Below are 113,890 nucleotides of genomic sequence, written 5' to 3'. Positions count from 1 at the left end.
TGCGGTGCCCGCGCCACATCAGCCGCACCAGGCCGCGCCGTCAGCACGTCGAGGATCGAATAGCCTTGCATCGAATCCGTATTGACGATGACGCCGCCGTGTTTCTCGGCCAGTGCAAGCGCCAGCGCCGACTTGCCGCTGGCGGTCGGCCCGGCTATCAGGATCGCGTTCTGCACGCGGCCACCGCCCGCCCCCTCATCGGAATTTCCAATGCCGCTCATTGCCACACTCATTTCTAACCCCGCCAGCCGCTCGCTGACGCCGGCGCTTGCGAATATGGCGTCAAAGGCCGTCGGTGCAAGCGCCGTTCTCTGGCTGGCCGAGGACATTGCCTGTGATCTGACCCTGCCGGCCGATGCGGACAGCACCCGCACAGGCGATCTGCTGCGTGAAGCGCTCGCCTCCGCGCCGCTCGACATCGTGGTTCAGGAGGCGGAGACCCGCCGCCGGAAACTCCTCATCGCCGACATGGATTCGACCATGATCGACCAGGAATGCATCGACGAACTCGCCGACGAAGTGGGACTGAAGGAACATGTCGCCGCCATCACCGCGCGCTCCATGAACGGCGAAATCGCCTTCGAACCGGCACTGCGCGAACGCGTGGCGCTGTTGAAAAACCTCGACATCGCCGTCGTTGACCGCATCATCACAAACCGCCTGACCCTTGCCTCGGGTGGCAAGGCCCTTGTTGCCACCATGCGCGCCAACGGCGCGTGGACAGCCCTTGTCTCCGGTGGCTTCGACCTTTTCACCAGCCGCATCGCCGCCAAGCTAGGCTTTGACGAAAACCGCGCCAATCATCTGGTCGAACATAGTGGCCGCCTGACCGGCGAAGTCAGCGAACCCATCCTCGGGCGCGCCGCCAAGGCAGACGCCCTGAACGACATCGCCTCGCGCCTCGGCCTTACCGCCGCCGATGCCATCGCTGTCGGCGACGGCGCCAACGACCTCGACATGATCCGGCTCGCCGGCACCGGTGTCGCTCTCCACGCCAAGCCGGCGGTGGCTGCAGAGGCCAAGGTGCGCATCGACCACGGCGACCTTACTGCCCTGCTCTATCTGCAAGGCTATACCAGCCAGGAATTCGTCACGTGACCCAGATCCGCACCGAACGCCTCATCCTGCGCAATTGGGAGGAGCGCGACCGCGCGCTTTTCCATCGCATCAACTCCGATGACCGCGTCATGGAGTTCTTCCCGTTCCGGCGCAGCCGTGCCGAGGCAGATGCCAAGATGGACGAATTCCGCGCCACGCTCGACCGGCAGGGCTTCGGCTGGGCCGCAGCCGAAATTGCCGCGACCGGCGACTGCATTGGCTTCGTCGGCCTCAGCCACACCGACGACACGCCCTTCATGCCCGTCGGCACCGTCGAGATCGGCTGGCGTCTCGCGCCGGAATTCTGGGGCTATGGCTATGTCGCCGAAGCCGCGAAAGCCTGGCTTCGTTACGGCTTCGAGACGATAAAGCTCAAGGAGATCGTGTCCTTCGCCGTCACCGCCAACCACCGCTCAACCGCCGTGATGGAGCGCATCGGCATGCGCGCCGATCCTGCACGCGACTTCGACCATCCCCGCGTTCCGGACGGCTACCCTCACCTGAAGCGCCATAGCTTTTACAGCATCACGGCCGAAGAGTGGGCCAGACAGCGCGAGGCCAAGCGGTAGTGAATGCCCGCGCGCTTTCAGATTTCCCGGCTGGCCCTTGCCAGACCATGTTCAACAAGCCGGTCGATGATTTCCGGGTAGCTCACCCCGCTCGCCGCCATCGCCTTTGAGTACATGCTGATATTGGTGAAGCCCGGAATGGTGTTCACCTCGTTCACGACGAACTTCATGTCTGCCATCAGGAAGAAATCGACACGCGCCATGCCGTCGCAGCCGAGCGCACGGAAAGCTTTCGCCGCCGCGTCCCGCATCGCCGTCTCGACCTCCGGCGGCAGTTCCGCCGGGACCTTCAACGCTGCTCCGGCTTCATCGACGTATTTCGCATCATAGCTGTAGAAGCCATGACTTTCCGCAGGAACGATCTCGCCGGGTCGCGAAACGAACAACCCTCCGGAAGCATCCTCCAGCACACTGAATTCTATCTCGCGCCCCTGAATGAATTCTTCGGCAAGCAGCGTGTTGTCATGCCTGAAACCTTCAGCCAGCGCCGGCATGAATTCCTGGCTCCCGGACACTTTCCTGACGCCGACCGAAGAACCCTGCCGCGCCGGCTTGACGAAAACGGGAAGCCCCAGTTCGCCCTCTAAAGCAGCGAAATCCTGCGCCGTGCCCTCGCTGATCGTGATGGACCTGGCGACGGGCAGCCCCGCAGCTTGCAGCAACCGTTTGGCGATCACCTTGTCGAGCGCAGTCGCGGAACCAAGTATGCCGCATCCCGCCAGCGGAACGCGCGCCACTTCCGCCAGTCCTTGAGCCGCGCCATCCTCGCCGTGCATTCCGTGCAGCACCGGAAACAGGATGTCGATCTTGCCGGCTTCGGTCATTTTTCCGTCCGGCCCGATTTCCACCATCCGCCCGAACCCACCGGGCACGAGGCAAATCTCGGCTCCGTGTTCAGGTTGCGCGAGCGCACCGCCTTCAACGCGGCTACGCAACCATCGCCCGTCACGCGTAACGAAAATCAGAAAGGGATCGTATTTGTCCGCAGACAGAGCATTGACGACGTTTGTCGCCGATAGCATCGAAACATCGTGCTCGGCCGAGCGCCCTCCAAACAACACGCCAATACGAAGTTTGTTTGAAACACCGGCCATAAGCATCCTTCCCCAATTCCAGATCGCCCCGCGAAAGGGAAAACCCGCTCCCGTTCAATCGGGCCGAGCTACTCTCTTTCACAACCAACATCAAAAACCGTACACTACCGGGAATAGGGCGAGACCACCGCCCTTTTCGCTTGTTTGTCAGATACTTGTCGGTGAATTCGGACTCAATCCATGCGGATCGTCACGAAGCGCAGTTCCCCGCTCTTGGAAGCCAGCATCAACAGCGCGTTCTTGCGGCCCTGCTCCTTCAGCGCACCGATCCGGTCCATGACATCCTTCGGCGTCGAGACCGATTCCTGGGCGATTTCGGTGATGACTTCGCCCGCCTGCACGCCGCGCTCGGCGGCTGCCGAATCCTTGGCCACCTCGGTCACCACGACACCGTTCACATCGGCGGCGATGCCGAATTTGCTGCGCGCTTCATCGTTGAGTTCACCGATGGTCATGCCCAGAACGGAGGCCGTCGCCACTGCCTTGTCCTGCTCGCTGCCGCCGTCTTCCTCGCCGGTTCCCTCTTCGCTGCTTGCCAGTTTTTCGCCATCCTCAAGCCGGCCAAGCGTCACCTTCACGGTCTGCTCCACGCCCTTGCGGACGATGACGACGTCTACGGCCTTGCCGACGGGGCTTTCAGCCACGATGCGCGGCAGGTCGCGCATCTCGTCGATTTCCTTGCCGTCGAAGCTTTTGACGACATCGCCCGGCTGGATGGTGCCATTGTCCACCGGTCCACCCTTGATGATACCGGCGATCAGCGCGCCCTTGGCGCTCTTCATGCCAAGGCTTTCGGCGATGTCGTCGGTCACCGGCTGGATACGGACGCCGAGCCAGCCGCGGCGCGTTTCGCCGAACTCGCGCAACTGATCGACAACGCCCACCGCAAGCTGGGAGGGAATGGAAAAACCAATGCCGATTGAGCCACCCGACGGCGAGATGATCGCCGTGTTGATGCCGATGACCTCGCCGTTCATGTTGAACAGCGGACCACCCGAATTGCCCCGATTGATGGCCGCGTCCGTCTGGATGAAATCGTCATAGGGACCGGAATTGATGTCGCGATTGCGTGCCGAGATGATGCCGACCGTCACCGTTCCGCCAAGCCCGAACGGATTGCCGATGGCCATCACCCAGTCGCCGATACGCATCTTGTTGGAATCGCCGAACTTCACCGCCGTCAGCTTATGGCCCTTCGGATCGACCTTCAGCACGGCAATGTCGGTCTTGGTGTCGGTGCCGACCAGTTTCGCCTTCAGTGTCACGCCGTCGGAGAAATTGACCTCAATGTCGTCGGCATCTGCAATGACGTGATTGTTGGTGACGACAAATCCTTGCTCGGCATCGATGACGAAGCCGGAACCCAGCGACTGCACCTTCTGCGAACCGCCGCCGCGTTCACCGCCGCGATCCTTGAAAAACTCGTCGAAGAAGTCCTGGAACGGCGAGCCTTCCGGCAATTGCGGCATGGGCACCGCACCCGGTCCCTCGGTCCCCTTCACCGTCTGTGACGTCGAGATATTGACCACCGCGCCCAACAGCCCTTCGGCAAGGTCGGCAACGGAAGCGGGACCATTTTGAGTCACGGTCGGCGCAGCGTTCTGCGCCATGGCCACCGGAACCGCCATCGAACCAGCGAGGGCAAGCGCCGTTGCGGCAAACATGGTTTTCCGCGCTGCTCGCAGAAGAACTTCGGTGGTCATCAAGGAGCTCCCGGGATTTTTAGAGATCGCGTCGCAACCGCGCTTCGCGTGCTATGATGGCATTAAATAAGGCGCGTTTGCGACCTTTGTGCCCTGCCCCGAGTAAATCATGCGTTATTCCCGGACTGATTTGTTATCAGCCCCGCACCAGCCAGACGATGCCGACGCCAATCGCGATGGCGGCAAGTCCCGCCACCCTTAGTGCGCCTTCCGGCATCGCCAGCACTTCACCGGCGAGCCGTTTGGCCAATTTCGGAAAACCGCCATAGACCAGGCCCTCTACAACGAGAACCAGGCCCATGGCTGCCAGGAAATCCTGCACCTCTACTGGCCGTTGCCAGACTGGGGTGCCGCTGCCGGCGCCGGCTGCGTTACGCCGGCGGGATTGCTGTTGGGGTTGCGGAAATAGCGGAAGAATTCCGAGTCCGGTGAAAGCACCATCGTCGTCCCACTATTGTCCAGTGCAGTCCCGTAGGCGCTCATCGAGCGATAGAACTCGAAGAAGCCCGGATCCCGCATATAGGCATCCGCATAGGTGGCGCTGCGTTCGGCATCGCCCTGACCACGCAGGATTTCAGATTCCTTCTGCGCTTCTGCGATGATTTCCACGACCTCACGGTCGGCGCGGGCGCGAATGCGCTGCGCCGCCTCGTTACCGCGTGCCCGAAGCCGCTCCGCCTCGGCCAGACGTTCGGCCTTCATGCGGTCGAAGGTCTGCTGCGAGACTTCCTGCGTAAGATCGGTACGGCGGATGCGGACATCGACGATCTCAAGCCCAAGCGAAGTGGCGTCGGGGCGCAATTGATCGCGCACCTCACGCATCATCACGCCACGCTCTTCCGAAAGCGCTGCTTCGAAATCGCGCAAGCCGTAGGCACGGCGCAGCGCCGCGTCGAGACGGGTCCGAAGCCGCTGTTCGGCAAACTCGATGCTACCCGAAACCGCTGAGCGGAACACCCGCGCATCGGAGATGCGGTAGGCGATGAAGGCATCGACTTCGTAGAACTTGCCGCCGGAAACCTGCACGCGAATGTCGTCCAGGTCGAACCGCAAGACGCGGTTCTCAACCATCTGCACGTTGTCAGCGTCGAAGAATGAGAACGGTGCCTTGAAGTAGATGCCGGGCTCGGTCTTGACGTCGACGATTTCGCCGAAGCGCAGGATGATCGCCTGCTGGCGGGCATTCACCACGAAGACCGAAGAAAATGCCAGGAAAAGAAGGACGGCAACGAGGCCGACAATGAAGGGAAGCCGATTAGCCATTACTGCGTCCCTCCGCTCGTGGGCTGCTGCGCCTGCGAACGCTTCTGGATCTCGGGAAGCGGCAGATAGGGCACGACGCCCTGCCCGCTGCCCGTCTCCACGACAACCTTGCTGGAATCCCTCAGAACCCGCTCCATCGTCTCAAGATAGAGACGCTGGCGCGTCACTTCCGGGGCCTTTGCATATTCGTCAAACACGGAAATGAAGCGCTGCGCTTCACCTTGTGCTTCCTGTACGACGCGGTTCTTGTAGGCAGCAGCCTCTTCCCGGATCTGTGCTGCCTGGCCTCGCGCCTGGCCGAGCTTCTGGTTGGAATACTGGTTCGACTGTTCGACGAACTTGTCCTCGTCCTGTTCGGCACGCTGCACTTCGTCAAACGCGTCGGCCACCTCGCGCGGCGGCGCTGCATCCTCGATCGAAATCGCATTCACGTTCAGGCCGGCCTTGTAGCCGTCCAGCGTCGCCTGGAGAATCTGGCGCACGGATTCGGCAATGCCCTGCCTGTCGTCACGGAAAATGTCCTGTGCGGGACGCCGACCCACCACTTCACGCATGGCGCTTTCGGAAACCTGGCGAAGCATCCCGTCCGGATCGGAAACGGCGAAGAGATAGGAGCGCGGATCGGAAACCTGATAGGCCACCGAAAACTGCACATTGACGATATTCTGGTCGCCCGAAAGCATCAGGCCCGCGGATTCGGTGCCCCGGGTGCCGCCGCCGATGTTGACCAGTTGCTCGGAAATCTTGGCCGTTTCCACGGTCTCGATCGGCCACCAATGGAAATGCAGGCCCGGCTCGGACAGTTCCTGCTTCGGTTCACCGAAACGCAACTCAACCGCGACCTCGTCAGGCTGAACCGTATAGACCGCCTTGAAAACCCACATCGCAAGGAGAACGAGCGCGATCAGGCCGATCATCGCCGGACTGACGCCGCCGCCACCCGGCAAGGCGCGCCGGAGCTTATCCTGCCCGCGCCGGATAATGTCTTCCAGGTCAGGCGGCGATCCCTGCGGGCCACTCGGTCCCCTTGGTCCCTGGCCCCACGGGCCTCCGCCGTTTCCTCCTCCGCCGCCGCCCCATGGGCCGCCGCCACCGCTCTTGTCGTTCCAGGGCATGAATGTCCTTTCGTCCGGAGTCCCTCAGCGCCGGTCGACGGCGCAACATCCCTAACACCTCTATAGGGACGCCAAGCCCCGCTTTCAACGTGATGAACCGGTCGAAGACGTTGTTTAGGTTAAAGATAAGGTGAGCCGCGACCCTTTGTCGTCGCTTTCACGCCAAAACACGGCAAAAGAGCTACCGCTTTCTCTCATAGACCGTATAGCGCGTCGCATGACTGTCCTTTTCGCCGGCCGGCGTATCCTCCGACCGAACAGCCTTCCAGACGGCAGGATCGATCGGCGGGAACCGTGCATCGCCGTCTATGGTAGCCAGCACATGCGTCACATGCAGGCGGTCGGTCAAAGGCAGCGCCTGCTCGTAGATTTGGCCGCCGCCGATGATGCACACTTCTTCCACGCCGCCGCTGCAACGTGTTCGCACGGTCGCCAGCGTGATCGCATCCTCTAGCGAGTTCGTTACCTCACCACCCTCCACACGGTAGTCCTTGTCGCGCGTTACGATGATGTTCAGTCGGCCGGGCAATAGCCGCCCGATGCTTTCGTATGTCTTGCGCCCCATGATGACAGGCTTGCCTATCGTATCGGCCTTGAAGCGCTTGAGGTCGGTCGAAAGCCGCCAAGGAAGACCTCCCTCGCGCCCGATGACCCCGTTTTCCGCAATTGCCACATAGATCGCCACAATCATTGCGGGCCGCCCTCATCGCTCCAGGTGTCGAGAAACAGGATCTCGATATCCTGTTCCGGGTAAAAATTCTCGGCTTCCATCTGGAATGTCGTCGGCCCGATTTTCTTAACCCCCGTCCCGCAGAACGAGACAATGCTCTTGGCATCGCCCTTGTCGATGGTCAGCCGAAACTTGCCGATGCTGCCCAGCGCCCAGTTGCCGCCGGTCGTGAGCACATAGTCGATCCGGCTTTCCGAATAGGGCGGGAAACTGTCGCCATTGGCTTTCGCGGCCTTGCGCACGGCATTCTCGAAACCACTGTCGATGCAGTAGCGCCGCTTGTAATCGTCGTAAACGCCCTGGAACTGCCCGTCATAGAAGAACGACAGTCCAGCCGTGCTGCCAACGCTCGGTTTGTAGCTGTGCGACACATGCACGTCTTTGCCAGCCGGGAATGTCGCGCGCCACCAGTAGGTCGAGCGCAACTCCCACAGCGGCGTGCGCTCCTTCTTCCAGCCCGAACCGTCGTCATACTCGTTGATGGTAATCAGCCCGCGATCGCGCCACTCGTTCGCGACATCATCGGATAGCTTCTCAAGCTGGTCGTAGACCTGCTCCGCGAACGGGTTGAGCGAAATGCCGTGTCCCGTCAGTTCCGCCGTTATGTCCAGCCCGACGGCAAACGCCTTCTGCTCCAGTTGCGGCTGGATCGGCTGGCCGTCGCTTGTCCCGCTGAAGCCGAGGAAATTATCGGACGTATCGTCGGGAATACTGACGTTGAGGTCCGGACCGCCTGCAATCTCGGGCATCGGAAAGGCGACGATGGTGGTGATGTCCGTGTCCGAGCCATTGCGGAACACGTAGTCCACCTTTACCTCTTCGCGCGAAATGAACAGGTCTTCGCTCTGCATGGCGATGACGTCGTTGCGCGAGAGGATCAGCCCGCCGGTGCCCAATTCGGCGGTGGAATCGTTGGCGAGAGCCGGCGCAGCGGCCAGCGCGAGCAAGGCGGTCAGGGCGGTGCGGAACATCATTTTTGATTCCCCATCGGTGATCTTCGCAACGTAGCGGCTCCGCTCCCTGCTTCATAGCGGGATCGGTACTCGACAAGCCTGTTCGCGGCTGGACATGCCCGTCCCGATCGGGCAGGAAATCCGCTCATGCGAACCCTTCTCGTCATCGGCATCGGCGCCGGAAATCCCGAACACATGACCGTCCAGGCAATCTCCGGCCTGAACCGCGCCGACGTGCTGTTCATCCCGGACAAGGGCGCGAAGAAAAGCGACCTCTCCGGCCTGCGCCGTGAGATTTGCGACCGCTTCGTCACCAACCCGAAATCCCGCCGCGTCGAGTTCGACGTGCCCGTGCGCGATGAGCCCGCCCCCTCCTATCGAACCACGGTGGACGATTGGCACGAAGACATCGCTGGCATCTACGAAGCGCTCATCCGCGACGAGCTTCCCGACGACGGTTGCGGCGCGTTCCTGATCTGGGGCGACCCCTCGCTCTATGACAGCGCGCTTCGCATCCTCGAACGGGTGAAGAAGCGCGGCAATATCGAGTTCACCGTCGAGGTCGTCCCCGGCATCACCGCCGTGCAGGCGCTCGCCGCCAGCCACAAGATCGCGCTGAACCGCATCGGCGACCCGATCCTGATCACCACCGGCCGCCGGCTCATCGAAGACGGCATGCCCGCCAATGCCGGCTCCGTCATTGTCATGCTGGACGGCAAATGCGCCTTCCAGACCTTGGCGGACACCAATCTCGTCATCCACTGGGGCGCGTATCTCGGCACGCCGGACGAAATCATCATCTCCGGCCGCCTCGGCGACGTTGGTAACCGCATCGTTGCAACCCGCGCCGAGGCCCGCGCCCGCAAGGGCTGGATCATGGATACCTATCTCTTGCGCAAATCCGGCGAACCGGAGGAATAGCGGCAGCTTTTCTTCCAACGCACCGCCGGACTAGCGTCAGGGCGAGTCGAAAATGGCGGTTTTCGAGAACCGAAGCGGAGCGTACTAAAGTACGTGAGCATCGGAAGCGCAGGAAACTGCTTTGCAGGCCGTCCTCACGCTAGTTCGTCAGCCAGCGTCGATTTCTGCTTGCAGCGCCTGCATATGCGTCGAGGCGGCAGATGCCGCAGCGCGTTCGATGGCGCGAAAGCGGCTCACCACCGCAAGCCCGATCGGCGTCAGTTGCGCGCCGCCGCCACGCTTGCCGCCGGTCTGCGCACTCACCAGCGGCTTCCCGAACACGCGGTTCATGTCCTCGACCAGATCCCAGGCGTGCTTGTAGGACATCTCCATCGCCCGCGCCGCGGCCGAGATCGATCCGAAGGAGGCGATATTTTCGAGCAGTTCGATCTTGCCGGGCCCGATGCGCCCGTCAGGATCGAGATTGATGCGTAGGCTTAAGGAGGGCATCTCGCATGTCCGCAGTTCATTTCACACAGGCATAAAGCCATTTCGTTGCTACCGCTATTCCAAAATGGAATAGCGGTGTCGCATTGTTGTCACGCGTCCAGTTCACGGCGCAGTCCGGCGGCCGTATTTGCCTGGTCGAAGCTCACGGTCTTGATCACCGCGAACACCGGCAGGCCGGACTTGAGCTTCAGCCCTTGGCGCGATTGTTCGGTGATCCGCGCCATGATCGCGGCGCCGCCGCAGTCGATCCTGACTTCGGCCGTCGCCCCTGCGCCCTTGTCGATCGACGCCACTTTTCCAGCCAGTATGTTCAAGGCGCTAAGGCCCTTTGGCCGCTCCGTAGCGATCATCACGTCGCGTGCGCGAATGCGTATGCGTACCGGCGCGCCGACCTCGACATCGACCCGAGGCACCCTGATCTCGCCGGCAACCGAGGAAAGCACCGTCATGCCGAAGGCCTCGTCATGCCGTGCCACCCTGGTCTCCAGCACCGCGCCACCCTCGCCGCGTTCATCGGCGGGCAGCAGGTCCAGCCGCTGCATGATCTCGACGGTCGGCCCACTGGCCGCCACCTTGCCGTTTTGCATCACGACGACATCGCTGGCCAGCCGCGCCACCTCGCTGATCGAATGGCTGACATACACCATCGGGATCTTCATCTCGTCGCGCAGGCGCTCGATATAGGGCAGGATTTCCGCCTTGCGCGCCTCATCCAGCGAGGCCAGCGGCTCATCCATCAAAAGCAGCTTCGGGCTAGCCAGAAGCGCACGGCCGATTGCCACTCTTTGCTTTTCGCCGCCCGAAAGTTTGCCGGGACGCCTCTCCAGCAGCGCGCTGATCCCCAGAAGCTCGACCACCGCGTCCATCTCGACATAGCGCTCACCGGCGGGCGTAAACCAGCGACCAAAATTAAGGTTGTTCTTCACGCTCATATGCGGAAACAGCCGCGCGTCCTGGAACACCATGCCGATACGCCGCTTGTAGCGCGGCACGAACACGCCCTTTTCGGTATCGACCAGCACGCGGCCGTCGCTCTCGATGCGCCCTTGCTGCGGGCGGGCAAGCCCTGCAATCAGGTTGATCAGCGAACTCTTGCCCGAACCGGACGGCCCAAACAGCGCCGTAAGCCGTCCCTCGCTGGCGAAACGGGCGTCCAGCTCGAAAGCGCCCAGCCGGTGGCGAATGTCGACCGAGATCGTCATTCGATATCCATCCGCTTGCCGACCCTGCGCGCCAGCACTTCGGATGCAACGAGCGCCAGCATGGAAATCACGATGCTGATAAGCGTCAGCCTCAGTGCCCCTTCGTCGCCTCCCGGCACCTGCGTAAAGGTGTAGATTGCCGACGGCAGCGTCTGCGTCTCCCCCGGAATGTTGGAAACAAACGTAATGGTCGCGCCGAACTCGCCCATTGCCTTGGCAAAGGACAGGATGGAGCCCGCAATGATGCCCGGTAAAATCAGCGGCAGCGTCACGACCGTAAAGACCCAGAGCGGATTTGCCCCCAACGTCCCGGCGGCTGCCTCCAGCTTGCGGTCTACGGATTCTATGGAAAGCCGGATCGCCCGCACCATCAGCGGAAAGCCCATCACACCGCAGGCAAGCGCGGCGCCCGTCCAGCGGAAGGAAAAGACGATGCCGAAATGCTCGGCTAGGAACGCACCCGCCGGGCCGCGCCGGCCAAACGCCAGCAAAAGCAGGTAACCGGTCACCACCGGCGGCAGCACCAGCGGCAGATGGACGAGGCCATTCACCACCGTCTTGCCCCAGAAGCGCCAGCGCGCCAGCGCATACGCAATGGCGATGGCAAAGGGGATGCTGACCAGCATCGCCACCGTCGCCACCTTGATCGACAGATGGACCGCATTCCATTCATCGGGAGTGAGGTCCAGCAGCCAGTTCATGTCTTACTTCTGAAAAGTCGGTTGAATGTCGGTGCCTGTCGAAATCCAGGCCGACACATATCATGAATGGCGACTTCCGGGAGCCGGAGAAAAACTTGCGTCAATCTGTTGCCGGAGCCGCGAAAATCGCCATTGTCAGCCGTTCTTGCCAGTGCAAACTCAGTTGCTGGCCGGTGCCAGAACCGTGAAGCCCTGCTCTTCGAAAAGCTTCTTGGCCGCATCGGTGCGCAGGCACTTCAGGAAGGCCGGGGTATCGTCGTCCTTGGACTCAGCAGTCTGCGCGACCGGATAGATGATCGGCTTGTGCGAATCTTCCGGGAACGTGCCGATGACCTTGACGCCCGGCTCTGCAACCGCGTCGGTTGCATAAACGATGCCGGCAGCAGCTTCGCCGGTCGACACCAGCTTCAGCGCGGCGCGCACGTTTTCGGCCTGGGCAAGCTTGCCCTCGACCGAGCTCCACATGCCGAGCGATTCAAGCGCTTCCTTGCCATACTTGCCGGCCGGAACCGCCTTGACGTCGCCCATCGCGAGCTTGCCGTCGCCGATTACCGCTGCAAGATCCGCACCCTTCTCGAGCTTCACTTCAGCCTTCGAATCCTTCGGCGCAACCAGCACGATGCGGTTGCCGAGCAACTGGACTTCGGTGTCGGTCTTGGTGAGCTTCTTCTCGGAAAGATACTTCATCCAGTCGAGATCGGCGGAGATGAACACGTCGGCCGGAGCGCCTTCCTCGATCTGCTTGGCCAGTGCCGAGCTGGCGGCATAGGAAATCTTCGCAGCTTCGCCAACTTCCGGCTGGCAGGCCGTATTCACCGCGTCGAGGGCATTCTTCAGGCTCGCTGCCGCGAATACGATCACTTCATCGTCGGCCTGCGCTGCCGGCGCCATCGCCATCATCACCGCAGCCACGCCACCAGCGGCGGCCAGCGCCTTCAAACCAAAACCCTTACCCATCAACATGAAACTCTCCCTGATCTGTCGCAACCTTGTTGCCAATTCCTTCGGCCAAAGCCGGAAAAACGATATATCCACCTGAATATAACAATGGAAGCCTTTTGCTCGGAATTGTCCAACAATATTCCTTCAGCGCTCCGCTCGAAGCGGCAACGCGCCAGTACTTTCAAGATAAGTTGAAGGCGTCCTGCATCCCGCAATCGGCGGCCAACACCCCGCCTACCGAGCCGAACGCGGCCGGCTAAGGCGCTGTTCCAATCAAAGATTTTGGCCGGCCCGCGGCCACGCCATCGTCAAGACACAAGCTTTTCCGTATAAGGGCAGCCAGACATCACATCAGGAGACTTCACATGAAAATCAGCGCACGCAACCAGCTCAAGGGCAAGATCGTCGAGGTTGCCAAGGGTGCGACCACCGCCCATGTGCGCATCGACATCGGCGGAGCAATCGTCACCGCCTCGATCACCAACGAAGCGGTCGACGAACTGAAGCTCAAGGTCGGCTCTGAAGCCTATGCCGTCATCAAGGCTTCCGACGTCATGGTCGCTGTAAGCTAGGGTCAAGAGCCGATCAAACTGCGATCGGCGCCTTGATCGAGGCGTCGGCCACGTAATTGTCCAGCCGAAAGTCCTCGAAGCGGAAGGCAAACAGGTCGTCCACTTTCGGATTTATCCACATCGTCGGCAATGGCTTGGGCGTGCGGGCAAGCTGCTCGCGCGCCTGTTCGAAGTGATTGCTGTAGATGTGCGCATCGCCCAGCGTGTGCACGAAGTCGCCCGCCCTTAGCCCGGTCACCTGCGCCACCATCATGGTCAGCAACGCGTAGGAGGCGATATTGAACGGCACGCCCAGGAAAATGTCCGCCGAGCGCTGGTAAAGCTGGCAGGACAGCCGGCCGTTGGAAACATAGAACTGGAACAGGCAGTGGCACGGCGGCAAGGCCATGTCGTCCACCTGCGCCGGGTTCCAGGCCGATACGATCAGCCGGCGTGATTGAGGATTTCGCCGCAACTCTATGAGAAGATTCGCGATCTGGTCGATCTCGCCACCATCGCCGTCAGGCCAGGAGCGCCATTGGCGTCCGTAGACCGGGCCGAGGTCGCCCTTCTCGTCCGCCCACTCGTCCCAGATGGTGACGCCGTGGTCGTTGAGATATTTGATGTTGGTGTCCCCGGCCAGGAACCACAAAAGCTCGTGGATGATCGACTTCAGGTGCAGCTTCTTCGTCGTGATGACCGGAAAGCCGCGCTCGAGATCATAGCGCATCTGGTAGCCGAATACTGAGCGCGTACCCGTCCCGGTACGGTCGCCCCGGTCGGTGCCATTGTCCAGCACATGCTGCAAGAGATCGAGATATTGCCGCATTGGTCCCGTCCGATTCGATTGAGGAACCAGTATAGCCCTGCAATCTCTTACCGAATACCTGAAACCGCCCTCGGCACGGCCGCGCCCACAGCTTCAACGCGTCGAAGCACAGCAGCCGAACGAAACGCTGCCCGCCCGGCCCTCATGATACGTCAGCATTTAGGGCGCTGAAATTTAGCGTCAGGGTGAGACGAAAATGGCGATGTTCGAGAACCGGAGCAGAGCGTACTTAACGTACGTGAGCACCGGAAGCGCACAAACCACACGGCACAACGACGTCACCCCGTCGTGCTTGGAGGTCCCGATCAGTGAAGGGAAAGCCGCTCCGGGGAGACGAATAGCTGTGGTTTCGAGAACCGGAGCGGAGCGTACTTAAGGTACGTGAGCACCGGAAGCGCAGAAAACGCTGCTAGTCGGCCGCCGGAGTGGAGTTTCCGAAGCTAAAGGGATTTGAGTTTACCAAGCTCCTTGGCCACCAGATAGTAGAACGTCACGCGGCCTTTCGAACTGTCGGCGGCCATGGCCTTGGCGACCTTGGCGACGGCGGCTTCTGCCTTGGCTGCATCGACACCAAGCTTCTTCACGCCCCAATTGTCGCGCACGCGGTCGAGTTCCTTCTTGTCGCTGGCGGCAACAAGCGAAGAATCCTTGTTTCGAAGCGCAATGCCCAGATGCTTCACGATCTTTTCGACCACGGCGGCATCAGCGCCGGCATCGTACTTCTTCACGTCTGCAAGGTAGTCAGCCATGGAATTTCCCCTCATCGGAGCCAAATTTCACATCAGGCACCGGGGGATGGGCATCCGCTGCAACCTGCACGCTAGGTGAGTCCCCCTGCACCACCGGCGGAGCTTCGGGGAAATTGGCATCGAGAGTCAAGACTTTGCGTTGCAATCCCGGCAGACGACAACCACGGGCCTGCCGCTCTTCCATTTGCCGCCGCCGCCCCCTATATTCGCTTCGTCGGCTTGACCGACTATGGCGATAAATGGGCGATGTAATAAGCCGTTCGGACCCGGGGGCGGTACCCGGCGCCTCCACCAAAAACCGCTTTGTACAAGCAGAGCGGCTTTTGCTGGGGGCGAAATAGGATCGACGAAGGTGTAAAGATCGTACTTTTGCCCGGCATTGTACCACCGTTATCGGGCTAAACTTATAGTTGCAAACGACAACTATGCTGAGGCACGTCTCGCTGCTTAATGCGGTGCGACAGTCTCGAATCAAGCCCTAGGGGTTAGCCCCTCTAGGCGGGGTTCGGAGGTACCTGGCAACAGAAACCTCCACTTCTCCCCCATCTCCAGCCAGCCCCTGCCCTGCATTCATTTGCGGTTTGCAGTTTTTCGACGTCAATCCATCTCGGCCCGGATGATCATATGTCCAGACATTCCATCTGGCTTGGATAAAGAGCGGCCTTCGGCAGGCAGCTTCGATTGACCTAAGGCTCAGTCGGCGCAAAATTGCGATCAGGGCAGCCGCATAAGCTCCCGTATCAGGAGAGACCGGCATTCAATTTTTGAGGAACAAAGCAATGAGACTGCAGGAATTTCTAGGATCGCTGCCGGGCTTTAGGGGCTGGTCTCGATTTCGGTATGAAGGAATTCCACTCAGGCTCAATGATGATGAATGGTTTGGTTATCTAAAGCGAAGCGTTTCAGATGCTAGCTTGGGGCTTCCTGGCTTCCCACCCGCCGAAGTCCAGTCACGCTACATCGGCAGCCACGGCGTGGGGTCACTGAAGGAGGTTCGCAAATTTCACTCCCACATTCGAAAGCAGACCGACTTTTCCAACGCTGCACCGATCCTTGATTTTGGCTGCGGATATGGCCGCATGATAAGGGCTTTCCTCAACGATTTTAGACCTGATCAGCTGTTCGGGGTCGACGTCAGTGACGAGGCGCTAGGCTTCGTTAAATCGACGGGCGTGCCTGGAGCCTACTATCAGATCAGTCCTGGCGGCAGCCTTCCATTCGACGACAATTCATTTGGCCTTGTGTATGCCTATTCGGTTTTCACCCATCTATCCGAGCCGGAGCAAGACAACTGGTTGGGAGAAATCCAGCGTGTACTCAAGCCCGGCGGCACCATAATTGCGACTGTCGAGCCGCCGAGAGTGTTCGAACACTTTGCGACCATCGATCTGACAAAACCCGTTAACGATCCCTGGCGCGCTGAAAACGCTCGGATAATCCAAGGCGACCCAACATTTGGTGAAGCCCTTAGGGAACGCGGTTTCACCTACTTTGGTGGACAACACTATGGCGATGCATTCATGACGCCCGAGTACGTCAGGGATCATTGGGGTAGTTGGTTCGATATCGTCGACCATCTTGATGACCCACAGCGTTTCTTTCAGGCAGTCGTAACGGCCAGAACCAGAAGCTCTTAATTTCACGGTCCCGAATTGACCCAACCAGCCTGGCTGGCAGTGGGTCGGCCGGGCTGTCAAGCCAACCAGTCGATTGCGAGCGTCCTACTCAGCACCAGCATTGGAAGAACCTGATCCGAGAATAGAACCGATCATCCTTGTTGCCCCCCACCCACGATAGAAGGAAGGAGATGGCATGTTTAAGAGGTCGCGTGACGTTTTGACACCCGAAGAAGTGGGTCGCGTCTACGTCTCAGGAACCGGCCGGGCAGGCACGACCTTTCTGATACAGATTCTGACGAACCTAGGGCTGGATACTGGTTTCCACAACTCCCGCGACGTGGGTTACTACCCCACTGCGCGGGCAGGCATGGAATGGGACATCTATGACAGATGTGGTCCAACTATCATCAAGAGCCCGTTTCTATGCGACCACGTAGACGACCTACTCGCCGCGGGCTTTAAGTTTCGCCATGTGATCGTTCCGATACGCGATATCGCAAGTGCGGCAGCAAGCCGGAGGCTGGTTCAATTCCAGACTACAGGGCGAACAGACGGAGATCCTGTCGCCGGAGGGCTATGGGGGACCAAAGTGGGTGACGATCAAGAGAATGTACTTGCTCGCAAGTTTGCTGCCCTCATTGAAGCCTTGGTGCGCAACGAAGTCCCCATGACATTCGTCAATTTCCCCCGCATAACGAAAGATGAACATTACCTCTTTGAAAAACTTGGCCCCGTCTTCCCCGAAGTTAAATCCAAACAATTCCACGAGGCGTTTCAGGCAGTGGCACGACCCGAACTCGTTAATCAATTTCCACCATAGGGCGGAAAGGACGAAGCGGGTTAAAGAACTACTTGCCCCGAAAAGAAGGTATCCACTTGTTCCGGCGTGAATCAAGGTGCAACAAAGCTGGCCTTCATCACCTAATAGGTGCGGACTAAAATGGCTCGATTCTAAGAGACGAGCGGCAAAAGCCGAATTGGTTTGCAGCCCATGCGTCAAATAATGCATTTAAGCTACGGAAGGCGAACTGCATCTTGGCTGTCGAGAGGCCGCACAATCTAAAACAGGCGGAACGGGTTGCGAAAAATCACCCCATCAACGTGATCAACAACTAACTTCTCGTCGGCAAACCAGATTGAGACATCGCACTTGGGGCAACTATCCCACTGCTGGGATTGCTTTCAAGATAAACCTCCACTTCTCTTCCCCATCTCCAATCAACGAACTGCAGCCATTCCAGGTTGCATGGGCGTGCCATTTGTCGCCGCTCAGGCACTCATCTATTCGGAAAACCACATGCCAGACACAAGCAATCGCTTCATCGTCATCACCGGCGGGCCGGGTTCCGGCAAGACAACCCTGATCGAAGCCCTGCGCTCCCTCGGCTTCACGACCTCGCCTGAAGCCGGGCGCGGCATCATCCAGCACCAGCAGGCAATTGGCGGCCCGGCCCTACCCTGGCGCGATGCCGCGCTCTTTGCCGAACTGATGCTCGCTTGGGAATTGCGCTCCCATGCAGCGGCAGCCGTCGGGTCAGGCCCGGTGTTCTTCGACCGCGGCATCCCCGACACCATCGGTTTCCTCAAGCTAAACGACCTCGTCGTGCCGACGCACATACTTGAAGCGGCAAGGCTGCACCGCTACCAGCGCTGCGTCTTCATCGCCCCGCCATGGCCGGAAATCTTCATTCAGGATGCCGAGCGCCGCCAGACGCTCGCGGAAGCCGAACGCACCTACGCAGCAATGATCGAAACCTATTCAAGCTTCGGCTATAAACTGGTGCAGTTGCCGCTCGCTCCGATCGAAGAGCGTATCCGCTTCATTCTCGCCGAAAGCGGCGGCCTGCAACCCGGCATTTCGACCACTCATCCACACCCACGTCGGTAGCTCGAAACGAAATTGCAGGCGCGCATCTGGCGTCTCCCGCCAAGTCTTCTATATGCGGGTGACGTATATGCGGTTTACGACGCCCCCAAGCTTGATTACAGCTATTCAGGCGATTCAACGGAACCACCCATGGCCGACGACCACATCCGCTACGACATTCTCGCCCAGGAGGCCCTGCGCGGCGTGATGCGCAAGGTGCTGGCTGAAGTCGCGCGCGCCGGCCTGCCCGGCAATCATCATTTCTTCATCACCTTCCTCACCGGTGCGCCCGGCGTGCGCATTTCCAGCCGCCTGCGCGAGCGCTATCCCGAACAGATGACCATCGTCATCCAATTCCAGTACTGGGACCTGAAAGTCACCGACACCGGCTTCGAAATCGGTCTTTCTTTCTCCGACATTCCCGAAAAGCTGGAGATCCCGTTCTCTGCCGTACGCGGCTTCTATGACCCCTCGGTGAACTTCGAACTCGAATTCGACGTCAAGTCCGAACCGTCCGAAGCAGCCGAGCCCACCGAACCCGAGACGCCGCCGATTTCCATCGTCGCGGAAGCAAAGCCCGCACCGGCATCGAAGAAGAAATCGGCCGAAGCGGAAAAGAAGGAACCCGCCGCCGACGCATCGGCTGGCAAGGGAGCCGACGTCGTCTCGCTCGACGCCTTCCGCAAGAAGTAGACCGCCGCAAGGGGCGCACCGCGATGGCCGAAATCGTCAACCTGCGTCAGGCCCGCAAGCAGAAGGCCCGCAGCGAGAAAGAGCGCATCGCCGCCGAAAACCGCGCCATCCATGGCCGCAGCAAGTCCGAGCGCGAGCGCAAAAGCCTGCTTGAGAGTAAGGCGACAACCTTCCTCGATGCGCACCGCCGTTCGCCCGGCCGCGAACCCGGCGATCAATGAGCGCCCCGCCCGCATCCGCCGCGCGGTGAACTGCGATGGCAATCGTCGAAAAGCACTCGGTCACCATTCGCGGCCACCGCACCAGCTATTCGCTGGAAAAGCCCTTTCATGACGATCTCGTCGCCATTGCCGCCAGCCGCGACATGCCGCTCGCCGCCCTGATCGCCGAAATCGACGAAAACCGTCCACGCACCGCCAACCTGTCGTCAGCCCTCAGGCTCTACGTGCTGGACTGGGCCAAGCGGCGATAGCGCAAGACCGAAAACCCTCTTTTACGTGAAGATCATTCGCTCGGACTCGGCAGCCCTACAACTCAGCCGCCATCGAGCGATTTCAGCAGATTCTCCAACGAGAACGGCTCCGCATTCTGCTGCGGTGCAGTCCCCTGCGCGGGTGCGTTGTCGTTGGCAGGCGGCAGCGGCTTTCGCTCCACGCCGGGCAATTGCGTCGCCTTGTTGCGCTCGGCTTCCAGCCTTGCCCGCTCCGCCTCTGCCTGGCGCATCGCCTGTTCGGCCTTCTGACGCTCCGCCTCCTCGCGCGCCCTCTGGTCGGCTTCGGCCTTCGCAGCCTCATCCGCGGCCTTCGCGTCCGCCTCAGCCTTCGCGGCAGCCTCCGCTTCCGCAGCAGCTTTTGCTTCCGCTTCCGCCTTCAGCCGAGCCTCTTCCGCGGCTTTCGCCTCGGCCTCGGCCTTCAGCCGCGCTTCCTCCTCTTGCCTCCGCAGTTCCTCCGCCGCCCGCTCGCGCTCCGTCTGCAAGGCGGCGTAGTAACGAGCCTCGCGCCTCAGCCTCTGCTTTTCCAGGAGCACGGCCTGCATCGCTTCAACCCGCTGCTGTTCCTTTTCCAGCGCACGTTGCGTCAGGAATTGCGCCAGCGGCGCGCTGTCGAAGCTGCGCGTCGTCGCGGCTGGCGTTCCCTCGATCGCGAAATTCAGCGCCGGCTCGGACCCGACCAGCGCATCGTCGCCGGCCTTGTAGGCAATCGTTCCACGCGCCGCCACCGTTCCCGCCGCAAGGTCGGCGCTGAGATCGGCAGTCAGCTGCGAAGCCGCATTGGCGAATGTCACCGGCGGCGCGCGCAATATGCCGTTGGCGACGGTGAACGCGATATCGGCATCCTGCGCCGGAAAACTGCCCTGCGCCGCGATTGCCGGCGCGAAAGCCGAAGTCTGCGCGGCATTGATGTCGCGCCCGATCTCATCCGCCTTGGCCAGAAATGCCGGCAACGCGTCCGCATTGAGGTTCTCGACCGTCACGCCCTTCAGCGTTGCCGTGCCCGAGCCGGACAGCGCAGCGATCATGCCATCCACCGACTTGCCGCTGGTCGAGACCGAGGAGGAGAAATTGCCGCTGCCGGAAATGCCCCCGTTGGGCAGCGCCGCGCTCAAATCCGCGCCCGAAACTGTCATCTGCCCGTTGAGCAGGCCGGTTCCATCTGTGTTTTTCAAGTCGAACATGCCGGAAAGCTCGCCGCCGAACAGCTTTGCCTTCAGGCTGGAAACGCGAAGCCCGTCATCATCGAGCTTCACGGAAAATGCCGCGTCATAGGCCGTGGCAAAGCGCCCGGCCGCCAGCGTCGCCGTGCTGATGTCGAGTTCGGCATTGAACGGCACCGCCGACGCCTGCGCAAATGGCGCCGTCGGCCAGCCTTTCGGTGCCTGCGTGAACGAAGCGTCACCGAACAGCATTACCGCCGCCGGATCGAGATCGACCTCGTCAACGACAACGGCCCCGGTCAGGAGCGGCTTGCCGCCCCTTATCGCCGCGTTGATGTCGCCGGAAACCGCGATTTCGTTCACCGCGCCCGTCAGCCCGCCCAGCACCAGCAACCCGTTGGCATAGTCTGCCTCGGCGTTGAACGTCGTCGATGTGCCGGTGCCCATGCCGGGCAGCGCCACGCCCGTCGTCATCAGCCACGGCTCGATGTCGGCGGCTTCCAGGCTCACCTTGCCCTTGATTGCCGGACCTTGGGCGGAAACCGCTACGCTGCCGTCGAAACCGGCCTTGAAATCTTCGCCGCTCAGGCTGGCGGTTGTCGCCAGGCCTTCGCCGAGCGTGCCCTTGGCGGCAATGTCGGTCGTGCCTGCGCCGGTCAGGCCAAGCGGCAGCGCGGGCAGGCCATAGAGCGCCAGAAGCGCCGTGGCGTCGTCGTTGCGGGCGTTGAATGTCAGCGCCAGCGGGGCTTTGGCAAACTCCGTCATCTTGCCCTGCGCCGAAAGCGTTGCCGAAAAGGCGGAACCGCCCGCAGCTCCTTGCGCGGAAAGCGCAAGGCCTGTCGTGCCATCGCCATTTTCGGCTGCACTTGTCACAAGGTCGATGCGCGCATCCTCGAACAGGCCGCCATAGACCTTGGCGCGCTCAGCCAGCCCTTTCAGCACGGCATTGCCGGGATAGCGCTCCGCAGCGACATCGATCAGCGGCGCGAGATCGACCGCCACCACCGTGGCATCAAGGTTTCCGGTCGGGCTGGCCGGAAAATCCTTGATCCGGCCCGTCGCGCTGATCGACGCGCCGGCAAGGCCCGTCACCGCAAGCCGATCCACCTCCAGCACGCCCTCGCGCAGCCTAAGCTGCGTATCGACCTTGTCGGCGGTCATGCCGCCGGCATCCACCGGCCCGGCCACGATCTGGAAATCGAGATCATGGTCGGCAAAGCGGTTCGCCCCCTTGTCGCTGACGAAGATGGAGGCGAATGCCGCCAACCCTTCCACGTCCAGTTGGCCGCCCTTCAATTGCATCGCCACGGAAGGCCGCGCCTCGCCCGGCTCCTTGGCCTCGATACTGCCGTTGAACTTCGCCTTGCCGAGGATGAGTTCGAGGTTGCTGAACGTCTGCTGGCCGTTGGTAATGTCCACATCAGCCTTGAAACCAGCTCCGGGCAAGCGCCTGATCGCCTCGTCCACATCCTTGGAAAGCCAGGCGGCAAAACCGGAAGGCTGCGCCACCGCCAACAGCAGCGAGCCCCTGAAGCCGAACGCATCGCCCGTGCTGAGCTTGCCCGCCGCTTCCAGCGTCGAGCGGCCGGGCAACGTCGCGCCCAGAGAATGAACCGTCCAGCCGCCTTCGGCCGGCTCCGCCGAAAAATGCACGTCGCGGATCGTCGTATCGCCAGCCACCACCGCCGGAAGCTTGACCTCGACGGAACCCGGAATGGTCGGCCGCGGTATTTTCAGCAGCGCCTTTTCAAGGCCACTCACCCGCTCCGCCAGCGTCAGCCCGGATTTCGCCTCTGCACCCACGGCTTCGTCAAATTGCACCTGCGCCCCGGAAGCCTCGATACGGAAGCGCGGCTCGTCGCCATAGTCGATCGAGGCTGTGCCATCGGCGGTGTAGGGATTGTCGAGCGGTCCCGTCTCGAAGCGGAATTCGTCGATGGCAAGCTGCTTGTGGTCCAGGTTGAACTTGCCGTTCAGCCGGTAGCCGGGCTCTGCCTTGGCATCGCTGACCTTGACCGCCTCCCCGCTGCCATCGCGCAGGGTCACTTCGCCCTTGTCGTCCTCCAGCATCTTGAACTGGCCGGCATAGAGCAAAGCGCCGTTTTCCACATGCGCATTGCCGTCGGTCTCGATGGTCAGCGGATAGGCGTCCGGGTCGAGCCGCAACCGAAGCCGCATCTGCCCGTCTTCGGAAACCCGTCCGGTCGAGGCGGTTACCGCACTGCGCAGGCCGTCGAACAGAAGCGACCCATCGAGCCGCCAAGGCCCGACCAGCGACTTTGCCGAAACTGTCGAGTTTATCTCGGAGAGAACATGGCTGCGCCCGCCTGCTCCATGGTGAAGCTCAATTTCGCCGTCGGTGATGGTCAGCTTCTCAATGGCGATCTGGCTGGCGTCAAAGGGTGAAGATGGCCGCACCGTCCAGTCGATGGCGCCGTCCGCACCGACATCGATCGTGCCTTTCGGCCGCACCAGCCGCATGTCGAAGATCAGCACTTCGCCGCGCAGGAATGGCGCAAGCTCCGCATCCATCGAAAACGTTTCGACCGTCATCGCCGGTTGGCCATCCGGCCCGCCTGCCACCGCGACATCGGAAAAGGTCACGGAGGGGAATGGCAAAAGCCGTGCTGTCGCATCGCCGCGCACCGTCACCTTGCGGCCAAGCACGGCACTTGCCTCGCGCTCGAAATCGGCGCGATAGCCCTTCCAGTCAATGAATGGCGGCACGGCCAGCGCTGCAATAAGCACCAGCACGAACAGGCCGCCAACGATCACAAATAGGCGTGCGAGCATCAGCCTCGATCATTCGATTAGGTTCGGCGCACTCTACCTGCATCGGCGTGTCGATAAAGAGGCAATCGAAAGGCTCTGTTTCCTTCTCCCCGTTTTACGGGGAGAAGGTGGCCCGAAGTGCCGGATGAGGGGCAGCACTAGCTTGGAACTGTTCGCACTACCCTTCATTCGGCTCGTCAAATCACCTCAAGCATCCACCCGCACGATCTTCCCTGGATTGAGGATGTTGAGCGGATCGAGCGCCTGCTTGATCGTGCGCATCACATCAACGCCGTGGCCGAGCTCATGGCGCAGGAAGCCGGCCTTGCCCTGCCCTATGCCGTGCTCGCCGGTACAGGTGCCGTCCATGGCGATAGCACGCATGTTCAGCCGCGCCACAAATGCCTCCACCTTGGCGATCTCGGCCCGGTCGTTCGGGTCCATCAGCACCAGCGTATGGAAATTGCCGTCGCCGGCATGACCAACGATCGGCGCGATCAGCTCCATTTCGGCAATGTCGGCCTCGGTCTCGGCGACGCATTCCGCCAACCGGGAAATCGGCACGCATACATCCGTCGAAAGCCCTTTCGCTCCCGGCCTCAGCGTCAGCGAAGCCCAGTAGGCGTTGTGGCGCGCATCCCACAGCTTGGCGCGCTCCTCCGCCACGCTCGTCCACAAAAACGGCCCGCCTCCCTGCTCCTCGGCGATCATGCCGAAACTCTCCGCCTGCTCGGCCACGCTGGCATCGCTGCCGTGGAACTCGAGGAACAGGCACGGACCCTCCGGGTAATCGAGCTTCGAATAGTTCTTCATCGCCCGCATCTGTAGGCCGTTCACCAGTTCGATCCGCGCCACCGGAATGCCCATCTGGATCGTCGCGATCACCGCCTGGCAGGCCGCGTCCAATGTCGAGAACGGGCACACCCCGCCTGAAATCGCCTGCGGTATGCCCTGCAGCCGCAAGGTCAGCGAGGTGATGATGCCGAGCGTGCCCTCCGAGCCGACCAGCAGCCGCGTCAGGTCGTAGCCGGCGGAGCTTTTCTTCGCCCGCTTGGCCGTCGTCACCGTCTCGCCATTGGCCATCACCGCCGTCAGCGACAGCACGCTCTCACGCATGGTGCCGTAGCGAACGGCGTTGGTGCCGGATGCCCGTGTCGCCGCCATGCCGCCCAGCGAGGCGTTCGCGCCCGGATCGATCGGGAAAAACAGACCGGTATCGCGCAGATATTTGTTCAAGTCTTCGCGGGTAACGCCCGGCTCCACCGTGCAGTCGAGGTCTTCCGCATTGACGGCCAGAATGCGGTTCATCCGCGACGTATCGAGCGAAATGCCGCCGCCCGGCGCATTCACATGCCCTTCAAGCGAAGACCCCACGCCAAAGGCGATCACTGGAACGCGATGCTCGGCGCAGGCCCGCACCACGTCCTGCACTTCCGCCGTCGTCTCGGGAAACACCACGCCGTCCGGCACCTGGTTCGGAATATAGGTCGTGGTATGTCCGTGTTGTTCGCGGATCGATTGGCCGGTTTGGAAACGTTCGCCAAACCTCTGCTTGAGAATTCCGAGAACGGCGGCGATGCCTTCCTCGTTGCGTTCCACCGCCATCAGGTCGCTAAGAGCCATGTGTCCTCCGCGAATGGGCGAGCCCCGCCCCTTGCCACGCGTCTATCGATCCGTACTGTGCCTTTCAAACCGTGTTGTCCAGCACATCAAATGTCGAATGGAGACCTGCCCCGCATGACCGCTGCCCCTTTGATCTCGCGCGTGATGGATATCGAGAAGGACTGGATCGACTATAACGGCCACCTCAACATGGCTTATTACAACGTGCTGTTCGATCGCGGCTCCGACGAGGCATTCGAGTTGCTGGGCATGGGCCCGACCTACGCCAGGGAGCGCAAGTTCACCATCTACACGGCGGAAGTGCATGTCTGCTACGTCCAGGAAATCCACCTCGACCACAAGGTCAACGTCTCCTTCCATTTGCTCGACTGGGATGCCAAGCGCCTCCACGCCTATCAGGAAATCCGCCACGTCGACGGCTGGCTCGCCGCCACTTCCGAATCGATGTCGCTGCATGTCGACATGAGCGGCCCCAAGGTCGCATCCTTCCCGCCGGATATCGCGGCCAATCTCGAAGCGATGCACGCCGCCCACGCCGTCCTCCCACGGCCAGAGCGAGCGGGCCGCTCCATCGGCATCCGCAGGAAGCCTGCCTGAACAGGGCACGGGCGCAGGCATAAACATGGGGATGACGGCGCGTTCGGTTTGCATCGAATCGCCGCGGCGGTCACTCCAGTGTCATGGACACGCAAAACGATCTGCCGACCAGGCAGCCGCGGCGCGGAGCGGCAAGAAGCGTCCGGCTGGAAGCCGAGCGGCTCGCCGCCGACCCCCGCCTGTCGGACTATGACTTCTGGCGTTCGCTGAAGAACCTCGAAAACCGCATCTTCGAGATCACCTCCAACCGCGAGCCGATCCCCTTCGACATGGTTCGCTGGCGCGCCATCCTCAAGCACGCGCGCTTGCAGCGGAACGCAAGAAGCTACCGCTTCTAGGGTCGGGACCCTTTAATCCTAGAACGTGAAGGAAACCGTCGAGGCAACCGCCATCAGCGCGGCAATGGCGATCAGCACCGCATAGACGCGCGGCATGTCGAACAGGACCACATGGCCGGCAATCCACGCCGCGAAGGCAGCGCCCAGCGCGAAAAGAAAGCCGTTTCGGTCGCCCGCCACCAGATTGGCGGCCATCAGGCCGCCAAGGATAAGCGCGCCGAACACGATGATGACCGCAATGCCGGCCTTGTCGAAATTGTCGTCCATTCCTCGTCCCTTGTCGCCAGCAGGCCCCGACACAACGCGGGCCATCGATGCGCGCTTTGACCGCGACAGACTTAAACGACTAGGCCGCAGGGGCAAGGCCAAACTCGCCTTCCGTGCCGATAAGCTTGCACGGTGTGGATTTCCGGAAACGCTCTATCGCCCATTTGCAGGCCGCCCTCACCTGAATCCCAGCGTGAACAAAACACCAACACCGCTGGCCTTTCTGGCCCGAATCACTACATTCGCACCAGATGTCCGGTTTTCCAGACGACGACATGCCATTCTTTGACGAACCTGCGCGGCGGCCTGCTGCTGCGGGGGGATCGTCCGCGCCCACCGGCATCGCCGCGCGCGCCATGGCCGCACGTCACGGCCAGAGCGGCCCGCCCGATTACCTGAGCGGCCTCAACCCCGAACAGCGCAAGGCCGTCGAAACCACCGAAGGCCCCGTCCTCGTGCTCGCCGGCGCCGGCACCGGCAAGACGCGCGTGCTCACCACCCGCATCGCGCATATCCTCGCTACCGGCAGGGCGTGGCCGAGCCAGATCCTCGCCGTCACCTTCACCAACAAGGCCGCGCGCGAGATGAAGCATCGCATCGGCATGCTGGTCGGCGAAGCCATCGAAGGCATGCCGTGGCTCGGCACCTTCCACTCCATCGGCGTCAAACTCCTGCGCCGTCACGCCGAACTCGCCGGCCTGCGCTCCGACTTCACCATCCTCGACACCGACGACGTCATCCGTCTCATCAAGCAGTTGATCCAGGCCGAAGGGCTGGACGACAAGCGCTGGGCGCCGCGCACCTTCGCCCAGATGATCGACGGCTGGAAGAACAAGGGCCTAGGCCCCGCCGACATTCCGGAAGGCGACGCCCGCGCCTTCGCCAATGGCCGTGGCCGGGAACTCTACAAGGCCTATCAGGACCGCCTGACGACGCTGAACGCCTGCGATTTCGGCGACCTTTTGTGCCATCCGATCCGCATCTTCCGCGCCCACCACGACGTGCTGGCCGAATACCACAACAAATTCAAATACATCCTCGTCGACGAGTATCAGGACACCAACACCGCCCAATATATGTGGCTGCGCCTGCTGGCCCAGAGGCCAAAGCAATCTGCCAGTGTCCCGGCCGCAGGCCGAGGCGGCGACCGCCGCCCGCCCGACGTTTCGGGCGCGCCCGCGCAGGCCAGCGAGCGAAGCGAGCGCTCGGCCGTGAGCGTAAACATCTGCTGCGTGGGCGACGACGATCAATCGATCTACGGCTGGCGCGGCGCGGAGGTGGACAACATCCTGCGCTTCGAGAAGGATTTCCCCGGCGCCACCGTCATCCGGCTGGAGCGCAACTACCGCTCCACGGCCCACATCCTCGGCGCAGCCTCGCACCTCATTTCCCACAATGAGGGGCGGTTGGGCAAAACCCTGTTCACCGACCGGCCGGACCCGGAGGACGCCAAGGTCAACGTCCATGCCGCCTGGGATTCCGACGAGGAAGCCCGCGCCGTCGGCGAGACCATCGAGGCCTACCAGCGCGGCAAGCATCCGCTCAACGACATGGCGATCCTCGTGCGCGCCTCCTTCCAGATGCGCTCCTTCGAAGACCGTTTCATCGAGATCGGCCTGAACTACCGCGTCATCGGCGGCCCGCGCTTCTACGAGCGCCAGGAAATCCGCGATGCGCTGGCCTACCTGCGCACCGTCGCCAACCCCACCGACGACCTCGCCTTCGAGCGCATCGTCAACGTGCCGAAGCGCGGCCTTGGCGAATCCGCCATCCGCCAGATCCACGACACGGCGCGGGCCTTGCGCGTGCCGATGCTGGAAGCCGCCGGCAAGCTTGCCGAAAGCGACGAGCTGAAGCCCAAGCCCCGCGCGGCTCTGCGCGAGGTCGCGGCCAATTTCGCCCGCTGGCAAAGCCTCATCGACACCACGCCGCACACCGAACTCGCCGAGACCATCCTCGAAGAGAGCGGCTACACCGACATGTGGAAGAACGACCGCTCCGCCGACGCACCGGGGCGACTGGAAAACCTCAAAGAGCTGATCCGCTCGATGGAGGATTACGAATCGCTGCGCTCCTTCCTCGAACATGTCGCACTCGTCATGGATGCCGAGCAGAACGAGGACCTCGACGCCGTCTCCATCATGACGCTTCATTCCGCCAAGGGCCTAGAATTCGAAACCGTGTTCCTGCCCGGCTGGGAAGAAGGCCTGTTCCCCCACCAGCGCGCGCTGGATGAAGGCGGCCGCTCCGGGCTGGAGGAAGAGCGCCGCCTTGCCTATGTCGGCCTCACCCGCGCCAAGAAAAACCTGCACATCTGGTTCGTGTCAAACCGCCGCATCCACGGCCTGTGGCAGTCCACCATACCCTCGCGCTTTCTGGAAGAACTGCCGGAAGCACATGTCGAGGTGGCCGAAGCCGGCAATTCCTATGGCGGCTATGGCAATTCTTACGGCGGCTCGTCCTTCGCCTCCGGGCGTGGCGGACGCCAGAACCCTTACGGCGCATCGCGCTTCGACAGCCTCGGCTCGCCTTCAGGCGGACGCACCGCGCGCGGCGACCAGAGCGCAAATCAAGGCGGCTCCTTCTCTAACACCTATGCCACGCCGGGCTGGCAGCGCGCTCAGGCAAACCGCACCGAAGCGACCGACCGCAACTGGGGCACGCGCTCCGGTCACGCGGTCGAGCGCATCGGCTATGGCGAAACCGATTCCGGCTACGGCGCGGGGCGCGGGTCGGTCAAGAGCCGCACCATCGAAGGCGAACTGGTCGCCAAATCCGTCGCCGACGCCCCCTCGCCCTTCAATGTCGGCGACCGCGTCTTCCACCAGAAATTCGGCAACGGCAACATCGCGGCCATCGAAGGCAACAAGCTCACCATCGACTTCGACCGCGCCGGCCAGAAAAAAGTGCTGGATGGGTTTGTCACGCCGGTTTGAGAGGGCGTAGGTTCAAAACCGCCGTCGCGAGTCATAACAACTGGTTTACGCCCCGATTCCGCCGATTGTACTGGCGATAGGCAGCGTCCTGTAGGGATGTCCAAGATGGGGTGGGAAGCGGACTGGCAGCATCTAGGTGCCAGCCTAGTCAACACGGACATTCGCCCTATTGCGCACTCGTCATTGAATGGTTCGAGCGGGCAGCGGGCTAGCGGTGCAAGCCAAACCTATCCATCTGTGCCACACTATGTCCGGAGGGCTCCATGACGGAAACGGGTAACAACGCGGAAGCGCAGCGTCGGGAAGCTGCGGCTTCTCTGCTGAAGGATATGGAAACGGCGGCTACGCGTATGCGGGAGCTCATCGTCAGCATGCCGCCACAAGACCTGCTGGGCTACATTTACGCGCAGTACCTACTGAAAGTCTTGTTGGAGCAGGATGTCGGCGTTCAGCCTGAGGAAACCTCAAAACCCGCAGCACCCGACGATCTTATCAACGATAACCAGTTCCTGCTTGAGTACGTGCACGCAGTCCTCGCGTCGGACCCGCTCCCGGAACAGGTGGCTTTCGACGAGGCCAAGTGCGCGGAGCTTTACGACATCAGTCGGAAACTGCGCCAAAATGCCATGCTCTACGCCATGGCCACCTCCGCGGATACGAAGGATGGCGCCTTCGGTCCCAACACGGCGGACGTCGAGTACCGCGCGAAAACCGCATGGGTCCTGCTTCGGGGGAATCGCTATCAAGTCCTTGAAGGTGAATTCTACCGCTATGTGCTGGCACCGCACGACGACCTTCTGAACGAGGTCTACGGGGTGGGTGCTGAGGACATCGCGGCAGGCTTTCAGGCGATGTCCGAAACGACCCGCTCAGGTCACTCGGACGCCATCTTTAGGATGACAGAGAGCTTTGACGCCGTTCAAGCCATTCAGGAAGAACAGGGCGTCGGCATAGACGAGGCGATGAAGATCTGGACCGAGGCCAACGCCAGCCAGTTGTCTACCGCGCGGTCCGCGATCGACGACATGTTCCGCGGCGGAGTAGCAAACGTCAGCCGCCACACAAAGCTTCCTGCCAAGTTGCTTGCGGACCTCGCATACCGGAGGGGGGAGGAGGTAGAATTCTTCGCTCCGGGCGACCTTGCTGGGACTCCCTACCGGACTCTGCCTGCCCGTAAGAAGCCGTTGATCCTGCTCGGCTCGGACTACTACGCCATAGATCCGTGCTTTACGCGCGACGCGGGTTACCGGGCGCTCTTGTTCAACCTACTGCAGCGGAAACCTGACTACAAAGCCGCTTTCAACGAGCGGCAGAAGGCAATGAGCGAGGCGGCCTTCGCTGATATACTAAGCGAGCAATTGCCCGGCGCGTCGGTTTTCCAGGGAGTCTATTACCGCGACCCGCTCACCAAGCAGTGGTCGGAAAACGATACGCTCATTCTCATCGATGATGTCATGTACCTTGTCGAGGCCAAGGCAGGAGCGGCAGCGACGATCGCCTCGCCGGCACTCGACTTCGCCCGCCATGTCCAGTCCGTGCAGGACCTTGTTATTAAGGCCTATAAGCAGTGCGAGCGCTTCTTCAACTATCTCACGTCTGCCGACGAGGTTCCCCTCTACCACCTTGAGGGTGGCAAGTACGTCGAGTTTGCTCGGATACGGCAGGCCGACTATCGGGTTATGGTACCTATCGGGTTGACAGTTGAGTCGTTCTCGCCATTTTCCGCATACTGCAAGGAACTGCCGCAAATAGTGCCTCTGCTAGGGCGGCACGGTTTCGTGTCCCTTTCCATCGATGATTTATTCGTCCTGCGGCGACTGCTGCCGACGCCCGGCCAGTTTGCCCACTACATGGAGGTACGGCAGGCGGTGGCGACCCTGCGGGGAGCCCACCTTTTTGATGAGCTTGACCATCTGGGCGCATATCTCAAGAAGAACCGCTTTGACCACGACATGGCAAACCAGCTGAAGGACGCTGACTTCGTCGTGTGGGACGGCATGAGCGCCGAGGTTGATCGGAGCTTCGAGGGGCAGGACTGGGAAGCCGGACCGTTTCCGACGCAAGTCTTTCCAGACGAGGTCCTGAAAATCCTTGCCGCACTTAACGGCAGCCGGGCCCCCCGATGGCTACTGGCTGAAAGCCGAATACGGGACCTCAGCGAGGAGGGGCGGAACGATCTTGCCGCAAAGCTGGCGGAGCTGCGGAAATCACTAAACCACAATCCGGCACGCTATGTCCTATTCGGGTCGAGCGAACAGGACTGGCTTTTCATCTGGATGCAGCGGTTTGGGGAGAGAGTCGACTGGAACAAGATTCATGACAAGGCTGCTGCTGCGGCGCTTGCCATGGCAGGGGTTAGCGTCACCGGACTAATGGTGGTCGCGATGTCTGACGGGACCTACGCGACGGCTTATACCTTCCCAGTCAGCAAGCCTGGATCATTTTCCGAAGAGAATGCCCCAATCTATGCCGAGGCAGATCGGATGAGGGCGCAAGCAGTTTTTGCGCCACAAGAGCTGGCCTTTAGGCCGACGCCTGTGCGTGCAACGTCCAACGCGGGGCGGAATGATCCGTGCCCCTGCGGCAGCGGGATCAAGTTCAAAAAGTGCCACGGCCGCAGACCCAAGGGCACCAGACCGGAAAACTGAACTTGCCGCCACCGGTATCAAATCAGGAATGACCGCTTTTGAGCAATCGTAGTTGGCCTGCTTATGACAGGAAAGAGGGTCGACAGCCGAACGGCTGCTTTCTCTGCTTCTTGTTCAGAACAGATCAGTCCGGGATCGGCCCCAATCAGACGTTCCATACATTCGACGTCGCCCCCCCGCGCAAAGCGCCCATCAAAAATTTTTATCCACATCCTCCGCACCTCGCCCATAATCCTCCCATCGCCCTTGCGGGAGACCTGGTCCGGACCGGGGATCAGGGAAGGGCGACGGTGCCGGGCTGGTCGTCTGCGGTAGGCGGCTGGGTGATGAACCCCTAAGTTCGGCCCTCGAACCGGGCATCGTGTTGCCGGCGATCACTCGCCGCATGGCCGTTGCACCGGTTGAGGGAAGCCACCGGACGGGCGGCCGCAAGGCCGCACTACTTAACTAAACGAGCGACCGAACGGCCGCCCGTCCTCCCGACCTCTCAAGCGAGGTCAGTTCTTTGACAATGGCCAGACGGCTTTCGCCGGGCGTGGCAATGATAAAGCACGAACCTTGGCCAGCCGTCTGGCCATTCATCGGGGTCCCCGCCAGCGACGAGCGAAGCGAGGAGCTTAAGGGCGGGGCAAAGAACTTCCAGACGCGAAAGCTGGCGTAGCGATGATGAAACGCACCGCAAGTACGCCTGGAAAAGGGCGCCGCGCAAGGCGGTCCCGCGCTGAGTGCGGCCTTCGCGGAATGCAGCACAAAATTGCGTGTATGTCCGCCCTGCGTCACCCATATTACCTGCCACCGCCATGATGCGGGAGTTGATGAAACCGACAACCAGAGGACGGAAACAACGCAGGATGACGATGTATCGCCCGGTCAAGGTCGCATGCGCCCGCTGCGGCGAAGTGAGCATGCATGAAGAGCTTGGAAGCGTCACCAACTCCGGTTCTGCCGACCTCGACGGCAGGCCACCGCCGCGGGCGCGCTACACCATGTCCGCATGGTTGCAGGAATGCCCGAACTGCCTTTACGTGGCGCGCAACCTTTCCGAGGCAACCGCCGAGGAAGCCGACGTCGTCAGGGAGATCGGCTTCATCGAATCCGGCCTGTCCGAGAACATGCCGGATTTGGCGACACGCTTCATGCGCAGGGCGTATATCGACGAGCAGACCGGCCAGCTTCATGAAGCGGTTCGGCGGCTCCTGCATGCCGCATGGGTGCTGGACGATTTCGAGATCGACGCCGCATCGGTCCGCCTGCGCGCCGCGCAAATGATCCTCGCCCTTGGCTCGCAGGCCGATACAGAACTCAGGCTGAAGCGGCTCGACCTGTTGCGGCGGGCGATGGCGTTCAGGCAAGCGGTATCCGAGGCGGACGACATGCTCAAGGAACTGGTCGAGCCTGTGTCCAGGAAGATCGCGGTTGCCCAGCGCCGGGCAGCGTTCGAGCGGCGCTCAACCGCCATGTCGCTCAGCGAAGCGATGCATCCGCCCGCGCGCCGGGGACACTTGCGGGTCGTGACCTTTCCTCGCCCGTCGTAGCTCATCCGGCAATTCGATGTCTGGACCCGACACCCGGCACGAAGGAGGACGGGTAAGACAGACAGCTATATTCAATCTGAAAGATCGCGGCGCGCCTTGGAACATGTTCGGCAAAAAACGGATCGGCCTTTGCTTTCGCGGATCATTGCTAGCGCAGGATCTTGTCCATCGCCTTACCCCGCGCAAGCTCGTCGATCAGCTTGTCGAGGTAGCGGATTTCGCGCATGGTCGGCTCCTCAATGTCCTCCACCCGCACACCGCAGACCACACCCTTGATAAGGCTGCGCGAAGCGTTCATCGCAGGCGCAGCCGCAAAGAACGTCTCGAAGTCGGTCCGCTTGTCCAGTTCGCCTTGCAGCGCCTGCCGGTCATAGCCGGTCAGCCAGCAGATGATCTCGTCCACCTCGGATTTCGTACGGCCCTTCTTCTCTGCCTTCGCGACATAGAAGGGATAAACGCTGGCAACGCTGGTTGTGTAGATCCGGTGTTTCGCCACGACTATCCTCCCCTGCCGATGGCCAATGCGCTACTTGTGCTTCGACGCGGCCTCGAAAACCTCCAGTTGCGCGGCGAACGCCCGCTGGAAGGCGGGCCGCGCTTCGCCTCTCGCAACATATGCCAGAAGGCTCGGAAATTCCGCCAGAAGGTCCGATCCATTCAACCGGCGCAGCACCATTACCATCATCAGGTCGCCGGCGCTGAACGCGCCGTCCAGCCAGTCGGCATCGCCAAGGCGCAGCGACAGTTCACCAAGCCGTCTCCGGATACGGTCGTGCATAATCAGCAGGCGCGCCTCGTACCAGGGCTTGTCAGCCTCCACATAGCCGGTCATTTCCTCCTCGACGATGGGCGGCTCAATTGTGCTGACGGCGGCAAACATCCACATGATCGCCCTCGCCCGCCCGTTCGCGTCCTCAGGCAGCAGTCCAGCGTGGGTCTCCGCGATATGCAGCACGATCGCGCCACTCTCGAACAAGGCAAGGTCGCCCGCCTCAAAGGTCGGTATCTGCCCGAACGGCTGCAGCGTCCGGTGTTCCGCCTTCTTCAGCCCGGCAAACGAAACAACACGCACGTCATAAGGTTGGCCGACTTCCTCGAACGCCCAGCGAACGCGCATGTCGCGCGCCTGTCCCTGGCCTTGGTCGGGCGAATTTTCAAAGGCGGTGATGGTGGGGATCATTGGCCGGCTCCGGTTGCTTTGTGAGGCTACCCAATCCTGCCTCTCGACCCAAGGACGCACAGCCAGCGAAAAACCCGACACTCATGCGCAAGAATGGCCCGTTCAACCTCACGCAGCCTGCTTGCGCGAAACCATCTTGCATGCGGTCTTGGACGCCACCTTGTTTGCCAATTCCTCGTCGTGGCGCTTGGCAGCCTCCTCGCATTTGCGGCGGATTTCCTCCACCTCCGATTCGGTCAGGTGCTCAATGCCGATGAAGTGGTTGTGCCCCTGACTTACCCTGATCAGTTCGTCCAGCTTGGCCTGGATCGCCGCCCCGTCCCGGTTCTGCGTGTTCTGGATCAGGAACACCATGAGAAAGGTTATGATCGTCGTTCCGGTGTTGATGATCAGTTGCCAGGTGTCGGAAAAGCCGAAAATCGGCCCGCTCGCCGCCCATGCCACCACCACAGCCACGCACAGCGCAAAGGTCAGCGGCAAGCCGGTAAGGTAGGCAACGGCATTTGCCGCCTTGGTGAACTGCTTTTCGAACATGAAGCGAGCCTCGTTTCTTCCGCCGGAAGAACCGCCTCACCTGTCCTCGGGTTCCGTTCCGCCGCAATTTTAGCCACAACTTAGTACAACTAAAAGGAGTATTGTATCTATACGGCAATTTATGATGGTTGTGGGAAAGTCGTGTTGCAGGCAAGAGAGCCTGTTCCTTCCGCTTCAGGCGGTAACCTCCGGCCCCTTCCGCCGCGCCACCCCCGCATGGCGGAAGGGGTCAGAAAGCCCGGCGGCCTTTCTATGACCCCAGCTTCACAGCGAAAGGAATGGCAACAGACAAAGTTCCATTTCGGCGCACTCGTAGTGTTCGCCCTTGCCACGGCAGCACAGGCCGAACCGGCAAAGCCCTTCTCTGCTACAACAGTCGAGCGGCACCGGACCAGCAATGCTCTCGACAGCGATCGGTCTGTGACGGATTGGCTCACATTGTTGCGCGGCTCACTGGAACGCCAATGGGGAGATGCCGACGCCAATGTTGGCATCGCCACAGCATTCGAGGCAACCCGGCACGATCGCGTTGCCATTGAAGACGACACGGCGCTTTCGATGTCTGCTCACGCCTTCCACCGCTTGTCCCCAACGCTGGAACTGCGCGGGTCACTTGGCTACCGAGCGATAAGCAACGGCGACGACCTGGACCTCGGCGCGATTGTCATCGGCACCCGTGCCCTGAAGCAGCAACTGAACGCTCAGACGCAACTCGGCATCGCCCTCGATCGCAACACGGCCTTGATCTTCGAAGTCTCTGAAAGTTTTGAGACAACCGGCCTCACCCGCTTCGAGAACAATCTCCTGCCGGCCACTCGCCTCGACCCGGACACGAACCGCCTTGGACTTCTGGCCCGCGTCACCCGCACGGTCGGAACCCTTGCCTTCGGTGGCTCGTTCTCGACCCTTGTCATGTCCGTGGAACCCCTCGGCTTTCCTCCGGTTTCACTTTCCTTCACACTTGCTGCAGCAAAGGCGGAGTTTGTCGTTCAGCTGGAAAACGGTGCAAGTTTGGCTACGGCTTTCGGTCTCGAATGGCTGCGCGGCACGCAAGAGATATACAGCGAGATCAAACCGACATGGCAGATACGAGGAACGCAACCCTTGCCGCACGGATTCGAACTGCGCGGCTCATGGTTCGGCCACTACGAAACAACCGATAGCGACGATCCCCTCGCCTCATGGCTTAATCGAGCCGAATTGGAACTTGGCTGGAAAATCAGCGAAAGGTTCACACTCGCCTCCGGCGCCTTTTGCGAACTTAAGCAGAACCTTTTGTTCAAAAACGAGGAGCGCAGCCGCGGTCTCTACGCCGAAGCGACCTACGCATTCAACACCCCGTTCAAGGCGGTGGTGCGCGTTGACCTATCGAGAACCTTCAAGACTGTCATCGACGTGGAAGAAAACACGATTGATGCCTTCATCGGCCTAAGCGCCGACATCTGAACCGTACCAAAGCTCTCGAGAAAGAGCGGCGGGAGAGCGTGTGACGCTCCCCTGCCCGCACGGGTGCCGGCTGCCGGCTTCAAGGTGTGTCAGGCTCGAAACCCTTCACGCCCGGCATCCATGCGACCCAGCTCAATGGTGCTTGTTGCCCATTGTGTAGCTGTTGCCACCGAGCAGGTTTACGCCGACCCCGTTCAGCACGCCGTTGATGCCGTTGCCGACGTTGGTCTTGTTACCGTTCAAGATACCGGAAACGACATTGCCGCTCAAAATTGCGTTGTCGTTTCCGATCCCGTTCAGCACGCTGACATTGCCAAGCCCCACTGAGGGCGAGACATTGATCAAGCCGCTCGACAGGCCGTGATTACCACCCGTCGCGCCCCAGCCACCGGCCTGGGCCCCAACGGTCCAGAAGGAAACGGCTGCGACAGCAAGTACAACAGTGATCTTGTTCATGACTTTCTCCTTTGTTGCTGACAGTGTTTCCTTCAACTTCCAACGATTACCTCCGAGATCAGAATACAATCAAAAACAGGAGACGCAATTACAGATTGCATTGTCTTCACAATACAATCTATTTTCCAATTTTTAACGCTAATCTTTTACGTTAACCGACGTGGTTACCACGCAATCGGTCAGACAGGATCGCCTTCCCAGCGATCAAGGAAAGCTTCGATCGGCAAGGCCTGCATGTCGGGGATTGCGATGCCAAGCTTCTCAACCGGCCAATCCCACCATGCCAACCGCTCGATGCGCGCTGCGACTTCTGCCGGAAAACGCAACCGCAGTACCCGCGCCGGAGAGCCTGCCACGATGCTGTAAGCCGCCACATCGCGCGTCACGACCGAATTGGCACCGATCACCGCTCCGTTGCCGATGCTCACGCCCGGCATCACGACCGCACCATGTCCGACCCATACATCATGGCCGATGGTCACTGCCTTCGCCTGCCGTCGTTCCCGAAAGGCGTCATCGACACCGAGATAGCGGAAGTACTCGTTCGGCCGGTAACTGATCTTGTGCTGCGTCAGCCGTTCGATGGGATGTTCGAGCGCATTGATGCGGGCATTGGCGGCGACCGAACAGAACTTGCCGAGCGTCGTATAGATGGCTTCCGAGTGTCGTTCGAAATAAGTGAAGGCCCCGACAGTAACCTCGCGCAGCACCACTCGCTCGCCTACGGAACTGAAGGGCGCCAGCCGGCAGCCTTTCAGTTCCGATGTCGGATGAATACGCGGTTCGCTGTCTCTTGGCGTCGGTTGGTCGGTCATCGCTCGGCTCTACGACGCCGCCCGTTCAGCCGCAAGCCATCTACTGCGGCTTGCCTTTCGTCCATTCCACCGTCTGCCCGTAAAGCGGGACAGAGGTGATCGACATCTTGGCCGATCCGTCCTGCACCTGGCGCGAATGCGACAGATAAATGAGGGTATCGTTGGTCTTGTCGTAGATGCGGTTCACCACCTGCTTCTTCCAGATCAGGCTGATGCCCTGTTTGAAAACCTCTTCGCCTTCTTCACCAAGATCGATGTCGCCGATCTTGATCGGCCCGGTCTGGCGGCAGGAAATCGAGGAATCGGAAGGGTCTTCGAACCAGTTGCCCTTTTGCAGGCGGTCGATAACGCCACGGTCGAAGTAGGAAACGTGACAGGTCACGCCTTCCACCTTCGGATCCTTGATCGCCTCAATGACGATATCATTGCCCAGCCAGTCGACGCCGACCTTGCCGACCTCTTGTGCAAGGACGCCGCCTGTCCCTGTGAGGATGTCCAAAGCGGCAATGCCGCCGGTCAGATACCGCCTGATGAAATCTCGCAAGGAACGCTCCCTGGTTGCATTCACGGAAAATTCAATTGGTGTGCGCGCCGTCAAATTGCAAGCGTGCTTGCCGGTATTGCGCTGTTGCGGCATCACGGCGCGTATGCTCGTGTCGCGCAACACGCTAATTGTCTCGCCAACGGTTCATTGCGGAATTCCTCTCATGATGCGATCCATCCTCATCGGAATCCTCGTCCTGATGACAGCCGGAATCGGCTGGCTCACCTATAGCTGGTACGACACACACTACGGCGGCGAGCCCTTCGGCGCACCCTTCGCCCTTACCGACCAGACCGGCGAACCTATCACCGAGGCCGCGCTGCGCGGGCATCCGAGCGCCGTCTTCTTCGGCTTCACCCATTGCCCCGAAGTCTGCCCCACTACGCTGTTCGAAATGGCCGGCTGGCTGAACGCGCTGGGCGATGAGGGCAAGGACATCAAGGCCTATTTCATCTCCATCGACCCCGAGCGCGACACACCGGAGATTATGAAAACTTACATCTCCAACTTCTCGGACCGCATCGTCGGCATCACCGGCGAACCGGCGAAGGTCGAAGCCATGGCCAAGGCCTTCGGCATCTATGCCAAGAAGGTCCCAACCGAAGACAGCGACTACACGATGGACCACACCGCTTCCGTTCTTCTGTTGAACGCCAAGGGTGACTTTGCCGGCACCATCGCTTATGGCGAGAGTTCAAGCAACGCCATCGCCAAGTTGAAACGGCTTGCTGCGGAAGGCTGACCAACCAACGCGAGACATTCGTCGCCCATGACCCAGACGCGCTTCCATTTGACCACGTCGAAGGCCGAGGCCGAACGCATCTTCGCCGCCATGGAAACCGCCTTCGAGGAAGACGGCTGGCCGATCTCCGTCCTCGAACTGGACGAGGATCGCGACCTCCACGAAATCTCCCTCTATGCCGAGGGCGATGTCGATGCGGTCGCGGCACAACTGCGCGATCTGCTCACTTCCCTCTCCGTCGAAAAGCCGCTGGAACGCGAAGTCCTGCCTGACATCGACTGGGTTGCCAAGTCGCTGGAGGGGTTGAAGCCGGTCCGCGCGGGGCGCTTCTTCGTCCACGGCGCGCACGACCGCGACCAGATCAAGCCCGGCGACATCCCAATTGAAATCGAGGCCGGCCTTGCCTTTGGCACCGGCCATCACGGCACCACTGCCGGCTGCCTCGAAATGCTTGAAAGCGTGGTCGAGGCGGAGCATCCGAAGAACGCACTCGACCTTGGCACCGGCAGCGCAGTCCTTGCCATCGCGCTCGCCAAACTCGCCGCTATCCCGGTGCTGGCAACCGACATCGATCCAGTCGCCACCGAGGTCGCAACGGCAAACGTCAAGCTCAACAATGCTTCGAATCTGGTCGAAAGCGCCACCGCCACCGGCTTCGACCACCCTGTATTTGCCAATCGCGGCCCCTTCGCGCTCATCGTCGCCAACATCCTCGCCGGCCCGCTGATGGAAATCGCGCCGGACATGGCCGCGCATCTCCAGCCTAGCGGATCGCTGGTGCTTTCCGGCATCCTCGACCGCCAGCACGACGCCGTGCTCGACGCCTACATCGCGCAAGGCTTCCGGCACATCCGCACGCTTCATCTCGAAGGTTGGGTCACCATCCACCTCAAGCGCTGATCTGGACCACCCCTCGACAATTGCCAGTCCGCTCCCTCGCGGCTACGGTCCGGCCAATCCATCTTTCAAAGAGCTGCACCCATGTTCCAGTCCTTCGATTCGGCCGGCGATCCCTCCGTTGGCAAGCCCCGCGTCGCCAGGCTGCGCGAATGGCTTGCCGCCAACGGGTTGGACGGCTTCCTGGTGCCCCGCGCGGACGAGCATCAAGGCGAATATGTCCCGGCGCGCGCCGCGCGCCTGCGCTGGCTGACCGGCTTTTCCGGCTCCGCCGGCATTGCACTCATCCTCGCCAAACGGGCCTTCGTCTTCGTCGATGGCCGCTACACGCTGCAGGTACGCGCCGAGGTCGATCTCGACATCTTTTCCATCGAAAGCCTTGTCGACAACCCGCCGCCAGTGTGGATCAGGAGCAACCTTGCCAGGAGCACGCGGCTCGGTTTCGACCCTTGGCTGCACACGGTGAGCGAGGTCAAGGCGCTGCAAGCTTCCGCCGACAAGGTTGGCGCAGAACTCGTCGCCGTCGAGAAAAACCCTATCGACATCATCTGGGATGACCAGCCTGAGCCGCCCGTCTCCGCAGTCGAGATCCACCCGATCGCCTTCGCCGGCGAACTGGCCAAGGACAAGCTTGCGCGCCTCGCAGCGGCAATCGCCAAGGATGGCGCCACCCACGCGGTCCTCACCGACCCATCCTCGATTGCCTGGGCCTTCAACATCCGCGGCAATGACGTGCCGCACACGCCGCTGGCGCTCGGCTTCGCCATCCTAGCAGCCGATGGCAAACATCAGTTGTTCATGGACAGCCGCAAATTCTCGCGCGAAGTGGTGGCTTACCTGACGCAACTTACCGGCCTGTCGGAACCTGAGGTGTTCGAGCCAGCCATTGCTACCCTTGCGGCCGGCGGAGCGAAAATCGGCCTCGACCCCATTCTGGCGGCAGACAAGCTCAGGATGCTGGTCGAGAAAAATGGCGGCACCGTCATCGCAGCCACCGACCCGGCCCGCATTCCGCGCGCCACCAAGAACCGCGCCGAAATCGAAGGCAGCCGCGCCGCTCATCGGCGCGATGGCGCAGCAGTCGCCAAGCTGCTTTGCTGGCTCGACCGTCAGCAGCCCGGCAGTCTCGACGAGATCGCGGTGGTGACGAAGCTTGAGGAATGCCGCCGCCTCACCGGCGAGGAAACGCAGATGCCGCTGCGCGACGTCTCGTTCGACACCATCTCGGGTGCCGGTCCCAACGGCGCGATCATGCATTACCGCGTCTCGCGCGCCACCAGCCGCAAACTGGCGGAAGGTGAGCTTTTCCTGCTCGATTCAGGTGCGCAATATCAGGACGGCACCACCGACATCACCCGAACCGTTCCCGTCGGCCAGCCGACCGAGGAGATGCGCGAGCGCTACACGCTGGTGCTGAAGGGCCTGATCGGCATTTCGACCCTGCGCTTCCCCGCCGGCACGCGCGGCTCGGAAATCGACGCCGTTGCTCGAATGGCGCTGTGGCAACGTGGCCTCGACTATGCCCACGGAACTGGCCACGGCGTCGGCTCTTATCTCGCCGTGCATGAAGGCCCGCAGCGCATTGCCCGCACCGGAACGGAGAAGCTGCTTGAGGGCATGATGCTTTCCAACGAGCCGGGCTACTACAAGGAAGGCCACTACGGCATCCGGCTGGAAAACCTCATCGTGGTCGACCCGGCTGACAGCCTGCCCGGCGGCGACATCGCCATGCACGGCTTCGAAACTCTGACGCTTGCGCCTTTCGACAGCCGGCTTCTGCGCCCCGACCTCATGACACGGGACGAATTGCACTGGCTTGATGCCTACCACGCCCGCGTTCTGGAAGAGATCGGCCCGATGCTCGACGGCGAGGTCTTGGCCTGGCTGGAAAAGGCCACTGCCCCGCTACCGCACGAAGCCAAGGGCTGAACCGAGCCTCTTCGCAGGCCGTCCTCACCTGAAGCTACGAGACGAACTGGCGCGCGAGGATGAGGACCACCGCCCCCGTCAGGAACATGGACATAAGGCCGCCGCGCAGGGCTACGAGACCGGAGATGATCAGCGCCGCCCATTCGGCCGGCCCGGCACCCAGTGCAGCCGGCGCGACAAGCGTCGTCAAAACGGCAGCCGGCACGGCGTTGAGGCCGGCTTCGACGCGCGGATGAATGGTTTCGAACCGCGACAGGACGAGATGCCCGCCGACACGCGTCAGATAGGTCGCGATGGCTCCCGCAATGATGATCCAGAATGTCGTGCTCATGGCATGCGCTCCGGATCGACGCCAATGCCGCTGCGGCTTGGCGGCAGGATGACGGCAAGTGCAACGCCCGCCAGCGCGCCGAGCGACACATGCCACGGCGAGCCGACTGTCTTGTAGGCGATGATTGAGGCGATCCCGCTGACGATCACGATGGGCAGCCACAAGGGCCGCTTGCGGAAGTCCATCACCAGCCCGAGGAAATAGATCGGCAGCAGGAAATCGATGCCGAGCGCACTCAGATCAGGAATCATGTTGCCGAAGAAAGCGCCCATAGCGGTCAACGAGACCCACGCCGCATAGACGGCAAGCCCGGCACCCAGATACCAGCCAAACCCGATCTTGCGACCGGACTGAGCCTCGCTTTCAGCAAAGGCATATTGCGGATCGGTGAGCAGGAAATAGGCGACGGCCTGTTTTGGAAGCGGCCAGTGTGAAAGGCGACGACCGATCGAGGCGGAATAGAGAATATGTCGGAAATTAACCGCAAATATCGACAGCACGATCAACCAAGGGGCGAAGTGATGACCGAATAGTTCAATACCCACCATCTGGCTTGCACCGCCGAATATGGTAGCGCTCATCAGGACCGCTTCAAAAAAGGAAAACCCGTTATCAACGGCAATCGCACCAAACAAGACGCCGAACGGAATCAGCGCCACAACCGCTGGAGTGGCTAAGCGAACACCTTGCCAGAACGCACTTGATGCGGATTTTACAGGTATCGATTCGGTAGACATGCATCACCCTTCAGGAAGCCCGGTATGTAGGTGGCCGGCCCTGCCCTGTCACACGAATTCGGTTGAACCAACCCGTCAGCGGAAGTGATGTGTTGTGGAAGTGCGCCTTGTCGAGTGGAAGGTCCCTTCCTTTCGTCATCCTCGGGCAAGCCTGAGCGTAGCGAGAGGCGCGACCCGAGGATCCATGCCGTGAGGGTTGGGACATTCGCGATGTTTCACAGTGGGGAGCCGTCTTCTTCACCCTTTGCGCGCTGCCGTTTGGTCACGGCATGGATCCCAGGGTCTCCGCAACGGCCTTCGGCCTGCTCCGCCCTAGGATGACGAAGAGATGGATATGCTTATTCATCGCCACGCCCGCTTTCGCGTCTGGCCATTGTCAAAGAACTGACCTCATTCGAGAGGTCGGGAAGACGGGCGGCCGCAAGGGCGCTCGTTTTAGTTGGATGGTGCGACCTCGCGGCCGCCCGTCCGGCGTTTTAAGATTTCAAATCCGCCCGCTTTCATCGACAAGCCGGGTCCCCTCACAGGCTCTCCGAAAAGATGCCGCTGCTAAGGTGAGGGCAACGCTCGGCGAGCCTAGCGCGTCCCCTTTCAACGCTGCACAGGACACAACCGGTCCCTTCGTGGGGGGCAGACCAAACCTCCCCGGCGCGAGCCACGTTAGCCCGCCTCCGAGGCGCCGGTTCCTCTCCCACGATTGCGCCGTCGCGACACCGCTTTCCCAAGAGAGAAACTGCGACGGAGTATGAATGAGGTTTTGGAGGCGTGGACAAGCCAGCGTGAAATTTCTTCGAAATGCAAGCGCAATCAAATGGTTGCGGCAGTGGAGAGCGCGAAACTGTTCACCGCCGCAGGCACTTGGCCGACCAGAACCCTACCCCTTGCCCACGCGCACGAACCACTCGTCCTCGTCGATCACTTCGATGCCGAGTTCGCTTGCAAGCTTCAGCTTCGAACCGGCACCCGGCCCGGCAACGACCAGATCGGTCTTGGCGGACACTGACCCGGCCACCTTGGCGCCAAGCCGTTCGGCCATCGCCTTGGCTTCCGAGCGGGACATTTTCTCGAGCGAACCGGTAAACACGACCGTCTTGCCGGCCACGACGCTGTCGGCAGAAACGGTGACGACATAAGGCTTGGGGTGGACTTGGGTGAGCAGCGCGTCCAGCACATCGTCGTTTCGCTCATTGGCGAAGAAATCGCGCAACGCCCCGATGACCGTATCGCCGATGCCGTTGATGGAGGGGAACACCGTATGCGGATCGGCGGCGGCAGCAGTCTCCTTGCCGATGCGGATCAGTTCCTCGATGGTCGAGAACGTCTTTGCCAGAAGTGCCGCGGTCGTCTCTCCGACATGGCGGATGCCAAGCGCAAAAATGAAGCGGTCGAGTTCCGGCTCGCGGCGCGCGTCGATTGCGGCAAACAGCTTGTCGAGGCCTTCATAATTGCGATCCTCGACGCTGCGGACATTCTTGCGCGTCTTGCCCGAAGCCGCCTCGCGCAGCTTTGCCTGCTCCTCGCGACGCTCGGCCAGCGCCCGTTGCACATCGGGTCGTCGGTCCTTCAGCGTGAAAATATCGGCAGCGGTCTTGATCAATCCGGCATTGAAGAAAATGTCGATGTTCTCGGCACCGAGGCCCTCGATGTCCATGGCTCCGCGCGACACGAAATGGCGCAGCGCCTCCACGGCCTGTGCCGCGCAGATCAGCTCGCCCGTGCAGCGCCGGCGCGAATCTTCCTTGCCGGTTTTCTCATTGATTTCACGCGTGGCGGGCGACCCGCAGACCGGGCAGGTATGGGGGAATTGATAAGGCTCGGCATCGGCAGGCCGCTTGTCGATGACCACGCTGACGATCTGCGGAATGACGTCCCCTGCCCGCTGGATCACAACCGTATCACCGATGCGGATGTCGTTGCCTTCGCGAATCGGCAGGCCAAAACTGTCGAAGCCCTTGATATAGTCCTCGTTGTGCAGCGTGACGTTCTCGACGACCACGCCGCCAACGGTGACCGGCGCAAGCCGCGCCACAGGCGCAAGCGTGCCGGTGCGGCCAACCTGGATGTCGATCCTGCGCACCGTCGTCGTCGCCTGCTCTGCCGGGAACTTATGGGCAACCGCCCAGCGCGGTTCGCCAGTGACAAAGCCCCAGCGGCGCTGCAATTCGAGCTGGTCCACCTTGTAGACGACCCCGTCAATGTCATAGCCGAGCGACGAGCGCTGCGCCTCGATCAGCTTGTATTGCGCGATAAGGTCCTCGACCGACCTTGCCCGCACCATCAGCGGACTGATCTTGAACCCCCAGTCGGCGAACTTCTGCACCGCATCGTACTGCGTCGGTGCCGGATCTTCGGTCGTATAGCCCCAGGCATAGGCGAAGAACTTCAGGTTCCGGCTGGCGGTAACCGAAGGGTCTTTCTGGCGCAGCGAACCCGCCGCCGTGTTGCGCGGATTGACATAGTCCTGACCGCCGCTGGCTGCCGAACGCTCCTTCAACGCTTGGAACTCGGCATAGGTCATGTAAACCTCGCCGCGGATCTCGATGACCTCCGGCCAACCCGAACCGGCAAGCCGCGTCGGTATGTCGGCAATCGTCTTGAGATTGGCGGTGATGTCTTCGCCGACCGCGCCATCGCCACGCGTTGCGCCTTGCACGAAAACGCCGTTCTCGTAGCGCAACGATGCCGACAGCCCGTCGATCTTCGGCTCAGCCGTGAAAGCAATGTCGAGGTCCTTGTCCCGCTCGAAGAACCGCCGGCCGCGCTCGATGAAATCGACCACGTCCTGATCTGTATAGGCCTTGGCGAGGCTGAGCATCGGCACGGCGTGGCGCACCTTGGCAAAGCCTTCCGCCGGCGGCGCACCCACGGTCTTGGACGGCGAATCCTCACGGACCAGCTCAGGAAAGCGTTCCTCGATGGCGAGGTTGCGACGCCTCAGCTCATCATATTCCGCGTCGGAAATCGTCGGCGCATCCTCGGCATGATAGCGCCGGTCATGCACGGCAATTTCGCCAGCCAGACGCTCCAACTCGTCCGCAGCTTCGCCCTCGGTCAAGGCATCGACAGGTTTTCCAGACATGGCGCCTCTCCCACGCGAACGGTGCAACAAAAGGACGGATCAAGCGATGGGGGATTTGTAGCGCAGGAAGCTGCAAGGAAACAGCCACATAGACGCTTATCCTGACTCAATTTGGCAGCTCGCCAACTGTTCAGGAAGCTGCCGCCGTGTTTTCCCGCAGCAGCCTTTCCGCCGCTGCGCGCGCTTCATCGGTGATGGTCGCGCCGGCAAGCATGCGGGCGATTTCTTCCTGACGGGCATCCGTATCCATCTCGGCAATGCCGGTCGCGACCCGGTCGCTGCCGCCCGACTTCGAGATCAGGAAATGCGTCGATGCGCGCGCCGCGACTTGCGGCGCATGGGTGACCGACAACACCTGCACGCGCTTGGAAAGGCGTGCTAGCCGCTGCCCGATGGCATCGGCCACCGCGCCGCCCACGCCGGTATCGATTTCGTCGAACACAAGCGTCGGCGCCGAGCCGCGGTCGGCCAGCGCAACCTTGAGCGCCAGCAGGAACCTGGACAACTCGCCGCCGGAAGCGACCTTCATCATCGGGCCGGGGCGCGTGCCCGGATTGGTGCGCACCCAGAACTCGATCTGGTCGATGCCCTCTTCCATGCGGTTGTCGGCCTCGCTCGACATCTCCACGAGGAACTCCGCGCGCTCCAGCTTGAGCGCGGGAAGCTCCGCCATCACCGCCTTGAGCAGGCCGGTCGCCGCCGCATGGCGAAGTTCCGAAAGATGCGCCGCCGTCTCGTCATAGAGCGCACGCGTCGCCACGCTCTGCTTTTCCAGCCCATGCAAGCGATCCTCGCCGGCGTCGAGGTCGGCAAGGTCGGCCGACATGGTGTCGCGCAAACGTGCAAGGTCATCCACGGCGACATTGTGCTTGCGCGCAACGGCCCTCAGCGCAAACAGCCGCTCTTCGGCCTTTTCGAGCTTTTGCGGATCATATTCGGTCGCACGAAGGGCTGCTTCGACACCCGACTGCGCGGCATCGAGCGAAAGCATCGCCTCATCCAGCGATTTCACGACATCGTCCAGCAGGCCGGGCGCTTCGCCTGCCTTGCGCTGCAGCCGCCTCAGCAGGCTTGCCAGCTGCGGCAAGGGCGAAGACGGACCGGACAGAACATCCTGTGCATCGTGGATTTCAGAAGCGACCTTCTCGGCCCGCATCATGGCGGCACGAAGTTCCGCAAGGTCGCCTTCCTCGCCCGGTTGCGGGTCGAGCTTGACCAACTCCGCCACCGATGCCCGGAGAAAATCAGCTTCCCGCGCCGCAGCCTCGACCTTGGCGCGATGGCGCGCAAGCTCCTGCTCCGCCGCGCGCCAGGTGCGCCATGCCTCGGCGGTCTCGCGAACAGCGCCTGCATGGCCGCCGAATGCGTCCAGCAGTTCCCGATGCGCGCCGGCATCCACCAGAGCGCGGTCGTCGTGCTGCCCGTGGATTTCCACAAGCGCGCGGCCGATGTCGCGCATCAAGGTGACGCTGGCCGGCTGGTCGTTGACGAAGACGCGCGTGCGCCCATCAGCCGTTTGCAAGCGGCGAAGAATGATGTCGCCATCGTCCTCGATCGCATTTTCGGAAAGAACAAGTCTGGCTGGATGGTTGCGCGGCACGTCGAAGACGGCGGTCACCTGGCCCTGCGTCGCGCCGTGGCGAACCAGCGAGGCGTCGCCTCGCGCGCCAAGGGCGAGCGACAAAGCATCGAGCAGGATGGACTTACCAGCACCCGTTTCGCCGGTCAGCACGGAGAGCCCCGGCGAAAAGTCTATGTCCAGCTTCTCGATCAGAACGATATCGCGGATCGACAGTCTGGCGAGCATCAGGACCTTCAGCCGGTGATGAGCTTTCCGGCCTTGGAAATCCACGAGCCGGCATTTTCACGCGGCGCGAGACCACCGCCCTGCAGCAGCTTGTAGGAATCCTTGTACCACTGGCTGTCCGGGTAGTTCTGGCCGAGCACGGCAGCGGCGGTCTGCGCCTCGTCGGTCAGGCCCATCGCGTAGTAGGCTTCGACCAAGCGTGCCAGCGCTTCCTCGATGTGGCGGGTGTTGGAATAGGTTTCGACGACGCTGCGGAATCGCTTGATCGCCGCCAGATATTCACGCCGCTCGAGATAGTAACGGCCGATCTGCATTTCCTTGCCGGCGAGCTGATCGTTGGCGAAGCGGATTTTCGCCTTCGCGTCCTCGACATATTCCGAGTCGGGCCAACGCGTGACCACTTCTTGCATGGTCTGTACGGTCTGGCGCGCTTCCTTCTGATCCTGGGTCACGTCCCTGATCTGGCGGAAATAGCAGAGGCCGATGATGTACATCGCATAGTCGGCGTCATCGGTCGAAGGATACAATGTCAGGTAGCGCTTGGCCGACCCGATCGCTTCTTCGTAGTTGCCCTGGCGATAGTTGGCGAAAGCGCCCATCACCATCGATTTGCGGGCAAACTCGGAATACGGGTGTTGCCGGTCGACGGCCGCAAACTTCTTGCTTGCCTCGGCGAGGCGTCCGGCATTGAGGTTGGCGAGGCCCTGATTGTAGAGCACATCGGCAGGCTCGGTCTGGTCGACATAGGTCGAGAGGTCGATGTCCTTTTCGGACGACATGCAACCGGACAGCAGCAAGGGCGCCGTTGCAACCGACAGGGCCAGGAGAATACGTTTCGCGGGTGCCATCGATCGATCAGCCCGTTTGAACAACATGATTGGAGTCGGCCCTTTCGGCACCATTTCAGTCATCAGCGAGCAGCCATAGACCATAACAGCATCGCGCGGCAACGCTATCATCCGGCAATCGCACATTTTTGTGGCAGCGGTCTAAGGTCAGACTACCCAAGGCGCATAGACGGGCGAGCGAACGGCCCGCATTTCGGCGCTGCGTCCACGCTCGGGCCGCGTCGTTTCAACGATCTCGAAGGCGGTGCAGTCGGACAAAAGCCTGCGAAGCGCCGCCGCGTTCAAGCGATGGCCGCCGCGATAGGAGCGGAAGCAACCGATGAAACGCGCGCCGGCAAGCGCCAGATCGCCCATCGCATCAAGGGTCTTGTGGCGAACGAACTCGTTAGGGTAGCGGAGCCCGCCCATGTTGATGATACGATTGTCGTCGCCGATCACCACCGAATTCTCCAGCGACGAGCCGAGCGCGTAGCCCGCTGCCCAAAGCCGCTCGACGTCCTTCATGAAACCGAATGTCCGGGCGCGCGCAATATCGCGGCGGAAAACATCGGCATTCAGATCGGAGGCGAATTGCTGCCGGCCGATGGCCGGGCTTTCGAAATCGATTTCGACTTCAAAACGCGTGCCGGCATAGGGCCGGAACTCCGCCCACGAAGCGCCACTTTCAATGCGAATCGGCTTGACGATGCGAATGAAGCGACGCTTCACCGACAATGTTTCGATACCGACCTGATCGATCGCATCGACAAACATCGCCGAACTGCCGTCAAGGATCGGAATCTCGTTTCCGTCGATTTCTATGACGAGATTGTCGATGCCAACGCCGAGGAGCGCGGCCATAAGGTGTTCCACCGTGGCCACATGCTGTCCGGCAGGATCTCCCAGCAAAGTGCAAAGGTCTGTTGCGCCGACTTCCGACACCAATGCACGGACTTCCTTGTCCGATGCAGCCGCGCCGACAAAATGAAACACGATGCCCGTGTCTGCATCCGCAGGCACGAAGCTTACGGAAACCGGCTTGCCGCTGTGCACGCCCGTTCCGGCCAGCGTCACGCGCGCTTTAACTGTCGTTTGATAGTCGTTCAAAACGAACCCCGTGTGCCCAAGCCCACATTGCCAGCTTTATCGGTCCAACCGGCTTTGTACATATCAATGACCGCAGGCCCCATCCCAACCCACAATCAATTATTGCCGCGTGAAGATAATAATGCGCCTGACAGAGTCCAAATCACGCTTTCTTACCTCGTGTAATGGCTCATTCCTCGCGGCAGGAACTGCAACCTCTTGATTTAAAGGCGTTATATAGAAACAGGCAGGCGTTTTCACGCCTGCCTGTCGGTAAGTGTTGCAACCGGTTAACGGTCAGTTCGCCTGACGCCGAAGGAAGGCCGGAATTTCCAACTGGTCTTCCTCGTGAGCGCTGCGCGATGGCGATGCAAGGCGGCCCTGATCGTCAAGCTGGCCACGACGCGGCGCGTAGAGCTGCGGGTCCTGGCTCGGCATGCGACGAACTTCCGGGGCGGCCTGGCGCAGCTTAGGCTCGCGCGGCTGGGCCGGCTGCAAGCGCGCCGGCTCCTCTTCGCGGCGGGTCAAGCCATTGGTCAGGCGCTTCAGCAGGCCCATCGGGCCGCGATCTTCATGATCGACCGGATGCGACTTGGCTTCCACTTCCGCCTTCACGACCGGAGGAAAATCCTCGACGCGGGGCATACGCTGCGGTGCTGCGGCCATCGGCTGCGGCATTTCACGCGGCTGCGGAGCCGGCTGCACGGCCTGAGGTGCTACATGCTGAACATGCGTCTGTGCCGGAGGTGCCTGGAACAGCTTGCTCTGAGGACGGAAGTCCTCGGCATGAGCAGACGGAGCCGGCCGGTGCGCCATCGCAGCCGCATTCTGCTCGGCCATCTGGATGGCCTCGGCGATCGGGTCATGCGCGCGCTGTTCCTGCTGGACAGCGGGCTGCGCCGGAACCGGACGCGCTTCCGCAGCAGCAGCAGCCGGACGCGGCTGAGGCTTAGGCGGAACCGAGCGGAGCGCAATCGGTGCGGCCGCGATATCGGCCGCCGACTTGTCGATGCCGGTGGCGACGACCGACACGCGGATGACGCCTTCCAGTTCCTCGTCGAAGGTAGCGCCAAGAATGATGTTGGCGTCCTGGTCGACTTCCTCGCGAATGCGGGTTGCGGCTTCGTCGACCTCGAACAGGGTAAGGTCGCGACCGCCCGTGATGGAGATCAGCAGGCCCTTGGCTCCCTTCATCGAGGTTTCGTCGAGCAACGGGTTGGCAATGGCGGCTTCGGCTGCGGCCATTGCGCGACCGTCGCCCGATGCCTCGCCGGTGCCCATCATCGCCTTGCCCATTTCGCGCATCACCGAGCGAACGTCGGCGAAGTCGAGGTTGATCAGGCCTTCCTTGACCATCAGGTCGGTGATGCAGGCAACGCCCGAATAGAGTACCTGGTCGGCCATGGCGAAAGCGTCGGCAAAGGTCGTCTTGTCATTGGCCAGGCGGAACAGGTTCTGATTCGGGATCACGATCAGCGTATCGACGCACTTCTGCAGTTCCTCGATACCCAGATCAGCCGTCTTCATGCGGCGCTGGCCTTCGAAATGGAACGGCTTGGTGACGACGCCGACGGTCAGGATGCCCTTTTCACGGGCAGCGCGGGCAACCACTGGCGCAGCGCCGGTTCCGGTGCCGCCGCCCATGCCGGCGGTGACGAAGCACATATGCGTGTTCGACAGATGATCGTTGATCTCGTCGATGCATTCTTCAGCCGCTGCGCGACCGACTTCGGGCTGGGAGCCGGCACCAAGGCCTTCGGTCACATGCGCGCCGAGCTGAACGAGCCGTTCAGCCTTGGACATGGTCAGCGCTTGTGCATCCGTGTTCGCAACTACGAACTCGACGCCACGCAGGCCGGCCGTGATCATGTTGTTGACCGCGTTGCCGCCGCCGCCGCCAACGCCGAATACGGTGATTCGCGGCTTGAGTTCTGTAATGTCCGGCTTTTGCAGATTGATTGCCATTGTCCTCGTCCTTTGCCTTTTCCCGCCGCCTCGCCGTAGCGGCCGCCTATGGGGCTGTCCCCGTCAACTCTAGAAACTGTCCCTCAACCACTGACTCATGCGATGCAATCGTCCATCGGTTCCGGTCATCTTCAGACCAGACACTCTACTTGCTGAAGCACTCTCGAAGCTTGCGACCTGTGGGTAGATCAAAAGTCCGACCACGGTCGAAAACGCTGGTCCCTTTGCAGCTTCGGGAAGGCCGGCAACACCCAGCGGCCGCCCTATCCGCACATTCCTTCCAAGGATACGCCGCGCAGCTTCCGGCAATCCGGCAAGCTGGCTCGCTCCACCCGTCAGAACGATCCGCTTTCCAACTGCACTGCCGTAGCCTGATTTGTTGATTCGGTCGCGCAGCAATTCCAGCGTCTCATCGACACGGGCGCGGATGATGCGCGTCATGACCGAGCGGGGCACCTGCTGGGGAGCCTCGTGGTCATCGCCGATCGGATGGATGGTGACGAGATCGCGGTCGTCGGCACTTCCCGGCAACGCAGAGCCGTGCATCACCTTCAGGCGCTCAGCCGCCTCGATCGTGGTCGAAAGGCCTTTGGCAAGGTCCAGCGTAACGTGGTTGCCACCAACAGGAATGGCATCTCCGTGCGCGAAGGAGCCTTCCGAGAAAATCGAGATGGTGGTCGTTCCGCCGCCCATGTCGATGCAGGCAGCGCCCATTTCGAGTTCGTCATCGACAAGCGCCGCCAAGCCGCTTGCATATGGCGTGGCGACGAGGCGCTCGACCGAAAGGTGCGAACGATTGATGCTGAGCTCGAGGTTTTTCAGAGGCGCGGCATCGCCGGTCAACACATGCATGTCGACGCCAAGCGTATCGCCGACCATGCCGCGCGGATCGCGAACACCGTGCTCGGCATCCAGCGCGAAGCCGACCGGCAGTGAATGGATCACCTCGCGCTCGGACTTCAGCGCTTGCCGCGCGCCGGCCAGAAGAACCCGCTTGATGTCGCCTTCGTCAACTTCATGCCCACCCAGATTGATGGTCGCGGAAAAGGTTTCGCTCTTGAGGCGGCCAGCCGTCATGTTGACGATCAGCGAATCGACCGTAAGGCCCGCCATCCGTTCGGCGGAGTCGACGGCAAGGCGAATGGCATGTTCGGCACGGTCGAGATCGACGACCACGCCGGACTTCACGCCCTGCGATTTCTGGTGGCCTATGCCGATGACCTGGACGCGGTGCGAGCGGCCACGCAGCAGCTTGCCGTCTTCGTTGGGCTTCAGCTTGGCAACGACGCAGCAAACCTTGCTTGAACCGACATCAAGCACCGTGAGGATGCCAGATCGGCGCGATGATGAATCGCCGTGCCCGCCAAGCCAGCTCATATTTTCTTCTCCGGCTCGCCAAGGCCTTTAGGCTTTTCCTTCAACGCGGCCATGCGCGCCGCCGATGCGTCCGGCGACAGTTCGACGGCAACGCGATCGGGAATTCTCAAATCGACAGCGACGACATCACGGCCAAACAGACCATTTTCACGGTCCATCCGCACAACATCGGCAAGAGCCTGGCCAACATCATGCTCCGGCAGCTTCACGGTGATGCCGTTTGCAAGCCTGATGTTCCAGCGCCGGTCGCCGACGCGGATATAGCCCTTGACCTGCGCGGCAAGCGTCGGAAATTGCTGCACCTGAGCCATCAGGTCGGGAGCATGGTCGGGCGCACCGCTGCCCACGATCAGCGGCAGCTTCGCGAGATTCCCACCAGTAAACGGCGCAATGATACGGCCCGAGCGCTCAATCACGTCGAGCGTCGCCCCCTGCTGCCAAAGCGCGAAAGCCTGCCGCTCGTCGATGCGAATCTCAAGCGTGTGCGGATAGACCTTGCGGACGGTCGCAACCTCGACCCACGGCAGCGAAGCCACCCTTTCGCGCGCGGCCTCGACATCAAGCCCGATCAGCGAGGTCCAGCCATTCAGCTCGAGCTTGTCGAGAATATCGATCTCGGATGTGTGCTGGTTGCCCACCACCTTGATCTGGTCGACCGCAAAGCCGGTCCGCGCCGTAACGCTTTGCACAAAGCTGTCGAGGTGACCGCCGAGATAGGCGCCATAGGTCGCACTCGATGAGAGCAGCACAGCCGAGAGGATCGTCGCAGCGTAGGGCGGAGCCTTGTACGCCCCCTCACCCAGCCTCGAAACCATGCGCAGCGGCCGACGCAGCCAGCGACGCGGAACGAAACGGCCAAGCGGCGCAAAGACATCAGCCAGCGCGGCGCTCGGGGCACCCCTTCCGCCACTTTGTCCCCACCTCAACGCAGACACGAAGCGTCCTCCACCATCCAACTCAACAAATCGCCGAACGAATGTCCCGCATGTGCGGCGATTTCAGGCACCAAAGACGTCGGCGTCATGCCCGGCTGGGTATTGACCTCAAGCCAGACAACCTCGCCGTTTTCGGAGTGACGGTCGTCGTAACGGAAGTCCGACCGGGATACGCCCCGGCAACCGATCGCTTGGTGAGCCTTAAGCGACAGTGTCAGTATTTTTTGGTAAATATTCGGTGAAATTTTTGCAGGGCATTCGTGTTTTGATCCGCCGACCACGTATTTTGAATCGTAATCGTAGAAGGCATGCCCGGTCGGGATGATCTCGGTTACGCCGAGCGCAACGTCGCCCATCACGGCGCATGTCAGTTCGCGCCCGTGGACGTAGCGCTCAACCATGACGACATCGCCATACTTCCAGTCAGGCGAGGAAATCACCTGCGGCGGATGGGACTGCCCTTCCTTGACGATGACCACGCCGAAGCTCGACCCCTCATTGACCGGCTTGACCACATAGGGCGGCTGCATCGGATGCTTGTCGACAATCGAGAACCGGCTGACGATCTTCGATTCCGCCACCGGCAAGCCGGCAGCCTTGGCGACCTTCTTGGCCTGCCCCTTGTTCATGGCGAGCGCCGAAGAAAGCACGCCTGAATGCGTGTACGGGATCGCGAGGTATTCCAGAATCCCCTGGATCGTACCGTCTTCACCAAAGGGGCCATGCAGGGCATTGAAGGCGACATCCGGCTTGAGATCGGCAAGCGCGGCGCCAACGTTGCGATCAACATCCAGACGGGTGACACGATAGCCTTCAGCCTCAAGCGCATCCGCGCAGGCCTTACCGGAAAACAAGGACACAGGCCGCTCAGACGAGAACCCACCCATCAAGACAGCCACGTGCTTGTTCTTCATTCCCCGTCATCCCCTTGGCGGGCCAGCAACTCTGCTTCCTGAAACAAAAGCCCAGCGCCCGGCGGGCTGCCCCACCAGAAAAACAACGCGCTAAACGACTCAAATCAGGAAACGCTTCGGAAGCAGAGAATCAGAGAGTTGATTCCGTGACAAGTGCTTAAGATTCCGAGAGATTCACTTTCTGCGAAAACAGCGAAAAAACTGCGGAAGTGAGTCTTCAGAGCAACTGTCCGAGGAACTCCTGGACCGTATGTCCGGCCCGGAAATTTCCGATCCGCTTGATCTCCCAATGGAGGCGGATGCCGGAATGTTCGAGCACGCGGGCGCGCACGGTCTCGCCAAGATATTCAAGATCGTATCCGGTAGCCGAACCGGTATTGATCATGAAGTTGCAGTGCATGGGCGACATCTGCGCGCCGCCGATCATCAGCCCACGGCAGCCTGCGTTGTCGATTTCCTTCCAGGCCGAGGTGCCTTCGGGATTCTTGAACGTCGAACCACCGGTCTTTTCGCGAATGGGCTGCACCGTCTCACGGTGATGCTGGACCGCATCCATGGAGGCCTTGATAACCGCCTTGTCTTCCGGATAGCCCTCGAACAGCGCCGACGTGAAGATGAAATCCGCAGGTGCGGACGAATGCCGGTAGGCATAGCCCATGTCGGCATTTGAAAGCGTGTGGCGGTTGCCCTTGCGATCGAGCGCCGTCACTTCGACCACGCGCTCGCGCGTCTCGACGCCATTGGCGCCGGCGTTCATCCGAAGCGCACCGCCGATTGCACCCGGTATGCCGTGATAGAAATGGAAGCCGCCGATGCCGGCTTCGAGCGCCACTGCCGCAACGCGCTTGTCCGGCACCGCTGCCCCTGCCCTGATCCGGGTGCGCGAGATCGCCTCCGCCTCTCCAAAACCTTTCGCGGAAAGGCGAACGACAAATCCGCCGATGCCGCCGTCGCGAACCAGAAGGTTCGAGCCGACGCCGACAATGGTCAGCGGCACGTCTTCAGGCACTGCTTTAAGAAAAGCGGCCAGGTCGTCCTCGTCGGCGGGCTGGAACAGCGCATCGGCAAGGCCGCCTGCCCTGAACCAGGTGATCTTGTCCATCTCGGCATTCGGCGTGATGCGCCCGCGCAAACCGGCGAGTTCGCCACCAAGCTTTTCTATCAGTGCTTCGTCACGGCTCAAATCTTCGCCTCGCCAAGTTCCTTGGGCAATGCATAGGCCCACTGGGTGATGTTACCAGCACCAAGGAAAACAACGAAATCGCCGGGCTTTGCAAGGTCGCGCACAAGTGGCGCGATAGCGGACGGGCCTTCGATATAGCGGGCGTCGCGGTGCCCGCCGGCACGCATGCGCGCAACCAGTGTGTCGCTGCTCACACCTTCTATCGGCTCCTCGCCCGCCGCATAGACGGGTGCGACCATGACCGTATCGGCATCGTTGAAGCAGACCGAGAACTCATCGAAGAGGTCGTGCAGGCGGGTGAAGCGATGCGGCTGCGCAATCGCGATGATGCGGCCCTTGGTCGAATCGCGCGCCGCCCGCAGCACTGCCTTGATCTCGACCGGATGGTGGCCGTAGTCATCGAATATCTCGACCCCGTCCCATGAGCCGGTGTGGGTAAAGCGCCGCTTCACGCCGCCGAACGACGACAGGCCCTTCCTGATCGCCTCGGGCGACAGGCCAAGCTCATGCGCAACGGCGATGGCAGCCGTGGCGTTGGAAACGTTGTGGCGACCCGGCATCGGCAGCCTCAGGCCGGAAATGGCAATGTCCGCGCCAGTCTTGCGGTTGCGGATGATGACATCGAATTCGGAAATGGCTCCGTGCATGCGGTGGTTGCTGAAGCGCACGTCGGCCTGCGCGTTCTCGCCATAGGTGATGACGCGCCGGTCCTCGATGCGGCTGACCAGCGCCTGCACTTCCGGGTGGTCGATGCACATGACGCCGAAGCCGTAGAACGGCACGTTCTCCACAAATTGCCGGAACGCCTCCCGCACACGGTCAAAGCTGCCATAGTGATCGAGGTGCTCGGGGTCGATGTTGGTAACGACGGCAATTTCTGCCGGCAGTTTCAGGAACGTGCCGTCGCTCTCGTCGGCCTCCACCACCATCCACTCGCCATCGCCCATGCGGGCGTTGGTGCCGTAGGCGTTGATGATGCCGCCATTGATGACGGTCGGGTCGAGCCCGCCGGCTTCGAGCAGCGTGGCCACCATCGACGTCGTGGTCGTCTTGCCATGCGTGCCGCCGATGGCCACGGCCTGGCGAAAGCGCATCAACTCGGCCAGCATCTCGGCGCGGCGCACCACGGGCAAAAGCCTTTCGCGCGCAGCCTTCAGTTCCGGGTTGGATTTCTTGATCGCAGTCGAGACCACGACCACTTCGGCGTCGCCGAGGTTTTCGGCCCGGTGGCCGACGAAACACTCTATGCCCTTTTCGCGCAGACGCTGGACGTTGGCGCTGTCCGCCTGGTCAGAGCCTTGCACCTTGTAGCCAAGGTTGTGCAGCACTTCGGCGATGCCGCTCATGCCGATGCCGCCGATGCCGATGAAATGCACGAGGCCGATGGATTGCGGCATCTTCATGCGTGCAGTTCCTTCCTGAATTGTTCGACTGATTTGCCGGACGCAATAGCCTCTGTCAGGTCGGCGAGCAACCTCGTGGCATCTGGTTTGCCGGCAGTCTTTCCCGCAGCGGCCATTGAAGCGAGCCTGTCGGGGTCGTTCATCAGACCGCCGATCAGCCCGGCAATCTTCTCAACTGAAAGCGTCGATTGCGCGTGAACTTCGGCACCGCCGGCAGCAGCAAGTGCCGCTGCATTCGCAGCCTGGTCATGGTCAAGCGCGTGCGGATAAGGAACAAGCAAGGCAGGCCGGCCGATCACCGCGATTTCGGAAACGGTCGAAGCGCCGGAGCGCGAAATCACCAGATGGCAGGCGGCCATGCGCGCCGCCATGTCGGTGAAGAAGGGCGAGACCTCCGCCTTCACCCCGATCTTCTCGTAAGCCGCCTTGACGCGCGCCACATCCTCCGCGCGAGCCTGCTGCACGACGGAAAGCCTCGCCAGTTGGTCCTTGGTCAGTTGCGCGACGGCGGAGGGAATCGCGTCGGAAAAGAACTGCGCGCCCTGGCTTCCGCCGAACACCAGAAGGCGGAATGCGTCACCGGATCGCGAGACCGAGTATGGCGTTGAAGAAGCAGCGATCACCTGTGGCCGCACCGGATTTCCGGTCGTGACCGTCTTTGCACCGGCGGCGCTGGTATCTTCCGGCAGGAAGCCGCCGGCAATCGCCGTCACTCGTCTCGACAACGCCCGATTGGCACGGCCCATGACCGCATTCTGCTCGTGGATCATCGTCGCCACACCACGGCGTGTCGCTGCATAGAGCGGCGGCAATGTCGGATAGCCGCCGAACCCGACCACCACTGCCGGCTTGATCCGCCTGATGATCGCCGAAGCCTGGCGCACGCCGCCCCACAGCTTCCAGAACGTAGCCAGCAAGGCGAGCGGGTTCTTTGAACCTACCGTTGCCGAACGGATCTGGTGAATGGTCTCAGCGGGGAAATGGCCTGCGAACCGTTCTGCTCGATCGTCGGTTGCGAGATGGATCGTCCAGCCCCGCTCCTTCAATTCGTGAGCCAGTGCCTCGGCAGGGAAAAGATGACCGCCGGTGCCGCCCGCAGCAAGTAGAATAACGCCCTTTGCCATTTACTCTGCCGGCATGGCCCGCTGCAGAAAGCCGTACTCGGCCTGTTTGCGCTTTTCCGGTTTGCGGCGAGTCAAGGCAAGCACCATGCCCATCGAAAGGGCGATGGCGATCTGCGACGAGCCGCCATAGGAAATGAACGGCAGCGTCATGCCCTTGGCCGGCATCAATTGCAGGTTGACGCCCATGTTGATGACCGATTGCAGCCCGAAAACCGTGACCAGCCCGCCGATGGCATAGCGGGTGAAGTCGTCATGCTCTTTCAGCGCGGTGCTTAGGCCCCGCAGCACGATGAAGGCAAAGATCAGCATGATGCCGAAGCACATGATGAGGCCGAATTCCTCGCCCGCAACGGCAAAGACAAAGTCGGCGTGACTGTCGGGAATGAGGCGCTTGATCGTGCCTTCGCCCGGCCCAAGCCCGAGCCAGCCGCCATTCACCAGCGCCTCGTGGCCCATGTCGACCTGGAACGTGTCGCCCTCTCCGGTCAGGAAGCGGTCGATACGCCCGGCGACGTGGGGAAACACCTCGTAGGCCGCGAACATGCCGCTGACGCCGATCACGCCGAGAGCGATGATCCAGATCCACGGCAATCCGGCCATGAAGAACATGACGCCCCAGGTGCCGGTCACCAGCATGGTCTGACCGAGGTCAGGCTGCGCCACCAGAAGCGCCAGCACCAGCCCGAGCAAGATCATCGCAAACAGGTTGCCCGGAATATCCGGTTGGCGCTTGTGTTCGGCAAAAAGCCACGCGCAGATGACCACGAAGGCAGGCTTGAGGAATTCCGAAGGCTGGATCGACAGCCCCGCCAGTGACACCCAGCGCCGCGCGCCCTTCACCTCGACGCCGATGTAGAGAACCACGACCATCAGAACCAGCATCAGGCAAAGCATGATGACTGCCAATCGCCTGATCTGCCGCGCATTGAGGAAGGACACGGCAAGCATGACGCCGAGCGCAGGGATCGTGAAGATGATCTGCCTTGTGGCGAAGTGGAATGAATCAAGCCCGATGCGTTCCGCGACAGCAGGACTCGCCGCAAAGGACAGGATGATGCCCAGCCCCATCAGCGACAGGAAGGCAGCAAGGAACCAGCGGTCGATCGTCCACCACCAGTTGGAAACCGGGCTAGTGTCGAGACGGCTCTGCATCAGCGTGCCCCTCCAATGGGCGTTACACCCTTTATGGCATGCGCAGCTTGCCTGAAGGCTTCGCCCCGCACCTCGAAATTCTTGAACTGGTCAAAGCTCGCGCAGGCCGGCGACAACAGCACCACGGCCTCGCCGCTGTTGTCTTGCTCGGCATCATGCGCCGCGTGTTCGATTGCCGCTGCAAGCGTGCCGGAAATTTCATAAGGCACGGTTTCGCCAAGCGTCGCCGAAAAGGCAGGCGCGGCCTCGCCGATGAGATACGCCTTGGCGATACGCGAAAACAGACCGCGCAGTGGTTCGATGCCGCCTTCCTTCGGAAGTCCTCCGGCAATCCAGTAGATGCGTGGGAAGCTGGACAATGCCGGTGCCGCTGCATCCGCATTGGTCGCCTTGGAATCGTTCACGAACAGCACGTGACCCTTGCGGCCGACCTGCTCCATGCGATGCTCAAGACCCGGAAAACTTTCGAGGCCGGTCTGGATTTCGCCAAGCTCGAGGCCGACCTTCAGGCAGGCCGCAACGGCAGCCAGCGCGTTCTGCGCATTGTGCTGGCCACGCAGCGAACCAATGCCTTCCAGAAAACCGATGCGGCTGTAGCGGCCGTTGACAGCCTCCATCAGGTTGGTGCCGTCGGCAAAATAGCCGTCGGTCAAAGGCAGGCGCTTGGAAATACGGACGACGGTTTTGCCGGCGCGCTCGAGCCGGTCCGCAATCTGCGCGCACCAGCTATCGTCGACGCCAATGATGGCCGTATCGCTGCCGGCAACGAGGCGCTCCTTGATCGAAGCGTAATGCTGCATCGTGCCGTGGCGGTCGAGGTGATCCGGCGTCAGGTTGAGCAGCACACCGGCGGTCGGATTGATCGAAGGCGCGAGGTCGATCTGGTAGGACGAGCACTCGACGACATAGTGCCGCTCGGCGGCGAGCGGATCGAGCGTCATCACCGCCCGGCCGATGTTTCCGCCCATCTGTGCGTCGCGGCCCGCAGACTTCAGGATATGGGCGGTAAGGGCCGTCGTCGTCGATTTGCCATTGGTGCCGGTGATCGCAATGAAGGGTGCATCCGGCGCACGCGCAATGCGCTCCCGCGCGAAAAGTTCGACGTCACCAATCACTTCGACGCCCGCGCCCCGCGCCAACTCCACCGTCCAGTGCGGCTTGGGGTGGGTCAACGGCACGCCGGGCGACAGCACGAACGAGGAAAAGGTTGCCCAATCGGCCCCGCGCAGGTCGCCGGTCGGAATGCCTTCCGCCTCGGCTTTTGCGACGCTTTGCGGGTTGTCGTCCCACGCAAGCACATCCGCCCCGCCCGCCATCAGCGCGCGCGCCGTCGCGGTTCCCGAACCGCCAAGCCCGAAAAGGGAAACCCGCTTGCCTGAAAATACCGATGCTGGGATCAAGTTGCTGCTACCGGAGCTTGAGAGTGGAAAGGCCGATGAGCGCCAGGATCACGGCTATGATCCAGAAGCGGATCACGACCTGGCTCTCGGTCCATCCGAGCTTTTCGAAATGGTGATGGATCGGGGCCATCAGGAAGACGCGCTTGCCGGTCATCTTGAAATAGCCGACCTGGATGATGACCGAGAGGATCTCGACCACGAACAGGCCGCCGACGATGGCCAGCACGATCTCGTGCTTGGTGGCGACTGCAATGGTGCCGATCAGTCCGCCCAATGCCAGCGAGCCGGTATCGCCCATGAAGATCGCCGCCGGAGGCGCATTGAACCACAGGAAGCCGAGGCCAGCGCCGATGACCGCGCCGAGGATCACCGCCAGTTCACCGGTTCCCGGCACGAAATGGATTTGCAGATATTCCGCAAACACCGCGTTGCCCGAGAGATAGGCGATGACGCCGAAGGACGCCGCCGCGATCATGATCGGCACGATGGCGAGGCCATCGAGCCCGTCGGTCAGGTTGACCGCATTGCCCGCGCCAACGACGACGAAGGCGGCGAACGGAATGAAGAACCAGCCGAGATTGAGCAGGAATTCCTTGGCGAACGGGAAGGTCAGCGACGACGAGAACGGGGCCTGCCCGTTGCGCATGATGATCCATGCCGCGATGCCCGCGATCAGGAATTCGAAGGCGAGCCGCGCCTTGCCGGAAAAGCCGAGATGCGACTGCTTCGTGACCTTGAGGTAGTCATCGTAGAAGCCGATGGCGCCGAAGCCCAGCGTCACGAACAGCACCACCCAGACATAGACGCTGGTGAGATTTGCCCACAGAAGCGAGGATATGACGATGCCGGTCAGGATCATCAGACCGCCCATCGTGGGCGTGCCGGCTTTCTTGAAGTGCGTCTGCGGACCGTCGGCGCGGATCGGCTGGCCCTTGCCTTGCCGGATGCGCAGCGAATTGATGATGGTCGGTCCGAAGATGAACACGATCAGCGCCGCCGTGATCAGCGAACCGCCGGTCCTGAACGTGATATAGCGAAAAACGTTGAAGGCCGTGAACCGGTCTGCAAATTCAACGAGCAGCGTCAGCATGCTTTGTTCGTCCCCCAGACCTGTCAGGTCTGTCTTGAATATTCAGTTTCGGCCGGAAATTTCTTGAGCAAGGCATCGACCAGCTTGGAAAAGCCGATCCCCTTCGACGACTTGATCATCACCACGTCCCCCGGCTTGATCATATCGATCAGAACCGGCCTCAAATCTTCAACTCCGTCGCGATAGGCAATCTGGATATCGGCGGGAAGCGCCTCGGCAAGATGCTGCATCTGCGGCCCGCCAAGCAGCACCGTAGACGTCTCGGTGCCGACAATGAGTTCGCTCAGGGCTGCGTGCAGCTTGGCCGAATGGTCGCCGAGTTCGAGCATGTCGCCAAGCACGGCAACACGCCGGCCATCGCCGGAAACCGGCGTTGTGTTGAGCAGCTCCATCGCTGCCTTCATCGAAGCCGGATTGGCGTTGTAGCTTTCGTCGATAAGCGTGAACGGGCCTTTCGGATGGTGCAGCAAATGCCGCTTGCCACGGCCCTGCTCGGCCGAAAGGTCGCTGAGCGCCAATGCCGCCTTGGCGACATCTGCGCCCGCGAGATGGGCAGCGCCCAGCACGGCAAGCGCGTTCTGCACCATGTGGCGGCCGGGCGCGCCGATGCGCAGCACCATTTCCTTGCCGGCGATCTTGGCCGTCACCGTCGAATGGTCGGCGTGCTGCACGCAATCGATCAGGCGATAGGTGGAGCGCGCATTTTCGCCGAAACCGTAGACGCGCTGCACACCGGCCGCCCGCGCCAGTTTGTTCAGCATGTTGGCGCGCGGGTCGTCGCGGTTGAGCAATGCCGCGCCTTCGGGTTCGATGCCTTCGAATATCTCGGCCTTGGCCTTGGCGATCTCGTCCAAATTCTTGAAGAAGCCGAGATGCGCTGCTGCAATCAGAGTGATGATGGCGACATGCGGCCTGACCATCTTGACCAGCGGGCGGATTTCGCCGGGATGGTTCATGCCGATCTCGAACACCGCATATTGCGTATGTTCGGGAAGTCGTGCCAAAGTGAGCGGCACGCCCCAGTGATTGTTGAACGACTTGTCCGACGCATGGACAGAGCCGACCGAGCCAAGCACGCGCCGAAGCGCCTCCTTGGTCGTCGTCTTCCCCGCCGAACCGGTAACGGCGATGATCTTGCCCTTCGACCTTTCCCGCGCGGCAATGCCGAGCTTTTCCAGCGCAACAAGCACGTCGGGCACGACGATCATCGGCGCGGTCAGCCGTCCCAGCGCCGGCAGCTTGCCTTCGGCGATGATGAGCACGGCGGCACCCGCCTTTACGGCTGCGGTCGCGAAGTCGTGGCCATCCATCGCCTCGCCCTTGATGGCGAAAAAGGCATCGCCCGGCTGCAGGCTGCGCGTGTCGATGGAAATGCCTGAAATGCCTTCCGGCATCGAGCCGAGTGGTCGTCCACCCATTGCCGCGACAAGCGCATCCGAGGTCCACAGGAAACTCATGCCGCGCGATCCTTCAGCGCCGCACGCACTTCCTCGTGGTCGGAAAACGGAAAGGTTTCCGCCCCGATCGTCTGGCCTTCCTCGTGACCCTTGCCGGCCACGATCAAGGTATCGCCGGCGTGGAGCATCTGGACCGCTTCATGGATCGCCCTGCGGCGGTCGCCGATCTCGACCGCGCCGGGCGCAGCAGCCATGATCGCCGCGCGAATATCGGCCGGCATTTCCGAACGCGGATTGTCGTCCGTCACGATGGTGACATCGGCCAACCGCGTGGCGATCTCGCCCATGATCGGGCGCTTGCCGCGGTCGCGGTCGCCGCCGCAACCGAACACGACCACGACGCGGCCTGTCGTGAACGGTCGCACCGATGTCAGCACATTCTCCAGCGCATCCGGCTTGTGCGCATAGTCGACATAGACCGGCGCGCCTTCCCTCGTCGTGCCGACAAGGTCGAGACGGCCGGGCGCACCTTGCAGTTTTTCCAGCGCCATCATCGCCTTGGCGACCGGAGTTCCTGTCGATATGGCAAGACCGGCGGAAACAAGCGCGTTTGAAATCTGGAAATCGCCGGCCAGTGGCAGGTCGATCTCGTAGAGGGTGCCGTCGGCCTCGACCTCCGCCCGCTGACGGTGCCGTTCGTGTTCCACGCGCTTCAGCTTCAGGAACGAGCCGTGGCGTCCGACGGTCCGCACATCGAGCTTGGCCGCTTGCGCTGCCTTGATCGTAGGCTCGGACCACGGATCGTCGGCAAAGATGACCGCCGGCGCGCCTTTCGGCAGGAGCGTATCGAACAGGCGCAGCTTGGCCCGGTGATAGTCCTCGACCGTTGGGTGATAATCCATGTGGTCGCGGCCAAGATTGGTGAACCCGCCGGCGGAGAGCCGCACGCCGTCGAGGCGGCGCTGGTCAAGGCCGTGGCTGGACGCCTCCATCGAGGCGTGCGTGACACCCGCATCGGCCAGTTCCTTAAGCAGCAGGTGCAGCGCTACCGGATCAGGGGTCGTCAGCGAGCCATATTCGTTGCGGCCCGGCGCAACCACGCCGGTGGTGCCGATGGATGCGGCCGCAAACCCGGCATGTTCCCAGATCTGGCGTGTGAAGGCGGCAACGGATGTCTTTCCGCTCGTACCCGTAACCGCGACCATCGTTGCCGGCTGCTTGCCGAAGAAATTCGCCGCCGACAGCGCCAGCGCCAAACGCGGATCGTCAACGGCCACCACGGGAATTGAGAGGTCGGAAAGCGCGCTGCCTTTGCCGGTTACAATCGCAACCGCGCCTCGCTTGGCTGCGTCCGAGGCATAAGTCGCACCGTCGGCCTTTGTACCGGACAGGGCAAAGAACAGCATGCCGGGCTGGATTTGTCGCGAGTCCGACGAAATCCCGGTAATCTCCGTGTCGGAGGCAAGCGCCCCTTCGACAGGCAGTATGCCGGTTAGATTTTTCAGCTTCATCTAAATCCAGTCGCAATAGCAGATGGGCACCAACGCGCCCGTAGAATCACTCGTAGGAAACCAGCGTTGCCGCATTTTCATGGCTGAAATCCGGCTCAACGCCAAGCATCGAAGCCGAACGGCGAATGATGTTTGCAACGATCGGCGCGGCGTTCGAGCCGGCAGTCGCACCCATGCCCGGCTTTTCCGGCTGCGGTTCGTCAACGATGGACAGGACGATATATTGTGGATCGTCCATCGGGAACGACGCGACAAAGGCATTGAAACGCTTGTCGCCCGAATAGCGGCCGTTGACGACCTTTTCGGCCGTACCGGTCTTGCCGCCGACGCGATAGCCCGGAACCTCGGCCCGCTTGCCCGATCCCTTCTCGGCATTGAGCCGGTAGAGATAGCGCATGTCGTTGCTCGTCTTTTCGCTGACGACCTTCTTGGCTTCAGCCATCGCCTGTTCCTGCGTGCGCGGCAAGAATGTCGGCTCCATCAGGTAGCCGCCGTTCATCAGGGCGGCGCAGCCGACTGCCGTCTGCAACGGCGTCGTCGAGACGCCGTGTCCGAAGGCGATTGTGATGGAGTGAACCTTCTTCCAGACCTTTGGCTCTGTCGGGCGCGCGACTTCCGGCAATTCGGTCTGCATCTTCTCGAGAATGCCCAGCCGATGCAGGAATTCGCGGTGGCCCTCGATGCCGACCACATCGGCTTCCTTTGCGGAACCGATGTTGGATGAGTAGATGAAGACTTCCGGCACGGTCAGAACGCGATGCTTGCCGTGGAAGTCGCGGATGGTCTGGTGGCCGATGGTGATCGGGCGGGTCGCATCGAAGGTGCTGTCCAGCGATACCTTGCCGGAATCGAGCGCCATCGCCGTCGTGAAGCTCTTGAAGGTCGAACCCATTTCATAGAGACCCGCGGACATGCGGTTCAGCCGGTCCTTGTCCTGGGCGTTGTAGGGGTTGTTCGGATCGAAATCCGGAACCGACGCCATCGCCACGACCTCTCCGGTCTTGACGTTGAGAACGACCGCGCCGGCGGCGATTGCATGGTATTTTTCAAGGGCGGCGGCAATCTCGTCATGCACGATGTGCTGCACGCGCAGGTCGACCGACAAACGGACAGGCTCGAGGTCCTTGGCAATGGCGAGCCCCGACTGCTGCAGGTCGGCCAGCCCTTGGCCATCAATGTACTTTTCCAGCCCGGAAATACCCTGGTTGTCGATGTTGGTCAGGCCGACGATGTAGGCTGCCGTCTCGCCTGCGGGATAGAAGCGTCGCTTTTCCGTCCGAAAGCCGATGCCGGGGATGCCCAACTGCATGATTTCGGCTTGCTGCTTCGGCGTCAGCTGCCGCTGCAGCCACACAAAGCCGGCGCCGCTCTTCAGCTTGTTGTAGGTCTGTTCGTAGTCGATTTCCGGCAGGACAGTGGCGAGCTTTTCGATTGCTTCGTCGGCGTCCACGATATGGCGCGGCTCGGCATAGAGCGAAGACGTCTTGATGTCGGTCGCCAGCACTTCGCCATTGCGGTCAACGATGTCCGGGCGCGAGGCGGTGACGCGGCTTGCCGGCGCACCTGACGTATCCGGGTCCTGGAAGCCGAGATAAACGAGGCGGCCGCCGATGGTGGCGTAGATGCCGAAGAACACCGCCATGGTGAGAACGACGCGCGTCTTTGTCTTGCCGCCGGTCGCCTTGCGGGCCGCATCGACGACAATCGAACCGTCTTCGCTGACGGCCCGGGTTCGCTTGAACGGATTCAACCTGAGCTTCATTCCACCGCTCCGGTCTTGGTCGGATCAAGCAGTTCATCACCGGTGCCTGCGGCGTCCGCCGACGTGATGTCTTCAATCGTCAAAGGGCGCGGCGGCAAAACATCAAGGCCCGCAAACTGGTGCGGATTGACCGGCTCCAGTCCCAATTGCTCCTGATACCGCTCTACCAGCTTCTGCAGCCGCGACGGTTGGGTCAAAAGGCTCCAGTCGGCCTTCAACAGGTCGATCGTGTCTTCTTCCGTGCGGATCTGCACCTGCAGCTTGCGAACGTTATCGAGCTGCTCTTCGGCATCTCGCTTGATCGTATAGGTCATCGCCGCCGAAGCGACCATGACTGCTATAAGGACGATGTCACTGGGGCGGAACACGTGCTCACCTCTCTCCCGATTGGTGGATGCCGGGAAGCTTTGGAAGGCCGAAAATCGAAAAGTCTTCGCCGCGCGCCGGAGCTTCGGTGCGGATGGCAGCGCGCAACCGGGCAGAACGCGCGCGCGGATTCTGCGCCACTTCGGCGTCGCCCGGCGTGATCCCGCCGCCCAGTTTCTGGAAAGTTGCAGTCCGCGCTTGCGCCTCGGGCATATGGCGTGAGCCGGCGGCGGCATCGGCGCGGTCCGCGATGAAGCGCTTGACGATCCGGTCTTCCAGCGAATGAAACGTCACCACGGCCAGACGTCCGCCCGGCTTCAGCACTTTTTCGGCAGCGATCAGCGCCTTGGCCAGTTCACCAAGCTCGTCGTTGACGTAGATGCGCAGCGCCTGAAAAACGCGCGTCGCCGGATGGATCTTGTCCTTGGGCGCACGACCGATATGGGTTTCGATGGCATCCGCAAGATCGAGCGTGCGCTCGAACGGCTTCTTTTCGCGGCGTGCCTCGATCATGCGGGCAATGCGGCCGGCATGGCGTTCTTCGCCGAGAAACCCGAAGATGCGGGCGAGATCGCCAGCCTTGAGCCGATTGACGATATCGGCGGCACTCGGACCGGCCTGCGCCATGCGCATGTCGAGCGGACCGTCCGTGCGAAAGGAAAATCCACGTTCGGTCTGATCGAGCTGCATCGACGATACGCCGATGTCCAGCACCACCCCGTCAGCCTCGTCTACCTGCTCGGCAAGCGACGAGAACGGCGCCTGCACCAACCGCAGGCGTCCTTGCGACTGCGTCTCCAAAGCCTTGCCGGCAGCGATTGCATCGGGGTCGCGGTCAATCGCCACCACGGACGCGCCGCTGTCCAGGATCGCCTTGGTGTAGCCACCGGCACCGAAGGTCCCGTCAATGATGACGTCGCCCTCATTCGGCGCCAAGGCTTCCAGCACCTCAGCAAGAAGGACCGGAATGTGACGGGTCAGTCCGCCAACGGCGCTGTTGTCATCGCCGCGACCCGTCATCATTCCGGTCGCTCCCCAGGCTTCGTCCCCTGTCGAAGCTTCAACAGCCTTGCCCGCGCTTCCGCCCCATAGGCGGCAAGCCGGCCAGGCTCCCATATCTGAAAGAATTGGCCGCGGCCGACGAAGGCCACTTCCGCGCCAATCCCGGTATGTTCCCTGATGAAGTCCGGAACCGTGATGCGTCCGTCCTGGTCGAGCTTCAAAAACGTCCCATCGCCATGACAGAAGAACGACATGTCGTCCGCAGTCTGTAGAAACGGGTCCTCTTGCGCGATGCGCGCTTCGTAGCGGTCGAGCAGGTCGAGCCCGCCGACATCCATCGCAGGAATGTCGAGACAGCGAAGCGCATAGAGCTCGGTATAGCCGCGCTTCTGCACGACGGAACGGAAATGCGACGGCACCGAGACGCGCCCCTTGGCGTCTATCCTGTTCACTGAGTTCGACAGAAATCGGTCCATTACGCGCCACAGCCGCTTGCGCCGCTGCATCCCTCCCCGTCTTCACGCCGCCACGGCGCGTTTGCTGGCGATTCTCACCGTTCGAGCGGGCAAATTGCGTCGCACGGAAAGCCGTTGCGGCTGCCCGTCTGGCGTACGCTTCACCCTGACACGAAACGAAGGCTTGAATCTCGATATGGGATACCATGGGCAACTATGGGCGTCAACGGGAACAGGCTCGGTTGTCCGCTCGCTTCGACCTCACGAAGCACTTGTGCGGCATGCTCGCCTTTATGTTCCATTAAGACTAACGAACCGTTTAGAATTTGACTGGCGCAACGCCTGTCTCTTGCAGCGCGCGCCGTGCAGGCATAGCGTCAGCGTGCGTTTCTGCAGAATGAAGAAAGTTGCCTATAAATGTCCGATACCCCGTCGAGGTCCGGTAACGCCAAGTCCCGCGCCGCAGCCCTTTCCCACCTTCGCCGCGCTTCGCTCAAAAAAGGAGATTCCATCCCGCTGCCGCTGACCATGGCCGCGGTTTTCCATGCTCCGGGCGATGCCACCGGCTTCCACCAGTACGGCCGCTTCAGCAACCCGACTTGGGACGCGGTAGAGCATATGATCGCCCACATGGAAGATGCGCCCTGCGTTGGCTTCCCTTCCGGCATGGGAGCGATTTCAGCCGTGTTCTTCGCGCTTTTGCAGGCAGGCGACCGCGTCCTCATCGCCAGCGACGGCTATCCGACCACGCGCGGCATCGGCGACCGCTTCCTGAAGAAGTTTGGCGTCGAATACGACACCCGCCCGACTGCAACATTCCTCGATGGCGGCTTTGCCGGCTACAAGCTGGCTTTCATGGAAACGCCGTCCAATCCCGGCCTCGACATTTGCGACATCGCCGCCGTGGCCAAGGCGGCCCATGCCGCCGGTGCCTTGCTCGTCGTGGACAACACCACGATGACGCCGCTCGGCCAGCGCCCGCTCGATTTCGGCGCGGATATCGTCGTTGCCGCCGACACCAAGGCACCCAACGGCCACTCCGACGTGCTGTTCGGCCATGTCGCCAGCCGCAATCCCGATATCATCGAAGCCGTGAGGGATTGGCGCAAGACCTGCGGCGCGATCCCCGGCCCGTTCGAGGCCTGGCTGGTGCATCGCGGCCTGGAAACGCTGGACGTGCGCTTTGAGCGCATGTGCGACACCGCCGAATACATCGCGCCGCGCCTCAAGGCCCATCCCAAGGTGCGCATGGTTCGTTTCCCCGGCCTCGAAGGCGATCCGTCGCACAACCTCGCCCGAGCCCAGATGGAGCGCTTCGGCTTCCTGATCAGCTTCGTCGTCGCCTCCGAGGATGCCGCCGAGGATTTCATCAACGGTTGCGAACTGATGGAATCCGCCACCTCGTTCGGAGGCGTGCACACATCGGCCGAACGCCGCACGCGCCGCGGCGACATCGTGCCTCCCGGCTTTATCCGCATGTCGATCGGCTGCGAGCCGGCCGAAGAACTGTGGGAAGCGATTAAGGGATCGCTTGACCGCCTGTCCAAGTAGGCGACACGGCAAGGCCGTCCGGCGATTCAGGAGTGCTCTTGAATCGCCATCACCGCCTTCCAGCGTATCCATCTGGAATAAAAGGAAAAATGCCAGCCGGCCTGTAAGCCGGGTTCTGTATGGCCCCCGCCCCTTGCGGCGCGGGAACGTGGCGGCCATTCATCTTGGACGCCTGTTGCCAGGCATCTCACGCAACCTACCCGGACGGTGAGCCGGAAACAGCCCTCGAGGGTTTCCCCTCGCACCGCCCCTATTCGGTTTTGCTCCCGGTGGGGTTTACCATGCCGCTCCCGTTGCCGGTCGCGCGGTGGGCTCTTACCCCACCCTTTCACCCTTGCCACGAAAATCGTGGCGGTCTGCTCTCTGTGGCACTTTCCCTGGGGTCGCCCCCGCCGGCCGTTAGCCGGCACCGTGTTTCCATGGAGCCCGGACTTTCCTCACCCGCAGCCTTTCGGCTCTCGCAGGTGCGGCCGCCCGGCCAGCTGGCAGCGCGTATAAAGAGGTTAGCCATTCAAAACGCAACAAAAAAGCGGCGGGCAGCCTCAGATTGACGAGCCGAGCGCCGCCATCTGCACCTTCACCTTGCTGCAATAGGCAGACGAGACCGGATTCATGCGGCGCGCAGCGTGGCCCGCATTGTACTTCAGGATCGTCCCGCATGTCGTGCCGCCGCCGAGGTCGTGCGCCATGGCGAGGTATTTCATGCCGTACTTGATGTTGGTCTCGGGATTGAACAGCCCCTTGGCGGAGCCGCTGTAGCCCATCATCCGCGCCGTTGCCGGCTTGATCTGCATCAGGCCGATCTCGCCAGCACTTCCCACCGCGTTCGTGCGGTAGTTGCTCTCGACCTTGATGACCGCATGCGCCAGCGAAACCGGCACGCCGTAGCTGGCGGCATAGCGCTGGATGATCGTGTTGAAGCGCGGCCCGCTCGCCGAGTTGGAAGCAACCTGCTTGGTCTCGTTCTTGGACTTCTTGGACGCAGTCTTGGTGGCCTTCTTGGCAGGTGCAACGCTTGCCTTGGCGCTCTTTTCGGAAGACTGCTTTTTCTCGGCCTTCTTGGGCGTAGCTTGCGATTGGGTGGCCCCGATCTCGCTGGGAATTTCCATGCGCCCTGCTTGCGCCGTGCTTGCGGCAATAGTGAACACACCAGCGGCAATAGCCGCCGTCAAAACAGACAACTTCTTCATAAGATCCTATACTAATTTGGCCGTGGGAATGTATTCACACGGAATGGCTTCATCGAGGTTGGAACATCTTGCAAAAGACGTCCGGAACCTGCTCGGCCTGCGCTTTGAATGCTGAAATTGTGCCAAAGAAGGCGGATCAAGTCACTTTGGATGACACGTTGTAACCTGGGCCGCGCTGTTTCAGACTTGACCTAGACTTGGTTCAACCGACGCGAGCAGCGATGCCAGCGTTCGCCTGGTCGAGCCGTCGGCTATGCCATCCACGCGGCGCGGCCGGAAATGGCGCTGGAATGCCTCGACGACAATTTCGGTCTGGCGATCGAATTTACCCGTGATTTCCACGCCATAGCCGTAGAGAGCCAGCATGGATTGCAGCTCTTCGACGGCGTGTCCCTCGTCGCCCAGTTGCGACACGCGCCCGCGCCGGATCGGCGCCGGCTTCACAAGATGCCCTATTCCTGCCTCGAACAATCTCGGCCAAGGGAATTTCTCGCCGGGATCGACCTTGCGGCCAGGTGCCACATCGGAATGCGCCAGCACGAACTCCGGCGCGATGCCGTGGCGGCCGATGATGCCGCGGCAAAGACCGATCACCGCATCGATCTGGTTTCCGGGGAATTTCACATAGCCCAGCGTATGGCCGGGATTGACGATCTCGATACCGACCGAACGCGAGTTGGTATCGGTTACGCCGCGCCATGAACTCTTTCCCGCATGCCAAGCACGGTCGCTCTCGCGAACCATCTGCACGATGCGGCCATCCTCATGCACAAGGTAATGCGACGACACTTCGCTTGCCGGGTCGCAAAGCCAGGATTCCGCACCTTGCCCGGTTTCCATCCCGGTATAGTGCAGCACGATCATGTCCGGTTTGCGCGCACCTTCTCGCGGTCCGAAATTCGGCGAAACCCTGACATCTGCTCCGGCGTGGTCGGGCAGGAAACCGCTCATGCCGCTTGCAGGCTCCGCTCGATGAGCTCGTAGGCGGCGTTGATTGCCGCCAGCCGGGTCGTTGCGATCTTGATGAATTCCTGCGGCAGGCCGCGCGCAATCAGCCTGTCGGGATGATTGTCGGCCACCAGCTTGCGGTAGTGCTTCTTGACCTCGACCAGCGTTTTGCCGCGCTCGATGCCCAGCACGACATAGGGGTCCGCATCGCCCAGGTCGACATGCCGCGCCAAAATCGTCTCGTAATGCGCGTCTTCGATCTCGAAGATTTCGGCGATGCGGCGCAGGAACTGGCCTTCGCGTTCATGCAACACGCCGTCGGCGGTCGCGATGTAGAACAGGCCGTCGAGGATGTCTTCCAGCATCATGCAGTTGTGTGCGCCATTGCCGCACAGCCCTGCCATCTGCTCGGCATAGGCCTCGAAGCCGGCAGTATCGCGCTTGGCGAGGTCATAGAGGCGAGCGACGTTACGCGCTTCCTCCTTCGGCACCTCGAAAATGGCCTGAAAGGCGCGCACTTCGTCTTGCGTGACGACACCGTCCGCCTTGGCCATCTTGGCCGAAAGCGCGATCATCGCGACCGAGAACGCAACCCTGCGCCGCAATTCGGGGTCGCCGGCGAACACCGTTCGCACGGCTTCGACAACTTCCACCACCCCTTGGGTCGCGGAAGCCGATATGCGCTGGATGAATTCACCGATGCGAAGCCAGATCGACATGGGCGCTTCATAAAGCGAACGCCCCGCCGCTATCAAGCTGTGATCGGCTCTGGCGCGCGGATTGGCCGCGCAAAAAGAAAAGGCCGGCGATTGCCGGCCTTTCCCGTTGCATGAAACGGCTTACTGAGCGGGTGCAGGCTGCACTGGCGTCATGGCGCCATCATCGGCCGCACCATCCGAAGGCGCAGGCGTAATGCTCTGCGTCGTGGAGTTATCGGTAGCCGGCGGGGTCGTTGCGTCCGGCGTTGCAGGCGTCATCGGCTGCTCGGCAGCCGGGGGATTGGTGCTTTGGGTGGTCGTTGTGTCCGTCCCGCTATCGCTGCAGGCGGCAACGCCAAAAAGGGCAAGGGCAGAAACGGACGCCAGAATGAGCTTCTTCATCTTATCTCTCCTTCACAATAACGCCCCCGTATAGGCGGGCGGTCGAGGAGGTAATGTCGGGCAAGCCGATCCGTTTCATAACGTTGCGTTTCGATCTGTAACAACGTCTCCTCGCAAACAACCGGTCAAAACCGTTGTCGATCAACCCATTGCGGTCTAACAGGCGTACCAAATGTCATCGGAGAGCGGGCGATGCCGAACGCCAAGTGGGATTTCTGGATCGATCGCGGCGGCACCTTCACCGACATCATCGGTCGCGACCCGGAAGGTCGCTTCCATTCCCGCAAACTCCTGTCGGAAAGCCCCGAGACCTACACTGACGCCGCCATTCAGGGCATCCGCGACCTGCTCGGCCTGAAGCCCCGGCAGCCTGTCCCGTCGCACCTGATCGGCGACCTCAAGATGGGCACGACGGTTGCGACCAACGCACTGCTCGAACGCAAGGGCGACCGCGTCCTGCTCCTCATCACCAAGGGGTTCCGCGATGCGCTGAAGATCGCCTATCAGGCGCGGCCCGACATTTTTGCCAAAGAGATCATCCTGCCCGAACAGCTCTATGAGCGCGTGGTCGAGGTGGATGAACGCGTCTTGGCCGACGGGTGCGTCGAGCGGCTGCTGGACATTGCCGGCGTCAAGCCGGCCATCGAACAGGCCAAGGCCGACGGCATCGATGCCGTCGCCATCGTCTTCATGCATGCGTGGAAATACCCCGACCACGAAAACGCCGTCGCCAAGGTCTGCCGCAAGCTTGGCTTCAGCCAGATCTCGGTCAGCCATGAAGTCTCGCCCCTGATCAAGCTGGTCGGGCGTGGCGACACCACGGTCGTGGATGCATACCTCTCGCCCATTCTGTCGCGCTATGTCCGCAACGTGGCGCAGGAACTTGGTCTTTCGATCTCACAGGCAGAGCCCGCAAGTGCGACCGCACGTCGGCCGTCGTCGGCCGCCCCGGCGGAGGCCAGCGAGCAAAGCGAGCGCTCGGCCGTGAGCCCGAGGTTAATGTTCATGATGTCGTCGGGCGGCCTGACCGCGGCGGACATGTTCCAGGGCAAGGATGCGCTTCTGTCCGGGCCGGCCGGCGGTGTCGTCGGCATGGTGGAAACCGCAAAGCTCGCAGGCTTCGGCAAGGTCATCGGCTTCGACATGGGCGGCACGTCGACCGACGTTGCGCACTATGACGGCACCTACGAACGCGCCTTCGACACCGAAGTGGCCGGCGTCCGGGTGCGCGCGCCGATGATGCGCATTCATACCGTCGCGGCCGGCGGCGGTTCCATCCTCCACTATGAGGCTGGCCGCTTCCAGGCAGGCCCCGACTCCGCCGGCGCCAACCCCGGTCCCGCCTGCTACCGGCGGGGCGGACCGCTCACGGTCACCGACGCCAACGTGATGCTGGGCAAGCTCCAGCCCGACCTGTTTCCGGCAATCTTCGGCCCCGATCAGAACGAAACATTGGACGCCGGCAGCGTGCGCCGGAAGTTCGAGGAATTGGCGGCCGAGATTGGCGACGGCCGCACACCTGAAGCGGTGGCGGAAGGCTTCGTCACCATTGCAGTCGAGAACATGGCAAATGCCATCAAGAAGATTTCGGTCCAGCGCGGCTACGATGTCACCGAGTACCTGCTGAACTGCTTTGGCGGCGCCGGTGGCCAACACGCTTGCCTTGTGTCGGATGCGCTCGGCATGGAAGCCGTGCTCATCCATCCCTTTTCGGGCCTGCTTTCCGCCTATGGAATCGGCTTGTCATCGATTTTCGCCTCGCGCCAGCAGGCGCTGCTCCAGCCGCTGGACGACACGTCCTTGCCCGAAATCGATCAACTGATCGGCTCGCTCAATCAGGCGGTCGAGGACGAACTCACGAAACAGGGCGTTGCCAGCACGGCAATTGCCGTGAAGCCGGTCTTACACATCCGTTATGACGGGACCGATAGCTCGCTTCCGGTGGACTTCGGGCACGGATCGATCGAGCAGGCGAGGACGAGTTTCGAGACCGATCACAAGGCCCGCTTCGGCTTCATCTATGACGGCAAGCCGATGGTCGTCGAAGCAGTCGGCGTCGAGGGCTCGGACGCCAGCACCAAGGGGTTGGGCGAGCTTGATTCAGATATCGAGGACATCGCCGCAACCCCCTCGCAAACCGGCAGGATTTTTGTCGAAGGTGGCTGGCGCGACGCCGGCATTTTCCTTCGCGAGCAACTGAAGCCGGGCTACCGGATTGCCGGTCCGGCACTGGTGATAGAGCCGAACCAGACAATCGTCATCGAGCCCGGTTGGCAGGCGACGATTACCGCCAAGAACCACGTCCTGATGCGCCGCATCGAAAAGAAGCGCCGTCAGGAAGCCCTCGGCACCAAGGCCGATCCGGTCATGCTGGAAGTGTTCAACAACCTGTTCATGTCGATTGCCGAGCAGATGGGCGTCACGCTCCAGAACACCGCCTATTCCGTCAACATCAAGGAACGGCTGGACTTTTCCTGCGCGGTGTTCGACCGCACCGGCGCGCTGGTGGCCAACGCGCCGCATATGCCGGTGCATCTGGGCTCCATGGATCGGTCGGTCGAAACCATCATCAGGCTCAACGCCGGCAATGTTAGCCCCGGCGACGTCTTTGCGCTCAACGCGCCTTACAATGGCGGCACGCACCTGCCCGACATCACGGTGGTGACACCCGTCTTCGATGACAGGCAAGGGGAAATCCTGTTCTGGACCGCCTCGCGCGGCCATCATGCCGATGTCGGCGGCACCGCCCCCGGCTCGATGACGCCGTTGGCAACGACCGTCGATGAAGAAGGCATCCTGTTCGACAATTTCCAGATCGTCGAACGCGGCCGTTTCCGCGAGGCCGAACTGCATGACCTTTTGACCGACCACCCCTACCCGGCGCGCAATCCACGCCAGAATGTGGCCGACCTGAAGGCCCAGATCGCCGCCAACGAGAAGGGCACTGCGGAACTGAAGAAAATGGTCGCGCATTTCGGGCTCGATTTGGTCGAGGCCTATATGGGTCACGTTCAGGACAACGCCGCCGAAAGCGTACGCCGCGTGCTGGAGCGCTTGCCTGACAGTTCGCAGTACGAGTACCCGACCGACACCGGTCAGGTGATCAAGGTCAGCATCAGCGTGGATCGCACCAATCGGCAAGCCACGGTCGATTTTACCGGCACCTCGCCGGTGATGAAGAACAATTTCAATGCGCCCGAACCGGTCACGCGCGCGGCGGTTCTCTATGCTTTCCGCGTCATGGTGGAAGACAATATCCCGATGAATGCCGGGTGCCTCAGGCCGATCAACATCATCGTCCCCGATGGCTGCATGCTGAAGCCCTCCTATCCGGCAGCCGTGGTCGCCGGCAATGTCGAGACCTCGCAGCACGTCACCAATGCGCTGTTCGGGGCCATGGGCGCGCTTGCCAACGCACAGGGCACCATGAACAACCTGACCTTCGGCAACGACGCCTATCAGTATTACGAAACCATCTGCTCCGGTTCGCCTGCCGGCCTGAAGAATGACGGCAAGGGCTTTGCAGGTACCTCGGGCGTGCACACGCACATGACCAACTCGCGCCTCACCGACCCCGAAGTGCTCGAATTGCGCTTCCCGGTCGTGCTGGAGGATTTCCATGTTCGCGAGGGTTCCGGCGGCAAGGGAAAATGGAGCGCGGGCGACGGCACGCGACGCACCATCCGTTTCCTCAAAAAGATGGAGTGTGCCATCCTGTCCTCGCACCGCAACCGCCCGCCGCAAGGACTGGCAGGCGGCGGCAATGGCGAGCAAGGCTCGACCAAGGTGCGGCGCAACGACGGTGCGGTCGATACCCTGAAAGCCTGCGACCAGACCGTGCTGGATCGCGGCGAGGCGGTTATCGTCACCACGCCGACGGCGGGCGGATACGGCAAAGCGTAGCTCAACCGCCCCGTCATCCGACTGTCACGCCGCTGCGTTACCCGCTTGCGCACTGCAAACGGGGAATCGCATTCCATGTCCGACGTTTCCAACGAACTGGTTTTTCGGCGCGGCAAACAGGTTGGAAAAGCGGTCTACCAGAACAAGGCGCTCTCGAAGGCCGGTTTGTCGGAACGGCTGTTTGCACTGGCCTTCTCCGGCCTCGTCTACCCGCAGATCTGGGAAGACCCGGAAATCGACATCGAGGCGATGCAGCTTGGCGAAGGCCACCGCGTCGTCACCATCGCGTCCGGCGGCTGCAATCTCCTCGCCTATCTGACCCGCCTGCCCGCCCGCATCGATGCCGTCGATCTCAACGCCGCGCATGTTGCGCTGAACCGCATGAAACTGGCGGCCCTTCGCCATTTGCCGTCCCATGCCGATTTCTTCCGCTTCTTCGGCACGACCGACAGTCCACACAATTCGCACGCCTATGACCGGTTCGTCGCCCCGCACCTCGACCCGGTGAGCCGGCACTACTGGGAACGGCGCAACTGGCGCGGCAAGCGCCGCATCGAAGTCTTCAATGCCAATTTCTACCGCACCGGCCTGCTTGGCCTGTTCATCGCCGTCGGCCACAAGGTGGCGAAGCTGCACGGCATCGACCCGTCCGAGATCATGAATGCGAAGTCGCTCGCCGAACAGCGCCGCTTCTTCGACGAAAAGCTGGCCCCGGTTTTCGACCGGCCCTGGGTGAAGTGGGCGACTTCGCGCAAATCCTCGCTGTTCGGCCTCGGCATCCCGCCCGCGCAGTATGACGCGCTGCTGACCTCCGGCGACGGTTCGATGGCCGGCGTGCTTAGAGCCAGGCTGGAAAAGCTCGCCTGCGACTTTCCCTTGCAGGACAGCTACTTCGCCTGGCAGGCCTTCGCGCGCCACTATCCAGCCGAAAACCAGGCTGCCCTGCCACTTTATCTCGAACAGCGGAACCATGGCCTGCTGCGCGAAAACACCGGCAACATCGCCATCCACCACGCCAACATGATCGACTTCCTGGCCGAAAAAGATGCCGGCTCCGTTGACCGCTTCGTGCTGCTCGACGCGCAGGACTGGATGACCGACGGCCTGCTCAACCGCCTGTGGACGGAAATCACCCGCACCGCGTCGGCCGAGGCGCGCGTCATATTCCGCACCGCCGCCGAGCCGAGCCTTTTGCCGGGTCGCCTCTCGCACGCTTTGCTCGACCAGTGGGCCTACGAGGAAAAAGCCTCGCTCGACTTCTCACGGCGCGACCGCTCGGCGATCTATGGCGGCTTCCATCTCTACGTGAAGAAGGCCGCATGAGATCCGCCTCGACCCGCGCGCAAAGCCACGCCGCGCTGATGGACGGCACCTATCGCTGGCAGCGCCACATCTATGACCTGACCCGCAAATACTATCTGCTTGGCCGCGACCGCCTCATCAACGGATTGGACGCACCCGCCGGCGCGGCCATCCTCGAACTCGGCTGCGGCACCGGTCGCAATCTTGTCATGGCGGCGCGGCGCTATCCCGATGCCCGCCTGTATGGGCTGGATATCTCGGCCGAAATGCTGGCAACGGCGCAACGGTCCGTCGATAGCCCGGCGCTTACCAACCGCATCCAGCTTGCGCAGGGCGACGCGACCCGGTTCGATGCCGCAGCCCTGTTCGGCGTCGCCCACTTCGACCGGATTTTTGTCTCCTATTCCCTGTCGATGATCCCCGGCTGGGAAAAGACCGTTTCGGCAGCACTTGCCTCACTCAAACCGCGCGGATCGCTGCACATTGTCGATTTCGGCCAGCAGGAAGGTTTGCCGCGATGGTTCCGCGGCCTGCTTCACGCCTGGCTCGCCAAATTCCACGTCACGCCGCGCGATCGGCTGCGTGAAGTGCTGGAATCAGAATCTTCACGCGTTGGCGCAAGCCTTTGTTTCGAAACGCTCTATCGCGGCTACGCTGCGCTCGCAGTCATCACCGCGGCTGGCGCAGCGGCAAGATAAGCGCCGACACCAGCCTCTGCGGCCGGTAGTTGAGCTTCGACGGCGTCAGCCCCATGCGTACCACCACCAGCCGCTCTGATGGCACAATCGCGACCGACTGCCCGTCATGGCCCTCCAGCCAGTACGTATCGGCCGGCAGCCCCCAGCCTCCGCCTGCACCGGAAACCTCTTCATCTCCGGGGCCGGAAATCCATAGCTGGCCCCTGGCATAGGTCCCGTTGGAAGCCGGCGCCACTTCGCGCATCCATGTCACGAACCCGGCCGGCAGGATTTCCTTTCCATCCCAGCGACCGTCCTCAAGCAGGAATTGGCCGAACCGCGCCCAATCATGCGCCGTGGCGTAAAGGTAGGAGGAGCCGACAAACGTGCCGCGCTCGTCCGTCTCCAGCACGGCACTGCGCATGCCGAGCGGATCGAACAGCGCCTTGCGCGGCCAGCCGATCGCCTGCTGCGGGTCTCCCAGCGCCTCCTGCCACAGCCGTGACAGGATCATTGCCGTGCCGCTCGAATAGGAAAACGCCGCGCCCACCTCGCCGGCCAGGGGCTTGGCCTCGGCAAAGCTTGCCATATCCGGTTCGAGATAGAGCATGCGCGTCACGTCGGTGACGTCGCCGTAGTCCTCGTTGAATTCGAGACCGCTCGACATTGCCATCAGGTCGGACACGCTGATCGCCGCGCGGTCGTCCGCATCCCACGGTTTGGCGAGGTTCTTGCCGTCCACGCCGATCCTGCCGTCCTTGACCAGCGTCCCGAGGATCGCCGCGTTGACCGTCTTGGTCATTGACCAGCCCAGAAGCGGCGTCTTCTGGTCGAAACCTTCGCCATAGCGCTCCCCAACGATCCTGCCATCCTTTACGACGACGACCGCGCGCATGCCAACGCCGGTCAGCGCCTTGTCATCGAGGATGGCCGCCACATCGGGCGATTGCGACGGCTCGACCCGCTCGCCTTCCGGCCATAGCGCGTCGGCAGGCGCGGAAGACGGCAAGACCGGCCCGGTGAGACCCTTTGCCTTCGCCACGTCGCCGTCCGGCACATTGGTGCAGCCGAGGCCTTCACGCAGCACCGCAACGCTCTTGCCCAGAACCCCGAACAGGCCCGCCGAGACCGTGCCGGCCTCCTTGTCGACGGACACCGACATCAGCTTGAGCAAAGGATGGCCCGGCGCCTGGACATCGACTGCCAGCACCTCGTCCGGGTCGCGGCCTGCAAGGAACACATTGGAGCAGACGATCTTGGCGGAATAACCCGACCCCACCCGGATCAGGTCCGGCGGCGCGAAATAAAGCCAGGCGAACACACCGATGATCGCAAGCACGAGCAGAACGACGAGCCATTCGACGATCTTGAACAGAAACCGCATTCCAAACCCTTGCAAAACCGCTGGCGCTTGCACAATTCGCCCCGCACTGTCGAATGCCATCAATCGAATATCAACCATGTTGATAGATGACGATGGGGCAACGCGACGATAGAAGCAGGGCGTGGCGACCGGCAATGCATACCCTGCCTCGCAAACTTTGGCCTGACGGATCTTGGGGGAACTGATGCGCAAACGTGCGCTGCTGGTTGCATTGACGCTGCTGAGTGCCTGCACCACCATGGATGACCTCGCTCCCGTCAGCGGCCCGTCCGCTTCCGGTACGTCGCATTCGCCACGGTTCCAGGACAGGGACCCCCATGAATGGACCGGCCGCGCACCCTGGCACTATGCGGTCCACGGCACCGACGTTTCCAAGTACCAGACTTCCATCGACTGGCAGCAGGTCAAGGCCAGCGGCATCTCGTTTGCCTTCATCAAGGCAACGGAAGGCGGCGACCGCGTAGACGACTATTTCGGCGAACACTGGCGCGGTGCCAAAAGCGTTGGAATCCCGCGCGCCGCCTACCATTTCTACTATTTTTGCCGCCCCGCTGCGGAACAGGCGCGCTGGTTCATCGAGAACGTTCCCAACGACCGCTCGGCCCTGCCGCCGGTCCTCGACATGGAATGGAATCCGTTGTCGCCCACTTGCAAGCTGCGGCCACCGCCTGAAACGGTGCGCAGCGAAATGAGCACGTTCCTGTCGATCATCGAGAGCCATTACGGCAAGAAGCCGATCATCTACACCTCGATCGATTTCTTCGACGACAACAATCTCTCGACCTTCAGGGGCTATCCCTACTGGCTGCGCTCTGTCGCCGGCCACCCCTCCGAGAAGTATGGCAGCCACCCCTTCACCTTCTGGCAATACACCGGAACAGGGGTCGTGCCGGGCATAAGAGGCGACGCCGATATCAACGTTTTCAACGGCTCTGCGGCCACCTGGGACAAGTGGCTGCGGCAGAACACCCGTTGACAGCGCCGAACCAGCCTGCTTTTCGACAACATTGACGCACAAGTGGCGTCAGGCAAACGCGGCGAAACACGCCTCAAGCCGGAAGGTTGTCATGCGACTGCACTCGATTGTTCTCGCGGCGCTGCTGTCAGCCGCGGCCGGTTCGGCAATGGCCGAGCAATGCGGCGGCGATTTCGAAGCCTGGAAACAGGGCATCGTCTCGGAAGCGCGGGCCGCGGGCGTCGGCGAGAAAGGCCTGTCGGCATTCGAAGCGGCGAACATCGATCCCAAGGTGCTTGCCCGCGATCGCGCCCAAGGCGTCTTTTCGCAGACCTTCGTCCAGTTTTCCGGCCGAATGATTTCCGACTACCGCCTCAAGCAGGGCGCGACCAACCTCAAGAAATATGCCGACGTCTTCGCCCGCGCCGACAAAGAGTTCGGCGTCCAGCCGGCCATCATCACCGCCTTCTGGGCGCTCGAAACGGATTTCGGCGCGGTTCAGGGCGATTTCCACACGTTGAGCGCGCTGGTCACGCTCGCCCATGATTGCCGCAGGCCCCAACTCTTCCGTCCGCAGCTCGTGCCGCTGCTCACCCTTATCGACCGCGGCGTTCTGCCGGCAGACGTCAGCGGGGCATGGGCCGGGGAAGTCGGCCAGACACAGATCCTGCCATCCGACTATCTCGCGCGCGGCATCGACGGCGACGGCGACGGTATCGTGGACCTGCGCGGCAGTGCGCCCGATGTCATCATGACCACCGCCAACAAGGTGCTTTCCCGTGGCTGGAAACGCGATCAGCCCTGGATCGAGGAAGTCCGCGTTCCCGACGACATGCCTTGGGACCAGACCGGCCGCACCAACAAGCTGCCGCTGGCGAAATGGGCTGAATGGGGCGTCACCCGGCCAGACGGCACACCGTTAATGGACAACGGCCTCAACGCAGGCCTTGCCCTGCCCATGGGCCGCAAGGGGCCAGCCTTCCTTGCCTACGACAATTTCGACGTCTACCTGCAGTGGAACCAGTCCTTCACCTATGCGCTGACGGCCGCCGTGCTGGCGACGCGCTTCGCAGGGGCTGCGCCCTACGATCCGCGCAATGCCGAGGCTGGCCTGACCGGCGACAGGATGAAGGAGCTACAGGCAAAGCTGGAAGCCAAGGGCTACGATGTCGGCACGGTCGATGGCATTTTGGGCACCAACACCCGCGAGGCGGTGCGGCAGGAGCAGATGAAGCTTGGCCTCGCCGTTGACGGCTGGCCGACCGAAGAACTGCTGGCGAAGCTCTAGCCCTACTGCCCTACTGCCCTAATCCGCCATCGTCTCGAGGCTCGCAAAGCCTTGCGGCGCGTCACCCTCGTCGAACGGCGTGGTGACCTCGACGAACGTATCCGGATAAAAGCCGTTGAAGCGCGTGCGCAGCGACAGCGAGTAGGCTCCGATGTGGCCGATCTCGATCCAGTCGCCCGTATCGACCGTCTCGGGCAGCCAGAATGGCCGCGACAGGATATCGACGGAATCGCAGGTCGCCCCGCACACCTTGAACGGTACGATGTTCTTCTCGGAACCATTGCGTGAACGGATGGCCGGATCGGGGATGAAGCGGGCCGGCAGCGTGATCTTTCCGGTCCACGAATCCGACAAGGAAGCCCAGATACCGTCATTGATGTAGAGCCGCCTGCCCTTGCGCAACAAAACGCGCACGATCAGCGACAGGCAGCGCGCCACGATCACCCGTCCGGGCTCGGCCACCAGCGGCATCTGGTCGAACTGGTATTCCTTGATGTCCCCCGACAGGCGCGACATGATTTGGCCGAGAGACGGCATCTCGACCTGCTTGCGGTTCGGATCGTGGCCGTACTCGGCCGGAAAGCCGCCGCCGACATCGAGCCCCGCGAGATCGAAGCTCAGCCGGTTGCGCACCCAGTCCGCCGAAGCGAGCGCCCGCTCATAGGTGTCGGGATCTTCGATCTGGCTGCCGACGTGGAAACACAGGCCCACCTTGTAGCCGGTCTTGGCCAGCCGCTCCGCCAGCTCCACGGCATAGGCTGGTCCCGCCCCGAACTTCTTGGACAGTTCGTAGGCGGCATGGCCCTTGGTCTGCACCCGCACGAATACCGTGATCGCGCCGGGATCGATATCGAGTGCTCGCACCACCCGCGTCAGCTTGGCGATCTCGTCTTCATGATCCACCGAGATGACACGGATTCGATATTTTTCGAGAGCCAGCTTGATGTCGGCCTGCGCCTTTACGGGATGCATGTAGAGCATCTCCGCATCGTCCGACACCGCCCGCACCGCCGCGAATTCACCCGGCGACGCGACGTCGAAGGCCGTTACCCCGGCTTCCACAAGTGCCTTCAGGACAATGGGCTCGCCATTGGTCTTCACCGCATAGGCGGTCTTGCCCGGAAACATGCCCATGAACTGTACGGTGTCGGCTTTCAGCACCTGGGGTCGGAAACAATAGACCGGTTCGTCCGGGCGCAGAGCCAGCGCGGCATCGCGCGCATTTTCGAATCGCTGCATCAAGCGAATCCCTGTTTCGGGCGCAAAACTAATCCCGGCTGACGGAGAATGAAAACCCCTCCATGCCTCGCTCCCCTCACTTGGCGGGGTTAAATCTCGCCAATCAAGTGGAAGGTTGCAGTTTTCGGGTGGCTACGCGCCACAAAGTGCCCCAGAAGGCGGAACCGACACCTTCGGCGCATTTTTCAGGAATTCCCCAATGACAGTGATAACCGAGACGACCCAGCGCGAGCCGATGGCGCTGAAGGACTGGGTGCAATTGCTTGTGCTAGGCGCGATATGGGGCGGCTCCTTCTTCTTCGCCCGCATTGCGGTTGCGGAAGTTCATCCGCTCGTTCTGGTGTTTTTCCGCGTCTCCATTGCCGCGGTCGCACTCCACCTCTACCTCGCCATTCGCGGGCCCTCTTTCCGCATTGCCTTCGCTCACACCGGCCTGTTTTTCGCGTTGGCCTTGACCAACAACGTCATCCCCTTCTCGCTGATCTTTGCCGGGCAGACCGAACTGGGCGCCGGACTGGCCGCCATATTGAATGCCACGACGCCGTTCTGGACGCTCATCATCGCCAACTTTTTCACCGATGACGAAAAGCTCTCGCCGGGCAAGATTGCCGGCATCGCGCTTGGCATAGGCGGAACCGTCGTCATGATCGGCCCCGGCCTGTCATCCGGCCTCAGCGGCCCGGTCTGGGCCAAGTTTGCCTTGATCGGGGCAACGATATCCTACGCGGTGGCGCTGATGGTCGCCCGCAAGTTCAGGACCGTTCCTCCGCCCGTCGTCGCGACGGGCCAATTGACGGCTTCGACCATCATGATGATCCCGGTCGTCCTCGTGGTTCACGGACCATCGGGTCTGTTCTCGGCAAGTCCACCTGTCTGGGCAGCGGTATTGGCGCTGGCGATCCTGTCGACGGCTTTTGCCTATATTCTCTTTTTCAACCTCGTCGCGTCGGCTGGCGCAACCAACGCCTCATTGGTCACGCTCGTGGTGCCAGTCAGCGCCATCCTGCTCGGCGTGGCCTTCCTCGGCGAGCATCTGGAGGCGTTCGAAATCGTCGGCATGGCGATCATCGGCCTTGGCCTCGTGACCATCGACGGTCGTATCTTTCACAAAAAATGACACGATCACGCCACAATTTATTCACAGTCGCGTCGATGCCGTTTGCCAAGGAATTTCAACGCCTAACACGAAAATCAGGTCGAAAATTCCACATTTGCGTCGCAATGCAGCACATTTTCCGCTTGCCTGTGGCCGAAATGCTTCTAGATTCCGGCCATAGCTTTTCAAGAGGAGGCTATCCATGGGACTGACGAGGCCAATCAACGCATTAATGATCTGCGCTGCATTCGCTTTTATCGGCGCTCTTATCGTGGGCGTTCTTCCATAACCGCTTAAGCGGAGAAGGCTAGCACCTGACAAAGCAGAGAAGACGAAAAGGCCGGGATTTTCCCCGGCCTTTTTGTTTCTGCTGCTCTCTAGGCCGCCGCTGAATTCGGGCTGGCCTCGGGCTTGTGCGAGCGGATGCCGATCATGTGGCAGACGGCAAAGGCCAAATCGGCCCGGTTCATCGTGTAGAAGTGGAAATCCCCCACCCCGCGCTCGACCAGGTCCAGCACTTGTTCGGCCGCAACGGCGGAGGCCACCAGCGCGTGCGTCTGCGGGTCGGATTCCAGCCCGTCGAACCGCTCCCTCAGCCAAACCGGCACATGGGCTCCAGCGCGCCCGGAAAAACTCGCCACTTGCGCGATGTTGTGAACCGGCAGGATGCCCGGCACGATCGGGATATAGATCCCCGCGCGCCGCACCCGCTCGACATAACGCTCGTAGATGTCGTTATCGAAGAAGAACTGGGTGATCGCCCGCGTCGCGCCGTTGTCGACCTTGCGCTTCAGCATGTCGATGTCGGTGGCGAAGTCCGGGCTCTCCGGGTGCTTCTCCGGATAGGCGGAAACGGAAATGTCGAAATCGCCGTGACGCTTGAGCGCGCCGACCATCTCCGCCCCGTTGGCATAGCCGTCCGGGTGCGGCTGGTAGCGCGTGCCGGCACCCGCCGCCGGATCGCCGCGCAACGCCACGAAGCGCGTGATGCCGAGCGCAGCGAACTGCCGGATCACGTTGTCGGCCTCTTCCCTGCTTGCATCGATGCAGGTCAGGTGCGCCGCCGGGCTGAGCGACGTCTCGCCAAGGATGCGCGCCACCGTGCGCGCCGTCCGTTCGCGCGTTGAGCCACCCGCGCCATAGGTCACCGAAACGAAGTTCGGCCTCAGCGGCTCAAGTCGCTTCACCGTCTCCCACAGCCGCGCTTCCATCTCGTCGGTCTTCGGCGGAAAGAACTCGAAGGAGACCCTGATCTTGTCGCCGATGTCGGGCCGGCGCGAAAAACGGAACTGGCTCATCAGGCGACTTCCCCGATCTTGATGGACTGGTTGCCGTTGGAGGGATCGGCAATGAGCAGGCGCCTGTCACGACCAAGCCACAGCTTGACGGTGAGCTTGGCCTCGCTATTGCCGCGCGGTTCGAAATCCTGGCTGGACTCCAGGTCGAGGCCGGCCTCGTTCAGCCATTCGCTAATCTGCCTGTCCGAAAAGCCGAGACGCAGGTGCGCGTGTTCCTCGCGCAGGAACTCCAACGTGTGCGCGGCGAAATCGACAATGACCAGCCGGCCGGATGGCCTGAGCAGCCGCGCCGCTTCCCTGATGGCGCGGGCCGGATCGTCCAGATAGTGCAGCACCTGATGGATGGTCACCAGGTCAAAGGCGTCGCGCTCCACCGGCGGCGAAAAGATATCGCCCTGCCGCACCTGTGCGTTGGTCACGCCCGCCTTGTCGAGATTGGCCCGCGCCACCGTCAGCATCTCGCGCGACATGTCGATGCCGACGCCGCGCCGGTAAAGCGGGGCGAAAATCTCCAGAAGCCGTCCGGTACCGGTGCCGAGGTCGAGCATGGATTGGAACGGGCGCTTGCCGACCAGCGTCAAAAGCGCGTTTTCCACGGCCTGGTCCGGCACATGCAGCGAGCGGATTTCGTCCCAGCTCGCGGCGTTCTCGGAGAAGTATTCCGCCGCCCGCTCCTGCCGCTTGCGCTTCACGGCGGACAAGCGCTCAAGATCACGTTCGATCTGCGGATCTACGCCGCGTATGCCGGCAATCAGGCCGAGTACGAACTCTCGCGCCGCATCTGAATCGGACAGGCGGAAAAACGCCCACGAGCCCTCTTGGTATCGACCGATCAGGCCGGCCTCGAGCAAAAGCTTCAAGTGCCGCGACACGCGCGGCTGCGACTGGTTGAGGATTTCGGTGAGGTCCGAAACGGTCAGGTCGCCGCGTGACAGCAGCGCCAGGATACGCAGCCGGCTGGATTCAGCCGCTGCCTTCAATGTATCCACCATGGTGTCGAGTGAAACGTTCATCTGCCATCTTTCGAAAAGATATAAAGATATGTTTATGTCATTTTCGTCAGTAAGACAACAGTCAATATCGCTCCGAGAACCGCTGCCGCCGCGCACTCCCACCTGCTAGGCTACCGGCGCACGACCATACCGCTTCCGAATCGGGAACAGCTTCGATGTTTGAATTGCGAGACAATGAAAAGGTTATGGCGCTCGATCCCGGTGCCTTGCCCGGCGACGCCCACATCGTTTTCATCGGCCGCATCCGCTCGCCATGGCGTGAACGTTCGGAATGCCCCAAGAACATGCGAGCTGCCCTTGAAACGGGCCAGCGCGCATCTCTGGTGCTGGACCCGCCCTATCGCGAGGGACTGCTCGGCCTCGAAGGCTACACCCACGCCCACATCTTCACGTGGCTGCATCAGGTGCCGCGGAATCTGATTGTCCAAAAACCGCGCCATGCCACTGAGGAAAAAGGCACTTTCGCCTTGCGCTCGCCCATCCGCCCGAACCCGGTCGGCCTGCATACGGCAAGGCTGCTCGGCGTCGATCGGGAAACAGGCGTGATCGAACTGGAAGCCATCGACGCGCTCGACGGCACCCCGGTCATCGACATCAAGCCGTATTTTCCCTCGGTTGATTTGCTGGCCGACGCCATGACGCCCAAGAGCCGGTGATGAACGCATCGACCGGGCGACGGCGCGCCATCGGCAAGGCGCTGACGGCGCTTTTGCCGCTCGCGCCCTATGCCGACATGGAAAGGATTCGCGAAGACGCCTCGTCGCGACACCTGAAAACGCTGCCGCCGACGATTGCGGTCTGGCTCGCCACCGTGGCCCATGTCCGCCATGTCCACACAGACTACGAAAAGCTTCTCGCTGAAGGTTACGACCGCGACGCCGCCCGCTTTTTCGTCGTCAACGACATCAATGCGTGGCTGACCAAATGGCGCGCCACCCGCCTGCTCGATCCGGATGATGACGACGCATAGGCAATTCCAGAAAAAGCGACCCTTAGGCTACGCCCCCCGCTTGGCCACGATGAACAGGCGCGGAAAGCGCAGCAGCACCTTGCCGTTGGCGGCCGGCGGATAGGCCTGCCTGATCTTGTCCAGATAGCGGGCGAGGAAGGCTTTCTTCTCGTCCTCGTCCAGCGGGTCGGTGAAGGTCTTCAAGCCGGTCGACTTCAGCCACTCCACGATCGCTTCGGCATTCGCCAGCGGATGATTGTAGTAGGTGTGCCAGATATCGACACGCTCGGCCAACGGCGTCAGCAGGTCGTAGTAGAGGGCCACCGGCGGCAGCGGGTCGCGCGCCGAATTGGCCATCTTGGCGGCAAACGGCATTTCAGCCGCAGCCTCACGCATCAGCCGGTGCGACGGTTCGCCGAGATTGTCCGGCATCTGCACGGCCAGCGCCCCGCCCGGCGCAAGCAGGCCCATCAGCCGCTGGAATACAGCAGGATGCTCCGGCAGCCATTGGAACACCGCATTGGCGAAGATGACATCGACGGGCTTTTCAGGCGTCCAGCCGGCCGCATCCGCCAGCTCGAAGCGGACATTCGGCAAACGCTTGCGCGCCTTGTCGATCATGTCGGGCGAGGTATCGAAGCCGCTGACCTCGGCATCCGGCCAGCGCTCAACCAGCAATTCGGTCGAGTTGCCCGGCCCGCAACCGATATCGACAACCCGTCGGGCATTTGGCACCGGCACTTGCGCAACGAGATCGCGCGAAGGCCGTGTCCGCTCGTCTTCGAATTTCAGGTATTGGGCGGCAGACCAGTCGGCCATGAAAATTTCCTCGAAATGAAAAACGCCCCGCTTGTCGGCGGGGCGCCCAGGCAGTTTTAGCGGGTAAGTCTCTTGTGCGTCATGCGGTGCGGCGTGGTTGCCTCGACGCCCAGCCGGCGCACCTTGTCCTTCTCGTATTCCTCGAAGTTGCCTTCGAACCACTCGACATGGGCATCGCCTTCAAAGGCGAGCATGTGGGTGGCCATGCGGTCGAGGAACATGCGGTCGTGGCTGATGATGACCGCGCAGCCGGCATAGGCTTCCAGCGCATCTTCCAGCGCGCCCAGCGTCTCGGTGTCGAGATCGTTGGTCGGTTCGTCGAGCAGCAGCACGTTGCCGCCGTTCTTCAGCATCTTGGCCAGGTGCACGCGGTTGCGCTGGCCGCCCGAAAGGTTGCCCACCTTCTGCTGCTGGTCGCCGCCACGGAAATTGAACGACGAGCAATAGGCACGGCTGTTCACCTCGTGCTTACCGAGCTTGATCACCTCGGCGCCGCCCGAGATTTCCTCCCAGACGGTCTTGTTCGGGTCGAGCGCGTCGCGGCTCTGGTCGACATAGCCGAGCTTGACGGTCTCGCCGATGCGGATCGAACCGGAATCCGGCTTTTCATGGCCTGTGATGGTCTTGAACAGTGTCGTCTTGCCGGCACCGTTCGGGCCGATGATGCCGACGATGCCGCCGGGCGGCAGCTTGAACGACAGGTTTTCGATCAGCAACTCATCGCCAAAGCCCTTGTTCAGGCTATCAACCTCGATCACCACATTGCCGAGACGCTCGCCGGCCGGGATGACGATCTGCGTATCCGTCGGTTTGCGGGTCTGAGCCTGCTCGACCAGGTTTTCATAGGCCTGAATACGGGCCTTCGACTTCGTCTGGCGGGCCTTTGGTGAAGATGCGATCCACTCGCGCTCGCGCCAGATCGCCTTCTGGCGGGCGTCGTCCTCGCGACCTTCCTGGATCAGGCGCTTGGCCTTGGCGTCGAGATACTTGGTGTAGTTGCCCTCGTAGGGAATGCCGCGGCCGCGGTCGAGTTCGAGAATCCAGCCGGTGACGTTATCGAGGAAGTAGCGGTCGTGGGTGATGATCAGCACCGAGCCCGGATAGTCGCGCAGGTGCTTTTCCAGCCAGGCCGTCGTTTCGGCGTCCAGATGGTTGGTCGGTTCGTCGAGCAAAAGCAGGTCGGGCTGTTCCAGAAGCAGGCGGCACAGCGCCACGCGGCGGCGCTCGCCACCCGACAGGTTGGTCACTTCCGCATCGCCGGGCGGGCATTGCAGCGCTTCCATCGCCATTTCGACCTGCTGTTCGAGATCCCACAGGTTCAACCTATCCATCTCGTCCTGCAGCTTGGCCGATTCCTCCGCCGTTTCGTCGGAGTAGTTCATCATAAGCTCGTTATAGCGCTCGATGATCGCGGTCTTCTTGGCAACGCCATCCATGACGTTCTCGAACACCGTCTTGGCCGGATCGAGCTTCGGCTCCTGCGCGAGATAGCCGACAGTGGCGCCTTCCGCGAGCCATGCTTCGCCGGTGTACTCCTTGTCGAGACCGGCCATGATCTTCAGGATCGTCGACTTACCAGCGCCGTTCGGCCCGAGAATGCCGATCTTGGCGTCCGGGTAGAAGGACAGGTTGACATTTTCCAGCACCTTCTTGGTGCCGTAGGCCTTTGAAAGGCCGGCCATATGATAGATGAACTGGCGTGCCACGCGCGCTTTCCCTGAAAAAGGTGACCTTCTCGGTCACGCTGGACGGAGGTTGGCCGCTATGTAGGCGATGGGGCGCAAAACGGCAATCGCTTTCGGCACCAGTTGCTGGCCCACTCCGCAACGCCCCCGGCGGCCCGGTACCGGGGTTAGCCCTACGAACCCCGCATGGACCTATACAAATCCACGCAAAAGAAAGGCGCAATTAACCCTTCCCCGGCAAAAGGGGATGGAAGGAAATGCCCGCAGTCCGCGATTTCCGCAGTTGGGAGCCGATCGTATTGCACAACAGCCTTCTGCTCTTTCTTGAAGCAGCCGCCTATTTCGGCGTGATGGTGACGCTGTTCCGGCTCCGCAGGCGCATCGGCATCGGCGTTTTCTTCTGCGCGCTTGGCGTCATGCATTTCCTTGAGACCTATCTTGCCAGCGCATTCTATGTCGCCTTGCCGTTCGGCATCGTCTCTCCCGGCTCGTCGGTGCTGTTCTCCGGCAAATTGGTGATGCTGCTTCTGGTCTACATGAAGGAAGACGCCACCACGGTGCGCCAGCCGATCTACGGCCTGCTGTTCGGCAACGCATTGATGATCGGTCTTGTGCTGTTGTTGCGTCAGCACGACATCGCCCCGCTGCCCAACGGACAACGCCCGGATATCGCCTTCATCGACCAGATGGGTTGGCTGATGGTCTGGGGCACGACCCTGCTCTTCGTCGATGCTATTCTCATCATCCTGCTCTACGAGCGTCTCGGCAAATATCTGCGCAAATCGCTTTTTGCCCGGATTCTGGTCTCGACCGCCTGCGTGCTGACCTTCGACCAGATCGGCTTCTTCACCGCGCTTCATTTCGTCACCGGCGCGCCGACAGAAGTCTTCTTTGGCGGCTGGTACGCCAAGATGGGCGCGGCGCTTGTCTACTCCATGATGCTCGTCGCTTATATCCGTTGGGCGGAATCGCATCCCATCCCCGCGCCGCGCGGTCTTGGCGACATCTTCGAGACACTGACATACCGCGAGCGTTACGAAGCGCTGATCCAGCACGTCGGGCGTGATGGCCTCACCGGCCTCTGGCATCGCGGCCGCTTCGAGACCGATGGCGAGCAGGACGTTGCCGCAAGCCTCGCTTCCGGCAAGCCGCTCAGCCTGCTCGTTCTCGATGTCGATCACTTCAAGTCGATCAACGACCGCTTCGGCCACGCGGAAGGCGATCGTGTGCTCAGGTCGATTGCCATCCTGCTGCGCGATGTCGCCGGTCCCGGCGACCGCGTCTACCGCACCGGCGGCGAGGAGTTCGCGGTTCTGTGCCCTCACCCGCACGCGGTTGCCCGCCTGCTTGGCGAAAACATCCGCCATGCCGTCAAGGCAGCGAACGTCGCCAATCTTTCCGAACTGACGATCAGCGCCGGCATTGCCACCCTGTCGAGTTCGACCAACAGCCTGTCAGATTTGTTCGCGATAGCGGACCAGCGTCTTTACACCGCCAAGGCGAGCGGCCGTGACCGGATCGTGGGCGAACCTTTGGTTGGCGAACAGGCAGCGCAACCGACCCTGTCAGCCGGACATGGCCACTGACTTCACCGGCAATGTTCGCTGTCACTGACATCTGGCGGGATGCCGCCTTGACGCCATCCCTGCCCGATCTACTCTCCAAGCCGAAGGGCGGGCAAAAATGTCATTCGACGATCAAACAACTCTAGCTTCGCCGACCGGTGCGGTGCTCAATCTTTACATGAAGCGCGCCGAGGGGGAGCCTTGCGCCGTCATCCAGATCAACCACGGCCTTGCCGAACATGCCGCCCGCTACGCCCGCTTTGCCGATTTTCTCAGCATGCGCGGCTGTCACGTCTACGCCCACGACCATCGCGGCCACGGCTTTACCCGCGCTCCCGACGCTCCGCAGGGCCGATTCGGCAACGAAAATGGCGGCGACAAGGTCATTGCTGACGTTGCCGCCGTCCATGACCTCCTCGCAAAAAACCATCCGGGCTTGCCCGTCATCGCCTTCGGCCATTCCATGGGCGGACTCATTGCGCTCAATTTCGTACTGAGGCATTCCGCGCGCATCCACGCCGCAGCAGTCTGGAACGCCAACTTCACTGCCGGCCTGCCCGGTCGCGCCGCACTCGCCATCCTCGCGTGGGAGCGCTTCCGGCTCGGCTCTGATGTCCCCTCGCAGCTTTTGCCGCGCCTGACGTTCGGCGCATGGGGCCGCAAGATTGCCGGCCACCGCACCTTGTTCGACTGGCTGTCGCGCGATCCCGCCGAAGTCGACAAATACGTCGCCGACCCGCTCTGCGGCTGGCCAGCTTCCGTATCGCTGTGGCGCGACCTGTTCGGCTTCATCTTTGATGGAGCAGACGACGCCAACTTTGCCGCCGTGCGCAAGGCCCTGCCGTTCAATCTCGTCGGCGGCGAGAACGACCCCGCGACCGATGGCGGCAAGGCTGTCGCGCATCTGGCCAAGCGCATGCGGCGGATGGGCTTTTCGAATCTCGTTTCAACCATTTACCCGCAAACGCGGCATGAAAGCTTGAACGAGATCAACCGCGATCAGGTCATGGCCGACTTCGCCGCATGGCTGGATGGCGTGCTGAAATAGCGCCTGCCGTGCTGGCCCAGCGCAAGGTCCGTGACATCGCGGCTACGGGTTGCTAGAGCACGTCTATCCTCTCGACCAACGGCGCAGATATCCATGACCGAAGCTCCGCTCAAAGGCGTCCGCGTAATTGAACTTGCCCGCATCCTCGCCGGTCCTTGGGCCGGGCAGTTGCTGGCCGATCTGGGTGCCGACGTCATCAAGGTGGAAAGCCCCGACGGCGACGACACCCGCAAGTGGGGACCGCCCTTCGTCACCGGCAAGGACGGCGAAAACCTCTCCGCCGCCTATTACCACTCCTGCAATCGCGGCAAGCGCTCCATCGTCGTCGACTTCTCGACCCCCGAAGGGGCCGAAACCATCCGCAAGCTCGCCGCCGGCGCCGATGTCTTGATCGAGAACTTCAAGCTCGGAGGCCTCAAGAAGCATGGCCTCGACTATGCGAGCCTGAAGGCCGTGAACCCGCGCCTCGTCTACTGCTCCATCACCGGCTTCGGCCAGGACGGCCCCTATGCGCCTCGCGCCGGCTACGACTTCATCGTGCAGGGCATGTCCGGCCTGATGTCGATCACCGGTGCCGCCGATGGCGAACCGCAAAAGGTCGGTGTCGCCGTAACCGACATCTTCACCGGCCTCTATTCCGTCATTGCCATCCAGGCAGCCCTTCGCCATGCCGAGGCGACCGGCCAAGGCCAGCATGTCGATATGGCGCTGTTCGATGCCCAGATTTCGGTCCTCGCCAACCAGAACCTGAACTATCTCGTTTCCGGCACGCCGCCGACGCGCATGGGCAACGCGCATCCCAACATCGCGCCGTACGAGGTTTTGCCGGTCAAGGACGGCCACTTCATCCTCGCCACCGGCAACGACAACCAGTTCCGCAAATTCTGCGCCATCATCGGCCGCGAGGAACTGGCCGACGACCCGGCCTTCATCAACAATTCGGCCCGCGTCGCCAACCGCGTCGCCCTGCACGATCACATGGTCGAGGCTCTTGCCGACCGCAAACGCGAGGACATCCTCGCGGCGCTCGAGAAAGCGCATGTGCCGGCCAGCCCCATCAACGACATCGGCCAGACCTTCGCCGACCCGCAGGTCGTCGCGCGCGGCATGCGTCTCGACCTCGATGACGGTGACGGCAACGCTTTGCCGTCCGTGCGCGCGCCAATCGTTTTGTCTGAGACACCGCTGACCTACAATCGCCCCTCGCCCCGGCTTGGCGAGCACACCAGCGAAATCCTTGCCGAACTGGAGCAGACGAAATCATGAAGACCGGCGGACAACTGATCGTCGACGCGCTGGAAGCCAACGGCGTCAACCGCGTGTTCTGCGTGCCGGGCGAATCCTATCTCGCCGTCCTCGATGCGCTCCACGATTCGAAAATCGAAACCGTCGTCTGCCGTCAGGAAGGCGGCGCCGCGATGATGGCCGACTGCCACGGCCGCCTCACCGGTCAACCGGGTATCTGCTTCGTCACCCGCGGCCCCGGCGCCACCAACGCCTCGCCCGGCATCCACATCGCCCGCCAGGATTCCATCCCGATGATCCTGTTCATCGGCCAGATCGCCCAGAAGGCCCGCGAGCGCGAAGCCTTCCAGGAAGTCGATTACCGCGCCTTCTTCGGCCCCATCGCCAAATGGGCAACCGAAATCGAGGACGCCGCCCGCATCCCCGAAATCCTCACCCGCGCCTTTTCGGTGGCAACGTCCGGCCGTCCCGGCCCGGTCGTCATCGCGCTTCCGGAAGACATGCTGACCAGTTTGGTCGAAGCGCCGGCCGCGCTGCCTTCGGCTCCGGTCGAGACCCGGCCCGGCGAAGCCGAACTTGCCCAGCTTGAGACCCTGCTTGCCAAGGCAAAGCGCCCTGTCGCCATTCTCGGCGGCACCCGCTGGGGCGAGCAGGCGACAGCAGACATGAGAGAAATCGCCCGCAACTGGTCGCTGCCGGTCGGCGTCGAGTTCCGCCGCCAGATGCTGTTCGACCATCGTGACGAGAACTATGCCGGCGATGTCGGCATCGGCATCAACCCGAAGCTCGGCGACTACATCAAGGGCTCCGATCTCGTCCTGCTCGTCGGCGGCCGCTTCGGCGAGATGCCGTCATCGGACTACACGCTGCTCAAGAGCCCGTATCCGGACCAGCAGCTTGTCCACATTCACCCCGACACCAGCGAACTTGGCCGCGTCTATCGTCCGACGCTCGCCATCAATGCTTCGCCCGCCGCCTTTGCCCAAGCCTTTTCGGGCCGCAAGCCGAGGACAGCTCCGGCATGGGTCGAGCAAACGAAGCAGCTTCATGCCGACTACCTTAAGTGGTCGACGCCACCGCAAACCGGTCCCGGCGCGGTGCAGATGGGGCCGATCATCGCCTATCTCAACGAGGTTTTGCCGGAAGACGCCATCCTGACCAACGGCGCCGGCAACTACGCCACCTGGGTCCACCGCTTCTACAAATTCCGCCGCTACGGGACGCAGGGCGCGCCGACCTCCGGCTCGATGGGCTACGGCACGCCCGCCGCCGTTGCGGCCAAGGCGCTCTATCCCGACCGCACGGTCATTGCCTTTGCCGGCGACGGCTGCTTCATGATGAACGGCCAGGAATTTGCCACCGCAGTGCAGTACAACCTCCCAATCATCGTGATCGTGGTCAATAACGGCATCTACGGCACCATCCGCATGCATCAGGAGCGGGAATATCCCGGCCGGGTGTCCGGCACCGGCCTCGTCAACCCGGACTTTGCCGCCCTTGCCCGCGCCTATGGCGGACACGGCGAGACGGTCGAGAAGACGGCCGACTTCATCCCGGCCTTCGAGCGCGCGCGTGCTGCCGGCAAGCCGGCGCTGATCGAGATCAAGCTCGATCCAGAGGCGATCACGCCGTCGCGGACGCTCTCGGACATCCGCGACAAACGCTAAGGCCAACCTCAGGCGGCGGACAGCGCCTGGGCGAGATCCGCGACCAGATCGTCGGGATGCTCGACGCCGATCGACAGGCGGATCGTCGTATCCAGCACGCCGATGCGCTGGCGCACCTCTATCGGCACGCCCGAATGCGTCATCGCAGCCGGGTGGCTGGCGAGCGATTCCGTGCCGCCGAGGCTCACAGCCAGCTTGAACACCTGGAGCGAGTTGAGGAAGGTAAACGCCGCCTTCTCGCCGCCGCGTATGTCAAACGAGAATGTAGAGCCAGCGCCGCTGCACTGCGCCGCGAACACCTTGCCCTCGGGCGAATTCGTGTCGAGGAACGGCAGGTAGTGCACCTTCGCCACCTTGGCATGATCCCGCAGGAATTCAGCGACGACACGTCCATTGGCGTTGGCCTTTTCCATGCGGATCGAAAGCGTCTCCAGCGAGCGCCCCAGCATCCAGCAGGAATGCGGATCGAGTTGCGTGCCAATCGCGCCGCGCAATGCCTTGATCGGCTTGGTCACCGCTTTCGAGCCCATCACCGCGCCTGCGATGAGGTCGGAATGGCCGCCGACATATTTGGTCAATGAGTAGAGCGAAACGTCGGCTCCAAATTCAATCGGCCGCTGAAACACCGGGCCAAGTAGCGTGTTGTCGCACATCACGACGGGCCGGTGTCCCTGCTTCTTGCCAAGCTCGTCGGCAACCGCCTTCATCAGCGACAGATCGATGACGCTGTTGATCGGGTTGGACGGCGTTTCCACCAGTATGATCGAAACCTTGCCCTTGGCGGCTGCCTCGTCGGCAGCCTTGCGCACCGCGCCGGCATCGACCCCGTCGGAGAAACCTACCGCACCGATGCCGAACCCTGCCAACGTGCGGGCCAGCAGCGTTTCCGTGCCACCATAGAGCGGCTGCGAGTGCAGGATCACGTCGCCCGGCCGGGCATAGGCCAGGATTGCCGTCGCAATCGCCGACATACCGGAGGAAAACAGGATGCAGGACTCCGTGTTCTCGTATACCGCGAGGCGATCTTCGACGATCTCGCTGTTCGGGTGGTTGAAGCGCGAATAGACGAGCCCCGCCGCCGTACCCTTCGGCGGTTCCTTGCGGCCGGACGTGTAGTCGAAGAAGTCGCGTCCCTCTTCCGCCGACTTGAACACGAAGGTCGATGTCAGGAATACGGGCGGCTTGACCGCACCTTCCGAAAGCAGCGGATCGAAGCCATAGCCCAGCATCAGTGTTTCGGGGTGGAGCTTGTGGTTGCCGATATGGGTCTTGGAAGGCTTTGGCGCGGTCATGATGTTCCTCGAGATGAGATTGCCGGCACAATTTAGCCGATCCCAATGGATGGGTCCTTGCTATTTCGTGACCCTTGTGAACGTGTGCGCGCAATCCAGTCTCGCATGGAGCAAGGCATGCAGCAGAAAATTGCCGACGAGTTCGACCAGAAAATTCTCCGCGAGCTACAGGCGGATGCGCGCCTGCCCAACAACGAGTTGGCCGAGCGCATAGGCCTGTCGCCCTCGCCCTGCCTGCGGCGGGTGCGGCGGCTTGAAGAAACCGGCGTTATCCGGGGCTATACCGCGTTGGTCGATCCGGCAGCGTTCGGCTGGACCATGATGGCCATTGCCACCATTCGCCTCAACCAGCAGAACGAAGACGAGATCGTCATGTTCGAACAGGCCGTGCAGGAGTGGGACGAGGTGCTGGAATGCCATCTGGTTACCGGCTCGCGCGACTACATGCTGAAGGTCGCCGCCTCGGACCTTGGCGACTACGAGCGCTTCATCAAGCAGAAGATCGCGCGCCTGAAATGCGTCGCTTCGATCGAAACCAGCCTTGTCATGAACACGATCAAGGAGCGGCGGGTTTAGGCCGCCGCTCGCCTGCGCAAGCGAAAGCGCGAACCTCTCAGCTTCGTCATGCCGGGATTTTCTTTCAACCGAGCCAGAGAGGAATATCCGGCTACTCCCGCAAACCCATACAGAAAGGGGCGGTTTCCCGCCCCTTTCCAAATCAAGTCAGACAGCCTGTCGGCTTACTGCACGGCCTTGTCGGTGATGGCTGTGGTGTAAGCGCCCTCAGGAGCCTTGGTGATGATCTTCTGGTCGAGCAGAGCCTTGGCGGTGCGCTCGTAAGCTTCCGGAATGAGCTTGCCGTCGGCGTTGTCGATAAGCTTGGCAACCTCGCCCATCATAAACTTCTGATGGTTCTCGTCCTGCCCGCCATTCTCGACGACGATCCCTGCTGCTTCGTCGACGTTTTCGGTCGCGTATTTCCAGCCCTTCATCGAGGCGCGAACGAAGCGAACCATCTTGTCCTCGAACGCCGGGTCCTTGAGCTTGTCTTCAAGCGCATAGAGACCGTCTTCGAGCAGATCGTTGCCCATGGCTGTATAGTTGAAGACGATGAGGTCTTCCGGCTTGTAGCCCGCGTCGAGCACCTGGCCGTATTCGTTGTAGGTCATGACCGAGATGCAGTCCGCCTGCTTCTGGATCAGCGGCTGAACGTCGAAGCTCTGCTTCAGGACGGTCACGCCGTCAGCGCCGCCTTCCGTCGAATAGCCGAGCTTGTTCATCCAGGCATAGAACGGATATTCGTTGCCGAAGAACCAGACGCCGAGCGTATGGCCCTTGAAATCGGCTTCGGTCTTGATCGGGCCATCCTTCGGGCACACCAGTTCCATGCCGGCCTTCTTGAAAGGCTGCGCGATATTGACCAGCGCCACGCCCTTTTCGCGAGCAGCCAGCGCGCCGCCCATCCAGTCGACGATGACGTCGGCGCCACCGCCGGCAATCACCTGTTCAGGCGCAATGTCCGGTCCGCCCGGCTTGATGTCGACGTCAAGGCCTTCTGCTTCATAGAAGCCCTTGTCCTTCGCCACGTAGTAGCCCGCGAATTGGGCCTGCGTCACCCACTTCAGCTGCAGCGTGACCTTGTCAGCAGCCATTGCTTGAAATGCCGCCAGCGAGAGAGCGCCGGCCAACACAGGAAGTAGAAGTCTTTTCATGTTTTTACCCTCTGGAGTTAAGTTTTCGAAGCTTATCACCCACTACCGCGTCTATCCACCTCGGACAGACGGATGCCAGAACGTGGCGGCTCTCTCGATGAGAGCGACCACTCCATAAAAAAGCGAGCCGGCAAGGGCTGCAACCGCGATCTCGGCCCACACCATGTCGATGTTCATCCTGCCGACTTCGGTGGAGATGCGGAAGCCCATGCCGACCACCGGAGTGCCGAAGAATTCGGCCACGATTGCACCGATCAGCGCCAGCGTGGAATTGATCTTCAGCGCATTGAAGATGAACGGTGCCGCCGCCGGCAACCTCAGCTTGAACAGCGTTTGCCAATAGTCGGACGCATAGGTGCGCATAAGGTCGCGCTCCATATGGCCGGAAGCCGCAAGCCCGGTCACGGTGTTCACCAGCATCGGGAAGAAGGTCATGATAATGACCACCGCCGCCTTCGACTGCCAGTCGAAGCCGAACCACATGACCATGATTGGCGCTACGCCGATGATTGGCAGCGCCGACACCATGTTTCCGATCGGCAACAGGCCTCGCCGCATGAACGGCACGCGGTCGGCAAGGATGGCGACGAGGAAACCCGCGCCGCAGCCGACGAGATAGCCGAAAAGCACGGCCTTGAAGATCGTCTGGTTGACGTCAGCGGCGAGGATCGGCAGCGAGTTGACGATGCGCACGCCAATTGAACTCGGCGGCGGCAACAGGATGAAGGGAATGCCGGCTCCGCGCGTCGCCGCTTCCCATATGATCAGGATCCACGCGCCGAATATCGTCGGAACGATCAGACGAAGCGCCATCGAAGCCTGTTTCGAGCCGGTGCGGATGGACGACAGCACGGCAACGCAGCGCCACGCGAGCAGCCATGCGGCGGCAATGAGCAGGTAAAATGGGGCCTTGGCAGTCCCTTCCACGCCGGCAATCCCCCGGATCAACAGCCAGGCGGCGAGATGGGCTCCGATGAACAGAACCAATGCCTCCACTATCGCCGATATGCGGAACATGGAAACCAATGCTGCGCCGGCGATCAGCGCGAGGATCAGGCCTCTGGTCCCTTCATAGGGATAGACACCTGCTGCGTCTGCCGCCGCAATGGAGCCGGAAGCGACCGAAGCCAGGCAAAGCAGGAACGCAAGCACGGCTTGCCATGAGGGCTTGAAGCGGTTCATGCCGGCCTCCCGCCCATGGACCGTTCGACGAAGCGCCCGACAATGCCGACCGCCACCACCAAAAGTGCAGCGACGACCGAGCCTGCCACCAACGCCGACCACATGTCGATCGACTGGCTGTAGTAGGCCGCGGCAAGCAGCTTGGCGCCGATGCCGGCGACAGCACCGGTCGGCAGTTCGCCGACGATGGCCCCGACAAGGCTTGCAGCCACCGCGACCTTCATCGACGTGAACAGGAACGGCACCGAGGCCGGCATCCGCAATTTCCAGAACGTCTGTGAAGGGCTGGCGTTGTACGTATGCATCAGGTCGAGATGCATGAGTTCAGGCGAGCGCAGTCCCTTCACCATGCCCACCGCAACCGGGAAGAACGACAGGTAGGTCGATATCAACGCCTTCGGAATGAGCCCGGTTATGCCGACGGCCGCTAGCACGACAATGATCATCGGCGCGACGGCAAGGATCGGAATGGTCTGCGAGGCGATGATCCATGGCATGAGGCTGCGGTCGAGCGTCGTCACATGGACAATGCCTACCGCGATGACGATTCCCAGCACCGTGCCGAACGCGAAACCGAGCAAGGTCGAGGAGAGCGTCACCCAGGAATGGTAGATGAGGCTTCGATTGCTGGTGATTTTGCGCAGGAACGTGTTCTCGAAAAAGTTCGTCGCCACCTGGTCGGGCGACGGCAAGGTGGGCTTCGCCTGCGTCAGCGTCTTGCCGATAAACTCCACCGTGCCGGGCGTCTCGCCGGCGCGCCTGTCGAGGTCACGCTGGAACGGCGCGTTGAGAATGACCGCAAACGCGTACCAGGCCACGACCAGAATGGCCAACAAAGTGGTGACCGGAACGATCTTGTCACGAAGACGATCCATCCTGATCAATCCTCGTAGGAATGGCCGGCGCGCAAGCCGTCGCGAACGCGCGCTGCAATCGCCAGGAATTCGGGCGTCTCGCGAATATCGAGAGGTCGTTCCCTGGGAAGGGTCGATTCAATGATGTCGGTCACCCGCCCCGGGCGCGGCGACATCACGACAATCCGGGTCGACAGATAGACCGCCTCGGGGATCGAGTGGGTCACGAAGCAGATGGTCTTTTCGGTACGCCCCCACAGTTCGAGCAACTGCTCGTTGAGGTGATCGCGCACGATTTCATCGAGCGCGCCGAAGGGTTCGTCCATCAGCAACAGGTCGGCATCGAAGGCGAGCGCGCGGGCGATAGAGGCACGCTGCTGCATGCCGCCCGAGAGCTGCCATGGATACTTCTTCTCGAATCCGGAGAGGTTGACCAGATCGAGCGTGCGCTTGATGCGCTCGGCCTGCTCGGCCTTGGATACGCCCATGATCTCCAGCGGCAACGCGACGTTGCCCGCAATGGTGCGCCAGGGAAACAACGCAGCCGCCTGAAAGACATAGCCATAGGCGCGGGCCTCACGCGCCTTCTCGGCACTCATGCCGTTGACCAGGATATTGCCCGACGTCGGCTTCTCCAGATCGGCGATAACCCGCAGCAAGGTGGTCTTGCCGCAACCGGACGGCCCGATGAAGGACACGAACTCGCCCTTGCCTATCGTCAGATCCACATTGGCCAGCGCTTGCACCGGCCCGTCATTTGTCTGGAACGTCAGCCCGAGCTTGCTGGCCTCGATAACGGGGTTTTTGATCTCAGACATGGCAGCAACCTGTTTGGGTTCCGGGATCACTATCGACATTTGACTGCTCCTCCCAGAACGTCACGGTTTTCTTGGCTCCTCGCAAGCTTTCGGGGACTTGTAGCAAGTAACGCGGACTTCGGCGCGGACGCCGAGACGATGGCGACCGCTGCCAAAAGATACAATAGGTGCAAATCAAACCCCTGTCGCCGGAATGCCGGTGCGCTCCACCTTGCGCGGTGCGGAGATTTCCTTCCAGGTCGACAGCGCCCGATTGACCGCTGCATAGGGCTCGCGCGCAACGAATTCGCCATGCCCCGGATGCGCCTTGACCTCGGCTTCCTGGATGGTCAGTTCACCGCGTGAAAATACGAACCGAGGCAGACCCGTCAGTTCCATGCCTTCGAACACGTTGTAGTCGATGACCGACTGCTGGCTGCCGGCCGAGATCGTCTTCTTGCGCTTGGGATCCCACACCACGATGTCTGCATCGGCGCCATCCACGATGGCACCCTTCTTGGGATACATGTTGAGGATCTTGGCGATGTTGGTCGAGGTGACCGCCACGAACTCGTTCATCGTCAGACGCCCGGTGTTGACACCCCTCGTCCATAGAACCGGCATGCGATCTTCGAGGCCGCCAGTGCCGTTCGGGATCTTGGTGAAATCACCAACGCCGAAGCGCTTTTGCTTGGTGGTGAACGAGCAGTGGTCAGTTGCAACCACTTGCAGCGACCCGGCCTGGAGGCCAGCCCACAGCGAGTCCTGATGCAGCTTGTTGCGGAATGGCGGGCTCATCACCCGGCGCGCGGCATGGTCCCAATCCTTGTTGAAATATTCGGTTTCATCGAGTGTCAGGTGCTGGATCAACGGCTCGCCAAATACGCGCATACCCTTTTGGCGTGCGCGGCGGATCGCTTCGTGGCTCTGCTCGCACGAAACATGCACGACATAGAGCGGAACGCCGGCCATGTCGGCGATCATGATGGCGCGGTTGGTCGCCTCGCCTTCCACTTCGGGCGGCCGTGAATAGGCGTGCCCTTCCGGCCCATTGTTGCCTTCGGCGAGCAATTTCTGAGACAGCGCGGCCACGACGTCACCATTCTCGGCATGGACGAGAGGCAATGCGCCGAGCCCTGCGCAACGCTGGAACGACGCGTACATCTCGTCATCGTCCACCATCAGCGCGCCCTTGTAGGCCATGAAGTGCTTGAACGAGGTGATTCCGCGATCGACCACACTCGCCATTTCCTCGAACACCTGCTTGCTCCACCAGGTGATCGCCATGTGGAACGAGTAGTCGCAAGCAGCCTTGGAAGTCTTGTTGTCCCACATCTGCAGCGCTTCAAGCAGCGACTGCTGCGGCGCGGGCAGGCAAAAATCCACCACCATGGTGGTGCCGCCGGCGAGTGCGGCACGCGTGCCGCTCTCGAAATCGTCCGCCGAGTAGGTGCCCATGAAGGGCATTTCGAGGTGGGTGTGCGGGTCGATGCCGCCAGGCATGACATAGCAGCCGGTAGCATCGAACTCATGATCGGCATGCAGGTCCGGCCCGATGCCGATGATCTTGCCGTGCTGTATCAGCACGTCGGCTTTGTAAGTCCGGTCGGCGGTGACGATGGTGCCGTTCTTGATGACTTTTGACATTGTTCTTATTCCCCGTATTTCCGTAGTGTTCTTTGTCGGTTTCGTACCGTACGAGTTTTTGGCGCCGCTGCGCTGCTAGCTCAGTTCGCAATCCTCCGCTGACGCCGGCTGCGCCACTGCCGCATATCCTCTATCAGTACGTCGAGCGTTCCATAGACCGGAACCACCACGGCGAAATGCGCCGAACGAAGATTGCGTGAGGGCGTGCATGCCTTTGCGATCTGCTGCTGGTAGTCCTCCGAAAGCCAGATTCTCGCGAATCCCAGAAACTGCACGATGATATCTTCGCGCAGATTGGCGATGCGGAAATGGTTGGCCCGAAAAATCGCGAAGGTCGTATAAAGCGCGGTGAGCAGAGACAATCCGAGGATCAGCAAAAGGAAATTGGTGTCGCCGGAATACTCGCCCGAAACCATCGCATAGGCCCAAGCTCCCGCTGAAAAAAGAATGAAGGTCTTGGATATCGAGAAGGCTGCGTTCACGCCTTCCAACTCTGCCCGGTACTTTTCCTCGATTCCGTCCTCGATCTCTTTCAGCTTCTTCTTGAATTCGTAGAGCCGCTGATTCTCCTCCTCGGTGTGCTCGTCTCCACGAGCATCCCTTAGGATGTCGAACGCGCTCAGCGTAACGTCGTCCGTTGCCGTCCAACCGGGAAGTGGAAGTATGGCCGGCGGCAGATATTCCCCGATGCGCCTGAACACGACATAGATGATGTGGATCGTGGTCAGGAACATGAACAGGATCAACAGAAGCGCAAAATCCGAAACGCCCAGGACGTCGAAGATTGTCTGGTAGTTTTGAACGACCTGGTTGACGAGTTCGACATCTGGCAGGAACCCCGCTGATGTGCTGCCTATCGGAGTGAAGCCCGCCGCCACGTAGAACACCACGCCGGAGACGATCAGTCTCGACGTCATGAAGTTGGAAAACCGGATTACGCTTTGCAGTAGCGCATCGACATCCATTGAGCGTTCTCAACTCACTCCGTTCCATCAGATACGATTTCGGCCGTTTCCACGACCGCATGAAACAGCACGTCGCAACCTGCGGCCGCCCATTCCTTTGAAATGTCTTCGGCCTCGTTATGTGACAAGCCATCGACGCACGGGCACATAACCATTGTCGCAGGCGCAACTTTCGCCGCCCAACAGGCATCATGCCCAGCGCCGGAAATCAGGTTCATGTGCGAGTAGCCGAGATTCTCGGCAGCCTTGCGCACCCGCCCGACCAAGGTTGGGTCAAAGGTGACGGGATCGAAGTGCCCTACCGCCTCGACCGAGGACTTGACGCCCAGCGCAGCACAGATTTCAGCGGCCTCTTTCTCGATGCGAGCACGCATGCCATCGAGTTTGGCCTGATCGGGCGAACGAATATCGACGGTAAATATTACCGTGCCTGGCAGCACGTTGCGTGAGTTGGGAGAAAACTTGACCTGGCCGACGCCACCGACCGCACCCGGTTGAGCATCCATCGCCACCTTCTGCACCATCTCGAAGATGCGGGCCATTGCCAGACCGGCGTTGACGCGCATGTTCATCGGCGTCGAACCCGTATGGGCCTCCTTGCCCGTCAGCGTAAATTCCAGCCACCACAGACCCTGGCAGTGCGTGACCACGCCGATCTGCTTCTTCTCGGCTTCGAGGATCGGCCCTTGCTCGATGTGGTACTCGAAATAGGCATGCATCTTGCGCGCGCCCACTTCCTCGTCACCTACCCAGCCAATACGCTTCAACTCATCGCCGAAGCTCTTTCCTTCGAGGTCCTTGCGTCCGTAGGCGTAGTCAACCGAATGCACGCCGGCGAAAACGCCAGAAGCCAACATGGCCGGCGCGAAACGTGCGCCTTCCTCGTTGGTCCAATTGGTGACGACAATCGGATGTTTGGTCTTGATGCCAAGGTCGTTGAGGCTGCGCACCAATTCCAGCCCTGCAAGAACGCCAAGCACACCATCATACTTGCCGCCCGTCGGCTGCGTATCGAGATGCGAGCCGACATAGACCGGCAATGCGTCGGGGTCGGTGCCGGGACGCGTCATGAACATGGTGCCCATCTTGTCGACGGCCATGCTCAGACCAGCGGCGTCGCACCACGATTTGAAGAGGTCCCGCCCCTCCTTGTCTGAGTCTGTCAGCGTCTGGCGATTGTTGCCACCAGCAACGCCGGGGCCGATCTTCGCCATTTCCATCAGCGAATCCCAAAGCCGTTCGGCATTGATGCGCAGATTCTCGCCCGGTGCGGACATGCAATTCCCTCTCATTCCATTTCACAACAGGCGGCGGTTCCCGACGCCGCCTGTCGCGTCGATTTTATTTAGTCGACCGCGCGAAGAACTTCGCGGACGTGATCCACCAATTCGTTGATCTGGCCCTTGGTGATGATAAGCGGCGGCGACAGCGCAATGATGTCGCCGGTCGTGCGTATCAACAGGCCGCGTTCGAACGCCTTGAGGAAAGCCGAGAATGCCCGCTTGGTCGGCTGGCCGGCGATCGGCTCCAGTTCAATCGCGCCAACGAGGCCGATATTGCGGATATCGATCACATGCGGCTCGCCCTTCAGCGAATGCAGTGCATCTTCCCAGTGAGCAGACAGTTCTTCGCCGCGGGTCAGCAGGCCTTCTTCCTTGTAAGTGTCCAGCGTTGCAAGCGCAGCAGCCGATGCAATCGGGTTGCCCGAATAGGTGTAGCCGTGCATGAACTCGATCAGGTGCTCAGGCCCGTTCATGAAGGCATCGTGAATTTCCTTCTTCACGAATACCGCGCCCATCGGAATGACGCCGTTGGACACGCCTTTCGCCGTTGTCATGATGTCTGGAACAACGCCGAAATAGTCGGCGGCAAACGGGGTGCCCAGACGACCAAAGCCGGTGATGACTTCGTCAAAGATCAGCAGGATGCCGTGCTTGGTGCAGATATCGCGCAGCTTCTGCAGGTAGCCCTTGGGCGGCAGGATGACGCCCGTCGAACCGGCAACCGGTTCGACAATAACGGCTGCGATGGTCGAGGCGTCGTGCAACGCGACAATACGTTCCAATTCATTGGCGACATCTGCGCCGTGCTCGGGAACGCCGCGCGAGAACGCGTTCTTGTCCGGGAAATGCGTGTGCGGCATGTGATCGACGCCGGTGAGCAGCGTCCCGAACATCTTGCGGTTTGACACGATGCCGCCGACCGAAATGCCCCCGAAGTTGACACCGTGATAGCCGCGTTCGCGACCGATCAGGCGCGTGCGGGAACCCTCACCCTTAACGCGATGATAGGCGATAGCCATCTTGAGCGCGGTCTCGACCGATTCCGAACCGGAATTGGTGAAAAACACATGGTCCATGCCCTTGGGTGCAATATCGACCAGCCGGTTCGCCAGTTCGAACACGATTGGATGGCCCATCTGGAAGGCCGGTGCATAGTCGAGCTCGGCAGCTTGTGCTTGAATCGCTTCGGTGATCTTGGGACGGCAATGGCCAGCGTTCACGCACCACAGGCCGGCTGTGCCATCCATGATCTTGCGACCGTCACTCGAGGTGTAGTGCATATCCTTGGCAGCGACCAGCATTCGCGGCGTCTGCTTGAACTGCCTGTTCGCCGTAAAAGGCATCCAGAATGCACTAAGATCGTTCGGCGTTACCTTGAGCCGGTTAGACATGACCAAGCTATCCCTTTGGTTTCTTGTTTCGTTGCGGCCAACGCTTGGTCCTTCGCATAAATCCGTGCTACGCAATTTTTTGACCGATTGGACAAACGTTAGCACCGCCACATGGGCGGTCAAGTTATTAGTAGCTGAAATGCGCCCTTGAAAGCGCGCTCCACAGGCCGGTAAAAACTGGTCCAGACTATTGGTCCAGATTTGAGCCAAAGCCTTGGCTTGATTGAAGTGAGCACAGCAATGGAAGCGTCCGTTCCACGCCGCACCCGCATCCAGCAGGAAAAGCGCGAGCTTATCTTGGAAGCGGCGCTCGACGTGTTCTCGGCGAACGGTTTTCGCGGCTCCACCATCGACCAGATCGCCGAAGCGGCGGGCATGTCGAAGCCCAACCTGCTCTATTACTTCCGCCGCAAGGAAGACATCCACGAAACGCTGATGCAGCGGCTGCTCGACACCTGGCTTGCCCCGTTGCGGGAGCTTGACGATGTCGGCGATCCCATCACCGAACTCAAGAGCTACATTCGTCGTAAACTCGAAATGGCGCGCGACTATCCTCGGCAAAGCCGGCTTTTCGCCAACGAGATCCTGCAGGGCGCGCCGCGCATCATGCCGATGCTGGAAGGCGAACTGAAAAACCTCGTCGACGAGAAGGCTGCCGTCATCACCGGGTGGATGCATGCCGGCAAGATCGCGAAGACGGACCCCTATCATCTCATCTTCGCGATCTGGGCGACGACCCAGCACTATGCCGATTTCGACGTGCAGGTGCGCGCGGTCCTCGGTTCGGATCGAGGCGGCGACGGTCGCTTCGAGGACGCCGCCCGCTTCCTGGAGCAACTGATCATCAACGGATTGAAGCCTGCGGGCTAGGAGCCGGCATGCGCCAATTCGTTCAAATACGCCGGATTTTTGCAATCTGGAATTGAAGTCGAAGCCCTACTGTGCGTCCAGCATTGGCTGGAGAACAAAGTGGACAAGCCGCGCCTTGCATTGCTGATAGACGCCGACAACATTCCGTTTCGACTTCTCTCCGACATTTTGCGTCACGTCGAGACCCTTGGAAATCCCATCGTAAGGGCAATCTTCGGCGACTTCTCCGAGAACCGAAACTCGGAGTGGATTGTCGGGGTCCGGGAATTTGCCCTCGAACCGGTTCTCCAAGTTTCTGGTGGCAAGGGCAAGAATTCTACCGATATCGCCATGACGATCCGGGCCATGGATCTTTTCTACTCTGGACAGGTCGACGGATTTTGCATTGCATCGAGCGACCGCGATTTTCTGCCGCTGGCAATGCGTCTGCGCCAAAATGGAAAACAGGTTTATGGGTTTGGCGAGAGCAAGACCGATGCCGCGTTCCGCAAGAATTGCACCGAGTTCTTCGTTCTTGATGGCGAGCGCAAAGCGGTGGTGGAATCGCCCAAGCCCGGCACCAAACTCCACCCTCAAATTGCAACCCTCATCAGAACCCTTTCAGCCAAAAATCCGGCGGGCGCGGTTCCTCTGTCGTTTCTCGCTAAAGCAATCACCAACGAAGTTCCAAAATTGGCTCCGACTATCTGCGGCAAAGGCAAATTCCTCAAGAATCTGAGAAAAACCGGCGAGGTCAATGTTATCGGTGAAGGTTCATCGCTGAGCATTCAATTGCGCCGTGCGGCTTCTGCAAATCACGGATAGCTTCGTGACGCCTCAGTGATGAAGCGCCACAAAGCTGATTGTTTGTTCAGGCGGCCTTGGCTTCCTTGACCGGGTGCAGCGCGTGGAAACTGACACATAGCCGGTTCCAGACGTTGATCATGCCGACAGCAACCGTGAGCTTCGTCAGTTCCTCTTCGGAAAACTGCTTCAGCGCCTGTTCGTAGAGCGCATCCGAGACGCCGCCTTGCGAGATATTGGTGACGGCTTCAGTCCAGGAAAATGCGGTGCGCTCGCGCTCGGAGAAAAGCGGCGATTCCTTCCATGCCGCCACGAGGTAGAGGCGCTGCTCGGTTTCGCCATCTTCGCGCGCTTCGCGGCTGTGCATGTCGACGCAAAACGAGCAGCCGTTGATCTGGGAGGCGCGCAACTTGATGAGATGGAGCAGGCTCCGCTCCAGACCGCTTTCCTCGACAGCCTTATTGAGTGCCCTCACCTGTTCCATAAGCTTGGGCGCCTTGGCGAAAAACTGGAGCCTCTGTTTCATGGGTTTTCCTTTCACTGCTACTTCGGGGAACTGACTTTTTGCGGCCGTTGATTGCGCGCCACGAAGGCGCAACTGGCCGCAACCGAACGCGGGTCTGCGTCATTCTGGAAACCGGTCACGATGTCGGAAAGCTTTTCGGCGGCGAGCGCGGCGCGATAGGTCTTTTCGGCCCTGAGCATAGCGACGTTGATGCCGCACGGTTTCGCATAGGCTGAGGCCGGAAGCTTGACCGGCCCACGCTGGCGAATTTCGCCACACCTGAAGGCGGGCAAGGGCCCCTCCACCGCCAGCACGATATCCAGCAACGATATGCGTTCCGCCGATCGGGCCAGACGGTAGCCGCCAGCAGGACCCGGCAGAGATTCCAGCACGCCCGCGCTGGTCAACGCGTTGAGATGCTTGAGCAGATAGCTCGAAGACACACCGAAGGCCTCAGCCATTGCCGAGCCCGACAAGGTGGCGTTTCCATCCACGCCAGCAAGCATGGCGGCGCAATGAATCGCAGCTTCAACGCCTTCGCCGAGTTTCATGCCATTGGCTTTCTAATCATGGATATAATATATCGTGGATATTTTTTATCGTCAATATGTTCAAAAGAAAACTCCTCCCCGCAGACGAAACCGTCGATACGCTACGCGGCGGTTTCGTCTGCTTCAGGAGGAGCCTATTCCGCAGCCACTTTGGCCATCGGATTGTTCGGATGCGTCGTCCAGTTGGCATAGTTGGGCGACACAGGCTTGCCGGTCCGCTGGTCGAGAACGCCAACTTCGAGCGGCACCATGGTGATGCAGCCTTCAACCGGGCAGACATTGACGCACAGATTGCAGCCGACGCACTCGTCTTCCATCACCTCGAAGTGCCTGGCTCCATCGACCATCGACGTGATGGCCTGGTGCGAGGTGTCTTCGCAGGCGATGTGGCAGCGTCCGCACTTGATGCAGGCTTCCTGGTCGATATGCGCCTTGGCGATATAGTTCAGGTTGAGATACTGCCAGTCGGTGACGTTCGGCGTTGCACGCCCGACGATGTCGTCGAGGCTGCGATGACCCTTTTCGTCCATCCAGTTCTCAAGACCGGCAATCATTTCCTGCACGATCTTGAAGCCATAGGTCATCGCCGCCGTGCACACCTGCACGTTGCCGGCGCCGAGCGCCATGAATTCGGCAGCATCGCGCCACGTGGTGACGCCGCCGATGCCGGAAATCGGCAGGCCGCGCGTTTCGCCGTCGCGGGCGATTTCGGCAACCATGTGCAGCGCCATCGGCTTGACCGCCGGGCCGCAATAGCCGCCGTGCGACCCCTTGCCGTCGATGGACGGCTCTGGCGAGAACGTGTCGAGATTGACCGAGGTGATCGAGTTGACCGTGTTGATCAACGATACCGCATCAGTGCCACCGGCCTTCGCCGCCCTTGCCGGCTTGCGCACGTCGGTGACGTTCGGCGTCAGCTTGGTGATGACCGGCATGCGCGTGTACTGCTTGCACCAGCGCACCACCATCTCGATGTATTCCGGCACCTGACCGACGGCAGCGCCCATGCCGCGCTCGGACATGCCGTGCGGGCAACCGAAATTGAGCTCGATGCCATCAGCGCCGGTTTCCTCGACCAGCGGCAGGATCGCCTTCCAGCTCTCCTCCACGCAGGGCACCATGATCGATGCGATCAGCGCCCGGTCCGGCCAGTTCATCTTGACCTGCTTCATCTCGCGCAGATTGGTCTGCAAGTCACGATCGGTGATGAGTTCGATGTTGTTGAGGCCGAGCAGGCGCCGGTCGGCACCCCAGATCGCGCCATAGCGAGGACCGTTGACGTTGACCACCGGCGGGCCTTCCTCGCCGAGCGTCTTCCAGACGACACCGCCCCAGCCAGCCTTGAAGGCGCGCTCGACGTTGTAGGCCTTGTCGGTCGGCGGGGCCGACGCCAACCAGAAGGGGTTGGGCGACTTGATGCCGATGAAATTATTGCGGATGTCCGCCATGGTCATGCCCTCCCGTTCGAGGTGAATGCGCGATGGATGCTTTCGGCTGCGTCGCGGCCCTGGGCGACCGAGGTCACCGTCAGGTCTTCGCCGCCGCGGATGCAGTCGCCGCCGGCCCAAACCTTGGCCATCGACGTGCGCCCTTCCGCATCCACCTTGATGCGGCCGTTCTCCAGTTCGACGGATGCACTGGAGCCGTTCAGCGCAGCTGGTACGAGGGTCTGGCCGATCGCCTTGAAAACCTGGTCAGCCGGAAGCGTGAGGAGTTCGCCGGTTCCGGCAAGCTTGCCGTCCTTCATGGCGGTGTATTCGAGTTCGATGGCGGTGACCTTGCCGTTATGCGAAATCACGCGCTTCGGCTGGAGCCAGTGGCGAATGGTGACACCGTTGGCTGCAGCAAGATCCTGCTCGAAGCCGGACGCATTCATGTCTTCCTTGCCGCGCCGGTAGCAGATGGTAACGTCTTCCGCGCCGAGCAGCTTCGACTGCACGCCGGCGTCGATCGCCGTCATGCCGCCGCCAATGACGACGACGCGGCGACCAATGGGCAGCTTGGCGAGATCGCCGGTCTGGCGCAGCACCGAGATGAACTCAACCGCGTTCTCGACGCCCTTGGCATCCTCGCCGTCGGCCTTCAGCGCATTGATGCCGCCAAGGCCCATGCCGAGGAAAACGGCATCGTAGGACTGAACGAGGTCGGAAAGCTGGACGTCGCGGCCAAGCGCCATGTCGTTGCGGATGTCGATGCCGCCGATGGCAGTGACGTAGTCGACTTCGGCCTGGGCAAAGTCGTCCGTGCTCTTGTAGGCCGCGATACCATATTCATTGAGCCCGCCCGATTTCGGCTTGGCTTCGAAAATGATGACGTCGTGGCCATGGCGGGCAAGGCGATGGGCGGCGGCAAGACCAGCGGGACCGGCGCCGATCACGGCCACCCGCTTGCCCGTCGAGGCGGCGCGCTTGTAGAACTGCTTTTCCTCTTCCATCGCCACGTCGGTCGAGTAGCGTTGCAAGCGCCCGATCTGCACCGGTTTGCCCTCGGCGGCTTCGCGCACGCAGGCTTCCTCGCACAGCGTCTCGGTCGGGCAGACGCGGGCGCACATGCCGCCCAAAATGTTCTGGTCGAAAATCGTCTTGGCCGATCCCAACGGATTGCCGGTCGCGATCTGCCGGATGAACATCGGGATATCGATCGACGTCGGACACGCCGTCATGCAGGGCGCATCGTAACAGAAGTAGCAGCGGTCGGCTTCGACCAGCGCTTCGTGGTGATCAAGCGGCGGATGCAAATCCGAAAAATTGTCCGCATATGTTTCAGGAGCAAGCCGATTGTCGGCAATGCCGTCCTTGAAATGACCTGTCGCCATTCCACATTCCCCTTTGTTATCGTTGTGGAAATGCTAGCACATTCTGATTTTTTATCAATTGGTCAATTTTCAAGCCAAGTCATTGAAAAGTCTTGGCAAAAACATGATTATTTTTGTCATGTTTGAGCTTGAATAGGCATTTTGAATCGCTCCAGCCCTACCCTACCAGAACGCGGAATGGATCCCGGACAGCATCTCCGTCGCTTTGCTCGGCTCGCTTCCGGGATGACGCGGTGTGTGAGGATCGTCTTGGCGCGAGAGGTTCCTTCCCCTCGTCATCCTCGGGCAAGCCTGAGCGCAGCGAAAGGCGCGACCCGAGGATCCATGCCGTGAGGATTGAGGGTGTGGGGCAGCTCAGAATGGGGAGCCTTCCTTTGCGCCCTTTGTGCGCTGCCGTTTGGTCACGGCATGGATCCTA

103 protein-coding genes and 2 other RNA genes (1 of these 105 cut by a window edge) are annotated in these 113,890 nt (G+C 61.5%); 36 read left to right on the top strand and 69 right to left on the bottom strand.

Features of this window, described 5'->3' with window-relative positions:
- Positions 1-221: the beginning of a tRNA (adenosine(37)-N6)-dimethylallyltransferase MiaA gene (miaA, locus tag ACODTY_RS13715; protein WP_488994806.1), read on the bottom strand. It extends 724 nt beyond the left edge of the window; 221 of the gene's 945 nt are visible here — the first part of the coding sequence; the start codon lies at positions 219-221; the stop codon falls past the left edge of the window.
- Between miaA and serB the strand changes: the two genes are divergently transcribed.
- Positions 211-1,098 carry a phosphoserine phosphatase SerB gene (serB, locus tag ACODTY_RS13710; RefSeq protein WP_488994805.1) on the top strand — a complete coding sequence of 296 codons (888 nt, stop codon included), beginning with the start codon at positions 211-213 and terminating at the stop codon, positions 1,096-1,098. The two genes, miaA and serB, sit on opposite strands and share 11 nt — an antisense overlap.
- Complete coding sequence (locus tag ACODTY_RS13705) at positions 1,095-1,667, top strand: GNAT family N-acetyltransferase (protein ID WP_488994804.1); 573 nt, start codon at positions 1,095-1,097, stop codon at positions 1,665-1,667. The genes serB and ACODTY_RS13705 overlap by 4 nt, the downstream gene beginning before the upstream one ends.
- A gap of 17 nt (positions 1,668-1,684) precedes the next feature.
- Here the strand turns inward: ACODTY_RS13705 and ACODTY_RS13700 are convergent, their stop codons facing one another.
- From ACODTY_RS13700 to ACODTY_RS13670, 7 genes are all read right to left on the bottom strand, one after another.
- On the bottom strand, positions 1,685-2,761 hold the full coding sequence (locus ACODTY_RS13700) for a D-alanine--D-alanine ligase family protein (RefSeq protein WP_488994803.1): 1,077 nt from the start codon (positions 2,759-2,761) through the stop codon (positions 1,685-1,687).
- Positions 2,762-2,934: 173 nt separating this feature from the next.
- Positions 2,935-4,464, bottom strand: coding sequence for a DegQ family serine endoprotease (locus tag ACODTY_RS13695; RefSeq protein WP_488994802.1), 1,530 nt, complete (start codon positions 4,462-4,464; stop codon positions 2,935-2,937).
- Between the two features lie 136 nt (positions 4,465-4,600).
- Entirely contained in the window at positions 4,601-4,786 is a 186-nt protein-coding gene (locus ACODTY_RS13690) for a DUF2065 domain-containing protein (RefSeq protein ID WP_488994801.1), read from the bottom strand.
- Positions 4,787-4,788: 2 nt separating this feature from the next.
- Positions 4,789-5,727 carry a protease modulator HflC gene (gene hflC / locus ACODTY_RS13685; RefSeq protein ID WP_488994800.1) on the bottom strand — a complete coding sequence of 313 codons (939 nt, stop codon included), beginning with the start codon at positions 5,725-5,727 and terminating at the stop codon, positions 4,789-4,791.
- Positions 5,727-6,842: an FtsH protease activity modulator HflK gene (gene hflK / locus ACODTY_RS13680; protein WP_488994799.1), complete on the bottom strand. Its 1,116-nt coding sequence runs from the start codon at positions 6,840-6,842 to the stop codon at positions 5,727-5,729. The genes hflC and hflK overlap by 1 nt, the downstream gene beginning before the upstream one ends.
- Before the next feature lie 181 nt (positions 6,843-7,023).
- Positions 7,024-7,533, bottom strand: a complete 510-nt coding sequence (locus ACODTY_RS13675) for a dihydrofolate reductase (RefSeq protein ID WP_488994798.1) — start codon at positions 7,531-7,533, stop codon at positions 7,024-7,026.
- Complete coding sequence (locus tag ACODTY_RS13670) at positions 7,530-8,543, bottom strand: DUF4424 domain-containing protein (protein WP_488994812.1); 1,014 nt, start codon at positions 8,541-8,543, stop codon at positions 7,530-7,532. Before ACODTY_RS13670 ends, ACODTY_RS13675 begins: the two co-directional genes overlap by 4 nt.
- 129 nt (positions 8,544-8,672) lie before the next feature.
- Here ACODTY_RS13670 and cobF point away from each other — a divergent pair, with 129 nt between their 5' ends.
- Entirely contained in the window at positions 8,673-9,446 is a 774-nt protein-coding gene (gene cobF, locus ACODTY_RS13665; RefSeq protein ID WP_488994797.1) for a precorrin-6A synthase (deacetylating), read from the top strand.
- Between the two features lie 147 nt (positions 9,447-9,593).
- Here cobF and ACODTY_RS13660 read toward each other — a convergent pair whose 3' ends face one another.
- The 4 genes from ACODTY_RS13660 to modA form a co-directional block, all read right to left on the bottom strand.
- Positions 9,594-9,935, bottom strand: coding sequence for a winged helix-turn-helix domain-containing protein (locus tag ACODTY_RS13660; protein ID WP_488994796.1), 342 nt, complete (start codon positions 9,933-9,935; stop codon positions 9,594-9,596).
- A gap of 89 nt (positions 9,936-10,024) precedes the next feature.
- Positions 10,025-11,137, bottom strand: a complete 1,113-nt coding sequence (gene modC, locus ACODTY_RS13655; protein WP_488994795.1) for a molybdenum ABC transporter ATP-binding protein — start codon at positions 11,135-11,137, stop codon at positions 10,025-10,027.
- A complete protein-coding gene (gene modB, locus ACODTY_RS13650) occupies positions 11,134-11,838 on the bottom strand; it encodes a molybdate ABC transporter permease subunit (RefSeq protein WP_488994794.1) in 705 nt (234 codons plus the stop codon). Before modB ends, modC begins: the two co-directional genes overlap by 4 nt.
- Positions 11,839-11,997: 159 nt before the next feature.
- Positions 11,998-12,801 (bottom strand): molybdate ABC transporter substrate-binding protein, encoded by an 804-nt coding sequence (gene modA, locus ACODTY_RS13645; protein WP_488994793.1) that lies wholly within the window; start codon positions 12,799-12,801, stop codon positions 11,998-12,000.
- A 344-nt stretch (positions 12,802-13,145) separates the two neighbouring features.
- Here modA and ACODTY_RS13640 point away from each other — a divergent pair, with 344 nt between their 5' ends.
- Positions 13,146-13,352 (top strand): TOBE domain-containing protein, encoded by a 207-nt coding sequence (locus ACODTY_RS13640; RefSeq protein WP_488994792.1) that lies wholly within the window; start codon positions 13,146-13,148, stop codon positions 13,350-13,352.
- A 13-nt stretch (positions 13,353-13,365) separates the two neighbouring features.
- On the opposite strand, the gene ACODTY_RS13635 is transcribed toward ACODTY_RS13640, so the two are convergent.
- Together ACODTY_RS13635 and ACODTY_RS13630 are read right to left on the bottom strand one after the other, a co-directional pair.
- The gene (locus ACODTY_RS13635) at positions 13,366-14,160 is read right to left on the bottom strand and encodes a thymidylate synthase (RefSeq protein ID WP_488994791.1); all 795 of its coding nucleotides are present in this window, start codon (positions 14,158-14,160) and stop codon (positions 13,366-13,368) included.
- A 440-nt stretch (positions 14,161-14,600) separates the two neighbouring features.
- Positions 14,601-14,909, bottom strand: a complete 309-nt coding sequence (locus tag ACODTY_RS13630) for a DUF2853 family protein (RefSeq protein ID WP_488994790.1) — start codon at positions 14,907-14,909, stop codon at positions 14,601-14,603.
- Between the two features lie 174 nt (positions 14,910-15,083).
- Here ACODTY_RS13630 and ssrA point away from each other — a divergent pair.
- The 7 genes from ssrA to ACODTY_RS13595 all read left to right on the top strand — a co-directional run bounded on the left by ssrA (position 15,084) and on the right by ACODTY_RS13595 (position 19,560).
- Positions 15,084-15,445: a transfer-messenger RNA gene (gene ssrA, locus ACODTY_RS13625) on the top strand.
- Positions 15,446-15,688: 243 nt separating this feature from the next.
- Positions 15,689-16,546, top strand: a complete 858-nt coding sequence (locus ACODTY_RS13620; protein ID WP_488994789.1) for a class I SAM-dependent methyltransferase — start codon at positions 15,689-15,691, stop codon at positions 16,544-16,546.
- A gap of 175 nt (positions 16,547-16,721) precedes the next feature.
- Positions 16,722-17,348 (top strand): hypothetical protein, encoded by a 627-nt coding sequence (locus ACODTY_RS13615; protein WP_488994788.1) that lies wholly within the window; start codon positions 16,722-16,724, stop codon positions 17,346-17,348.
- A 477-nt stretch (positions 17,349-17,825) separates the two neighbouring features.
- Entirely contained in the window at positions 17,826-18,416 is a 591-nt protein-coding gene (locus ACODTY_RS13610; RefSeq protein WP_488994787.1) for an AAA family ATPase, read from the top strand.
- A gap of 129 nt (positions 18,417-18,545) precedes the next feature.
- Positions 18,546-19,088, top strand: coding sequence for an SspB family protein (locus ACODTY_RS13605; protein ID WP_488994786.1), 543 nt, complete (start codon positions 18,546-18,548; stop codon positions 19,086-19,088).
- A 23-nt stretch (positions 19,089-19,111) separates the two neighbouring features.
- Positions 19,112-19,309, top strand: a complete 198-nt coding sequence (locus ACODTY_RS13600; RefSeq protein ID WP_488994785.1) for a DUF4169 family protein — start codon at positions 19,112-19,114, stop codon at positions 19,307-19,309.
- Between the two features lie 35 nt (positions 19,310-19,344).
- Complete coding sequence (locus ACODTY_RS13595; RefSeq protein ID WP_488994784.1) at positions 19,345-19,560, top strand: ribbon-helix-helix domain-containing protein; 216 nt, start codon at positions 19,345-19,347, stop codon at positions 19,558-19,560.
- Positions 19,561-19,622: 62 nt separating this feature from the next.
- Here ACODTY_RS13595 and ACODTY_RS13590 read toward each other — a convergent pair whose 3' ends face one another.
- Positions 19,623-23,534: an AsmA family protein gene (locus ACODTY_RS13590; protein WP_488994783.1), complete on the bottom strand. Its 3,912-nt coding sequence runs from the start codon at positions 23,532-23,534 to the stop codon at positions 19,623-19,625.
- A gap of 186 nt (positions 23,535-23,720) precedes the next feature.
- Positions 23,721-25,136, bottom strand: a complete 1,416-nt coding sequence (locus ACODTY_RS13585) for an FAD-binding oxidoreductase (RefSeq protein WP_488994782.1) — start codon at positions 25,134-25,136, stop codon at positions 23,721-23,723.
- A 114-nt stretch (positions 25,137-25,250) separates the two neighbouring features.
- On the opposite strand from ACODTY_RS13585, the gene ACODTY_RS13580 reads away from it, so the two are divergent.
- The gene (locus ACODTY_RS13580; protein ID WP_488994781.1) at positions 25,251-25,733 is read left to right on the top strand and encodes a thioesterase family protein; all 483 of its coding nucleotides are present in this window, start codon (positions 25,251-25,253) and stop codon (positions 25,731-25,733) included.
- Between the two features lie 83 nt (positions 25,734-25,816).
- A complete protein-coding gene (locus ACODTY_RS13575; protein WP_488994780.1) occupies positions 25,817-26,071 on the top strand; it encodes a hypothetical protein in 255 nt (84 codons plus the stop codon).
- Between the two features lie 18 nt (positions 26,072-26,089).
- Here the strand turns inward: ACODTY_RS13575 and ACODTY_RS13570 are convergent, their stop codons facing one another.
- Positions 26,090-26,338, bottom strand: a complete 249-nt coding sequence (locus tag ACODTY_RS13570) for a hypothetical protein (protein WP_488994779.1) — start codon at positions 26,336-26,338, stop codon at positions 26,090-26,092.
- A 251-nt stretch (positions 26,339-26,589) separates the two neighbouring features.
- Between ACODTY_RS13570 and ACODTY_RS13565 the strand changes: the two genes are divergently transcribed.
- The 3 genes from ACODTY_RS13565 (at position 26,590) to ACODTY_RS13555 (ending at position 33,457) form a co-directional block, all read left to right on the top strand.
- Positions 26,590-29,274 (top strand): ATP-dependent helicase, encoded by a 2,685-nt coding sequence (locus tag ACODTY_RS13565; RefSeq protein WP_488994778.1) that lies wholly within the window; start codon positions 26,590-26,592, stop codon positions 29,272-29,274.
- Positions 29,275-29,537: 263 nt separating this feature from the next.
- Positions 29,538-31,922, top strand: coding sequence for a YecA/YgfB family protein (locus ACODTY_RS13560; RefSeq protein ID WP_488994777.1), 2,385 nt, complete (start codon positions 29,538-29,540; stop codon positions 31,920-31,922).
- 851 nt (positions 31,923-32,773) lie between these two features.
- Positions 32,774-33,457 carry a hypothetical protein gene (locus tag ACODTY_RS13555; RefSeq protein WP_488994776.1) on the top strand — a complete coding sequence of 228 codons (684 nt, stop codon included), beginning with the start codon at positions 32,774-32,776 and terminating at the stop codon, positions 33,455-33,457.
- 148 nt (positions 33,458-33,605) lie between these two features.
- Here ACODTY_RS13555 and ACODTY_RS13550 read toward each other — a convergent pair whose 3' ends face one another.
- The 3 genes from ACODTY_RS13550 to ACODTY_RS13540 form a co-directional block, all read right to left on the bottom strand.
- Positions 33,606-33,953: a DUF2200 domain-containing protein gene (locus ACODTY_RS13550; protein WP_488994775.1), complete on the bottom strand. Its 348-nt coding sequence runs from the start codon at positions 33,951-33,953 to the stop codon at positions 33,606-33,608.
- Between the two features lie 30 nt (positions 33,954-33,983).
- Positions 33,984-34,637 carry a glutathione S-transferase family protein gene (locus tag ACODTY_RS13545; RefSeq protein ID WP_488994774.1) on the bottom strand — a complete coding sequence of 218 codons (654 nt, stop codon included), beginning with the start codon at positions 34,635-34,637 and terminating at the stop codon, positions 33,984-33,986.
- A 108-nt stretch (positions 34,638-34,745) separates the two neighbouring features.
- The gene (locus ACODTY_RS13540) at positions 34,746-35,171 is read right to left on the bottom strand and encodes a low affinity iron permease family protein (RefSeq protein ID WP_488994773.1); all 426 of its coding nucleotides are present in this window, start codon (positions 35,169-35,171) and stop codon (positions 34,746-34,748) included.
- Between the two features lie 216 nt (positions 35,172-35,387).
- On the opposite strand from ACODTY_RS13540, the gene ACODTY_RS13535 reads away from it, so the two are divergent.
- Complete coding sequence (locus tag ACODTY_RS13535; RefSeq protein WP_488994772.1) at positions 35,388-36,617, top strand: hypothetical protein; 1,230 nt, start codon at positions 35,388-35,390, stop codon at positions 36,615-36,617.
- Positions 36,618-36,749: 132 nt separating this feature from the next.
- Here the strand turns inward: ACODTY_RS13535 and ACODTY_RS13530 are convergent, their stop codons facing one another.
- From ACODTY_RS13530 to ACODTY_RS13520, 3 genes are all read right to left on the bottom strand, one after another.
- Positions 36,750-37,073, bottom strand: coding sequence for a hypothetical protein (locus ACODTY_RS13530; RefSeq protein WP_488994771.1), 324 nt, complete (start codon positions 37,071-37,073; stop codon positions 36,750-36,752).
- Between the two features lie 179 nt (positions 37,074-37,252).
- On the bottom strand, positions 37,253-37,888 hold the full coding sequence (locus tag ACODTY_RS13525; RefSeq protein WP_488994770.1) for a DapH/DapD/GlmU-related protein: 636 nt from the start codon (positions 37,886-37,888) through the stop codon (positions 37,253-37,255).
- Positions 37,889-37,928: 40 nt separating this feature from the next.
- Positions 37,929-38,408: a CreA family protein gene (locus ACODTY_RS13520; RefSeq protein WP_488994811.1), complete on the bottom strand. Its 480-nt coding sequence runs from the start codon at positions 38,406-38,408 to the stop codon at positions 37,929-37,931.
- 187 nt (positions 38,409-38,595) lie between these two features.
- On the opposite strand from ACODTY_RS13520, the gene ACODTY_RS13515 reads away from it, so the two are divergent.
- The 3 genes from ACODTY_RS13515 to ACODTY_RS13505 all read left to right on the top strand — a co-directional run bounded on the left by ACODTY_RS13515 (position 38,596) and on the right by ACODTY_RS13505 (position 42,000).
- Positions 38,596-39,174: an SCO family protein gene (locus ACODTY_RS13515; protein WP_488994769.1), complete on the top strand. Its 579-nt coding sequence runs from the start codon at positions 38,596-38,598 to the stop codon at positions 39,172-39,174.
- A 27-nt stretch (positions 39,175-39,201) separates the two neighbouring features.
- Entirely contained in the window at positions 39,202-40,074 is an 873-nt protein-coding gene (locus tag ACODTY_RS13510) for a 50S ribosomal protein L11 methyltransferase (RefSeq protein ID WP_488994768.1), read from the top strand.
- Positions 40,075-40,155: 81 nt separating this feature from the next.
- The gene (locus ACODTY_RS13505) at positions 40,156-42,000 is read left to right on the top strand and encodes an aminopeptidase P family protein (protein ID WP_488994767.1); all 1,845 of its coding nucleotides are present in this window, start codon (positions 40,156-40,158) and stop codon (positions 41,998-42,000) included.
- A 34-nt stretch (positions 42,001-42,034) separates the two neighbouring features.
- On the opposite strand, the gene ACODTY_RS13500 is transcribed toward ACODTY_RS13505, so the two are convergent.
- The 22 genes from ACODTY_RS13500 to mraZ all read right to left on the bottom strand — a co-directional run bounded on the left by ACODTY_RS13500 (position 42,035) and on the right by mraZ (position 68,924).
- Positions 42,035-42,331 (bottom strand): AzlD family protein, encoded by a 297-nt coding sequence (locus ACODTY_RS13500; protein WP_488994766.1) that lies wholly within the window; start codon positions 42,329-42,331, stop codon positions 42,035-42,037.
- Positions 42,328-43,068, bottom strand: coding sequence for an AzlC family ABC transporter permease (locus ACODTY_RS13495; protein ID WP_488994765.1), 741 nt, complete (start codon positions 43,066-43,068; stop codon positions 42,328-42,330). Before ACODTY_RS13495 ends, ACODTY_RS13500 begins: the two co-directional genes overlap by 4 nt.
- An 874-nt stretch (positions 43,069-43,942) precedes the next feature.
- Positions 43,943-46,147, bottom strand: coding sequence for an NAD-dependent DNA ligase LigA (gene ligA, locus ACODTY_RS13490; RefSeq protein ID WP_488994764.1), 2,205 nt, complete (start codon positions 46,145-46,147; stop codon positions 43,943-43,945).
- A gap of 130 nt (positions 46,148-46,277) precedes the next feature.
- Positions 46,278-47,954, bottom strand: a complete 1,677-nt coding sequence (gene recN, locus ACODTY_RS13485; RefSeq protein ID WP_488994763.1) for a DNA repair protein RecN — start codon at positions 47,952-47,954, stop codon at positions 46,278-46,280.
- A gap of 8 nt (positions 47,955-47,962) precedes the next feature.
- Positions 47,963-48,829, bottom strand: a complete 867-nt coding sequence (locus tag ACODTY_RS13480) for an outer membrane protein assembly factor BamD (RefSeq protein ID WP_488994810.1) — start codon at positions 48,827-48,829, stop codon at positions 47,963-47,965.
- Positions 48,830-48,949: 120 nt separating this feature from the next.
- A complete protein-coding gene (gene lpxC / locus ACODTY_RS13475) occupies positions 48,950-49,888 on the bottom strand; it encodes a UDP-3-O-acyl-N-acetylglucosamine deacetylase (RefSeq protein WP_488994762.1) in 939 nt (312 codons plus the stop codon).
- Between the two features lie 276 nt (positions 49,889-50,164).
- The gene (gene ftsZ / locus ACODTY_RS13470; protein WP_488994761.1) at positions 50,165-51,832 is read right to left on the bottom strand and encodes a cell division protein FtsZ; all 1,668 of its coding nucleotides are present in this window, start codon (positions 51,830-51,832) and stop codon (positions 50,165-50,167) included.
- 69 nt (positions 51,833-51,901) lie between these two features.
- Positions 51,902-53,209, bottom strand: coding sequence for a cell division protein FtsA (gene ftsA, locus ACODTY_RS13465; protein WP_488994760.1), 1,308 nt, complete (start codon positions 53,207-53,209; stop codon positions 51,902-51,904).
- Positions 53,206-54,144: a cell division protein FtsQ/DivIB gene (locus tag ACODTY_RS13460; RefSeq protein ID WP_488994759.1), complete on the bottom strand. Its 939-nt coding sequence runs from the start codon at positions 54,142-54,144 to the stop codon at positions 53,206-53,208. The genes ftsA and ACODTY_RS13460 overlap by 4 nt, the downstream gene beginning before the upstream one ends.
- Entirely contained in the window at positions 54,132-55,058 is a 927-nt protein-coding gene (locus ACODTY_RS13455) for a D-alanine--D-alanine ligase (protein ID WP_488994758.1), read from the bottom strand. The genes ACODTY_RS13460 and ACODTY_RS13455 overlap by 13 nt, the downstream gene beginning before the upstream one ends.
- A 217-nt stretch (positions 55,059-55,275) precedes the next feature.
- A complete protein-coding gene (gene murB / locus ACODTY_RS13450) occupies positions 55,276-56,241 on the bottom strand; it encodes a UDP-N-acetylmuramate dehydrogenase (protein WP_488994757.1) in 966 nt (321 codons plus the stop codon).
- Positions 56,238-57,644, bottom strand: a complete 1,407-nt coding sequence (gene murC / locus ACODTY_RS13445; RefSeq protein WP_488994756.1) for a UDP-N-acetylmuramate--L-alanine ligase — start codon at positions 57,642-57,644, stop codon at positions 56,238-56,240. Before murC ends, murB begins: the two co-directional genes overlap by 4 nt.
- Positions 57,641-58,768 carry an undecaprenyldiphospho-muramoylpentapeptide beta-N-acetylglucosaminyltransferase gene (gene murG, locus ACODTY_RS13440; RefSeq protein WP_488994755.1) on the bottom strand — a complete coding sequence of 376 codons (1,128 nt, stop codon included), beginning with the start codon at positions 58,766-58,768 and terminating at the stop codon, positions 57,641-57,643. The genes murC and murG overlap by 4 nt, the downstream gene beginning before the upstream one ends.
- Complete coding sequence (gene ftsW / locus ACODTY_RS13435; protein WP_488994754.1) at positions 58,769-59,920, bottom strand: putative lipid II flippase FtsW; 1,152 nt, start codon at positions 59,918-59,920, stop codon at positions 58,769-58,771.
- Positions 59,920-61,320: a UDP-N-acetylmuramoyl-L-alanine--D-glutamate ligase gene (murD, locus tag ACODTY_RS13430; RefSeq protein WP_488994753.1), complete on the bottom strand. Its 1,401-nt coding sequence runs from the start codon at positions 61,318-61,320 to the stop codon at positions 59,920-59,922. The genes ftsW and murD overlap by 1 nt, the downstream gene beginning before the upstream one ends.
- 7 nt (positions 61,321-61,327) lie before the next feature.
- Complete coding sequence (gene mraY / locus ACODTY_RS13425) at positions 61,328-62,410, bottom strand: phospho-N-acetylmuramoyl-pentapeptide-transferase (RefSeq protein WP_488994752.1); 1,083 nt, start codon at positions 62,408-62,410, stop codon at positions 61,328-61,330.
- A gap of 23 nt (positions 62,411-62,433) precedes the next feature.
- Positions 62,434-63,867 (bottom strand): UDP-N-acetylmuramoylalanyl-D-glutamyl-2,6-diaminopimelate--D-alanyl-D-alanine ligase, encoded by a 1,434-nt coding sequence (locus ACODTY_RS13420; protein WP_488994751.1) that lies wholly within the window; start codon positions 63,865-63,867, stop codon positions 62,434-62,436.
- Complete coding sequence (locus ACODTY_RS13415) at positions 63,864-65,318, bottom strand: UDP-N-acetylmuramoyl-L-alanyl-D-glutamate--2,6-diaminopimelate ligase (RefSeq protein WP_488994750.1); 1,455 nt, start codon at positions 65,316-65,318, stop codon at positions 63,864-63,866. The genes ACODTY_RS13420 and ACODTY_RS13415 overlap by 4 nt, the downstream gene beginning before the upstream one ends.
- Positions 65,319-65,364: 46 nt before the next feature.
- Entirely contained in the window at positions 65,365-67,080 is a 1,716-nt protein-coding gene (locus ACODTY_RS13410; RefSeq protein WP_056237409.1) for a peptidoglycan D,D-transpeptidase FtsI family protein, read from the bottom strand.
- Positions 67,077-67,448 carry a cell division protein FtsL gene (gene ftsL / locus ACODTY_RS13405; protein ID WP_056237411.1) on the bottom strand — a complete coding sequence of 124 codons (372 nt, stop codon included), beginning with the start codon at positions 67,446-67,448 and terminating at the stop codon, positions 67,077-67,079. The genes ACODTY_RS13410 and ftsL overlap by 4 nt, the downstream gene beginning before the upstream one ends.
- A gap of 4 nt (positions 67,449-67,452) precedes the next feature.
- Positions 67,453-68,469, bottom strand: a complete 1,017-nt coding sequence (rsmH, locus tag ACODTY_RS13400) for a 16S rRNA (cytosine(1402)-N(4))-methyltransferase RsmH (RefSeq protein ID WP_488994749.1) — start codon at positions 68,467-68,469, stop codon at positions 67,453-67,455.
- Positions 68,466-68,924, bottom strand: a complete 459-nt coding sequence (gene mraZ / locus ACODTY_RS13395) for a division/cell wall cluster transcriptional repressor MraZ (RefSeq protein WP_488994809.1) — start codon at positions 68,922-68,924, stop codon at positions 68,466-68,468. Before mraZ ends, rsmH begins: the two co-directional genes overlap by 4 nt.
- 396 nt (positions 68,925-69,320) lie before the next feature.
- On the opposite strand from mraZ, the gene ACODTY_RS13390 reads away from it, so the two are divergent.
- Entirely contained in the window at positions 69,321-70,454 is a 1,134-nt protein-coding gene (locus ACODTY_RS13390; RefSeq protein ID WP_488994748.1) for a cystathionine gamma-lyase, read from the top strand.
- A gap of 88 nt (positions 70,455-70,542) precedes the next feature.
- Here ACODTY_RS13390 and rnpB read toward each other — a convergent pair.
- From rnpB to ACODTY_RS13365, 5 genes are all read right to left on the bottom strand, one after another.
- Positions 70,543-70,940, bottom strand: an RNA gene (gene rnpB, locus ACODTY_RS13385) — RNase P RNA component class A.
- A 56-nt stretch (positions 70,941-70,996) separates the two neighbouring features.
- Complete coding sequence (locus ACODTY_RS13380) at positions 70,997-71,644, bottom strand: lytic transglycosylase domain-containing protein (protein WP_488994747.1); 648 nt, start codon at positions 71,642-71,644, stop codon at positions 70,997-70,999.
- Positions 71,645-71,824: 180 nt separating this feature from the next.
- The gene (locus ACODTY_RS13375; RefSeq protein ID WP_488994746.1) at positions 71,825-72,595 is read right to left on the bottom strand and encodes an N-acetylmuramoyl-L-alanine amidase; all 771 of its coding nucleotides are present in this window, start codon (positions 72,593-72,595) and stop codon (positions 71,825-71,827) included.
- Positions 72,592-73,311 carry a TerB family tellurite resistance protein gene (locus ACODTY_RS13370; RefSeq protein WP_488994745.1) on the bottom strand — a complete coding sequence of 240 codons (720 nt, stop codon included), beginning with the start codon at positions 73,309-73,311 and terminating at the stop codon, positions 72,592-72,594. The genes ACODTY_RS13375 and ACODTY_RS13370 overlap by 4 nt, the downstream gene beginning before the upstream one ends.
- A 120-nt stretch (positions 73,312-73,431) precedes the next feature.
- Complete coding sequence (locus tag ACODTY_RS13365) at positions 73,432-73,692, bottom strand: hypothetical protein (protein WP_488994744.1); 261 nt, start codon at positions 73,690-73,692, stop codon at positions 73,432-73,434.
- A 192-nt stretch (positions 73,693-73,884) separates the two neighbouring features.
- Here ACODTY_RS13365 and ACODTY_RS13360 point away from each other — a divergent pair, with 192 nt between their 5' ends.
- The 3 genes from ACODTY_RS13360 to ACODTY_RS13350 all read left to right on the top strand — a co-directional run bounded on the left by ACODTY_RS13360 (position 73,885) and on the right by ACODTY_RS13350 (position 79,595).
- A complete protein-coding gene (locus ACODTY_RS13360) occupies positions 73,885-77,595 on the top strand; it encodes a hydantoinase B/oxoprolinase family protein (RefSeq protein ID WP_488994743.1) in 3,711 nt (1,236 codons plus the stop codon).
- 75 nt (positions 77,596-77,670) lie between these two features.
- Positions 77,671-78,918, top strand: a complete 1,248-nt coding sequence (locus tag ACODTY_RS13355; RefSeq protein WP_488994742.1) for a BtaA family protein — start codon at positions 77,671-77,673, stop codon at positions 78,916-78,918.
- Complete coding sequence (locus tag ACODTY_RS13350; RefSeq protein ID WP_488994741.1) at positions 78,915-79,595, top strand: class I SAM-dependent methyltransferase; 681 nt, start codon at positions 78,915-78,917, stop codon at positions 79,593-79,595. Before ACODTY_RS13355 ends, ACODTY_RS13350 begins: the two co-directional genes overlap by 4 nt.
- Here the strand turns inward: ACODTY_RS13350 and ACODTY_RS13345 are convergent.
- Positions 79,567-80,958: a serine hydrolase domain-containing protein gene (locus ACODTY_RS13345; protein WP_488994740.1), complete on the bottom strand. Its 1,392-nt coding sequence runs from the start codon at positions 80,956-80,958 to the stop codon at positions 79,567-79,569. The two genes, ACODTY_RS13350 and ACODTY_RS13345, sit on opposite strands and share 29 nt — an antisense overlap.
- 172 nt (positions 80,959-81,130) lie before the next feature.
- On the opposite strand from ACODTY_RS13345, the gene ACODTY_RS13340 reads away from it, so the two are divergent.
- Positions 81,131-81,934, top strand: coding sequence for a GH25 family lysozyme (locus ACODTY_RS13340; RefSeq protein WP_488994739.1), 804 nt, complete (start codon positions 81,131-81,133; stop codon positions 81,932-81,934).
- A 91-nt stretch (positions 81,935-82,025) separates the two neighbouring features.
- Positions 82,026-83,201, top strand: a complete 1,176-nt coding sequence (locus ACODTY_RS13335; protein WP_488994738.1) for a lytic murein transglycosylase — start codon at positions 82,026-82,028, stop codon at positions 83,199-83,201.
- 18 nt (positions 83,202-83,219) lie between these two features.
- Here ACODTY_RS13335 and ACODTY_RS13330 read toward each other — a convergent pair whose 3' ends face one another.
- Positions 83,220-84,440, bottom strand: a complete 1,221-nt coding sequence (locus tag ACODTY_RS13330) for an alanine racemase (protein ID WP_488994737.1) — start codon at positions 84,438-84,440, stop codon at positions 83,220-83,222.
- A 199-nt stretch (positions 84,441-84,639) separates the two neighbouring features.
- Between ACODTY_RS13330 and ACODTY_RS13325 the strand changes: the two genes are divergently transcribed.
- Entirely contained in the window at positions 84,640-85,557 is a 918-nt protein-coding gene (locus tag ACODTY_RS13325) for a DMT family transporter (protein WP_488994736.1), read from the top strand.
- A gap of 356 nt (positions 85,558-85,913) precedes the next feature.
- Here ACODTY_RS13325 and metF read toward each other — a convergent pair whose 3' ends face one another.
- Both metF and ACODTY_RS13315 read right to left on the bottom strand, forming a co-directional pair.
- Entirely contained in the window at positions 85,914-86,834 is a 921-nt protein-coding gene (gene metF / locus ACODTY_RS13320; protein ID WP_056237453.1) for a methylenetetrahydrofolate reductase [NAD(P)H], read from the bottom strand.
- Positions 86,834-87,847 carry an ArsR/SmtB family transcription factor gene (locus ACODTY_RS13315; protein WP_488994735.1) on the bottom strand — a complete coding sequence of 338 codons (1,014 nt, stop codon included), beginning with the start codon at positions 87,845-87,847 and terminating at the stop codon, positions 86,834-86,836. The genes metF and ACODTY_RS13315 overlap by 1 nt, the downstream gene beginning before the upstream one ends.
- A 155-nt stretch (positions 87,848-88,002) precedes the next feature.
- Between ACODTY_RS13315 and tsaA the strand changes: the two genes are divergently transcribed.
- Positions 88,003-88,503 carry a tRNA (N6-threonylcarbamoyladenosine(37)-N6)-methyltransferase TrmO gene (gene tsaA / locus ACODTY_RS13310; RefSeq protein ID WP_488994734.1) on the top strand — a complete coding sequence of 167 codons (501 nt, stop codon included), beginning with the start codon at positions 88,003-88,005 and terminating at the stop codon, positions 88,501-88,503.
- Entirely contained in the window at positions 88,503-88,817 is a 315-nt protein-coding gene (locus ACODTY_RS13305) for a DUF2293 domain-containing protein (RefSeq protein WP_488994733.1), read from the top strand. Before tsaA ends, ACODTY_RS13305 begins: the two co-directional genes overlap by 1 nt.
- Positions 88,818-88,844: 27 nt before the next feature.
- On the opposite strand, the gene tam is transcribed toward ACODTY_RS13305, so the two are convergent.
- Positions 88,845-89,615, bottom strand: a complete 771-nt coding sequence (gene tam / locus ACODTY_RS13300) for a trans-aconitate 2-methyltransferase (RefSeq protein WP_488994732.1) — start codon at positions 89,613-89,615, stop codon at positions 88,845-88,847.
- Positions 89,616-89,671: 56 nt separating this feature from the next.
- A complete protein-coding gene (gene ettA / locus ACODTY_RS13295) occupies positions 89,672-91,321 on the bottom strand; it encodes an energy-dependent translational throttle protein EttA (protein ID WP_488994731.1) in 1,650 nt (549 codons plus the stop codon).
- Between the two features lie 236 nt (positions 91,322-91,557).
- Here ettA and ACODTY_RS13290 point away from each other — a divergent pair, with 236 nt between their 5' ends.
- From ACODTY_RS13290 to ACODTY_RS13275, 4 genes are all read left to right on the top strand, one after another.
- Positions 91,558-92,886 (top strand): GGDEF domain-containing protein, encoded by a 1,329-nt coding sequence (locus ACODTY_RS13290; protein ID WP_488994730.1) that lies wholly within the window; start codon positions 91,558-91,560, stop codon positions 92,884-92,886.
- Between the two features lie 97 nt (positions 92,887-92,983).
- On the top strand, positions 92,984-93,913 hold the full coding sequence (locus ACODTY_RS13285; protein WP_488994729.1) for an alpha/beta fold hydrolase: 930 nt from the start codon (positions 92,984-92,986) through the stop codon (positions 93,911-93,913).
- Positions 93,914-94,006: 93 nt separating this feature from the next.
- Positions 94,007-95,179: a CaiB/BaiF CoA transferase family protein gene (locus ACODTY_RS13280; protein ID WP_488994728.1), complete on the top strand. Its 1,173-nt coding sequence runs from the start codon at positions 94,007-94,009 to the stop codon at positions 95,177-95,179.
- Positions 95,176-96,825 (top strand): thiamine pyrophosphate-binding protein, encoded by a 1,650-nt coding sequence (locus tag ACODTY_RS13275; RefSeq protein ID WP_488994727.1) that lies wholly within the window; start codon positions 95,176-95,178, stop codon positions 96,823-96,825. Before ACODTY_RS13280 ends, ACODTY_RS13275 begins: the two co-directional genes overlap by 4 nt.
- An 8-nt stretch (positions 96,826-96,833) precedes the next feature.
- On the opposite strand, the gene ACODTY_RS13270 is transcribed toward ACODTY_RS13275, so the two are convergent.
- Entirely contained in the window at positions 96,834-98,117 is a 1,284-nt protein-coding gene (locus ACODTY_RS13270; RefSeq protein WP_488994726.1) for a cystathionine gamma-synthase family protein, read from the bottom strand.
- Between the two features lie 117 nt (positions 98,118-98,234).
- Here ACODTY_RS13270 and ACODTY_RS13265 point away from each other — a divergent pair, with 117 nt between their 5' ends.
- A complete protein-coding gene (locus ACODTY_RS13265; RefSeq protein WP_488994725.1) occupies positions 98,235-98,693 on the top strand; it encodes an Lrp/AsnC family transcriptional regulator in 459 nt (152 codons plus the stop codon).
- Positions 98,694-98,857: 164 nt separating this feature from the next.
- Here ACODTY_RS13265 and ACODTY_RS13260 read toward each other — a convergent pair whose 3' ends face one another.
- The 8 genes from ACODTY_RS13260 to aptA form a co-directional block, all read right to left on the bottom strand.
- Positions 98,858-99,829, bottom strand: coding sequence for an ABC transporter substrate-binding protein (locus ACODTY_RS13260; RefSeq protein WP_488994724.1), 972 nt, complete (start codon positions 99,827-99,829; stop codon positions 98,858-98,860).
- Positions 99,830-99,880: 51 nt separating this feature from the next.
- The gene (locus ACODTY_RS13255; protein WP_488994723.1) at positions 99,881-101,011 is read right to left on the bottom strand and encodes an ABC transporter permease; all 1,131 of its coding nucleotides are present in this window, start codon (positions 101,009-101,011) and stop codon (positions 99,881-99,883) included.
- On the bottom strand, positions 101,008-101,886 hold the full coding sequence (locus ACODTY_RS13250) for an ABC transporter permease (RefSeq protein WP_488994722.1): 879 nt from the start codon (positions 101,884-101,886) through the stop codon (positions 101,008-101,010). Before ACODTY_RS13250 ends, ACODTY_RS13255 begins: the two co-directional genes overlap by 4 nt.
- Before the next feature lie 5 nt (positions 101,887-101,891).
- Positions 101,892-102,683 (bottom strand): ABC transporter ATP-binding protein, encoded by a 792-nt coding sequence (locus ACODTY_RS13245; RefSeq protein WP_488994721.1) that lies wholly within the window; start codon positions 102,681-102,683, stop codon positions 101,892-101,894.
- 174 nt (positions 102,684-102,857) lie between these two features.
- The gene (gene hydA, locus ACODTY_RS13240; protein WP_488994720.1) at positions 102,858-104,309 is read right to left on the bottom strand and encodes a dihydropyrimidinase; all 1,452 of its coding nucleotides are present in this window, start codon (positions 104,307-104,309) and stop codon (positions 102,858-102,860) included.
- Between the two features lie 80 nt (positions 104,310-104,389).
- Positions 104,390-105,274, bottom strand: a complete 885-nt coding sequence (locus ACODTY_RS13235; RefSeq protein WP_488994719.1) for a hypothetical protein — start codon at positions 105,272-105,274, stop codon at positions 104,390-104,392.
- A gap of 14 nt (positions 105,275-105,288) precedes the next feature.
- Positions 105,289-106,551, bottom strand: coding sequence for a Zn-dependent hydrolase (locus tag ACODTY_RS13230; RefSeq protein ID WP_488994718.1), 1,263 nt, complete (start codon positions 106,549-106,551; stop codon positions 105,289-105,291).
- A gap of 68 nt (positions 106,552-106,619) precedes the next feature.
- A complete protein-coding gene (gene aptA / locus ACODTY_RS13225; protein WP_488994717.1) occupies positions 106,620-107,948 on the bottom strand; it encodes an omega-aminotransferase AptA in 1,329 nt (442 codons plus the stop codon).
- 240 nt (positions 107,949-108,188) lie between these two features.
- On the opposite strand from aptA, the gene ACODTY_RS13220 reads away from it, so the two are divergent.
- Positions 108,189-108,818: a TetR family transcriptional regulator C-terminal domain-containing protein gene (locus ACODTY_RS13220; RefSeq protein WP_488994716.1), complete on the top strand. Its 630-nt coding sequence runs from the start codon at positions 108,189-108,191 to the stop codon at positions 108,816-108,818.
- 99 nt (positions 108,819-108,917) lie between these two features.
- Entirely contained in the window at positions 108,918-109,622 is a 705-nt protein-coding gene (locus ACODTY_RS13215; RefSeq protein ID WP_488994715.1) for an NYN domain-containing protein, read from the top strand.
- 46 nt (positions 109,623-109,668) lie between these two features.
- Here the strand turns inward: ACODTY_RS13215 and ACODTY_RS13210 are convergent, their stop codons facing one another.
- The 4 genes from ACODTY_RS13210 to ACODTY_RS13195 form a co-directional block, all read right to left on the bottom strand.
- Positions 109,669-110,127, bottom strand: coding sequence for a carboxymuconolactone decarboxylase family protein (locus ACODTY_RS13210; RefSeq protein ID WP_488994714.1), 459 nt, complete (start codon positions 110,125-110,127; stop codon positions 109,669-109,671).
- A gap of 17 nt (positions 110,128-110,144) precedes the next feature.
- Complete coding sequence (locus tag ACODTY_RS13205) at positions 110,145-110,657, bottom strand: RrF2 family transcriptional regulator (RefSeq protein ID WP_488994713.1); 513 nt, start codon at positions 110,655-110,657, stop codon at positions 110,145-110,147.
- A 134-nt stretch (positions 110,658-110,791) separates the two neighbouring features.
- Positions 110,792-112,105: an NAD-dependent dihydropyrimidine dehydrogenase subunit PreA gene (gene preA, locus ACODTY_RS13200; protein WP_488994712.1), complete on the bottom strand. Its 1,314-nt coding sequence runs from the start codon at positions 112,103-112,105 to the stop codon at positions 110,792-110,794.
- 2 nt (positions 112,106-112,107) lie between these two features.
- Complete coding sequence (locus tag ACODTY_RS13195) at positions 112,108-113,472, bottom strand: NAD(P)-dependent oxidoreductase (RefSeq protein WP_488994711.1); 1,365 nt, start codon at positions 113,470-113,472, stop codon at positions 112,108-112,110.
- Positions 113,473-113,890: the final 418 nt, after the last annotated feature.

Source organism: Mesorhizobium sp. FG116 (assembly GCF_057809835.1).
This window is presented reverse-complemented; position numbering and strand designations above follow the sequence as displayed.

What these genes read in the sequence shown, in the direction of transcription:
- serB (WP_488994805.1), top strand. Translation starts at nt 211, where the DNA reads ATGCCGCTCATTGCCACACTCATTTCTAACCCCGCCAGCCGCTCGCTG.
- ACODTY_RS13700 (WP_488994803.1), bottom strand. Translation starts at nt 2,761, where the DNA reads ATGGCCGGTGTTTCAAACAAACTTCGTATTGGCGTGTTGTTTGGAGGG.
- ACODTY_RS13695 (WP_488994802.1), bottom strand. Translation starts at nt 4,464, where the DNA reads ATGACCACCGAAGTTCTTCTGCGAGCAGCGCGGAAAACCATGTTTGCC.
- hflC (WP_488994800.1), bottom strand. Translation starts at nt 5,727, where the DNA reads ATGGCTAATCGGCTTCCCTTCATTGTCGGCCTCGTTGCCGTCCTTCTT.
- hflK (WP_488994799.1), bottom strand. Translation starts at nt 6,842, where the DNA reads ATGCCCTGGAACGACAAGAGCGGTGGCGGCGGCCCATGGGGCGGCGGC.
- ACODTY_RS13675 (WP_488994798.1), bottom strand. Translation starts at nt 7,533, where the DNA reads ATGATTGTGGCGATCTATGTGGCAATTGCGGAAAACGGGGTCATCGGG.
- ACODTY_RS13670 (WP_488994812.1), bottom strand. Translation starts at nt 8,543, where the DNA reads ATGTTCCGCACCGCCCTGACCGCCTTGCTCGCGCTGGCCGCTGCGCCG.
- cobF (WP_488994797.1), top strand. Translation starts at nt 8,673, where the DNA reads ATGCGAACCCTTCTCGTCATCGGCATCGGCGCCGGAAATCCCGAACAC.
- ACODTY_RS13660 (WP_488994796.1), bottom strand. Translation starts at nt 9,935, where the DNA reads ATGCCCTCCTTAAGCCTACGCATCAATCTCGATCCTGACGGGCGCATC.
- modC (WP_488994795.1), bottom strand. Translation starts at nt 11,137, where the DNA reads ATGACGATCTCGGTCGACATTCGCCACCGGCTGGGCGCTTTCGAGCTG.
- modB (WP_488994794.1), bottom strand. Translation starts at nt 11,838, where the DNA reads ATGAACTGGCTGCTGGACCTCACTCCCGATGAATGGAATGCGGTCCAT.
- modA (WP_488994793.1), bottom strand. Translation starts at nt 12,801, where the DNA reads ATGTTGATGGGTAAGGGTTTTGGTTTGAAGGCGCTGGCCGCCGCTGGT.
- ACODTY_RS13640 (WP_488994792.1), top strand. Translation starts at nt 13,146, where the DNA reads ATGAAAATCAGCGCACGCAACCAGCTCAAGGGCAAGATCGTCGAGGTT.
- ACODTY_RS13635 (WP_488994791.1), bottom strand. Translation starts at nt 14,160, where the DNA reads ATGCGGCAATATCTCGATCTCTTGCAGCATGTGCTGGACAATGGCACC.
- ACODTY_RS13630 (WP_488994790.1), bottom strand. Translation starts at nt 14,909, where the DNA reads ATGGCTGACTACCTTGCAGACGTGAAGAAGTACGATGCCGGCGCTGAT.
- ACODTY_RS13620 (WP_488994789.1), top strand. Translation starts at nt 15,689, where the DNA reads ATGAGACTGCAGGAATTTCTAGGATCGCTGCCGGGCTTTAGGGGCTGG.
- ACODTY_RS13615 (WP_488994788.1), top strand. Translation starts at nt 16,722, where the DNA reads ATGTTTAAGAGGTCGCGTGACGTTTTGACACCCGAAGAAGTGGGTCGC.
- ACODTY_RS13610 (WP_488994787.1), top strand. Translation starts at nt 17,826, where the DNA reads ATGCCAGACACAAGCAATCGCTTCATCGTCATCACCGGCGGGCCGGGT.
- ACODTY_RS13605 (WP_488994786.1), top strand. Translation starts at nt 18,546, where the DNA reads ATGGCCGACGACCACATCCGCTACGACATTCTCGCCCAGGAGGCCCTG.
- ACODTY_RS13600 (WP_488994785.1), top strand. Translation starts at nt 19,112, where the DNA reads ATGGCCGAAATCGTCAACCTGCGTCAGGCCCGCAAGCAGAAGGCCCGC.
- ACODTY_RS13595 (WP_488994784.1), top strand. Translation starts at nt 19,345, where the DNA reads ATGGCAATCGTCGAAAAGCACTCGGTCACCATTCGCGGCCACCGCACC.
- ACODTY_RS13590 (WP_488994783.1), bottom strand. Translation starts at nt 23,534, where the DNA reads ATGCTCGCACGCCTATTTGTGATCGTTGGCGGCCTGTTCGTGCTGGTG.
- ACODTY_RS13585 (WP_488994782.1), bottom strand. Translation starts at nt 25,136, where the DNA reads ATGGCTCTTAGCGACCTGATGGCGGTGGAACGCAACGAGGAAGGCATC.
- ACODTY_RS13580 (WP_488994781.1), top strand. Translation starts at nt 25,251, where the DNA reads ATGACCGCTGCCCCTTTGATCTCGCGCGTGATGGATATCGAGAAGGAC.
- ACODTY_RS13575 (WP_488994780.1), top strand. Translation starts at nt 25,817, where the DNA reads ATGGACACGCAAAACGATCTGCCGACCAGGCAGCCGCGGCGCGGAGCG.
- ACODTY_RS13570 (WP_488994779.1), bottom strand. Translation starts at nt 26,338, where the DNA reads ATGGACGACAATTTCGACAAGGCCGGCATTGCGGTCATCATCGTGTTC.
- ACODTY_RS13565 (WP_488994778.1), top strand. Translation starts at nt 26,590, where the DNA reads ATGTCCGGTTTTCCAGACGACGACATGCCATTCTTTGACGAACCTGCG.
- ACODTY_RS13560 (WP_488994777.1), top strand. Translation starts at nt 29,538, where the DNA reads ATGACGGAAACGGGTAACAACGCGGAAGCGCAGCGTCGGGAAGCTGCG.
- ACODTY_RS13555 (WP_488994776.1), top strand. Translation starts at nt 32,774, where the DNA reads ATGACGATGTATCGCCCGGTCAAGGTCGCATGCGCCCGCTGCGGCGAA.
- ACODTY_RS13545 (WP_488994774.1), bottom strand. Translation starts at nt 34,637, where the DNA reads ATGATCCCCACCATCACCGCCTTTGAAAATTCGCCCGACCAAGGCCAG.
- ACODTY_RS13540 (WP_488994773.1), bottom strand. Translation starts at nt 35,171, where the DNA reads ATGTTCGAAAAGCAGTTCACCAAGGCGGCAAATGCCGTTGCCTACCTT.
- ACODTY_RS13535 (WP_488994772.1), top strand. Translation starts at nt 35,388, where the DNA reads ATGGCGGAAGGGGTCAGAAAGCCCGGCGGCCTTTCTATGACCCCAGCT.
- ACODTY_RS13530 (WP_488994771.1), bottom strand. Translation starts at nt 37,073, where the DNA reads ATGAACAAGATCACTGTTGTACTTGCTGTCGCAGCCGTTTCCTTCTGG.
- ACODTY_RS13525 (WP_488994770.1), bottom strand. Translation starts at nt 37,888, where the DNA reads ATGACCGACCAACCGACGCCAAGAGACAGCGAACCGCGTATTCATCCG.
- ACODTY_RS13515 (WP_488994769.1), top strand. Translation starts at nt 38,596, where the DNA reads ATGATGCGATCCATCCTCATCGGAATCCTCGTCCTGATGACAGCCGGA.
- ACODTY_RS13510 (WP_488994768.1), top strand. Translation starts at nt 39,202, where the DNA reads ATGACCCAGACGCGCTTCCATTTGACCACGTCGAAGGCCGAGGCCGAA.
- ACODTY_RS13505 (WP_488994767.1), top strand. Translation starts at nt 40,156, where the DNA reads ATGTTCCAGTCCTTCGATTCGGCCGGCGATCCCTCCGTTGGCAAGCCC.
- ACODTY_RS13500 (WP_488994766.1), bottom strand. Translation starts at nt 42,331, where the DNA reads ATGAGCACGACATTCTGGATCATCATTGCGGGAGCCATCGCGACCTAT.
- ACODTY_RS13495 (WP_488994765.1), bottom strand. Translation starts at nt 43,068, where the DNA reads ATGTCTACCGAATCGATACCTGTAAAATCCGCATCAAGTGCGTTCTGG.
- ligA (WP_488994764.1), bottom strand. Translation starts at nt 46,147, where the DNA reads ATGTCTGGAAAACCTGTCGATGCCTTGACCGAGGGCGAAGCTGCGGAC.
- recN (WP_488994763.1), bottom strand. Translation starts at nt 47,954, where the DNA reads ATGCTCGCCAGACTGTCGATCCGCGATATCGTTCTGATCGAGAAGCTG.
- ACODTY_RS13480 (WP_488994810.1), bottom strand. Translation starts at nt 48,829, where the DNA reads ATGTTGTTCAAACGGGCTGATCGATCGATGGCACCCGCGAAACGTATT.
- ftsZ (WP_488994761.1), bottom strand. Translation starts at nt 51,832, where the DNA reads ATGGCAATCAATCTGCAAAAGCCGGACATTACAGAACTCAAGCCGCGA.
- ftsA (WP_488994760.1), bottom strand. Translation starts at nt 53,209, where the DNA reads ATGAGCTGGCTTGGCGGGCACGGCGATTCATCATCGCGCCGATCTGGC.
- ACODTY_RS13455 (WP_488994758.1), bottom strand. Translation starts at nt 55,058, where the DNA reads ATGAAGAACAAGCACGTGGCTGTCTTGATGGGTGGGTTCTCGTCTGAG.
- murC (WP_488994756.1), bottom strand. Translation starts at nt 57,644, where the DNA reads ATGAAGATGCCGCAATCCATCGGCCTCGTGCATTTCATCGGCATCGGC.
- murG (WP_488994755.1), bottom strand. Translation starts at nt 58,768, where the DNA reads ATGGCAAAGGGCGTTATTCTACTTGCTGCGGGCGGCACCGGCGGTCAT.
- ftsW (WP_488994754.1), bottom strand. Translation starts at nt 59,920, where the DNA reads ATGCAGAGCCGTCTCGACACTAGCCCGGTTTCCAACTGGTGGTGGACG.
- mraY (WP_488994752.1), bottom strand. Translation starts at nt 62,410, where the DNA reads ATGCTGACGCTGCTCGTTGAATTTGCAGACCGGTTCACGGCCTTCAAC.
- ACODTY_RS13420 (WP_488994751.1), bottom strand. Translation starts at nt 63,867, where the DNA reads ATGAGTTTCCTGTGGACCTCGGATGCGCTTGTCGCGGCAATGGGTGGA.
- ACODTY_RS13415 (WP_488994750.1), bottom strand. Translation starts at nt 65,318, where the DNA reads ATGAAGCTGAAAAATCTAACCGGCATACTGCCTGTCGAAGGGGCGCTT.
- ACODTY_RS13410 (WP_056237409.1), bottom strand. Translation starts at nt 67,080, where the DNA reads ATGAAGCTCAGGTTGAATCCGTTCAAGCGAACCCGGGCCGTCAGCGAA.
- rsmH (WP_488994749.1), bottom strand. Translation starts at nt 68,469, where the DNA reads ATGATGACGGGTCGCGGCGATGACAACAGCGCCGTTGGCGGACTGACC.
- mraZ (WP_488994809.1), bottom strand. Translation starts at nt 68,924, where the DNA reads ATGGACCGATTTCTGTCGAACTCAGTGAACAGGATAGACGCCAAGGGG.
- ACODTY_RS13390 (WP_488994748.1), top strand. Translation starts at nt 69,321, where the DNA reads ATGTCCGATACCCCGTCGAGGTCCGGTAACGCCAAGTCCCGCGCCGCA.
- ACODTY_RS13380 (WP_488994747.1), bottom strand. Translation starts at nt 71,644, where the DNA reads ATGAAGAAGTTGTCTGTTTTGACGGCGGCTATTGCCGCTGGTGTGTTC.
- ACODTY_RS13375 (WP_488994746.1), bottom strand. Translation starts at nt 72,595, where the DNA reads ATGAGCGGTTTCCTGCCCGACCACGCCGGAGCAGATGTCAGGGTTTCG.
- ACODTY_RS13370 (WP_488994745.1), bottom strand. Translation starts at nt 73,311, where the DNA reads ATGTCGATCTGGCTTCGCATCGGTGAATTCATCCAGCGCATATCGGCT.
- ACODTY_RS13365 (WP_488994744.1), bottom strand. Translation starts at nt 73,692, where the DNA reads ATGAAGAAGCTCATTCTGGCGTCCGTTTCTGCCCTTGCCCTTTTTGGC.
- ACODTY_RS13360 (WP_488994743.1), top strand. Translation starts at nt 73,885, where the DNA reads ATGCCGAACGCCAAGTGGGATTTCTGGATCGATCGCGGCGGCACCTTC.
- ACODTY_RS13355 (WP_488994742.1), top strand. Translation starts at nt 77,671, where the DNA reads ATGTCCGACGTTTCCAACGAACTGGTTTTTCGGCGCGGCAAACAGGTT.
- ACODTY_RS13350 (WP_488994741.1), top strand. Translation starts at nt 78,915, where the DNA reads ATGAGATCCGCCTCGACCCGCGCGCAAAGCCACGCCGCGCTGATGGAC.
- ACODTY_RS13345 (WP_488994740.1), bottom strand. Translation starts at nt 80,958, where the DNA reads ATGCGGTTTCTGTTCAAGATCGTCGAATGGCTCGTCGTTCTGCTCGTG.
- ACODTY_RS13335 (WP_488994738.1), top strand. Translation starts at nt 82,026, where the DNA reads ATGCGACTGCACTCGATTGTTCTCGCGGCGCTGCTGTCAGCCGCGGCC.
- ACODTY_RS13330 (WP_488994737.1), bottom strand. Translation starts at nt 84,440, where the DNA reads ATGCAGCGATTCGAAAATGCGCGCGATGCCGCGCTGGCTCTGCGCCCG.
- ACODTY_RS13325 (WP_488994736.1), top strand. Translation starts at nt 84,640, where the DNA reads ATGACAGTGATAACCGAGACGACCCAGCGCGAGCCGATGGCGCTGAAG.
- metF (WP_056237453.1), bottom strand. Translation starts at nt 86,834, where the DNA reads ATGAGCCAGTTCCGTTTTTCGCGCCGGCCCGACATCGGCGACAAGATC.
- ACODTY_RS13315 (WP_488994735.1), bottom strand. Translation starts at nt 87,847, where the DNA reads ATGAACGTTTCACTCGACACCATGGTGGATACATTGAAGGCAGCGGCT.
- tsaA (WP_488994734.1), top strand. Translation starts at nt 88,003, where the DNA reads ATGTTTGAATTGCGAGACAATGAAAAGGTTATGGCGCTCGATCCCGGT.
- ACODTY_RS13305 (WP_488994733.1), top strand. Translation starts at nt 88,503, where the DNA reads ATGAACGCATCGACCGGGCGACGGCGCGCCATCGGCAAGGCGCTGACG.
- tam (WP_488994732.1), bottom strand. Translation starts at nt 89,615, where the DNA reads ATGGCCGACTGGTCTGCCGCCCAATACCTGAAATTCGAAGACGAGCGG.
- ACODTY_RS13290 (WP_488994730.1), top strand. Translation starts at nt 91,558, where the DNA reads ATGCCCGCAGTCCGCGATTTCCGCAGTTGGGAGCCGATCGTATTGCAC.
- ACODTY_RS13285 (WP_488994729.1), top strand. Translation starts at nt 92,984, where the DNA reads ATGTCATTCGACGATCAAACAACTCTAGCTTCGCCGACCGGTGCGGTG.
- ACODTY_RS13280 (WP_488994728.1), top strand. Translation starts at nt 94,007, where the DNA reads ATGACCGAAGCTCCGCTCAAAGGCGTCCGCGTAATTGAACTTGCCCGC.
- ACODTY_RS13275 (WP_488994727.1), top strand. Translation starts at nt 95,176, where the DNA reads ATGAAGACCGGCGGACAACTGATCGTCGACGCGCTGGAAGCCAACGGC.
- ACODTY_RS13270 (WP_488994726.1), bottom strand. Translation starts at nt 98,117, where the DNA reads ATGACCGCGCCAAAGCCTTCCAAGACCCATATCGGCAACCACAAGCTC.
- ACODTY_RS13265 (WP_488994725.1), top strand. Translation starts at nt 98,235, where the DNA reads ATGCAGCAGAAAATTGCCGACGAGTTCGACCAGAAAATTCTCCGCGAG.
- ACODTY_RS13260 (WP_488994724.1), bottom strand. Translation starts at nt 99,829, where the DNA reads ATGAAAAGACTTCTACTTCCTGTGTTGGCCGGCGCTCTCTCGCTGGCG.
- ACODTY_RS13255 (WP_488994723.1), bottom strand. Translation starts at nt 101,011, where the DNA reads ATGAACCGCTTCAAGCCCTCATGGCAAGCCGTGCTTGCGTTCCTGCTT.
- ACODTY_RS13250 (WP_488994722.1), bottom strand. Translation starts at nt 101,886, where the DNA reads ATGGATCGTCTTCGTGACAAGATCGTTCCGGTCACCACTTTGTTGGCC.
- ACODTY_RS13245 (WP_488994721.1), bottom strand. Translation starts at nt 102,683, where the DNA reads ATGTCTGAGATCAAAAACCCCGTTATCGAGGCCAGCAAGCTCGGGCTG.
- hydA (WP_488994720.1), bottom strand. Translation starts at nt 104,309, where the DNA reads ATGTCAAAAGTCATCAAGAACGGCACCATCGTCACCGCCGACCGGACT.
- ACODTY_RS13235 (WP_488994719.1), bottom strand. Translation starts at nt 105,274, where the DNA reads ATGGATGTCGATGCGCTACTGCAAAGCGTAATCCGGTTTTCCAACTTC.
- ACODTY_RS13230 (WP_488994718.1), bottom strand. Translation starts at nt 106,551, where the DNA reads ATGTCCGCACCGGGCGAGAATCTGCGCATCAATGCCGAACGGCTTTGG.
- aptA (WP_488994717.1), bottom strand. Translation starts at nt 107,948, where the DNA reads ATGTCTAACCGGCTCAAGGTAACGCCGAACGATCTTAGTGCATTCTGG.
- ACODTY_RS13220 (WP_488994716.1), top strand. Translation starts at nt 108,189, where the DNA reads ATGGAAGCGTCCGTTCCACGCCGCACCCGCATCCAGCAGGAAAAGCGC.
- ACODTY_RS13210 (WP_488994714.1), bottom strand. Translation starts at nt 110,127, where the DNA reads ATGAAACAGAGGCTCCAGTTTTTCGCCAAGGCGCCCAAGCTTATGGAA.
- ACODTY_RS13205 (WP_488994713.1), bottom strand. Translation starts at nt 110,657, where the DNA reads ATGAAACTCGGCGAAGGCGTTGAAGCTGCGATTCATTGCGCCGCCATG.
- preA (WP_488994712.1), bottom strand. Translation starts at nt 112,105, where the DNA reads ATGGCGGACATCCGCAATAATTTCATCGGCATCAAGTCGCCCAACCCC.
- ACODTY_RS13195 (WP_488994711.1), bottom strand. Translation starts at nt 113,472, where the DNA reads ATGGCGACAGGTCATTTCAAGGACGGCATTGCCGACAATCGGCTTGCT.